This window comes from Bartonella sp. B30(2025), from assembly GCF_053793825.1.
Genome location: NZ_CP200034.1, coordinates 1,323,187 through 1,438,529, shown reverse-complemented (window position 1 = coordinate 1,438,529; position 115,343 = coordinate 1,323,187). Strand labels below are relative to the sequence as shown.

Genomic DNA, 115,343 nt, shown 5'->3' with positions numbered 1-115,343 from the left:
AACCTTCAGATATTTCTATTACGCATCATCAAGCTTTTCGAACAAGAGAGTTCGCTCTTGTTTTTTCACAAAAAATCTTTATTTATAAACGGCATTTTATGGATGATTTTCTAAGTTTTTTTATGTTGAACTTCTTAATCATGGAGCGAATTTCAAAGTGAATCGAATAGCTCTCTGATGATATGTTTTATAGTTCTCTTTAACGTTGTCCACATGCTCTTAATTGCTGATCATAATGTTTAGACATTATTGCCATGCGCTCTGCTGCCTTTAAAACCGCTTTAGTTGCATAACCTTTACTACGCGCATAAGCAGCATGTCCCATATGGTAATTTAAATAAAGATTATACGCATCGTCAGCCCTAATACCATTACGTTGAACACTTTGACGATGATACCAAGCGACAAAATCAACAGAATCTTTAAAGTTAGAGCGCCGTGCAAAAGACCTTCCTGAAGAGCGAATATACATCGCCCACGTATCATCAATGGCTTGAGAATAACCATAAGCTGTAGATGGACGTTTCCATGGAATAAAACCAAGTAATTTTTTGCGTGGAGGACGTGCATTATAACGAAAACTAGATTCTGTATTAATGGTAGCAAGAATAATAGGCATAGGAATCCCGTAACGCATTTCTGCTTTTTTAACCGCATCCCTCCAGTTGTTAAAAAAACCATTTTTTTGAGCTAAAACAGCGCAAGCATTGTTTGTATATAGGGGTGGTTTTGTTGCACAGCCTCCCAACAAAAACACAAATGCCCCTAAAAACAAAAAGCGCTGCATATTTTTATCCCTCTTACAGTTTTGAAAATTAAATAAAGGCATACACCATAGAAAATCTTCTAACCAACAAAATATAACCACATTTTAATATGGTTATATTTTATTATGTAGAAGTTTAGCTTTTCTCTTCATCTACTAATTGCAATTTTTTCGGCTGAGTAGGGATTGATTGCGACCGAGAGTCATCTTCTTTTAATTCAAAAGCCTCAATGCGACTAGCCCGTTTCATAATTTTAGAGGATGATATCAAAACCGCATCAATATCTTCACCAACTTTGTAAAAATGCTTCTGTAAAGCACGAATACGTGTATCCATTCGTCCAAAATCTTCCATCAATTTTACGACTTCTGATTGAATCAAATGTGCTTGTTCACGCATTTTTGCATCCCTCATAATAGTTTGCACAACTTGAACAGATAACATGAGTAAAGACGGAGAAACAATAATGACATGCACCCGATTAGCTTTTTGTACCAATTGCTCAAAATCTTCATAGATTGTTGCAAAAATCGATTCTGATGGTACAAAAAGAAAGGCAGTATCATGCGTTTCTCCAGGAATTAAATATTTTTGCGCAATATCACGAATATGCACTTCCATATCAGTACGAAATTTACGCTCTGCTTCTTGGCGTTCTTGAGGTGATGATGCATTACGCATCGCATTCCAAGCCTCTAAAGGGAACTTAGCATCAACAACAAGAGAAGGTGCTTTATTAGGCATATGAATGATACAATCTGGCCGCTTTCCATTTGAAAGAGTTGCTTGAAAAGCATAAGAATTAGCTGGCAAAGCATCAGCAATAATCGCTTCCATACGTCCCTGACCAAAAGTCCCGCGCGTTTGCTTATTGTTTAAAATTGCCTGTAGCTGAACAACTTGCCCTGTAAGTGACTGAATATTATTTTGTGCAGCATCAATCACTGCTAATCGTTCTTGCAAACGCGTCAAATTGTCATGAGTTGATTTAGTTTGTACCTGAAGAGTTTGTCCCAAATTGGTTGTCATTACGTTGAGCTGTTCACGAATAGACTGATTGAGCTCAGCCTGCCTTTGACCAAAAATTTCAGCCATCGCTTGCATACGTCCTTGCATTTCAGCTTGTGTTTTCAACAATGCCGCCATTTGTGTTTGCGCTTCACTAGCACGTTCGGCACTTTCAGTTTCTAAAAGTATCTTTTTTCGATAAAAAAATACCAGTATAAAAATAAAAAAAACCAAACAAACGAGTAAAAACAAAGTCATCACTTGAGAAAAAGGCTCGCTAAAGAGTGTAAAAGAAAAAAACGAATCAAGCATAAAGTAATAATATAATTATCTTATCGTAAAAAATGCAAAAATCTATTATTCAATATTGACCCATAACGAACCATTGACTAATTTACGCTTATGTCAATTAAATCTTTAGTTACCTTACCAGATCCAGTTCTGCGAAAACTGTCCGAACCTGTAGAGCATATCGATTTAACAATCCAACGGCTTGCTGACGATATGTTAGATACTATGTATGACGCCGACGGAATTGGTCTTGCTGCTATCCAAATTGGAATACCCTTACGTCTATTGGTTATAGACATCTCGCAAAATGATACTACAAAAAATCCTCTTGTCATTATCAATCCAGAGATCTTATGGTCGTCAGATGAGCGAAATATCCACACAGAAGGATGTCTTTCTATTCCTGACTATTATGCAGAAGTCGAACGCCCAAAACGCGTTCGTGTTCGTTATAATGATCGTCAAGGACAACTGAAAGAAATAGAAGCAGATCATCTTTTAGCAACTTGCTTACAGCACGAAATCGACCATTTAAATGGCTGTCTTTTTGTTGATCATATTTCAAAAATAAAACGCGATATGGTGATACGAAAATTTAAAAAACGATCAAAAGAAAAAAAAGCTCGGGAAACGATTTTATAATGGCATTACGGTTAAGTTTTATGGGAACACCTGATTTTTCTGTTCCTATGTTACATGCTTTATTAAATGCTGGTCATGATATTGTTGCTGTTTACAGTCAACCCCCTCGTCCAGCAGGGCGTCGTGGTTTAAAATTGGTCCCTTCCCCTGTTCAAAACGCTGCAATAGAAAAATCTATTCCTGTATATACACCTCAAACACTTAAAACAGCTCAAGAGCAAGAGCGATTCGCAGCACTTTGTGTTGATGTTGCTATCGTTGTCGCCTATGGACTGATTTTACCAAAAGCTATTCTTGAAACACCGCGCTTTGGTTGTTTTAATGCTCATGCTTCATTATTACCGCGATGGCGTGGCGCTGCACCTATTCAGCGTGCAATTATGGCTGGTGATAAACAAACTGGTATGATGATCATGAAAATGGATGAAGGTTTAGATACAGGACCAATCGCTTTATCTCAATCTGTCTCTATCACTGATAATATGACAAGCGATGAACTTTCAGATAAGCTTGCACATATAGGAGCAGAACTTATTGTAGAAGCTTTATCAGCTCTTGAAAAAGGTCAACTTACATTAACGCCACAATCATTGGATGGGGTGACTTATGCCTCGAAAATAAAAAAAGAGGAAACGCAAATTGATTGGACAAAGTCAGCAGAATTGATTCATAAACATATTTGCGCTCTCTCCCCTTTTCCTGGTTGCTGGTGCGAAATGGTTATAGGGGGAAAACGGCAACGCGTAAAAATTCTCAAAAGTCGTTTAGCCATTGGTCCTTCTCTTGAAATTGGTCGGATAGAACCAGACAGTTTAATTATTCATTGTGGACAGGGACGCCTTGAAATAACCCACCTTCAAAAATCAGGTGGCAAAATTCTTGATAGCACAACATTTTTACATGGATCTCATATTTCTGCAATTTTTTGATATGCCACGTTTTAAACTTACTATTGAATATGATGGATCAAATTATGCGGGCTGGCAACGTCAAGAAGGGCTTCATACCGTTCAAGGAGCTCTTGAACAAGCCAGTTTTTGTTTTAGTGGTCAACAATTAACCATTACAACAGCAGGTAGAACAGATGCAGGTGTACACGCCACAGGACAGGTTGCCCATATTGATTTTGAAAAAAACTGGAACGCTCATACTATACGCGACGCGCTCAATGCTTACTTACGACAGCAAGGAGAAAGTATTTCAGTCCTAAATGTCCAGAATGTTCCCGACAGCTTTAATGCACGATTTTGTGCAATAAGACGTCATTATCTTTTTAAAATTCTTAACCGTCGCTCACCACCAGCCCTAAACGCCAACCGCGTGTGGTGGATCCCTAAACCACTAAATTCAGATGCTATGCATGAAGCTGCTCAAAAACTTGTAGGACGGCATGATTTTACCACTTTCCGATCAGCTCACTGTCAAGCCAAGAGCCCTATTCGCACCCTTGAACGTCTAGATATTTTAAGGGAAGGAGAAGAAATTTTCTTGTATGCGCAAGCCCGCTCTTTTCTTCATCATCAGATCCGCTCATTTGCAGGAAGCCTCATGGAAGTTGGAATCGGGCGCTGGACAGCTCAAGATCTTGAAGCAGCACTTCATGCAAAAGATCGCGCTCGCTGCGGCATGGTTGCACCTCCTTCAGGACTTTATTTAACACAGGTTGACTATTAGCTGTCTTTAAAAGAGCTTTTACCGAAAACTGTTAAGCCAGTTTATAAAAAGAACAAATAATTTCAAACGCTTCTTTTGCTGTATCAACGAATTTTACAAGTTCTACATCAGAATCGGAGATCGTACCTTGCTCGGATAAATAATCAATATTGATAACATTTTTCCAAAATTCCTTACCAAATATTAAAATTGGAATCTTCTTCATAGATCCTGTTTGCACTAAAGTTAAAGTTTCAAATAATTCATCTAGGGTACCAAATCCTCCAGGAAAAACAGCAACTGCCTTTGCTCGTATTAAAAAATGCATTTTTCGCATCCCCAAATACTGAAAATTAAAACACAAGGGGGCAGTAATATAATTATTGGGTAGTTGTTCATGAGGCAGAACAACATTCAAGCCAATTGTTGGTGCACCAACATCAGCGGCACCGCGATTTCCTGCTTCCATGATCCCAGGACCCCCCCCTGTAGTAACCACAAATTCACGATATTCTGTAGTAGCAGAATAGCTCGAACATAGACGTGCTAATTCTCTTGCTTCATCATAGTAATGCGACATAGCTTGCAAATTTTTCTTTTGTGTTTCATTCTTAGCTGCCCATGCCTCTTGTTTAGATTCTGGAATACGGGCCCCACCAAATAAAACAACTGTTGATTGAATTTTATATTTTTGAAAAGCCATTTCTGCTTTTATAAACTCATGATTCATGCGTTTTAAATGCAATTCAGCACATCTTAATTCTTGATCCATATAAGCTAAAGAACGATTTAGTGGGTGCATTTGTGATGTATCAGATACTTCATTCATTTTTAACTTTCCCTCTTCATGTAAAGGAGATTTAGAATCCAATTTTTTTTCTTTTTTCATCTTTATTTTACAACTTACTTCCACATATCTATCTTATTCTTATCTAGTGATTTTATTGACTGCATATATACCTTCGTGTAGATCGTAAATAACAATTTATGCTTTCAATTTATTTAATGGAATGCTTTATAATGGCTAATTACACGCAACTTGAAACGATTATTGAAGAAGCATTTAACAATCGTGATTCTATTAATACAACTACAAAAGGAGAAATCCGTGACAGCGTTGAGCATGCGCTCGATCTTTTAGATAAAGGAGAGATTCGTATAGCCGAGCGTCAAGCAGATGGACAATGGCATGTATACCAGTGGTTGAAAAAAGCGGTACTTTTGTCTTTCCGGCTTAATCCTATGCATGTCATTGCAGGCGGAATCAATCAATCATACTGGTGGGATAAGGTACCTTCAAAATTTGCTCATTGGAAAGAAGATGATTTTAAAAAAGCAAATTTCCGCTTAGTACCTGGAGCAATTGTGCGTCATTCTGCCTACATCGCTCCTAACGCCATATTAATGCCCTCCTTTGTTAATCTTGGAGCCTACATTGGTGAGGGAACAATGGTTGACACATGGGCTACTGTCGGGTCCTGCGCACAAATCGGTAAGCATGTCCATCTTTCTGGTGGTGCTGGTATTGGAGGCGTTTTAGAGCCATTGCAAGCAAACCCAACAATTATTGAAGACAACTGTTTTATCGGAGCACGTTCCGAAGTCGTTGAAGGCTGCATTGTCCGTGAAGGTGCAGTTTTAAGTATGGGGGTCTTTATTGGAAAATCTACAAAAATTATTGATCGTGCAACAGGTGAAGTTTTTGTAGGAGAAGTCCCCGCTTACTCAGTTGTTGTTCCTGGTTCACTTCCTGGCAAATTATTACCAAATGGCGAGGTTGGTCCTAATCTGTATTGTGCAGTCATTGTTAAACGTGTTGACCAAAAAACAAGAGAAACAACGTCGATTAACGATCTTTTACGTGACTAAAGAGTATTGTTTTAAAGATCTTAATTTATAAAATAAGCGCGCACTAGTTAAACAAAAAAGGATTTTTTTCGTTATTTATCCATTTTAAGAGCTTGGATAAAAGCGGACTGAGGAATTTCTACTTTTCCAAACTGACGCATACGTTTTTTACCTTCTTTTTGTTTTTCCAAAAGTTTGCGCTTACGAGTAATATCCCCACCATAACATTTAGCTGTCACATCTTTACGCAAAGCACGAATTGTCTCACGAGCAATAATTTTACCACCAACTGCAGCTTGAATTGGAATTTGAAACATATGTTGAGGAATGAGATCTTTAAGCTTCTCACACATAGAACGCCCGCGTTTTTCTGCTATACTGCGGTGCACAAGCATAGATAGTGCATCAATAGACTCACCATTGACTAAAATAGACATTTTAACCAAATTGCCTTCAGAATAGCCAATCATCTGATAATCGAAAGAAGCATATCCTTTTGAAACTGATTTCAAACGATCATAAAAATCAAAAACAATTTCATTTAAAGGTAAGTCATATGTTACCATAGCACGTGTCCCGACATAGGATAAACCAACCTGTTGTCCACGTCGCTCTTGGCAAAGTTCTAAAACTGCACCAAGATAATTATCAGGCGTCATAATTGTTGCCCGAATCCATGGCTCTTCAATAGAACTAATCTTAACAAGATCAGGCATATCAGCAGGATTGTGCAATTCTTTAATAGAACCATCAGTCATATTCATACGATAAACAACAGAAGGTGCTGTGGCAATTAAATCTAAATGAAATTCACGTTCTAAACGCTCTTGAATAATTTCAAGATGAAGAAGCCCTAAAAAACCACAACGAAAACCAAATCCTAAAGCAGCCGATGTTTCCACTTCAAAAGAAAAGCTAGCATCATTTAATCGTAGTTTCCCCATGGCTGTGCGTAAATCTTCAAAATCACCTGCATCAACTGGAAAAAGACCACAAAAGACAACAGGCTGAGCAGGACGGAAACCAGGCAGCGCTTCTTCACAAGGGCGGCGTTCCTCAGTAATAGTATCCCCAACCCGTGTATCAGCAACTTCTTTAATAGAAGCGGTTATAAAGCCAATTTCTCCTGGTCCTAATTCATCAATCTGTACCATTTTAGGAGTAAATACCCCAACCCGTTCAACGGGATATTTTGCTCCTGTATCCATCATGCGAATGGTTTGACCTTTTTTTAAAACACCATCAATCACCCGCACCAAAACAATAACACCAAGATAAGTATCATACCAACTATCAACCAGCATGGCCTTTAAAGGCTTAGAGGCATCACCAGTGCGCGGAGGCGGCAATTGCATTACAATTGCTTCTAAAACATCTGCAACACCCAAACCTGTTTTGGCTGATATTTCTACTGCATTAGACGTTTCAATGCCAATCACATCTTCAATTTGTTCTTTAACACGTTCAGGTTCTGCTGCCGGAAGATCAACTTTATTGAGTACAACAACTAACTCATGAGAATTATCAATAGCTTGGTAAACATTCGCTAATGTTTGTGCTTCCACCCCTTGACTTGCATCCACTACCAATAATGAACCTTCACAAGCTGCTAATGAGCGCGATACCTCATAAGCAAAATCAACATGACCAGGCGTATCAATAAGATTGAGAATATAAGTTTCACCATTCTTTGCCTTATAATGCAAACGTACAGTTTGCGCTTTAATGGTAATCCCACGCTCGCGTTCAATGTCCATTGAATCTAGCACTTGCTCTTTCATCTCTCGTGTTGCAAGCCCACCCGTCATTTGAATTAAACGATCGGCCAAAGTCGATTTTCCATGATCGATATGTGCTACAATGGAAAAATTACGTATATGATTGCAATCTATAGTCATACAAGGCGCTTTAGCAAAGAATAACAAAAAACGCAAAGACCAATTACGACCATCTTAAATATCTTCAAAAGAATAAAGAAAAAAGACTCTATAAAAAAATTAACGTTCTTTATTTGCCTTAAATTAGTATCCAACCACCATAAAACATTTTGTATATTGTGTATATAACGCTCTTTTCTGGTTTTATATTACAGTTTGCTTGATCAACTTTAGAAAAAAATTATTACCCTTTTAAAAGAAGTCGCAACACTAAAAATTCTCTTGGTTTTTAATATTTTTACTGCATATAAATAAATGCTGAAAGTTGAAATGAATATATTTTATTTTGTTGCAAAAAACACCATTTCAACTACTGTTTTCAGAATAATGCACCAATTTATTTTACAATTATCTTATCTTTTTTTAGCCATTGTGATGGTTGTAATTCAGACACAATAATCCCTATTAAAATCAGCAATCCCCCCGATATAGCTAAAGGAGATAAATACTCTCCAGCCAAACGCCCAACAATTCCAGCCCATATTGGTTCACCTGCATAAATAAGTGTTGCACGCGTAGGAGAAACAGATTTTTGTGCCCAGTTCATGGCGAACTGAATCACCGCACTCATGAGTGCCAATCCCACACCAACACTCAACCATACCCATGAAAATTCAGGAATGCTTTCCCCTGCAAATGGCATAAAAGAAAATGAAAAAAAACTAGCAAAAAACATCTGTATAACTGTAATGCGATAACTATTGACTTTACTAGCAAAAAAACTAATCAAAATGATTTCTGCAGCAATTGCTACAGCACCCAGCAAAGTGAAAACTTCACCCTTTGAAAAATGAACACCCTCTACCCCATGTCCTGAAATAAATATAAGTCCCAAAAAAGCGAAAATAATACCAATCCAACTGGTTAAATGAGGGGATTTTTTAAAAATAATCCACTGCAATATTGGAACCATAGGCACATAAAGCGCTGTAATAAAAGCTGATTGGCTACTAATAATTGATTGGAGTCCAGATGCTTGAAAAACATAACCGAGAAACATCGCAAAACCAATCACCATACCAGCAAAGATCTCATAAATAGTTACACCTTTCATAGAGCGCCAAAACATCACTCCACATATCAATGATGCAACGATAAAACGAAACCCTACAAAAAAGAGAGGGCCACTGTATTGCACCGCAATACGTATTACAAGAAATGTAATTCCCCAAAGTACTGTTGCAAAGAACAGTGCCAATTCCTGTTTACTAAATGAAGGGCATCTCAACTGTTTCATGACAGCCATAAAACTCTTTCCTCTAATTTATATTTTATATATATTAGGAAACTATAAGCGTCCCAACCCCTTGTTCGGTAAATAACTCAAGTAAGACAGAATGTGGAGTTTTGCCATTTAAAATAACTACACCTTCTACACCATTTCGAAGAGCATTAACACATGTTTCTACTTTTGGGATCATGCCCTCTGAAATTGTCCCATTCTTAATAAGCTTTTCAGCTTCAGAAACTGTTAGTTCTTTCAAAATTTTTCCTTCTTGGTCAAATACTCCAGGAACATCAGTCAAAAATAAAAGACGTTTAGCTTCTAAAGCACCAGCAATAGCTCCAGCAAAAACATCAGCATTTATATTATAGGTTTTTCCATCACGACCTGGAGCAACAGGAGCAAGAACTGGAATCATCTCAGAACAAGCCAAAAGATCAAGCAATGTTCGATCAATTGCAACAGGCTCACCAACAAATCCTAAATCCAAAACGCGTTCAATATGCGAATCGGGATCAATTACAGTCTTATAAGCTTTTTCCGCAAAAACCATATTGCCATCTTTTCCGCAAAGACCAATCGCCCATTCACCTTCAGCATTAATAAGAGCAACAATTTCTTTGTTTATGGACCCTGCCAAAACCATTTCAACGACTTCAACGATCCGTTCATCTGTCACACGCAAGCCATTTTCAAATCGCGATTCAATCCCCATTTTCATTAAAATATTAGCAATTTGAGGACCACCACCATGAACCACTATAGGGTTAATGCCTGATTGTTTTAAGAGAGCAATATCACGCGCAAACGCCCGACCCAAATCGGGATCCCCTATAGCATGACCGCCATATTTCACAACAACTGTTTCATTTTCATATTTTTGCATATAAGGTAAAGCAGACGACAAAAACGCTGCTTGTTTTTCAAGAACATTTGCAGCACCTTTCTTGATATCATCCATCAAAAAAAACTCCTCCTCACTTTTCACCATCTCTTAACAAAATTTAGAAAAATGAAAATAATTTAAAAATAAGCTCCATTTTATCCATCCTCTGAAAAATCGTCAAATCATCTTAAAGTTATGACAAAAACAATGATGGAATAAACTTAAAGCGATTTCATTAATAAGAATCAAACTGAAAATTGGCTCAAAAACGTTGCATATAAAGTACTATTATTTTGTGACTCTATATATAAAATTTGGTAAAAAAGCTTCGAAACATTTTACAAAAACTCTTCTATGCGCAGACTATATTCTTATTTTATATTTAGTCGAATAACCTTAAACGCATCGCAATTTAGATATCGAACATAAATAACAGACTGATTACAAAACATTCTGAATATACGTATAACTGTATAAAAATTATAGCAATATGAGAACTATAAACACTCGCTCTCCTGTTGACCAGAAACGTACTTATTCAATTTTACAAGCACTAGAAATAAACACAATTTCTAGAATCATAAAATATAATATGCAAATTAACTGGCAACAGGAAATTAGCAAAGAAAAGCTAATCTGAAATTAAATAAAAGCGAGTAAAAATCCTTATTTTTTAAGCAGAGATCATATTAACGATTTTGATGAAATAAAATTTCATTAAAATAATCTGTTTAAACATATCTTTATTACATTCATTCATGAATTTTGACCAGAAATATTCTCAAAAAACTCCTTCATCCGTGAAAAGAAACCGTGTGACTGTGGCGAATTTTCATGATTTGAAAGCTTATCAAATTCTTGCAACAATTCACGCTGCTTTTTTGTTAATTTCTGTGGTGTTTCAATTGTGATATGAATATAAAGATCACCCCTAGCTTGTTGGCGTAACATAGGCATTCCTTTGCCTTTTAAACGAAACTGACGCCCATTTTGTGTCCCTTCTGGAACCTTAACGCGTGCTTTAACACCGCTAAGATCAGAAACTTCAAACTCACCTCCTAAAACAGCTGTAATCATTGAAATAGGAACACGACAGTGAAGATCAGCCCCATCTCGTTGAAAAAACTCATGCGGTTTAATAGAAAGAAAAATATAAAGATCGCCATTGGGACCACCACGAATGCCGGCATCACCCTCACCAGAAAGACGAACACGTGTACCATCTTCGATACCTGCTGGAATATTCACGCTCAACGAACGATTTTTTTGTACACGTCTTGTTCCATGACATTTGGGACACGGATCCGAAATGGTTTCACCACGTCCATGACATACAGGGCATGTACGCTCAATAGAAAAAAAGCCTTGTGCAGCACGCACACGACCAGACCCATGACAAGTTCCACAGGTTTGCGGCTTAGAACCCTTTTTCGCACCCGATCCCTCGCAAAGATCACAAGTAACGGAACTTGGAATATTAATTTGCGCTGTTTTTCCTGAAAATGCCTCTTCTAAAGTCACTTCCATATTAAAGCTCAAATCTGCACCCCGCTCACGACCATCACTACGCTTGCGATGTCCACCATCCATAATGTCGCCAAAAAAATCTTCGAAGATATCGGCAAACCCGCCGCGAGCAGAAAAACCACCAAATGGATTTGCTCCATCTCGACCACTGTTTTCGAATGCCGCATGACCAAAGCGATCATAAGCGGCTCGCTTTTGAGGATCTTTAAGAACTTCGTAAGCTTCCCCAATTTCTTTAAATTTCCGTTCAGCTTCCTTATCTCCTGCATTACGATCAGGGTGATATTGCATCGCTAATTTACGAAAAGCAGATTTTAGCTTTTTATCGTCACAGTCGCGGGTCACACCAAGAATTTCATAATAATCAACCTTCATCATGTATTCCTGATTCATCGTCATCCATCGTAGGACAACATTATTTTTAATTTATGTCTTTAGCAACAAAGTTGCAACTAACCTTCAACAACAAAGCCCCGCCTTATATTTCAAAGGCCGGGTTTTATCGACGAATCAATGTGTTTTGCTTACACTATTTCTTTTTGTCATTAATTTCTTCGAAATCAGCATCAACAACATCATCATTCTTTGTATCTGTTTCAGTGTCGTTAGCTGTTTGTGAAGCTTCATACATAGCCTGCCCAAGCTTCATGCTGACCTCTGCTAATTTCTGCATTTTTGCAGTTACTTCTTCAGTATCGGTACCATCAAGTGCAGATTTCAAGTCAGATATTGCTGTTTCAATCTGCGCTTTATCGTCAGCTGTCACTTTATCACCATATTCTGTTAAAGACTTCTCCGTTGAATGGATCAAAGCTTCTGCTTGGTTTCTAGCTTCCACACCTTCACGTCGTTTTTTATCTTCAGCGGCATGTTCTTCTGCATCTTTAACCATTTTTTCGATGTCAGCATCACTCAAACCACCTGATGCTTGAATACGAATCTGATGTTCTTTACCCGTTCCTTTGTCTTTGGCTGAAACATTCACAATACCGTTCGCATCAATATCAAAAGTTACTTCAATTTGAGGCACACCACGCGGTGCAGGTGGAATACCAACAAGATCAAATTGCGCTAATAACTTGTTATCATTAGCCATTTCGCGTTCACCTTGGAAAACACGAATAGTCACAGCATTCTGATTGTCGTCGGCTGTTGAAAAAACTTGTGATTTTTTAGTTGGAATAGTGGTATTGCGTTCAATTAAACGTGTAAAGACTCCACCTAATGTTTCAATGCCCAAAGATAAAGGCGTTACATCCAATAGCAAGACATCTTTTACATCACCTTGCAATACGCCTCCTTGAATAGCTGCCCCCATCGCCACAACTTCATCAGGATTAACCCCTTTATGTGGATCTTTGCCGAAGAAGCTTTGTACGACTTCCTGAATTTTAGGCATACGAGTCATACCACCAACTAAAACAACTTCGTCAATTTCGCCAGCACTCAACCCTGCATCTTTTAGTGCAGCCTTACAAGGCTCGATAGTACGCTGAACTAAATCATCAACCAAAGATTCAAACTTTGCTCGCGTTAATTTCATTGTTAAATGTTTTGGACCAGATTGATCCGCGGTAATAAATGGCAAATTAATTTCAGTTTGCTGTGAAGAAGAAAGCTCAATTTTTGCTTTTTCAGCTGCCTCTTTTAAACGCTGCAACGCCAATTTATCATTTTTTAGATCAATTCCTTGTTCTTTTTTGAATTCATCCGCAAAATAACCAACTAAGCGCATATCAAAATCTTCACCGCCTAAAAAAGTATCTCCATTGGTCGACTTAACTTCAAAGACTCCGTCTCCAATTTCAAGTACAGAAATATCAAATGTACCACCTCCAAGGTCGTAAACAGCAATGGTCTTTCCATCTTTTTTATCCAAACCATAAGCCAAAGCCGCAGCTGTCGGTTCATTGATAATACGCAAAACTTCAAGTCCAGCAATTTTACCAGCATCTTTAGTGGCTTGACGTTGTGCATCATTAAAATAAGCAGGAACAGTAATAACAGCTTGCTCTACCTTTTCACCAAGATAAGATTCGGCAGTCTCTTTCATTTTTTGCAAAATCATAGCTGAAATTTGCGATGGAGAATATTTCTTGCCTGACTCTTCAACCCATGCATCACCATTGTCGCCTTTAACAATTTTATAAGGCACAAGTTTTTTATCCTTTTCAACCGTAGGATCACTAAACCGACGCCCAATTAAACGTTTAACTGCAAAAATCGTTCCTTCAGGATTCGTCACTGCTTGCCGTTTAGCAGGTTGTCCAACAAGCCGTTCGCCTCCATCAGTAAATGCAACAACAGAAGGTGTTGTCCGCGCTCCTTCTGAGTTTTCAATGACCTTTGCATTTTTGCCATCCATAACGGCAACACAAGAGTTAGTCGTCCCCAAATCAATACCAATTACTTTTGCCATATTATAATCTCCATTCAGCAAGCTGTCTCAACCTTTATCAAGCATCTTTCTAAAACAGCTCCTTATAACATTCAAAGCCTGCCTATCATTCCAAATTATAAAAATAATAAACCGAAAACCGCAACAAGCCCTGTTACTTGGTATATAAGAACAAGCTTTTATCCCTACAAGAGAATAATGCAGAAACATTTCCAAAATAAAATTTTTTTGTTAAAATAATATAATATTTACGCAATAATATTACGTGTAACCATATCTTCGTAAAAAATACGAATGTAATAGCCGTTTTTTTCTTCGATTCTTATAAACATCAAAATCTCAGTTTACAAAACAATCTATAAAAATAACAGTAAATGTTTGTGTATCTTCTTGGCACATTTTTTCTTCATTACCATACATAATACTCATACAAAAAATTTTGTTTAAATATAACAATTTTATATTACAAATATTGTAACTTTTCTTAGCAAAATCTCTATTAACAGTATATTATCTATGTGTTTAATGACACAATTCTCTATACACCCACTTATAATGTTAAACTTAACCTTAAAACATTTAATTTATAAAGAAATTATCTATAAATACAATCTCAGTATCGAGTGCTTTTTTAAAAAGCGCATCTTGCACAAACCTTTAGAAGTCCCATTTTCGATATATTTAGCATAAATTTCTCTTAATCTATATATCAATAGAAATCTTCTACTCTTAAATGAGTAACAGTTTTAAAATTTGACTAGGTTCTATCTCTTTTTTCTAAAATGAACAGATCACTTCACAATTCCTTTTCTACATAATTAATATTAGTCAAGAAATTCTCTCTTTTATTTTTAACAAAAACTTTCTAAAAATAAATAAAGATATTCAAAATAAATCGGAGGGTATACAATGATGCTACTTATCACCGGAAGAATAAAAAATGCTATATCTTTGGACTCGAGTTATATGAAATATTCAATCAGAAAAATTATTACAAATATCATATCGACCCTGATCTTTGCTTTTATAGCTCTGCCCGTAACTGCTCATCAATATCAAGTTGGTGACATAGAAATTATTGACCCTTGGACACGAGAAACCCCTAAAGGTATAAAAACCAGCAGTGGTTACCTCTATATCATTAATCATAGTAGCACTCCAGACCGTTTGATTGCTATTTCGGCAAACGATGTAGAGATAACAGAAATTCACTCTATGACAGTTGCTAACAATATTATGAAAATGGAAAAAATGCATAATGGTGTAGAAATTCCCGGCAATGGTGAAGCTACACTAAAACCTGGTGGTAATCATATTATGTTTATGGGAATTTTAAAACCATTCAAGAAAGGCGATAAAATCAGTGCAAAATTAACATTTGAGAAAGCTGGTACAATTGACGTTTACTTTGAAGTAGGCGCTCTGGGAGCAACATCACCTCCAAAATCACTCCTTTATCAATAAATTCCTTTCATCACCTTGATCAGTACGTTAATATGGGAAGCGTGAAAGTTTTTTACCCTTCCCATCCTTGTTGAACGTTACAGAATATGCTGTAAAAAATAATGTGCTTGCACCGCGTATAATTAAGTGCAATCAAGCCAAAAAATATATAAAATCTATCTCACATAAATTTTATAAGACACTTTGACATAAACTTATCGACTTAAAAGATAAATGCGTTTTATCGTCTAATTTTTTTTGATTAATTTTTAGGGAAATTTCCTAAAAATCATTATCAAATTCTATTCTATCAAAACGAGAACTTTTTTAAATGAATATTTCCGCTTCTTTAACAATTGATATCAACAGAAAAGATCTTTAACGAATTGCAAAAAACAAAAGTGCTCTCTTCTTACAAACCTAAATACTCATTCTTCTGTGTCAAATTACACATTGTCGAATATAGCCTTACAAACTCTTATTTTTAATTTATTCCTATATCATACTGGGATTTTTAAAATATTTTAATCAAACCTAAAAACTGTTATAAACTTATTTGATAGAGTAGAGATATATCTTATACCTAAAATTGCATTATTCTCATTGCATTATTTTCTTCCTTCTGCAAGCAAAGAGTACATTTCTTAATTGTTAACAATAGAAAATGAGCCTGTTTATTTCTTAGACGTAAACAACATAAATCCTTGATAAAAAAAATTAATGAAAATTTTATCTAAAGAAAGGATCTTAATGTTCACAAAAGCATTATAAAATTGCAAAGACAAAGAACTTTTCACACAGATATGAAAGGTTTTTTACTCTGCTACAAATTGTAGCATATTTGTTTTGCAAAAAAAATGTGAACTCCCATATAAATAGCGTAGGCGATTTACTGCCAGGACAATAGAAAGGTCTAAGAAGCTATGAAGGATACTCCAACAATCACCCAAACGATTGTACTTGTTGATGATGACCGCAACATTTTAACGTCTTTATCTTTTGCGCTTGAGACAGAAGGCTATCGAGTTGAAAGTTACACAGATGGAGCATCTGCACTCAAAGGCTTAACATTACATCCCCCACATTTAGCTATTTTTGATATTAAAATGCCTCGAATGGATGGTATGGAACTGTTGCGTCGGCTTCGTCAAAAATCAGATATTCCAGTTATTTTTCTTACCTCTAAGGATGATGAAATTGATGAGCTATTTGGTCTTAAAATGGGAGCTGATGATTTTATTACAAAACCTTTCTCTCAACGCCTTCTCATTGAACGCGTGAAAGCTATTTTACGTCGTTCAAATGCCCGCAACCAACCACTTACAGCAGGAGCTTCGCCCGCATCCTCTATTAAACGTGGAGATCTTGTCATGGATCAGGAACGTCACACCTGTACTTGGAAAGATAAACCTGTTATCTTAACCGTAACAGAGTTTTTGATTCTTCAGACTTTAGCACAACGACCAGGAGTTGTAAAAAGTCGTGATGCTTTGATGGATGCTGCCTACAGTGATCAGGTTTATGTAGATGATCGCACCATTGATAGTCACATTAAGCGTTTGCGTAAAAAATTTAAACAAGTGGATGATGATTTTGCAATGATTGAAACACTTTACGGTGTAGGTTATCGTTTTCACGAAGTTTAATATTTTTGTCGCAAAAATTTGAATGGCGATCAAATCGATGACAAAAAACAAACAACAGGAAACCCTGTCTCTTCAAGCGCAAAGTACTCATACATCAACAAAATTTCCTACGCTCATTCATTTATATTCTAGGGCACAACGTCTAGTCAGGCAATTATTTTTTTCTAGTTTGACACGTCGCATTGTCATTCTAAATCTTGCTACTCTTGGTATTTTGGTTACAAGCATTTTATATCTTAATCAATTTCGTAATGGATTGATTGAAGCAAAAATTGAAAGTCTATGTATTCAAGGGAAAATTATCGCTGGAGCCATTGCAGCTTCTGCAACAATAGATACGGATTCTATCCTTGTTGACCCTCAAAAACTTTTGGAGTTACAAGTTGGAGAAAGCATTACACCAACACCTCAATCAACAGATTCTTGGGATTTTCCTATTAACCCTGAACAAGTTGCCCCACTTCTACGACGCCTCATTACACCTCAAACGACCAGAGCACGTATTTATGATCGTGATGCGACTTTGCTTCTCGATTCGCGCGTTCTTTACTCCAGCGGAGAGGTTTTTAGCTATGATTTGCCTCCTATCAAAACTGAACAAAACCTTTGGAAACGCTTTTATTCATGGTTTTCAAAATTACTTTATGGCAATGACATCATCCTTGATAAAACACAAGCAAAAAACAATAGTATTGCTTATCCGGAGGTTTACCAAGCATTAAATGGATCTGTTTCTACTTCTAAACGACGAAATAGACGGGGGCAATTAATCGTTTCTGTTGCCGTACCTGTCCAGCGCTATCGTGTTGTAGTCGGCGCGCTTCTTCTTTCGACCACAGGTTCAGATATTGATAACATCGTAAAAGGCGAAAAATTAGTCATCTTTAAAATCTTTGTGGTTGTTGGTAGCGTGCTTTTGGTACTGTCCTTGTTTTTAGCTCACACGATTGCTCATCCATTAAGTAAATTGTCTGCTTCTGCTAACCGTGTACGCCATGGAAACAATAAACGCGTAGAAATTCCCGATTTTTCTACACGAGAAGATGAAGTTGGTCATCTGTCAGCTTCTATTCGTGATATGACAAACGCTCTTTATACACGCATCGAGGCCATTGAGCGCTTCGCTGCTGATGTAAGCCATGAGTTAAAGAATCCGCTCACCTCACTGCGTAGTGCTGTTGAAACGCTTCCATTAACTAAAAATGAAAAAGCTCAAACAAAATTGTTTGAAATTATTCAACATGACATACGTCGCCTTGACCGTTTAATTACTGATATTTCTGATGCATCGCGGTTAGATGCAGAGTTCGCTCGCGAAACTGCTGAGATCATTGATATAAAAAAACTTTTAGAAAATTTTATTCCTACTGTTAATGAAATATACCGTAAGAATCAAACCATTGATATCAGTCTTAATATCATCCCACGCCCCCATGGAAAAGCTTATCTTGTGTTGGGATATGAATTACGTTTAAGTCAAGTTATTTCCAACCTTATTGAAAATGCACGTTCCTTTGTTCCTCATGATAATGGTAAAATTTTTATAACGATGAAAACAAGCTCTTCAAATCTCATCTTAACTATTGAAGATAATGGTCCTGGCATTCGTGCGGAAAATGTTGAGCGTATTTTTGAACGATTCTACACAGACCGTCCAAGTGAAGATTCATTTGGACAAAACTCAGGATTAGGTCTTTCTATTAGTCGACAAATCATCGAAGCCCATAATGGAACATTGACTGCTGAAAACATTATTGACCCCGCAAATGCAAATAAGAAAATCGGTGCACGATTTATTGTTGTACTTCCTCTTGCTAAATGAACTTTTTATTAAACACATAAAGTATAACAACAAAAACTGAAATATTACATGCAAACTGCCTACAGCTTGAAGGCAAGGGGTTACTTAATTATAGGTCCATTAGGATCAGGAAAATCAACGATTACTCTTTCTTTACTTGACCGTGCTAATGGTCAAAACGTAAAGCAAAACTGATAAGTGATAATTATACAATGCTTCGTATAAAAAATCAGAAACTTTACGGATACACCCCGGATAATTTACAAGGCGGCATAGAAGTTCGCGGTACTGGACTTTGTATCATAGAGTTTGAAAAACAAACAGTTATTGACTGCGTTATTCTTCTTGGTCCTGAATATGAGCGATTCTCAACAAATCAGACTTTTAAATTTGGCAATTTACACATTCTCCTTTTAAAACTCTCTAGTTTGCATGAAGCAGATTGTATAATCATTTGTCAGTCCATTAAAGAGCATTTCTTTTTAGAAAAAGAGGCATAAATCTGTCTAATTCTTTTCAAAAAATACAAAATTATTATTTTTACTTTTTTTGAAAATTTCCCTTAGCTTTGTAAAATGATTGGACTCGTGCTTGTAACGCACGGTAGATTAGCTGTTTAGTTTCTACATGCTGTAGAACATGTTGTTAGAACACAAGAAAAATTCACAACAATATGCAATATGCATCTATCCCGATGATGATTTAGACCAGCGCCGGAAAGATATCATAGCTACAGTTTTTTCCACAAATACGAATCAAGGTGTAATAATATTAACAGATGCATTTGGTGGAACATCATCAAATATAGCTATTTCTGTGATTAAAAAAGGACATATTGAAAGGATATCAGATGTAAATCTATCTATGCTCATTAAATTGATTTCTATTCGTCAACGCCCTAATATTTCACTATCAGAAGCTTTAAAAGCCACGCAAGAAGCAGGACGCAAATATATCAGTACACCAACGTAATTTTAACGGATAATTAAATACAAATGTTTCCTAAAAACACTCTTCACATATATTACGCTGCCACCTCAATATCTGTAATGAACTTGGGTTGCATGCAAGAGCTTCTGCAAAATTCGCACAAATAGTTGATAAGTTTAATGCTATTGTTGAAGTTGAAAAAGACGAAAAAATCATTGTCGGCTTATCAATTATGGAACTTATGATGTTAGAAGCCCTTAGCTGGTTGTAACGTCACTATTCACGTTTCAGGACCAGAAGCAACAGACGCTCTTGAAAAACTCATTAAAGATAAATTTGGGGAAGAAAGTTAAAAATTTCTATAAAAAATACCTTTATCAAATATATGATATAAAAGAGTTTTTAATGGTAATTTTGATTATGGCATCCATTTTTTAGCCATTATTTATTTGCAACATCATTTTTTTAGTAGAACAATTTACTACTCTCTGTCCTTGCTGTTTCATTTGCAGTAACGTCTTTTAATTGATAAGGAAGTCTTATGATGTTACGTCTGTTTAGTGCACTTCAAATTCCTCAACAAACAACGCAGTCTCTTATATCATTGCAAAATGGCTTGCCTCAAGTGCGGTGGATGAACCCGCAAAATTTTCATATCACTTTGTATTTTTTTGGTGAAGTTGAATGCGCTGTAGCAGATGAGCTCATTTGTGCCTTTAGTACAATAAAACTTCCTCCTTTTCAGTTACGCACTCTTAATTCCAAAGTTTTTGATGCAGAAACCATTCCCGGTTCTCTTATTGTTCGTATTGAACCTTGTGAAGCTCTTAACTCTTTACACGAGCAAATACAATCTATTAGAGAACGCTTAAAATTGCCTCCTGATACAAGAAAATTCACTCCACACATCACTATTGCAGCTTTGTGCGACGCCAATCCTGAAGATATCGCTTCATATATGTCTTTGCGGAGTGACTTTGCACTTTCTTCTTTTAATATTGATCATTTTGTTTTATTTTCATCTCCTTCCCCCGACGATAATGTTCCTTATATTGTGAGGGGAAGCTGGGCACTTCAAGCATGAAAGGGTGTTTAAAACGACCTTAAAAATTTACTCTGATGAACTGTTTTGAAAATGCAGAGCTGCGTGCTATGCTATAATCTGACATCCAGGTTGTATTGATGTTACATTTATGTCGGATTAGACTCAGTAGAAGTTTCTTTTGCTCCCCCTTTCGCTACTCCAACGATAGCGGGACGTAAAACGCGCTCACCAATAATATAACCTGCCTGAACAACTTGTTGAACGGTATTATCTGGCACATTGGTGTTGGGAATTTCAAACATAGCTTGATGAAAGTGAGGATCAAACTTTTGTCCCTCTGGATGGATTTTTTTTACCCCATGACGCTCTAATGCAGCCATCATTGCACGCTCGGTCATTTCAACCCCTTCAGCTAAGGTTTTTAAACCAGCATCATTTTCCCTCGCACCTTCTGGAATTGCCTCTAAAGCACGATTAAGATTATCAGAAACCGATAACATATCTCGTGCAAAACTAGCAATTGAATAAGCTTTTGCATCAGCTACATCTCGCACAGTACGGCGTCGCAGATTTTCCATCTCTGCAGCAAGACGTAAAAGCTGATCTTTCAATTCTTTATTTTCGTCTTGTAAAGCAGTTAGAGGATCAGTAACCTCATTTTCTTTTTCTGTATCGTTACGTACTTCTTCTTTATGCATTTTCAAAAATTCATCTGCAGATTGTTTCAGTTTATTGCGATCAGCTGAATTTTTTAAATCGTGATTTTCAAACGAAGTATCAGTAAATTTATTTTTTTCATCAGACATAAAAATTCTCTTCCTTCATAAGATTTGTTACCCTCGATATTGAAATTTTAGAGAAAAAAATCAAGGGATATTTACAAATCTTAACACAATGAGCATTTATAATAAAAATATCCTTCTGACGTTTTAACGCAACAACTGCGATACAAGCTGAGCGGTATAATCGACCAGAGGAACAATTCTTGCATAATTAAGCCGCGTTGGTCCAATAACCCCTAAAGCACCAATAATTCTTTGTTGTGCATCACAGTAAGGTGCCACAACCAGCGAAGAACCAGAAAGCGAAAACAATTTATTCTCTGAACCAATAAAGATACGAACTCCTGAACCTTCATCCGTCAAATCGAGCAATTGCGCCATGCTTTCCCGCGTTTCAAGATCATCAAACAGATGCCGCAACCGCTCTAAATCTTCTTTTGCCTTTATATCTTCAAGCAAATTACTCCGTCCACGAACAATAAGATGTATTTTATGATCAGAATCTTCTCCTCCCCAAAGAGCTAACCCAGTTTCAACAAGATAATGAGATAAATCATCGAGGGCAGCTCGTGTTTCTGAACATAAACGAGCAATTTCTTCTTTAGCTTCACGCAATGTGCGTCCTTGAATGTGCGCATTAAGAAAGTTGGTTGCTTCTGTTAATTGTGCATGGGTAACACCTTCTGGCAATTGAACAATGCGATTTTCAACTTGACCTCGTTGCATTACTAAAACTGCAAGGGCGTGCTCTCCATCAAGACGCACAAACTCAATATGCTTTAATATTCCTTCATGTTTTGTCGATAAAACCAGTCCTGCCCCACGTGAAAGATCTGAAAGAACTTGGCTGGCTTGGATAAGAAAATGTTCGACAGATTTTGTATGATCAGCCTCCTTGACTTGATTTTCAATACTTTCGCGCTCTTCGGTTGGCAAATCACCTGCTTCCATAAATGTATCAACAAAAAACCTTAAACCCGATTGTGTCGGCATTCGTCCTGCAGATACATGAGGTGCATAAATCAATCCAAGATGCTCAAGATCACTCATCACATTACGAATTGTTGCTGGCGATAGTGTTTGTTGCAAAAGCCGAGAAAGATTTCGTGACCCTACAGGCTCACCATCATTGAGATAAGCTTCAACGATATGACGAAAAATATCACGCGAACGCTGATCAAGGTATTTTAATTCATCATCAATAGGTTTACGCTTCATGATAATTGTTTCACTGCTTTTAAAATACTTTCTTCTTATATAATTTTTGCTAAAATCTGTTCAAATAGTCTAAAATGGTGCAAAAGCATATAGCATATTTATAACAAAAAATGCCACCATTAGAAAGAAAAGTGCTTCTATGTATCTTTCCAATTATGATTTTTATCAAATTACAAAGATCTTATTTTGGCTCAATATCAGACAATATGTAAAAAAAATCATGTCTCATAAAATCTGTTAAGATCCGTATCATATATTTATTTCAGTTTTAAGCGCAACAAAAGCGACCTTCCTTTTCATTTTCGGAGAAATTTATATGAGAAATATAACAACAAAAAAACTCGTTATTGCCACACATAACGATGACAAATTGCGTGAAATTACCACACTGATCGCTCCTTTTGGTATAACAACACAATCAGCAAAACAACTTGGTTTACCTGAACCAGAAGAAACAGGAACAACATTTGAAGAAAATGCCTATATCAAAGCTTTTGCAGCTGCAAAAAGTACAGGACTTCCCACCTTATCTGATGATTCTGGCATGGAAGTAGATGCATTAGGCGGTGCACCTGGTGTGTATACAGCTAATTGGGCACTTCAACCAGACGGGACACGTGATTTTTTAAAAGCTATGCAAACAATAGAAGATAAGCTTCAAGAAGCCAAAGCACATGAAAAAAGCCAGCGAACATGCCGATTTATATCTGTCATCTGTATTGCATGGCCTGATGGTTATGCAGATTATTTCCGTGGCAACGTTGAGGGCACATTAATCTGGCCTCCACGCGGAAATAAAGGATTTGGTTTTGATCCGGTTTTTGTACCTGATGGATATGAAAATACTTTTGGTGAAATGTCAACGAAACAAAAGCACGGATGGAAACTCAATGATAAAACCCTACCCCTCTCGCATCGCGCGCGTGCTTTTAAGCTTTTTGCAGAAAATCTTTTAGCACTATGATAAATAAATCTTTCGGAATTTACATTCATTGGCCGTTTTGTGCAGCCAAATGCCCTTATTGTGACTTTAATTCACATGTTCGTGTAAATGGGGTTGACCAACCTCGTTTTGTAACGGCCTTTGAACGCGAAATGGAAACACAATATCATAAAATAGGACCACGCCATATTACGAGCATTTTTATCGGTGGAGGAACACCCTCCCTTATGACGCCTCAGACGGTTTATGCCTTGCTGCAAGCTATTGCAAAAAAATGGACAATCGATGATAAAGTTGAAATCACACTAGAAGCCAACCCATCAAGTGTAGAAGCAGAACGCTTTCGCGGATACCGCGCAGCAGGTGTTAATCGCTTATCCTTAGGCATACAAGCACTCAATGACAAAGCACTGCGAAAGCTTGGTCGCCTCCATGATGTAAAGCAAGCTCTTTCCGCTATTTCTTTAGCACGAAAAATTTTTCCACGCCTATCTTTTGATTTAATTTATGCTCGCCCTGAGCAAACACTGGAACAATGGAAATGCGAACTTTTTCAAGCTATTGATTTAGCCGCAGACCATCTTTCTCTTTATCAATTAACTATAGAAGAAGGAACTGCCTTTAAACGACTTCATGCCGCAGGAAAGCTTATCCTTCCTGCATCAGAGCTTGCAGCAGATTTGTATCATCTCACCCAAGAAATAACCACTATGCATGGGCTTCCAGCTTATGAAATTTCAAATCATGCAATTCCTGGAGCTGAATCAGCTCATAATCTTCTTTATTGGCGCTATCATGAATATGCAGGTTTTGGTCCAGGGGCACATGGACGCTTTATTAAGTGTCAAACGAATCATTCCCCTATCTCTTCAAAAACATCTTCATCTCAAACCTATGAGCGTTGTGTCACAATCAATGAAAAACATCCTGAAAATTGGCTTGAATTGGTAGAAACAATAGGGCACGGCTGTATTGAAACAGAACATTTAACAAAAGAGCAACAAGCAAATGAAATGCTTATTATGGGTTTGCGTCTTTCAGAAGGTTTAGATCTGACGCGTTATGAAAACTTAAGTTCTAATGGTTTACCAATAAAAAAACTTATCGATTTACAACAACAAGGTCTGGTAGAAATGATAGGAAATCAACGCTTAAAAGCCACAACCACAGGACGCGTTGTTCTTGACCATATTATTAGCCAATTGGCAAACTGAAGTCCCTATGAATCCAACCTTCCACCACAAAAGAGTCATTTGCTTGTTCATTTATGCAAAAAAATCAATAATGAAGCGCTCATAAACAGAAGTAAGACTCTCCATTGCGTCAAGTGTCACATACTCATCCACCATGTGCATAGTCTGCCCTGGTAAACCAAATTCAACAACTGGACAATAATCTTTAATAAACCGCGCATCTGAAGTCCCCCCCGAAGTTGAGCATTCTGGTCTATTTCCTGTCACGCTTTCAATCGCATTTGACAAAGTTTTAATGAGTTTTTCACTTTTAGTCAGAAAAACACCGCCTAAACCTTGGACCCATTCAAGCTGATAACAAGGCAATTGATCGCTATTATTTTTAGGTTGTACAAAAGCGAGACGCTTTTCGATTTCCGCAATAAGCGTTTCTTTTGTCCACAGATCATTGTAGCGTATGTTAAAACGAATTACTGTCTGCTCTGGAATAATATTCACTGCGGGATTGTCTGTATCAATAGTTGTTAATTCCAAATTGCTGGGTTGAAAATTCTTTGTTCCTTGATCCAAGGGATTTTGTATCAATGCTTGGATAAGCTTACCTGCCAAAGGTAATGGATTGGCTGCGCGCTCGGGAAAAGCAACATGTCCTTGAATCCCTTTAACCGTAATAATACCGGATATTGAACCACGACGTCCAATTTTGATAACATCACCAACAGTTTTTACGCTTGTTGGCTCTCCGACAAGAGCTGCAGTCCATTTTTCACCTTTTTGCTCTGCCCATTTTAAAAGTTTTACTGTACCGTTAATTGCAGGGCCTTCCTCATCACCCGTGATCAAAAAGCTTACCATTCCTTTAATGGACTGTTTTTCAAGAACACGAACCAGTGCCGCAACAAAACATGCGATCGCACCTTTCATATCAACAGCACCTCGCCCGTATAGTTTTCCCTGATTGATTACACCTTCAAAAGGAGGATATGTCCAATTTTCCAATCGACCTGGTGGTACAACATCCGTATGCCCAGCAAACATAAGATGGGGACCATCTTTCCCCATTTTTGCATAAAGATTTTCAACAGCTTCCGTATTGTTATCCGTAAAAATAGGGCGCTCAACACTAAACCCTATTTTTTTTAAAAACTGTTCCAAAGTTGATAAAGCACCCGCTTCATGAGGTGTAACAGAAGGACAACGAATAAGCTCCTGTAATAGCTGAACAGGATCTGTAAGGGTAGACATGAGCATTCTTTCAATTGAAACTTAAAAATTATAAAAAATTATTAAGCTGAATTACAAAGAAGATAAAGCAAAAACATTTAAGATACCCGATAATCTCAAAAAAAAAGACCACCCATTTTGAAATTTTAATAGGTTTTTTATTATAAAGTGAAGCACTCAAATTGTAAAATAAATAATTTTATAAGATATTGCTTTTATTCAAAATTTTTTTACATTTTTAAGGATGTGAACGAAAATGAATTGCGTGCAGCATATGACCATTTCTCTTTAACCAAATACGACTCGTTTTACTTTTAGGATAAAGCTTTTCACAAAGAGTCCAAAATTTTGGTCCATGATTCATTTCAATAAGATGGGCAACCTCATGCGCAACAACATATTCCACAATATCCTTTGGGGCCATAACAAGACGCCAAGAAAAAGAAAGACATCCATCTGTTGAACAAGATCCCCAACGACTCTTCATATCTTTATAAGAAATTGATTTAATTTTACGCTCTACTTTACGCGCGTAATTTATCACCATCGGTGTTATAATACATGCAGCCTGTTTTTTTAAAACATCAGCAATACGTCTTGGTAAGTGTTCTGATTGCCCATAAACAATAATTTTTGGCTCTTCTCCCATATCATCTGCAATAATTTCTGTCACTCCGCGTCCTGCTTTGTGTTTTATGATATGCGCAACACCTAAGAAAGGAATCATCGTACCATCTTTAAGATACGGACTTTCACAAGAGGCTTGTATAGAGGTAAGGCGCGTCTCAATCCAAGACCGGTGTTTTTCAATAAACCTCTGAACGGAACAGGAGCTCATCAACGGGGGTATTGTTACACAAATTCCTCTACCACCAGCCTCAATGCGCAATATAAAACGGCGCGCACGCTTGTCTTCACGCACTAGTAAAGGCACAACACGATCAGAAAGAATAAAGCGTTGTTTATGAATCATCATATAATTATTATGTTTTTATCATTAATGAAAATTTCACTCTTTTCATCCTGCATTTATTCGGTCAATTAATGACCGCAAAACCGTTTCAAGACAATCTAAATCTTGCGGACGTGAAAATCTATGATCAGCATCACGCACAAGTGTCAATGCTACATCATTCAAGGGCAAATGATTAAGCAAAGTTAATGTATGTTGATAAGGGATAACTTCATCTTGCATTCCTTGCAAAATATGAATTGGACATCCAACATCAATACATCCTTCCATAATACAATTGTCCCGGCCATCTTCAATAAGCATCTTTGTAAAGGGCATAGGCTCTTCATCATCCACAGCAGGCCGTTCAATATATCCTTTTTCTTCCAAAATTTTCCATTCTGCTGGCCCCAGTACTGGCTCTATCAATGTTTGCGTAAAATCAGGAGCTGGTGCAATCAATACCATACCAGCAAGCATCTTATTTTTTTGCGCTAGCATTATAGCTAGCCTCAAAGCAATCCATCCTCCCATGGAAGAGCCAATTAAAATTTGTGGTCCTTCACAATAGGTTTCAAAAACCGCTAAACTTTCTTTAACCCAACGAGAAATCGTTCCCTGAAAAAAATTACCTCCAGATTCCCCATGACCAGAATAATCAAAACGCAAACAAGATAAATCATTCTTTTGAGCAAAACGATCAATCATTGTTGCCTTGCTGCCCAGCATATCTGATTGATAACCAGAAAGCCAAACCAAGCTAGGAGAACTATTACCTTTGCGATGACGTACTGCAAGAGCTGTATCCTCAAATGAAAAAAATTGACAAGGAATCTCTTGGCTCATTCTTGTTTCTCCATTCAATCAAGTAACCTACCTCATGTGCAGCAGTATATTTTACAATTTCTTCTGCATCATGACAAAATAATCAAAGAAAAGAAAGATACTTATCCATTAAGCAAAATCTTCAACAATTTTAATTCTTTGTAGCAAATTAATCGAACTTTATGCTTGCATTTTATATGCTCAATATACCACTCTCGATGTTATAATAAACATGATCTGCTTTTTCAAAACATCAAATAAATTTTATTAAACATTTCAGTTAGCAAGTAACAATAACTTCGGGCGTTTACCCCAAATCAGCTAAAACGCTTTCAGTCACTTTATGCGCTTCTTTAATAACTTATAGTATGTTCATTCATAAAGAATCGTTGCAATTTCTTGAAAAAACTTAGTGAAAAATTTGCACGCAAGTAAAAAGCACCTCAATTCAAGGTAGATGTATGTTGTTCAATAATTCTTGAAAAAAATAATTGCAAACAATAGCATAAACTTCTTAAATTGCCTGCATAGATACATAACATTAACGATGTTTGCGCTTATGATCTACACACAGAATAATAATATTATTAATGATTTTCTCTTCTTATTCTGCGGTTTACCTTACGTTAATATGGTCAATTAACGACTTTAACGCTGTTTCAATACAAGCCAAATCCTGTGGACGCGACAAAGAATGATCTGCATCACGAATAAGTGTCAGTGTTACGTCATGCGAAGGCAAATGATCAAGCAAAGCTAATGTATGTTTATAAGGAATCTGTTCATCTTCCATTCCATGTAAAATATGGACTGGACACCCAACATCAATGCATCCTTTCATAACATAATTCTTTCGTCCATCTTGAATAAAAACTTTTGAAACAGGCTTCGGCTCTACAGAACCAATTGCACCAATTGCAGGCACTCCGATATATCCTTTTTCTTCTAAAACTTCCCATTCTAATGGACCCAACAATGGATCCACAACAGTTCGCGTAAAATCAGGAGCTGGAGCCACCAATATCATGCCAGCAAGCATATTCTTTTTCTGCGCTAACATAGTAACAAGCTTTAGAGCAATCCACCCTCCCATAGAATTTCCAATTAGAATTTGTGGACCTTCACAATAGGTTTCAATAATCGCTAAACTTTCTTCAATCCAACGTGAAATTGTTCCTTGAAGAAAATCCCCTTCAGACTCTCCGTGACCAGAATGATCAAAACGTAAACAAGATAAATTATTTTTTTGAGCAAAAGCGTCAATCATAACCGCTTTGCTACTCAACATATTAGCGCCATAACCAGTAATCCAAATCAAACCAGGTGAAGAACGACCTTTACGATAACGCACTGCAAGATTAGTGTCCTTAAACGAAAAAAATTGACAAGGAATCTCTTGATACATTATTTCCCTCCCTAAAGATTTTACTCTATTACTGAAACCAATCTAAAAAGTAATCAAATAAATCGAAAAAGTACAAACTTTAGTTGTTTTTCTATGTATAATTATATATTAAGTTCATTATAGATGAATCGAAATTAGGGAGCACAAACCATTCGCAGACCGTTTAAAATGACACCTACCCAAAAAGATGGGCCACGTTCAAATCAGGATATTCGAGTTCCTCGTGTACAGCTTATTAATGATGAGGGACAGAATCAAGGTATTGTTACAACGCAAGAAGCGCTTGCTATGGCTGCAGAACTAGGACTCGATTTGGTTGAAATTGTACCAAATGCAGAACCACCCGTATGTAAAATTATCGATTTGGGTAAACTGAAATACCAAACCCAAAAGAAAGCTGCTGAAGCACGGAGAAAACAAAAAGTCATCGAAGTTAAAGAAATTAAGATGCGCCCAAATGTTGATGTTCATGATTATGAAGTTAAGCTTAGAGCTATGCATCGTTTTATTGAGAACGGTGATAAAGTAAGAATTACTTTACGTTTTCGTGGTCGCGAAATGGCTCACCAAGATCTTGGGTTAAAGCTTCTTCAAAGAGTTAAAGAAGATACAAGTAGCATTGCTAAAATCGAATCCGAGCCCAAGTTAGAAGGTCGTCAAATGATGATGATAATAACACCTAAGTGATTTTTTTATCTAAAACCATCACAATATATAAAAAATAAAAAGCTTAATCTGTGGTATATGACCTATTTAAAGTGCCCATATGGGTGTGGTTTTAAGAGCACTACATAGAAATAATGTAGTGCTTTTTGGGTAAACAGTTACATGTTTTTAAAATGAAAAGTGCTTCAATCTTGCATAAAATGATGATAAAATATAGAAGCATTTTATGAATCAAAAACAAATTTTCTCTTTTGATAAGCATCTTATTTTTCGTCTTTTACGAGAAAATTTTCATAAACATGCGCTTTGGTACAGCGCAGCTATTTTTTCAATGATCATTATTTCTTGCACAACTGCCGCTAGCGCATGGATTATGCGTGATGTCGTCAATTATATTATTGATGCGCAAGATTTTAATATGATTGTTTTTATTTCTAGTGTTATCGCTTTCATTTTTATTCTTAAAGGCATTGCAACTTTTGCCCAAACTTATTTTCTAAGCAAAGCGGGTAATAGTATTGTTGCTGAACAACAACGCAAAATTTATGAGCGTCTTATGCAACAAGGAGTCTCTTTTTTCCAAAATAATACATCATCCGATCTTCTGGTCCGTGTGACTCATAATGCAGCAGCAGTCCGTAATATCATTGATACCATTGTTACTACTTTTGTACGTGATCTGCTTTCTCTTAGCGGTTTGTTGCTTGTCATGTTTATTCAAAATTTTATGTTAATTACTATTACCTTAACAGTAGGGCCACTGGCTTTTTTAGGAATTCGAATGGCTTTAAAACGCATTCGTGGACTTGTTGAAAAAGAACTTCTTTCACTTGGTGAAATTATCAAAATCGTGCAAGAAAGTAGCATTGGTATCCAGGTTATCAAAGCTTTTTCACTAGAAAAATTAATGCAAATACGTATGGACAAAGCCATTCGTGATGTTGAGAAACAAGCAAACAGTATTGCAAAGCTTGAAGCTATGACAAATCCCATCATGGAAACACTTACTGGTATTGCCATTGCTGGTATTATCTGCTTTTCCGGCTACCTTGCAACCAAACGCGCAGGTGTACAAGGAGAATTAATGTCTTTTATTGTAGCTTTACTTCTCGCTTATGAACCCGCAAAAAGATTAGCAAATGTACGTGTCAAAATTGAATCTGGATTAGTTAATATTCGTACGATGTATGAAATACTTGACCATCCCCTTACAGTAACAGAACATGAAAAAGCTAAAGATCTGAATAAAACGCTAGGACCTATTCGTTTCGAAAATGTTTCTTTCGCATATACGGATAACCAAATGGTATTGAAAGATATTAATCTAGAAATAAAACCTGGAACAATGATAGCATTAGTCGGTCCATCAGGTTCTGGAAAGTCAACTTTTATCAATCTTATTATGCGTCTTTATGACCCCACACAAGGACGCATCTTGATTAATGGTCAAGACATTCGTTACAGTACATTTCGCTCCCTTCGCAATCTTATAGCTTATGTAGGACAAGATACTTTTCTCTTCCAAGGAACTGTTAAATATAATATCGGACTTGGAAAAGAAGGAGCAAGTGACGAAGATATTATAAAAGCAGCCCAAATAGCCAACGCTCATAATTTTATTATGAACTTACCAAATGGATATGATACACAAATAGGCGATAATGGTAATAATCTTTCAGGAGGACAAAAACAACGATTAGCCATCGCCAGAGCGATGCTTCATGATAGTAAAATTTTGATCCTTGATGAAGCAACAAGCGCATTAGACTCACACACCGAAGCACAAATTAATGAAGCTTTTCACCGCATCACCAAAGAGCGCACAACTATTGTAATTGCCCATCGTCTTACAACAATTGCTCATGCTCACAAAATTATTGTGATGAAAAATGGGCAATTAATTGAACAAGGCACCCAAAAAGAATTACTGAAAAAAGAAAATGGCTTTTATAAAAAGCTTTATAAGCTACAGTTTGAAAAGCAGAAATCTAAGCAGTAGAATTTTAAAAACTTTAATTCTCAATAATCTTTTTCATAAAATAGACCAATACTGGAATCTCTTTCATTTCCTATAGAGCCCTTAGCTTTAAGATGGCGAGAGATATCCAAATTAATTGTTCCCTTCGTCATCCCATCTGAATCTGCTTCAAAACCTAAATAAATGTTATTGTGTATATAACGTCCAATACGTAAACCCGTATTACCCTTTTCATTAACAATAACATCAAGATCATCAAGACCAATTTTACTTCGTAAAGCATTCAACAAAGATATATTAGGAGCTCCTGCAAGATCTGCCGCTGCCGCTGCAAGCTGAGCAATCTGAAATGGCGACAATTCACTAAGAGAGCGGTTAAAAATTAACCGTGCTAAAACTTCATCTTGTGGCAAACTAGGCTGTGAAGAAAAATTAACGTCAAGATTATCAATCGTTCCACTAACAGTTACAATAACGCGAATATCACCACTCGTATTGTTAGTTGCAAAATAAACAGTAGGGTTAAGATTACCACTAAAACTCGCTCGTCCTTGATCGAAGTCAAGACGTTTCGAAAGGATATCAAAACGTCCACGAATCATCTGAAAGTCACCAACTGGATGCACATCATACAATGGACCTGTTAAATTAATGCGTCCTCCCAATTCAGCATCTAAACCTCGTCCACGTACAAAAAACTGATTACGCGCAGTAACACGCATATTTAATCGAACAACAGATGAAGATTTTTGAGAAACATCACGGCTTTTGCTATAATCTTTCACATCAGCACGTTCGAGCGTTTGTTGAATTGGTTTGGTTAAATTCTTATTTTGGATATCAAGAAGTTTTGCGGTTTGAAAATAATCGGGAACAACAATTTCAGCTTTTTCAACATTGACATCACCACCAATAATCAGATCACCACGAAAATGACCCGCCATTGTAACCTTACCTGATAAGGTTGCAAGAATCATGGAACCATCATTATAATTAGTTTTATCGAGATGAATAACCAAATCTGCCTGCAAATCATTAGTAATAAGACCTGAAGCTGAAAGAGATCCCCCACTAAACGAAGAAGCCGTAGCTTTCTCTATAAAAATGTGATCGCCATTTAACTTACCTTCAATCGCTATATCATTTAATCTCACATTTGTTTGTGAATCAAAAAAACTGCCATCAGCTATAGAAAAATACCCTTTTAGCTTTGGATCAGATAATCTACCATTTAAGGTTGTATCAATTTTTGCAGTACCTGTTGCATATGCACCACGTTTAGCCAACAATAGATCAATAATAGAAAGAGGCATTGTTCCTTTAATATTCAATTGGCTCTCTGAATCATTCAAAGAAACAGGTCCTTTTACAGAGAGATCTAACCCTTTTTTTCCAGTTGCAGACATACTCTCGATATATAATGCCGATTGTTTGTAAGAACCACGTGCACTCATGTTGATTGGCACAGATCCTTTGTGTGTTATAATAGTCATGCTTTGACTAGAAAGATCAAAATGAGCAGAAGGATTCTTCACTGTGCCAGCAATATCGACCTTGCCCATAATCCCCCCTCCAAGCGCTCGTCCTTCAATAAACCCATCAGCAAAACGAGCAGATAAATTCTTCAAGTTAACATGTAAATCAAGTTGGTTGTTATCTAAAAACATATTACCCTGTGCCTGCGCTTGTATTCCTTCCCCTTTTAAATCTACATCTAAAGTAAGAATTTTATCTGTTGTTTTCCCTGTAGCAGAAAGTGCAAAAGGCATTATTTTTTTATTTTGAAGAGCAACAGTTGTTAAACCTTCACCTTTTACATCATAAATCACATCAGGTTTTTTTAAATTTCCATGAATTGTAACCTGTCCTGTTAAAGTACCAGCAGCACCCAGACTGGGTTTCCATAAATTAGCCAAAGCAACAGGAAAAGCATCCATTTGAAGATGCAAGTTAAGAGTATCGTAAAAATTACCCGCAAGTACAACTTTACCCCCATTAACAGAAAGCCCTAATTCTCTTACTACCATCCCATATTTATCAAAAACAATTGTAGCCTGTTTAGGTAATACTGCATGAAGATTGGGTTGTTTCACATCTATGGTCTCAATATGCACTGCTCGTTTTATACCTTCTGGAAGTCCCATTGTAATCACACTGCCAGAAAGCTGCGCGTTTGTATTACTATTCAGCATTGTTTGAATAGTAAAAGCTGTTTTCTCATTATCATAGTGAGCGTTAGCATTAAAATGATCGACCATCATAGAAGCTGTTTGAATATGTTCTGCGTTGATAAAACCTTCAAACTGAGTCATTCCAAAAAGGTCAAATATATCTGCTTCTACTGCTAACTTTTTAATTTTATTCTTTGCAAAACTTAAGCTATCAATATAAGCTTTCAAACTAGCTCTTTGTTTGCCATTTTGTTCATAAAAAACAAAATCTCCTTTTAACTGTCCATGACCTTCTTGTAAAAACAACGCAGCAAGCACCGAAATATCATCAGCATCAACATGCAACGCTCCTTCCACTGATCCTTTAAACGGTTTAGAAAGGCTGCCGGTTATCTCTGCCTTTCCCCCTCTAATGTTGATATCCTGAAGATTTTGAATTTTCTTAGAGCTCTCAAAAGAAGCAGATAAGCGCAATGGTTGCTTAGCAAAAGTTCCCTTACCTTCTACAGATCCTGTTAAATAAGGAGTAACCGATGATGCATTATCCATAAGTGCATTAACAGAAAATGTTGCATTTTTTAGTTTTTTTCCTATAAAAAATGCTTCAGCAATGTGAGCACGTGTATCAAGCTTTATCAGATGATTGCGTCCTCTAGCGGTAGTTTTTATTGTGAGTGCACCGCTCATCCTTGGATCTAATAAAGTAAGATCGGATAGTTTAGCAATAAAATCCATCTTAGCATTTTCACTTGAAAAATACCCATCAGCGTTTACACTTACGTATTGACTTTTTAAACCAAAACGACGCACAATAAAGCCTGCCTTATTCCGCATAGCTTCACCCGAGAAAATAAGGTTTCCTTTGAATAATTGATCAAAAGGCTTCATACCTATTTTCATGTCGTTGGCGATACCTGATAATTCAAAATCAAAAATACCGCTTATCAGATTTATAGTTCCCTTAGCTTTAAGGTCTGCACCACCAGAAAATGCCTGTTTACTCAAAAAGCCTAAAGGAGATAATGTTTGTGCTTTTAAACCAAGATCACCTTTAAAAATTAAATGGTCCATTTTTCCTTTTAACCAAGTAGAAAAACCTTGAGATGTAACGCTAAAATCATTAATGACAATCGGTTTTTTAGCAACAATATCCGTATCTAAATGCACATGAACTGTTTGATCTATATCTTCTTTTAATGCTTCTCCTTTAATCTTTGTAATTCCCTGAAGCTTTCCGTTAACCTGAATACCAACATGACGAGACGCTATATTATCAAGATTTTCGCTTACCCCTCCCATATCAAAAACAGCGTCATGGATATGAACATTTTTATTGCTTAAATTATGTATAATGAGCTGCCCTTTCCAGGATTTTTGCCCTTCACGACCATAATCAACAGTTAAAACAAGATTATCTGCACGCGTTGATGCTTTTAACACAGGCGAACGATCAGATTCACTTTTCTTATCAAAAGCTATTTTCCCATCAACAAAAAACCGCCGTAAAAATCTATCTTTTGTTACTTCAGCATTAGCTACAAAATTTATTGCTTGTCCCTGAATAGTCATATGATCAAGGTGCATTGCACCTTCTTTTGTCACTCTTGCCCCTGCTTCCAATGTTACATCATTTTCGAAAAGACTACGATATTGAACAGGCATAAAAGAGCCAAGTCTGCCGACAAGTTTAGTAAAAACATTATGTTCTTCTGCAACACTAGCAAAAAGAATACGACCATCTAAAATAGGATTATTATCAGTCTCTAAAGAAAGTTTGACAACTAAATCATCAAAATGACCATCACCTTGAATAGCAAGATTGAAAGCAGGACGCTTTTCAATGTTAAGAATATTAGCAACAATACCATTATGCGGCTCGAAAGCAGAAATATCAATTTTCGCTGTACGATCGTCATTAGATACCTTCGTTAAAACAGAAAAAGAACCCTGCTTGTCTAAACGATGAGCTACTACATCAATATCGTAATCACCATCAGTCAAAATTAAATGTCCTTTTAAGGACAGATCAGCAGAAAAACCCAAAAAATCTTGTTCAAATGTCACATGTGGCACTGTAAGCGCATTGATAGAAACAGCTATAGGCAGCTTTGGTAAAGAAAATTTTCTTGATTCGAGAAAAGAAACAGAAGAAGAATTGTTTTGCGATTTACGTAAAAGCGTAACTTGTTCTACAGAAAGCTTATCAATGTTCAAATGCTTTTTCAATAACGATAGGCGCTTCCAATCCATTGTAACATTGGTCATTTTAAGCCAAATACCGTCTTTATCACTAATAGTAATGGCATCAACAGACATTTGAGATGATAATATTCCGCGTACATTATGCAAACGCACTCTACGGTTAGGCGCTGAAAGTTTTCGTTCAATATAAGCAACAAACCATGAACTCTTCTCCATTTTCGCATCATCGAAAAATGAATCGTCTTGTTTTCCTAAAACAAGCGTGCTCATAAAAAGAAAAAAAAGTCCAAATAATAAACTCCATAAACGTACTGTTTTTTTCATTAAAACGCTTGTCCTATACCCACATAAAAACCAATGCGAGGATCGCCTTTCTCTCTCTTTAAGGGAAAGGCCAAATCAATACGTAAAGGACCAATACCTGTTATGTAGCGACCTCCAATACCAGCTCCCCATTTAATTTTTTGAGAAAAATCAAAAAATGATTTTTCTCCCACGATACCTCCGTCAATAAAACTGACAAACCCTATCTTGTCATTTAAAGAAAAACGTAATTCTGCCGAACCTTCAACAAGCGAACGTCCACCAACAACAGCATCATTTTCTATTTTGATACCGATATTACGGTAAGCATAACCACGAACAGATCCACCACCACCAGCAAAAAATAGAACATCTGAAGGGACATGTTCTATATTAGTTCCGACCATTGTACCAAGCTTTGCTCGCGCTGCGAAAACAAAACGATCCTTTTCATCCAACCCCCAATAAGAACGCCCCTCAATAGTCATTTTTGCCACAAAATTGCTAAAGTACATTTCATAAAAAGGTTCAAAAGCCGCTTCACCATACAAACCTTTTTTCGCGTCGAATTTATTATCACGATTATCGTAAACCAAACCGCTAGGAAACCCAATTGTTGTAAAATTACGATCTCCAAAATAGACATCACGTGAATATCCCTTAGAAATCTCTACTGCAACCTGTCCCGATAAATCATCGTTGAAAATATGTGTAATACCCAATTTTCCCCTGACAGCTTGTGTCATATAATTATCCAGGATATCCTGTTGTGCTTTCAATTCTGCCTTCAAATCCGTATCGGGGGTGAACGTACCAGGTCTGATAAATGTGCCTGAAAAAAGGTAATCGAAATTTTTAGGATCATATGATTGTTCTTTATTGCTACCGACCCCGTTTATTTTTGCTTCAATTTTAAGATGTTCTGCATGACCAAAAAGATTGTTATGCATCCAATAAGCTTCAATACCTGCACCATCTAACGTTGAATAGCTACCACCGAAGCTAAAACGCCGTGGTTTACGTTCTTCTAAAACAAGCGTAAGCGGCAAACTGCCATCAGGGCTAATTGTATCAGCCTCACGAATATTCACAGCACGAAAAACATCAAGACGAGCAAGTCGTTCATTAACTTTGGCTAACGCATCAGAATCATATTCCTGACCTGGTGTTAATTTTGTCATCCATGCAATATAATCTGAGTCTATATGTGGTTTCTTACTTACATTGCGCACAGTTAGAGGACCATAATAAGCTTTTTGTCCAGGATCAACCGTAATCTGTGCATCAATAAGACGCGCGGCATGATCAGCAATTACCTCACTGTTAGTAACCTTAGCTTTAGCGTAACCTTGTTTACGCCATCCCTTAACAGCCCACACTTCTGCTTTACGAATAGTTTCAGATTTAGCTATAGCTCCAACCGTATAGCCCAAATCTTTTATTGAAGGCATTTTATTTGTTTTATGTTTTGACAATGGAGCAACTTCATTGATACGGGCAACGTTAAAAATATATTGTGGGCCAGCATCAACCATAATGACAATATTAGAATGCGCTGGTAATTGCGTTACAGGGCTCAAATCAGCAACTTCTCGACCATTAATCTGAATTTTAATAACACTACCATAACGTCCATCAGCGTAAAGAGCAGCAAGAATTGTACGATAATCTGAACGTGCTTTAGCCAATAGGCCAGAAGAACTCGATAACACCTTACCTTGATCAGCTACAAGAGAAGAAACAGCTTTAACTATCTTTACACCTTCTGGTGGCGCACCTGGTGGAGCCACAACTTCAACTTTATAAAACCTATCTGTACTGCTCGTATTATATGAAGAAGAATTTGTCTTTTTTTTACCAAAAAGCTCAAATGCTGCAAGTGGATGCAAAAAAACAAAGACAAAACATAAACCTAAAAATACACTACGCATGGTTCCTGATTTCAACAAAAATCCTGCCTCATACATCATAAATTAGATGCCTTTAGTACAATTTACATCATTTTTTACAAACAACACCGAAAAAGAAAAGCAACAAATATGCTACTTCAAACATTTTATTTCATATCATTTTTTATTGAAATACATAATAATTTACCCCTCTTCGTATTCACAGAAATTCTTACTATAAATACAAATAACCCTTTTATTTCTAGCACATTTACTTAGCGCACTATAAATGATTTATTTCATCGTAGGTTATTATGGTTCAATTGAATAACTCACTTCCCAACTTACGACGAGAGCACAAAAGTTCGTACATGCGGAGGTATATAGATCTGTCTATCCAAAAAGCTATACAAACACTTCTTGATTTTTATATGCAGATATGATTGTTTCTGTGTAATGAGAGGGGAAGGAAAGAGAACTGATGATCGCGCGTGCCACAACTGTTGCTTTTCGCGGTTTAGAAGCAGTACCTGTTGATGTACAGGTTATGGTTTCCCCTGGTAAAATAGGCATAGCGATTGTTGGCTTAGCAGACAAAGCAATTGCAGAAAGTCGTGAACGTGTGCAAGCAGCTATTCATGCCTGTGGGCTTTCTATGCCTAATAAACGAATTACTATTAACCTTGCGCCAGCTGATTTACCTAAAGAAGGATCGCATTATGATCTGCCAATTGCTGTAGGTTTAATGCTCGCTATGGAACTTCTTCCTCCTAAAGTAGCACAAGACTATATCATTTTAGGTGAATTATCACTTGATGGATTTATTACAGCTGTTAATGGGGTCCTGCCGGCTGCAATGACAGCTTTATCATTAGGTAAAGGGCTCATTTGTCCCTATAAATGCGGACCTGAAGCGGCGTGGATAAACGAAGAGATGGACATTTTTGCACCTGAGACTCTTCTTATGATGGTCAATCACTTTAGAGGAACTCAAATTCAAAAACGTCCGAAACCACGAGAATATACGATTCAAACTGAACTTCCGGACCTTTCCGAAATTAAAGGGCAAAAAGCTGCTAAACGTGCATTAGAAGTTTGCGCAGCTGGACGGCATAACCTTTTATTTGTAGGTCCTCCTGGTGCAGGAAAATCTATGTTAGCTCAACGTTTACCATCCATTTTACCACCCCTTGATAGCTCTGAGCTCTTAGATGTTTCTTTAATTGCTTCTATTGCAGGTGAAACAGTAAACAATACCATTTCACTTCACTGTCCTTTTCGTGCTCCACACCATTCTGCCTCCATGGCAGCCATGATCGGCGGTGGTCTAAAAGGGAGACCAGGAGAAGTCTCCCTTGCACATAATGGTGTTTTATTTCTCGATGAATTTCCTGAATTTTCTCCAAAAGTTCTCGATTCTCTGCGTCAACCTTTAGAGAGTGGAGAATGTGTTATTGCCCGAGCTAACCACCACATAAGCTATCCTGCCCGCATTCAGCTCATTGCTGCAATGAATCCTTGTCGCTGTGGTATGGCTGGTGAAAAAAATCATGTTTGTGCTAAAGGAATACGCTGTCAAATTGATTATCAATCTCGCATTTCTGGTCCTTTACTTGACCGAATTGATTTACGGGTTGATGTCCCTGCTTTAACAGCTATGGATCTTATGCAACCAGAGCAATCAGAAAAAAGTTGTGATGTTGCAAAACGCGTTGCACGTTGCCGAGCTATTCAAATCAAACGTTTTACGACACTGGGCTTTGACCATATTCGCACCAACGGCGATTGCCCTGCTAAAATCATCGAACAAATTGCTACTCTTGATAAAAAAGCTACAATATTATTACAAAATGTTAGTGAAAAAATGCATCTTTCTGCACGTTCTTATCATCGCATTCTCAAAGTTGCACGTACTATTGCTGACCTTGATGAAGCAGACCTTATTTCACGTCATCATCTTGCAGAATCCATTTCTTATCGATTAGGGAATGAAAGATTAACTGCTCTTTCCTAAAAAATAAACAAAGCTTATTAATAAAAACCAATCGGAAAATAGCGCAGATAAAGTTCTGCAAGCTTGCCATCATCTTCTAAAGACTTCAGAGCATAATTGAGTATATTGGCCAGTTTTGCATTCTGCTTTGAAACAGCCATTTGCATTCCTTTTCCCAATAATTGTGGAGCTATATATGCACCACCAACAAAATAACAACAATCAGCAGATTTTGGATCATTTAACCATAAAGATAAAGCAAACCCATCATCAAAAATAAGATCAATTTTATGATCTTGTAGCGCTTTGTAAAGTTCTCCTCTATCTTTAAACCCTTTCCATTTGGCTTCAGGAAAATAATTATGAAACAACTCTTCGTGAGCACTATTGAATAAAAGTCCACTCTTTAAATGCGTAAGCTTATCACTTATTGGCTCATCCAAATTAATAGGTTTAGAAGCAACAAACCGGGCAGGAAAACGCAAATAAGTTTTAGTAAAAACAAGATCTTTACGCGTCATTGCTGTTTCTTTTAAACCAGCAATAATCACTTCTGCTCCTCCATTTTTGACGTGATCTACCAGCTCTTCCCAAGGAACAACTTCTACCTCACATAATGTCTCAAGATTTAATTTTGAGCAAACAGCACGCAATAAATCGATATTATAGCCAGAAAGATGCCCTGTTTTATCAAGAAAATTAAAAGGGGGGAAATCAAAAGTTGTTACAAAACGCAAACGAGTTATATCTGTTATATCAGGTTGTACCAAACGTTTATGGGAATCAAAAAAGAAAGGTAGTTTTCCAGACGTTTCAGCTTTTGCCAAAGACGATAAGAGAATCCCCCATGTAATTAATAAAACGCCAATAAAAACATTTAATATGTCTATAGGTTTTTTCATTTTTAAAGTTTTTTCCCTCAATTTTCTGCAATTTCTGCAATTAAAGTACAATTAACCCAGTACAACATTTAAAATATTTTACTTAAATATCTGGTTTTAAATAATTTTAAATGCTAAGATACCTTTAAAATTGTTCAAAATCTTACAATTTCCATATATTTCCGAAATACATACTGATTTTGATATTCATATAAACTACAAGCTTTTCCAGTATTATTATGCAACATCACAAAAATATTCCAAAAAAGAAGATTATTAATTTAAGCTATGTAATACGTAAAAATGCGCAAAATGCAGTTATAAAAGTACAAAAAATTGATTTTTCTCCCTCCGACAACATTAAAAATTTATAAAAATCAACTAAATAAAATTAATTGTGAATATCTTTATACCCAAAATGCAACGTAACAGTACAACATTGTTTGCATACACAAAAATCATCCTACTTATTGTATACTGACAGATGTTGAATATAAATTTGATATACGGTAAACATTTAATGTTGTTATTCCATAAATAACGGTCAAAACATAAAGCTAAAAAATGCTGATAAATATCGCAAATTGAACACTGAAATGGATTAACTTATGAGTGATGAAAAAAACTCACCAGTGTATGGTGATGATTATGATGCCGCCTCTATCAAAGTTCTCAAAGGTCTTGATGCTGTACGTAAACGCCCTGGTATGTATATCGGCGATACAGATGATGGCTCAGGTTTGCACCATATGGTCTATGAGGTCGTAGACAATGCCATTGATGAAGCTTTAGCGGGTCATGCTACACTCATAAATGTCACACTTCATGCTGATGGCTCCTGTTCTGTTCGTGATAATGGGCGTGGTATCCCTACAGATATTCACCCAACAGAAGGCGTTTCAGCAGCTGAAGTCATTATGACCCAACTTCACGCTGGTGGAAAATTTGATCAAAACTCTTATAAAGTTTCTGGAGGACTGCACGGTGTTGGTGTCTCTGTTGTTAACGCGCTATCAGTATGGTTGCATCTGCGAATCAGGCGTAATGGCAAAATCCATGAAATGTCATTTGCGCATGGGGTCGCCGATTCTCCTCTAAAAATTGTCGGTGATTGCAATGCAGAAAGTGGAACAGAAATTAGATTTTTACCAAGTCCTGAAACCTTTACTATGGTTAAATTTGATTTTGAAACCTTAGAACGTCGTTTACGGGAATTGGCCTTTTTGAATTCTGGTGTGCACATTCTCCTTGTTGACCAACGTCATGCAGATGTTCATTCCGTTGAACTACATTATGAAGGTGGTTTAATTGAATTTGTCAAATATATTGACCAATCAAAAAAAGCTCTTCTTGATGCTCCTATTTATATTGCAAGTGAAAAAGATGGAATGAGCGTTGATGTTGCTTTGTGGTGGAATGATTCTTATCATGAAAAAGTTTTGTGTTTTACCAACAATATTCCTCAGCGTGATGGAGGAACCCACCTCGTAGGTTTTCGCAGCGCTTTAACGCGCCAAATTAATGGTTATGCTGAATCTTCAGGTATCGCAAAAAAGGAAAAAGTTAACTTAACTGGTGATGACTGCCGTGAAGGATTAACAGCTATTCTTTCTGTAAAAGTTCCAGACCCCAAATTTTCTTCACAAACCAAAGATAAATTAGTTTCCTCTGAAGTACGCCCTGTTGTTGAAAATTTGGTCAATGAAGGACTTTCTGCCTGGCTAGAGGAACATCCAAACGAAGCAAAAATTATTACAAGTAAAGTGGTAGAAGCTGCAGCAGCACGCGAAGCAGCGCGCAAAGCACGAGAACTTACACGACGGAAAGGTGCTCTAGACATTACATCTTTACCAGGAAAACTCTCTGATTGTCAGGAACGTGATCCAGCAAAATCAGAAATTTTTATTGTTGAGGGGGATTCTGCTGGTGGCTCAGCAAAAAGTGGACGTTCACGCCAAAATCAAGCAATTTTACCCCTACGTGGTAAAATTTTGAATGTCGAACGAGCACGCTTTGACCGAATGCTCTCATCTGATATGATTGGAACACTGATTACTGCTCTTGGAACTTCCATTGGTAAAGATGAGTTTTCCCCAGATAAGTTACGTTATCACAAAATTATCATTATGACCGATGCGGATGTTGATGGTGCACATATCCGCACCTTGTTACTTACTTTCTTTTTTAGACAAATGCCCGAATTGATTGAGCGTGGACACCTCTATATTGCTCAACCACCGCTTTACAAAGTAACACGTGGAAAATCTTTTCAGTATATAAAAAACGAAGCAGCATTTGAAGAATTTCTGATTGATTCTGGGCTAGAAGAAACAACATTAGAATTAGCAACAGGAGAAGTTCGCGCAGGTTCAGATTTGCGTCAACTCGTCGAAGATGCTCGCATATTACGTCAACTGTTAAATGGACTTCACACCCGTTATGATCGTAATATTATTGAGCAAGCAGCCATTGTTGGAGCTTTTAATCTTGAAGCTTTTGCAACGCCAGAAAAAGCGCAAAAAACAGCCGATAACATAGCACATCGCCTCGATTTGATAGCTGATGATATGGAGCGCGGTTGGAGTGGTCAATATACATCAGATGGAAATCTATATTTTGAACGTGTTTTTCGCGGAGTTAAAGATACTATTACCCTTGATGCAGGGCTTATAAATTCAGCTGATGCACGTCAAATTGACCGTATTTCACGAAATTTTACAGAAATATATACCCCTCCTCTCTTTCTACATCGCAAAGATAAATCAGAGCGTATTTTGGGACCTGTTAGCTTATTAGAGAGCATTTTTGCAAATGGTAAAAAAGGGATCACTTTGCAACGTTACAAAGGTCTTGGAGAAATGAATGCTGAACAGCTTTGGGAAACAACCCTAAATCCTGATGCCCGCGCTCTTTTGCAAGTAAAAATCAATGATGCAACAGATGCAGATTCACTTTTTTCCCGTTTAATGGGTGATGAAGTTGAACCTAGACGCGCTTTTATTCAAGATAACGCTTTGAGTGTTGCCAATCTCGATATCTAAAGGGACCTTTTTTGTCTGTGGTTATGTAATAATATTAATAATAATATTAATATTGTGATTTTGTGCGTTACTTTTTTGTATTTGGGCACTTTTTATATTTCATTTACGATAAAAAATAAGGAAGATCATATACATGGCAACTGAAACAGAGCGTGTAGGAATTAAAGGAGGCATGGAGCACTCTTTTGGTTTTAAAAAAGTTGATGAAGCACAAAAGCAATCCATGGTTGACGATGTATTCCACTCTGTTGCTGAAAACTATGACAAAATGAATGATATTTTATCGCTTGGACTACATCGTGTATGGAAAAATGCTATGGTTACATGGCTCTCTCCACCAGCACGTCCCACTTGGAAAGTTCTTGATGTGGCTGGTGGTACTGGCGATATTGCTTTTCGCATTCTTAATGCTTCACGCAAACAAGCCCGTGCTACAGTGCTTGATATTAATGCCTCGATGCTTAATGTTGGAAAACAACGTGCACAAAAAAATGGTCTCGTTTCTTTAATTAACTTTGTTGAAGCCAATGCAGAACATTTACCTTTTGAAGATCAAAGCTTTGACGCTTATACTATTGCTTTTGGAATTCGTAATGTACCGCATATTGATCAAGCTCTGAGAGAAGCTTTTCGTGTTTTAAAACCGGGTGGACGTTTTTTATGTTTAGAGTTTTCAAACGTTGAAATGCCTCTATTGGATCAAATTTATGATCTTTGGTCTTTTCGTGTCATTCCAAAGCTTGGCCAATTTATTGCAGATGATGGAGATGCTTATCGTTATTTAGTCGAATCTATTCGAAAATTTCCAAAGCAAGATGATTTTGTCCATATAATTAATGAAGCAGGTTTTTCGCGAGTATCCTATCGTAATCTCACAGGTGCAATCGCAGCGTTGCATTCAGGCTGGAAAATTTAAAAATGGTGCAAATTTCCACTTACTTTCAATTAATACGTGCAGGATGGGTTTTGGCACGTGAAGGCGTTTTGAGTACTCTTCCTAGCGATCACATTCAAGGATTTCCAGCATTATGTTACAAAATAGCGTGCATATTAGCGCGACGCAAAACAAAAATAAAACAACGATCTGAAAATATTTCGTCTGCAATTAATAAACTTGGCCCCTCTTATATAAAACTTGGTCAATTTCTTGCGACACGCCCAGATATTGTCGGACGCAATGTCGCAGAAGATTTGGCACAGTTACAAGATCGTGTTCAAACTTTTTCCTGCACTTCTGCTATTGCCCAAATTGAAAGTTCACTTGGTCGTTCTATAAACGATTTGTTCATCAATTTTTATCCACCTATTGCAGCAGCTTCTATTGCCCAGGTCCATCCAGCTGAATACTATGATGAAGCAGGGCATAAAAAAAAATGTGCTGTCAAAGTTATTCGCCCTAATATTAGAACCCGTTTTGCGAAAGATCTCAAAGGGTTCTATCTTGTTGCTCATTTGCAAGAACGTTATGTACCCGCCTCTCGACGCCTACGCCCTGTCTGTGTTGTTGACACTTTGGCGCAAACCACACGAATTGAGATGGATTTACGGCTAGAAGCAGCCGCCATATCAGAAATGGCTGAAAATATTAAACATGATGTAGGTTTTAGAGTCCCACACATTAATTGGGAACGAACAGGACGCAATGTTTTAACAATGGAATGGATTGATGGTATCAGAATATCTGATATTTCCGCACTTAAAGCAGCTGGTTTTGATTTACAAGTGCTCGCCGTTACACTTATTCAATCTTTCCTTCGTCATACACTGCGTGATGGATTTTTTCATGCTGATATGCATCCTGGTAATTTATTTGTAGATCATGAAGGATGTATTGTTGCTGTTGATTTAGGAATTACAGGACGACTTGGTAAAAAAGAAAAGCTTTTTCTTGCTGAAATTCTTTATGGTTTTATTACACGCGATTACTATCGGGTAGCGCGCGCTCATTTTGAAGCAGGGTATGTACCTTCTCACCACAGTATAGAGAGCTTCGCTCAAGCTAATCGTGCCATCGGTGAACCGATTCACGGACAATCAGCGCAAAGCATTTCTATGGCTAAGCTGCTTACATTATTGTTTGAAGTCACGGAATTATTTGACATGCAAACGCGCCCTGAACTTTTATTGTTGCAAAAAACTATGGTTGTCGTAGAAGGTGTTGCCCGCACATTGGACCCAACTTTCAATATGTGGAAAGCCTCAGAACCAGTTGTGAAAGAATGGATTAGCAAAAATTTAGGACCTGTGGGAATTGCAAAAGACTTTAGTGAAGGGGCACAAGTACTTCTTTCGCTGGCACGAAAGACACCACAGTTGATACAAAATTTTCAACGGATAGAAGAAGATCTTGAGCAAATGGTAAAAACAGGATTTAATCTTTCTCCTGCTACACTCAAACAACTTGCTATAGAGCAAAACCGTACCAATCGTTATGGTCGTTATAGCTTGTTTATCATTGCACTTTGTTGTGTTTGTTTGACTTTTTATTTTTTTCATCTTTTCTAATTTGCTCAATATGCTAAAAAATATTGATTATGAAATCATTGCAATCATTTTATTTTTTGGATCAATTTCATGGCCAGTATTACCATTCGTAATCTTTCACCTAAAGCTAAAGAAGCCCTGCGTATACGAGCGGCAAAAAATGGTATTTCTATGGAAGAAGAAGCCCGTTGCCTTTTAAGCAATCCAGTTCCTTCAGTGATAACACCTTCTCAGATAAGCGTCGTAGAAAAGCAATCACTGCAATCAAAATCTATCCTGCTTATTATTGGTGGTAGCATTGCAGCTTATAAAGCACTTGATCTTATTCGTCGTCTAAAAGAACGTGGAGCACATTTAAACGTTATTATGACACAAGCAGCTCAAAAGTTTATTACTCCTTTAGCAGCTGAAGCTTTAAGTGGAAGCAAAGTATATAGCGATTTATTTTCACGTGAAACAGAACATGATATTGGTCACATTAGGTTAGCACGTGATGCTGATTTGATTATTTTAGCTCCCGCTACAGCCAACCGTATTGCAAAAATAGCTACTGGTATAGGGGATGACTTGGCCAATTGTGTGCTTTTAGCAGCACGCTGCCCGCTTTTGATTGCACCAGCTATGAATCCAGCCATGTGGACACATCCTGCAACTGTTCGCAATGTTGCGAAATTACACGCGGATGGCGTTCATATCATTGGACCAGAAGTTGGAGCAATGGCTGAACATGATGAAGCAGGTTGTGGACGTATGAGTGAACCCTTAACCATCGTAGCTTCGATAGAAACTCTTTTAGGTGTACAGCAAGAAAAACCACTTTCTGGTCGCCATTTTATTGTTACTTCTGGACCTACTCATGAGCCAATTGATCCAATCCGTTATCTTGCTAATCGTTCTTCGGGAAAACAAGGTCACGCCATTGCAACAGCTCTCGCTCATTTAGGTGCTAACGTAACTCTTATTTGTGGTCCTGTTAATCTTGACGATCCACAAGGTGTAAAAACCATTCATGTTGAAACAGCCTGTCAAATGTTAGATGCTGTTCAATTGGCATTGCCTGCTGATGGAGCTATTTTTGTTGCTGCTGTTTGTGATTGGCGCAGTCAGACGCAATCTTTCCACAAAATTAAAAAAAATGCGAACAAAACACCACCATCTTTTTACATGGTAGAAAACCCTGATATTTTAGCAACAATCAGTCACGCTCCCAATCGTCCCCCACTGGTGATTGGTTTTGCTGCAGAAACATGCGATATCATTGCTAATGCGCAAAAAAAACGCATCGAAAAAGGAGCTGATTTTATTCTAGCTAATGATATTTCTCTTCATGTCGACGGTACAAGCGTTATGGGAGCTGATACAAATCAAATTTATCTTATTAGCAAAGAAAAGGTTGAACACTGGCCACACATGAGTAAAAAAGATATTGCTCAAAAATTAGCAAATGTTATCATATCATTTTTTTCATCCCATCCCTCCAATTCTTAAAGTCGGGAAAAAACTCTATTATTTCAAATAAAAATAAAAACTCTTCAAGCAATTTGATGTTGTAAAAAACATCATGAAGTAAACTTTACTTCTAAAATGGTAAAACTTCCTGTGTCCACAAACAAAATAGATCGATCCAATAACAATAATTGTACCCAATTTTTTACCAAAAGATCATCATATGCATAACACTAAAATAATAGCAGACTCTCCCACCTAAATTCAATAAAGCTTACCAATCAAGAAGAAGATAAAACAAGTTTAGTCTTTTGAAAGATCATTTTTACTTTTCTCATTAGGGAAAAGATTTAAAAAAATCTTGCTCTCAAATTAGTGTTTCGCTAACATAATTCTATCATATCCATTATATTCATGGACTATTATGACCTTATTCATGCTTACAGTTATTACACTTTTTCAGATTCACATAATTGGTATTAAGAATTTGCTAAGTGTTGGTTTTAGACCAGAAGCAAATGAGAAATTTGCTAACCAGCATCAGGAGTGGGATTTAGTATCAAAACAAAAAATGAAAAATATAAGTTTTTGAAATAATTGACGAGTTTATTGCAGGAAATGCTTTTAATTTAGGTTATCACTGCAATATGTGAAAGACGATAAAATTAAAGGATAAGAAGATTGGAGCTGTAAATACCTGGATAAAGCTATTCAATGGCTTCATCCATTTAACCAGCAAAGCATGTCTAGAAATTCGATTTTGTATTTCTTCAAAGCACCCAAAAAGTGAATAATATTTAAAGAGAGGCTATAAAGATGAACTGGATTACAAATTATGTTCGTCCTAAAATCAATTCCATACTGGGACGTCGTAACATTCCAGACAATCTGTGGATCAAAGATCCCACGAGTGGTGAAATGGTATTCCATAAAGATTTAGAAATGAATCAATATGTCATGCCCACCTCTGGCTATCACATGCGCATCAGCGCCAAAAATCGTCTCATGTATTTTTTTGATGATGGAGTCTATACTCCTCTTGAAAATCCAAAAGTTGTAACAGATCCTTTAAAGTTTCGTGACGAAAAACGTTACATTGATCGGTTAAAAGATTACCGTTCTAAACTTGGAGTTGATGATAATATTTTAAGTGCGCAAGGTACCATTGAGGGGCTACCAATTGTCGCAACTGTTCAAGATTTCGCTTTTATGGGAGGATCACTTGGTATGGCTTCAGGAGAAGCTATCATTAAAGCTTTTGATACAGCCATTGCAAATAGATGTCCTTTGGTCTTTTTTGTCGCTTCTGGTGGAGCACGTATGCAAGAAGGGACACTTTCATTGATGCAAATGCCACGAACAACAGTAGCTGTTGAAATGATGAAAGAAGCAAAACTGCCTTATATTGTAGTTCTGACCAACCCCACAACTGGAGGAGTTACAGCGTCTTATGCTATGCTCGGTGATGTCCATATTGCTGAACCTGGAGCTATGATTGGTTTTGCTGGACCACGTGTGATCCAACAAACTATACGTGAAACTTTGCCAGAAGACTTTCAAAGTAGTGAATATCTACTTAAACATGGCATGATTGATATGGTTGTATCTCGTTTGGAAATGAAAACAACCATTGCGCGGCTTATACGTTTGATGATGAAATATCCTGTCACTACCAACCCTTCTCTAACAAGCTCTCAGGCATCGCTTTCTAAAATTGAGGCGGCCTAAATTATGGAAAATAACCAAGTAAAAAGGATAATGGATGATTTTTTAAAAAATTATCCCAAAAAATTTGATCTTTCTTTAGAACGTATTTTACGCCTTTTAAAACGCCTTGGTAATCCGCATTTAAAGCTCGCACCTATTATTCATGTTGCAGGAACAAATGGCAAAGGATCTGCTTCAGCTATTTGTCGTGCACTATTAGAAAGTGGAGGCTACCGTGTTCATGTGTATAGTTCACCTCATCTGGTACATTGGAATGAGCGTTGTAGATTAGGTCAAAAAGGACAAGGAAAATTTGTTGCAGAGAGTCAGTTAGCGGAAGTTATTCAACAAGTTATAAAAATAAATCGTCAAGAACCAATTACAGTTTTTGAAATTTTTACAGCAGCTGCTTTTATGTTATTTAGTACGCATCCAGCTGATGTCTTGATTTTAGAAGTTGGTTTAGGAGGGCGTTTTGATTCCACAAATGTGATAGAAAAACCAGCTCTTTCTCTTATTATGCCTATTGACTATGATCACGAAAATTTTCTTGGAAAAACAATCGCACAAATTGCTTTTCAAAAAGGAGGGATTATCAAACCAACAGTTCCAGTAGTTATTGGAAAGCAAAATCATGATGAAGCCTGTTCTATTTTAGCAACCATTGCAGATGAAAATAAAGCATCTTATTTTTTATTTGGTCAAGATTACCAAAGCTATGCAGAACATGGTCGTATGGTTTTCCAAAACAACCAAGGTTTAATGGATCTTCCACTTCCCAACTTGATTGGAGCACACCAAATTGCTAACGCCGGAGCTGCTATTGAAGCGGTTTACCAAGCTGGTTTTCGGCTTTCAGAACAAACAATAAGCCATGCTCTACAAAATATTTACTGGCCAGCACGGATGCAACACCTCACTCACGGACACTTAGTTGATCAATTGTCTCCTAATATTGATTTATGGTTAGATGGTGGACACAACCCCGCTGCGGGAACAGTTGTTGCAGCGGAACTTATACGATGGAAGAAAAAATCAAACCGACCTATTATTATGATTGTTGGCATGCTTAATACGAAAGATTCTGTTGGGTACTTTCACCCTATAGCCAACCTTGTAGATAAGGTATATACGATTTCGTTGATCAACAACAATGCAAGTATTTGTCCAACGGTTTTGGCTGAATCCGCTAGAAAAGTCGGACTTTCTGCCAGTCCACAAGCTAGTCTACGAGATGCGTTGCGTAAAATTAATTCAGAATATAAAGAGGCAATTGTTCTTATTGGAGGTTCTCTCTACCTTGCAGGTGATATTTTACGTGACAACAAAACGCCACCGTGTTAAGAACTAATCATTTATAGAGCTTTAAAAAAGATAGACTTTTTGATCATGCAGCTTAATAGTGCACTTTATCAACATCCCAAACTGATTACTGTTTTCGGAGGATCTGGTTTTGTAGGACGGTATGTCGTTGAGGCTTTAACGAAACGGGGTTATCGCGTTCGCATTGCCGTTCGTTATCCACAAAAAGCCTATTATATGCTACAAATAGGAGAAGTAGGACAAATCCAGATGCTTCAAACTGATGTAAAGCATCGTGCATCCGTTGCACGTGCATTGCTTGGAGCAGAGGGTGCAGTGTTTCTTCCTGGCAGCTTAGCACAATCAAATCAATCAAATTTTCAAAAAACACAAATTTGTGGTGTGAATAATGTTTCTGAATTAACAGCAGAAGCTGGTATTTCTCTTATCCATATGTCAACGCTTGTATCAAATGAAAATGCTTCATTTCTTTACGCTCGCGTACATTCTATGAGCGAGAAAATCGTTCGTAGTAAACATCCTCAAGCAATTATTATGCGTCCATCTGTTATCTTTGGACCAGAAGATTGTTTCTTTAACACCTTAGCAAAATTGTCATGCTCTTTACCAATCATACCTCTTTTTGGTGGTGGTCAAAATAAGTTACAACCAGTATATGTTGGTGACATCGCTGAGTTTATTGTACGTGCTCTAGAAAAACATGCGACCCTTGGAACAACTTATAATCTTGGAGGTCCACAAATTCTCACATTCTCAGATGCTCTAGAGAATGTATTAAAAGTTATTCAGCGCAAAAAGACAACCTTACCCATGCCTCTTTTTTCCGGACTCTTTATCGGAGGTATTTTAGGAATGATTGGTAAATTACCTCTCGTGCCGAGCTTGATTACAGCCGATCAAATACGCTTTTTACAAGTGGATAACATTGTTTCTCAAGAAGCAATAAAGAATGGGAAAACTTTAGAAGGAGTCGGTATTACTTCCAGAGCAATGGCTGCTATCTTGCCAAATTATTTATGGCGATTCCGTCCACACGGTCAATTTTCCAGAAATTTGCCAGCTTAGTCTAATTCTTTTTCGTGCTCCTTTTTTGTGTGATAAGCTGCATTTTATTTTGCAAAAGAAAAAAGATTTGTATTGGTGTGATTGATCTCCCTAGTATTTTTTCCAAAAAGTATAATTTCTTAAAAACTTTCTTTGCCAATTTCTATTTTTCACAGATAAAAAATGATAGCAAATTTTGTACATTAAAGAAAATCTTATCTTTATACCTTGTCTATAACATAGACTCTACATAGCATATAGAATTATGAAAATTTGAAAAATTTTTCATATAAATAAGCCTTTCTATTCTCTTGCATTTTTTTTTAATTTCTCCTACCGTCTCGGAAAAACTTGCTTTAAAAAGGATAAAAAATGACAGCTCAAGATTATGTTGTCAAAGACATCAAGCTTGCTGCTTATGGACGCAAAGAACTTGATATTGCCGAAACAGAAATGCCTGGTTTAATGGCTTGTCGTAAAGAATTTTCTTCTCATCAACCTTTACGCGGAGCACGCATTTCTGGTTCATTGCATATGACCATTCAGACTGCTGTTTTAATTGAAACTTTAAAAGCAATTGGTGCCGATGTGCGGTGGAGTTCTAGCAATATTTTTTCAACGCAAGACCACGCAGCAGCAGCTATTGCAGCCACAGGGACTCCTGTCTTCGCAGTTAAAGGTGAAACACTTGAAGAATATTGGACTTATATAGATGCAATTTTTCAATGGCCTGACGGAAATCCCTCTAATCTTATATTGGATGATGGTGCTGATGCGACAAATTACATTTTAATGGGATCTCGTGCAGAAGAAAATAAAGAGATTTTATTACACCCAAAAACAGAAGAAGAAGGATTTTTTTTCAAACAAATTCAAAAACGTATGGATGAAACGCCAGGATTTTTCACACGCCAACGCGCAGCAATCAAAGGTATAAGTGAAGAAACGACAACGGGCGTAAACCGCCTTTATCAATTACAAAGAGAAGGGCTTTTGCCTTTTCCGGCTATTAATGTCAATGATAGTGTTACAAAGTCAAAGTTTGACAATAAATATGGATGTAGAGAATCATTAGTAGACGGTATCCGACGCGGAACAGATGTAATGATAGCTGGCAAGACAGCTATCATCTGCGGTTATGGTGATGTAGGTAAAGGTTCAGCAGCCTCTCTTTCAGGAGCTGGAGCACGTGTTAAAGTAACAGAAATTGACCCAATTTGTGCCCTTCAAGCCGCTATGGATGGCTATGAAATTGTTACTTTAGAAAATGCAGCTTCCAGTGCTGATATTATAATAACCACAACTGGCAATAGAGACGTTGTTTGCTTAGATCATATGCGACAAGTAAAAGATATGTGTATCCTTGGAAATATTGGTCATTTTGATAATGAAATCCAAGTATCAGCTCTTAGAAATTTTCCATGGACAAATATTAAACCACAAGTAGATATGATCACTTTTCCTGATGGAAAACGTATCATTTTATTATCTGAAGGGCGTTTGCTAAATCTCGGTAACGCTACGGGTCATCCTTCTTTTGTCATGTCAGCATCATTTACCAATCAAGTTTTAGCGCAAATTGAACTCTTTACCCGTGCAGAACATTATAAAAATGAAGTTATTGTTTTGCCAAAACACCTTGATGAAAAAGTGGCACGTCTCCATCTTGATAAACTAGGAATACAATTAAGCGTTTTATCAGAAGAACAAGCCGCCTATATTGGTGTCTCACCACAAGGTCCTTATAAACCAAATCATTATCGTTATTAAAACGTTTTCTTAAGTTAAAAGAAAAAGGAAAGCGCGTCGTGCTCAGCTTTGGTGATTATAGCTCCAAAGAAAAAGCTCAAAAAATGATCCGAATCTGTATCGGTGTTTTTTGTTTTCTTTTCCTTTTTTCTCCAACATACACTATGGCTCAATTACCAGAAATACAGCTCTCTTACTTTACTTTTCTAGATGGTCCATGGCTTATTTTAGCACTCTGTGGAGGGATTTCATGCGCCTCACTTCTCATATGTATGATAGTTATTATGAGCGCAAAAAAAGCTTTATGGAAGCGTTTAAAAATAATCCAAGCAGATTTTTCTGAAAAACTTACATATTACGAACGGCTTATGGAAGAAACTGCGCAATGCCTTCTCATTTGGGAAAGTCCAACATCTTTACCACGTATGGTGGGAAACATTCCTGCCCTGAAAAAAACAGGAATTCATCAGCAAGACTTTCAACGTTTTGAGCTCTGGCTTGAAGAAATGTCTCTGCAGAAACTTGATTACGCGTTGACTCAACTGCGTTGCAACTGTCATCCTTTCGAACTTGCCGTCACTACCACAAACAATACATTGTTACAAGTTACAGGTATTATTGCAGGAACAGCAGCCATTGCACGCTTTCAAGATATCTCAACACAGCAAAGTGAAAATGCGCGCTTACAAAAAGATATCACTCAAATTCTTACAGAATTAAGAATGCAGCGTAATCTTCTCGATTGTATTCAAGAACCAGTATGGATACGAGATTGTGAAGGCAAAATCTGTTTTATTAATCGTTCCTTTAAAGAAATGACAAGCTTTAAAGAGGAATACAATAAAATCGATGATCTTTTTAATGAAACAACACAACGCAAAGCGGATAAAGAAGAAACTGTTTTTCAAGAACACGTTTATACAGTCATTAATGGAGAGAGGCACCGTTTTCATCTCACACGCATTACAACAGCAGAAGGAATGGCAGCTTTTGCTCGTGACGATAGTGCATATGAAAATCTTGCCCATGAGATGGGACGTGTCCTCCAAGGACATTGTGAAACACTTGATCAAATATCAACTGCTGTAGCGATTTTTGATAAAAATCAAAAATTAAAATTCTGCAACCATGCTTTCAAAGTTTTATGGCCATTGGAAAGTTCTTTTCTCGAAAGTGAACCAAGTCATACATTGCTCCTTGAACGTTTGCGTGAAAAAGGACTCATTGGTGAACACCCTGATTGGCGCGCGTGGAAAGAAAAACTTTTTCAAGCTTATCAGCAATCAGAATCAAATCAACAAATTTGGAATCTTCCAGACGGGCGTACAGTACGTGTCATTTCTAGTCCGCATCCACAAGGAGGTGTCACTTGGCTTTACGAAAATCTCACAGAAAAAGTTGATCTAGAACGACGCTATAACACATTAATTAAAATACAAGGTGAAACACTTGATAAGCTTTCAGAAGGTGTGGTGGTTTTTGGTACTGATGGACGTTTGCGTTTATCAAATCCAGCCTTATCAAAATTGTGGTCTTTACCTGGTAATTTGGTAGTAGAAGGCACTCACATCACACAATTACAAAGCCATTGTTCAGTCTTAACTGTGGGAGAAGAATGGAACAATTTTACCAAATTTATCACAGGTTTTGCTGAAAATCGTGATACATCTTCAGGTCGTATGGATCTAAAAAATGGAATGATCATTGACTACACATTGGTCCCACTTCCCGATGGACAGACAATGCTCACTTTTGCTAATGTTACCGACACTGTTCATGTCGCACGAGCCCTTCAAGAAAAAAATGAAGCCTTGGAAAGTGCTGATCGTTTGCGCAATGAATTTGTTCAGCATGTTTCCTATGAATTACGTACCCCCCTCACCAATATTATCGGATTTTCAGATATTTTACGCGATCAAATTTTTGGCTCTGTGAATGAGCGTCAACGAGAATATCTTGGACATATTCATTCAGAATCTGGTGCTCTTTTGAATATTGTTAATGATATCCTTGATCTAGCAACCCTTGATGCCGGTATCATGGAGTTAGACATCAAGCCGGTTAACATTGCAGATGCTATGGTACAAGCAGTAGCACGTGTGGAAGAACGCCTTAATGGACGTTACATTACGCTTTTACAACAAATTTCTCCTTCTCTAAATTTCATTTTTGCTGATGCAACACGTCTGCACCAAATTTTTGTTAATATTCTTAGTAATGCTATTAATTTTGCGACAGAAGCGAGTACAATTGAATTTTGTGCTGATGAACAAAATAATAATATTATTTTTAGTGTTCATAATGAAGGGTCTGATATTCCGAAAGATATCCTAGATCGAATTTTCAAACGCTTCTCTTCCCATTCTCATCATGGTGGGCGTGCAGGAGCAGGACTGGGTCTTTCTCTTGTCAAAAGCTTTGTCGAACTCCACGGTGGACATGTTGAAATTTTGACTGGCACTGGACAAGGAACAACCGTTAAATGTTTTTTCCCAATTCCAAAAGGAGACAAAGTTTTTTAGTCTCGTACTTTAATTCTCACAAAACTTTTTTCTCACTCATGTTGTGGAAATCTTGATGAACTTTAGTTTTTTTCTTGAAAATGAAGAAGCAACCAAGCTTTTTGCGCAAGATCTAGCCCTCGCTTTAAAGCCTGGCGATCTTGTGACACTTCAAGGCGATCTTGGAACGGGCAAATCAACCATCGCACGGACACTTATTCGCACACTTGCCAACGATAATACATTGGATGTACCAAGCCCAACGTTCACTCTTGCCCAAAATTACCAACTTCCACAGTTTGAAATTATTCATGCTGATTTTTATCGTCTTTCTATGGAAGAAGAAATCGATGAATTAGGACTTCATGAAGCACGTGAGCAAAACATTTTACTTGTTGAATGGCCAGAAAAGAGTGCAAATCTTTTAGGACCTGTTACCTTTGCAATCACATTACAATATGAAGATAAAAGTTTTGGGCGTCGTGTGAATCTTACATCAGCAGAACATTCTATTGAGCGCCTGCAACGATCTTTTGCAATTCGCACATTTCTAACAACCCATAAACGTGGTCATGTTCACCGTCGTCTTTTAGCTTGCGATGCTTCAGCACGTAAATATGAAATTTTAGACGATGGGCATCATCAAGAAGTTCTGATGGATGCGCAAACCATGGAAATGGCACAAAAAATAGATCCTTCTTACGCAACAATGACACATCTTGCAAAAGATATCCGTCAATTTGTAGGAATTAGCAAACTCATTTTAGAGAATGGATTTTCTGCCCCTCATATCTTTGTTGAAGATCTTGAAAAAGGTCTTTTAATTTTAGAAGATTTAGGGCGTGAAGGACTTTTAGATAAAGCCGGTAATCCTATAGAAGAACGTTACATCGCTTGTAGCGAATTGCTAGCTTCTTTTCACCAAAAATCATGGACTTCAGAAAAACAATTTGCGACATTTTTGCTTAAAATTCCCTTTTATGATTGTCAAGCTATGCAATCAGAACTCTCTTTATTGTTGGATTGGTATCTTCCCTTTAAAACCCAAAGAACTTTAGACCAACAACAACGTAAAGCCTTTTTTAATTGTTGGCAGCATTATCTCGATGATCTTATTCAAGGAGAAGAGACTTTTGTCATGCGTGACTATCATTCTCCTAACATTCTTTGGTGCGCGCAGAGAGAAGGACATGCCCGCATTGGTCTTCTTGATTTTCAAGATGGTTTAAAAGGTTCAACATCTTATGACCTTGTCTCTTTAGCGCAAGATGCCCGTCTTTTTATTTCGCCAACTCTCGAAGCAAAGATTCTTGACGCCTATTGCAATGCACGCCATCAAGCACCGCGCCCCTTTAATGAAGATGAATTCAGAAAATTGTACGCTTTTGCAGGCGCACAACGAGTTTCCAAAATTTTAGGAATTTTTGTACGTCTCCACAAAAGAGATGGAAAATCTTCTTATCTTAAATTCCTGCCGCATATGCAGGATTATCTTTCTCGTAATCTTTCCCATCCAACCCTTGCACCTCTACAAAGCTTTTATCAAGAGTTTGGTCTTCTTTCAAAAGCATAAAAGATGCTTTATTACGAACTTTTGTAAGACTATTTTCGCAAAATAATCAATTTTTGCTGTGAAACGCATAACATTTGTTTCTGTTCTGCTCTAAACTGTTAATTTTAATTTATATAAAGCTCATTTACTGGAAGCCTACCCTTTACTCAAAATCAAAAATTCTTGCATAAATTCAGCTTTTCAGTTTTGCTCTCTATGAAAATTGTATACAGTAAAAACAATGGAAATAATCACAAACGAGAAATATCTCCCATCCACTGCAAATGAGACCTCATGAACCATAACCCGCGTGTCTTTTCCATTTCTTCTGGCACCCCTTTTTTACCGCATTTTGTTGATGCTCTGCTTTCAGGCGCTCTTATCGATGACTTCGCGCCTAATGGAGATATTCAAACAGCACTTGCCGACACTCTCATTTATGTTCCGACACGTCGTGCTGCCCGCACTTTACGCACAGCTTTTGTTGAAAAAAGTGGCAAACAATCAACTTTCTTGCCAACCATTCGCCCCTTAGGAAATTTGGATGAAGATAGCTTCCTTTTTATTGAAAACCATACGAGCACTCTCAATCCTCCTATTGGAGAAAGTGAACGCCTTCTGCTTTTAGCGCGCCTTATTCGTCCTTGGCGTGAAAATTTACCTGCGCATCTGCGTGCTATGTTTGGTACGGAAGATGTTGTTATTCCTGCTCATACTGCAGATGCAATTTGGCTTGCTCAAGATTTAGCACAATTGATGGATGAAGTTGAAACAGAAGCAGCAGATTGGTCAAAGCTTAAAGAAATTGCACCTGATATGGTTGCCGAATGGTGGCAAATAACGCTTAATTTTCTCACTATTGTTACCCAAAGCTGGCCACAAATTTTACAAGAAAAAAAACGAAGCGATCCAGCTTTATGGCGCAATACAGTACTTAAAATGCACGCAGAAACTCTACACCGCACGCAGCCCAATAAACCCATTATTGCCGCCGGCGCGACAGGTTCCATTCCCGCAGTTGCACATCTTTTAAAGGTTATTTCTCATTTACCAAAAGGTGCTGTTGTACTTCCAGGACTTGATCTTCATATGGATGAAGCACAATGGGATGCATTAGGCTCAATGAATGCAGAAAAAACAACTTCTGATGTTTTTGATCATACAACTAGCGCTTTTAGCCATCCTCAATATCATTTGAAAAAACTTTTATCTCTCATGAAATGTCATCGCATTCATGTTCACGAAATTGGTCAACAAAGCGCAATAAAGAAAAAGCGTGCAGCTCTTGTATCAGAAGCATTCCGACCAGCCTCTACAACAGATCTGTGGGCACAAATTGTACGCGATGATTATGAAAGTCTTTGTGAAAATTGGTCATTAATTGAAGCCATAAATGAACGTGAAGAAGCACTAGCTATTTCTGTTGCTTTGCGCAATGCTATTGAAGAACCTCAGAAAACAGCAGCTCTGATAACAAATGACCGTAATTTAGCACGCCGTGTCGCAACAGAGTTACAACGATTTGGAATTGAAGCAAATGATTCAGGAGGCATACCTCTTGCGCAAACTCTTCCTTCAACTTTGTTACGACTTATTTTGGAAAATGTGTTTCAACCAAATGATCCTGTTGCTTTTCTTTCTCTTCTTAAACATCCGCTCACAACACTTGGACAAAAACGTCACTATTTACGCGAAATAGTAGAAAACTTCGAACTCTTTGTTCTTCGTGGAAGTACTGGACGTATAGATCTTTGCACATGTGATCAATTTTTTGAAACATGGATAAAAACACACCTCTACAATAATTTTGATAATAACACTTTTGATCAACCCAAGATCGAAGAAGCGCGCCAGCTTTGTCATCTTTTGATCAAAGCTATCGAACCTTTAATGTCTCTCATGCAGCAACAGAAGGAATGCACCATCAATGAAGCTGCAATAGCAACTGTTGAGGTTTTTGAAAATTTTGGATGTGATGAAAACAATTCCCTTGTAAATCTTTATCAAAATGAAGCAGGACAAGCTTTATCAACTTTTTTGCAAGAATTGGTGAGTGATCAATCAGGATTAAAATTTCGTCTTTGCGAATGGCCTGCAATGTTTTCAGCTCTGATATCAACTCGCTCTGTAACGCCTTCTCCTGGAGGACACCCACGTTTATTTATCTGGGGTGCTTTGGAATCACGTCTGCAAACCGTCGATACAGTTATCATTGGCGGTCTTAATGAAGGATCATGGCCTATAACAGCCCGCAATGATGCTTTTTTATCACGACCAATGAAAATGATGCTCACCCTTGAACCACCAGAACAACGTATTGGTCTTTCTGCACATGATTTTCAATGGGCTATGGGAATGAATAAAGTAGTGATGAGTCGCGCTAAACGCGTTAATCACACCCCTTCACTGCCTTCACGCTGGATACAACGTCTTGAAACGGTCATAGGAAAACACGTTTGGGAACAAATCCGTGCACGAGGCGAAATATTGCTCCATTGGGCAAAATCCCTTGACAATACAAAGGTCACGACCTGCACAACACGTCCTTGTCCTGTTCCGCCTCTTGATGTGCGCCCACGTCATTTTTCCGTCACTGAAATAGAAACATTGCGGTATGACCCTTATGCGATTTACGCAAAAAAAATCTTGCAACTCAAGCCGCTTAAAGCACTCATCCATGATCCTTCTGCAACTGAACGCGGAATACTTTATCACGCTATTCTTGCTGCTTTTTGCACACAAGTGAAAGATCCAACTGCCGAAAACGCATTAGATGTACTTTTGGCTATTGGGCGTAAAGAGTTTGATAAATTAAATCTACCTTCCGATATTGCAGCAATATGGTGGACTATTTTTGAAAATTTTGCTCCATTTTTTATTCAATGGGAAAGCAATCTTGGTCCACGAGAACGACACGCCGAAATAGCATCTAAAAAAATACTTATAGGCGCAACAGGCGTAACTCTTTCAGGACGCGTCGATCGTATTGATGTTTTACCAAATAAAATGGTCGAAATTCTTGATTTTAAAACCAATACACCCCCTTCATCAAAACAAGTCCACAACTTAATCTCTCCACAATTAGCATTGGAAGCCGCCTTGTTTATGCAAGGAGCCTTTACAGATTTTCAAGGACTTACACCATCAAATTTACTTTATATTCCCCTTAATAAAAAGGGGGAAATAAAATCTCAATCAATCTTTTCAAATAAAGGAGAAAAAGATCAAAAAGGAACGATCAATCTTAGTGAAAAAGCATGGGACCAACTTATTGCATTAATAGAATATTATCAAAATCCACAACAAGGCTATCTTTCACATGCCGTTCCCTCAAAAAAAACGTATGAAAGCGATTATGATCACTTAGCTCGATTATGGGAATGGTCAAGTGGTTCGCACGAGGCAGATCAATCATGACTTTTTTTTCTATTCCTCAAGCAGCGCTTGATGCTCAAGCAACAGCAACACACCCGCAAACGAATGTATGGGTTTCTGCAAATGCAGGATCTGGAAAAACACATGTTTTAAGTGAACGCGTCATCCGCTTACTGTTAAATGGTACACCTCCTGCACGTATTTTATGTCTTACTTATACAAATGCAGCAGCTGCTGTTATGCAATCACGAATTTTTCACACACTTTCCAGTTGGAATGAACTTGATGACACACAACTCAAAAAAATCCTATCACAGCTTGAAAATAAACCCATTAATGCTCAAAAATTAATCTCTGCACGCCAACTTTTTGCCCGTGCTCTCGAAACACCTGGGGGATTAAAAATTCAAACTATTCACGCATTTTGTGAATCTTTATTGCATCAATTTATGTTAGAATCCAATATTGCTGGGCATTTTGAGCTTATTGATGATATTAATCAAAAAAAATTACTACAAGAAGCTCGACGCCAACTTTTAGCACATGAAAGTGTACAATCATCTTTGAAGAAGTTGCTTAAAACCATCAGTGAAAGTGCTTTTAATAATTTGCTGAAAGAAGCAATACAAAATCAACATAAACTCTCTCATTTTTTATCTTTTATTCTGTTGGAAAATGGAGAAAAACGACTGCGAGCACTCTTTAATTTAGAACCTGATGAAACAGACAAACAACTATTACAAAAAATTCAAGAAATCGCTTTTCTATCTCCTCATACCCTCAAGCACTATCAAACCTATGGTAATAAAAGTTCTGAAAAGATCACCGCACAATTTTCCCAATTGGCTACTGCTTCGGATGAAGCAAACATTATAAACATTATTTCAAGTATCTATTTTACAACAGACGGAAAACCCCGTAATTTTTTACGTTTATTTTCTAAAAAGTCAGATGCGGCATGGCTTATTCAAGAAATTGAAGAAAAACAAAATCAACTTTTTGTTCTTTTAGATAAATATAAACGTGGAAAGGTTGCCACACTCAATATGGCTGCTTTTCAACTTTGTGACATTTACCTTAAAATTTACGCAAATCTAAAAAAAACTAATGGTTTCTTAGATTTTGATGATCTTATTGAACGTACACTTCATTTATTGCAGCGTAAAGGCGCAAGCCAATGGGTGCAATATAAACTTGATAGTGGTCTTGACCATATTCTGCTTGACGAAGCACAAGATACAAATCCTGATCAATGGAAAATTATTCAAATTTTAGCTGGAGAATTTTTTACAGGTCACAGTCAACGCACAAATATACGAACTCTTTTTGCTGTTGGAGATGAAAAGCAGTCTATTTATTCTTTTCAAGGTGCTGCACCAGAAAACTTTGCGGCAAATGGACGCATAGTTAAACAAAAAGCACAACAAGTAAAAAAGAAATTTGAAAAAGTGCAGCTAAACTATTCTTTTCGTTCTACAGCTGATGTTTTAAAAAGTGTTGATCTCGTCTTTGAAACACCAGAAAATTACAAAGGACTTTCAGCAGAAAACACGAAAACTATACATGAAGCTATTCGTGCCCATAGCCCTGGTGATGTTATTTTATGGGATGCTATTTCCAAAGAAACAAATGAATTACCTAATGATTGGCATGTAACTGTTGATCACTTAAATACGCCTGAAGTTCGCTTGGCAGAAAAAATCGCTGAAACCATCGCAGATTGGCTAAATAAAGGAGAAATGCTTCCTGCAAAAGGACGTCTGTTACGCGCCAATGATATTATGATTTTGGTTCGGAATCGTGGTCAATTTGTCTCTGCACTTTCCCGTGCACTTAAATTACGCAATATTCCTGTAGCTGGTGCTGATCGTTTACAATTAACCAATCATATTAGTGTACGTGATTTAATAGCACTTGCGCGTTTTGTTCTGCAACCACAAGACGACCTTTCTCTTGCTTGTGTTTTAAAAAGCCCACTTTTTGCGCTTACTGAGGATGAACTTTACCAACTTGCCGCTAAACGTATAGGATCTCTTTGGCAAAACCTTTGCACACACGCGTCATCGCGTATGTCCTTCCAAAATGCATTTGAATGTTTAAGCAATTATCGTGCCATAGTAGATAAAATACCGGTTTTCGAATTTTATAGCCACATTCTTAACAATGACAAAGGACGACAAAAAATTCTGGCTCATTTAGGATCTGAAGCAAATGATGTGCTTGATGTCTTCATGGATTATACGCTCGCTATTCAAAAAACTGGCTTACCAGGGCTACAAGCTTTCTTAGAAATATTAAGCACAAGCGAACCAGAAATTAAACGTGAATTTGATCAAAACCATGATGAAGTTCGTATCATGACTATTCATGCTGCTAAAGGACTAGAAGCTTCCGTTGTTTTTCTCATTGATTCTGGTAGTGAAATTATGCCTTCTCAGAAGATGCCCCACTTACTTAAAGTCCCTTTTGGCAATACACAATTGGATGATCAACAGGGTTTTATCTGGCATCCTAACGAAGAATTTAAAACACAAATTTCTGAAAAAGCACTTTTGCATTTAAAAGAGCGCGCAGAAGAAGAATATAGACGTCTTCTTTATGTGGGGATGACACGCGCAGAAGACCGATTGTTTATTTGCGGATATAAAGGTGCACGAACCCCCCCTAATACATGGCTAGAATTGGTCAAAAAAGCGCTTACCCCGCATGCAGTTCTTCTAGAAAATTCTACAGAAGATATTGCAGCTTGGCGCTACTGCATTACGCCCTCTTCCACTATCCCAATAAATCAAGAGACATCTTGTGCAAGCAAGAACCAAACACTCCCACCTTTACCCGATTTTTTTTCTCACAAAGTACCAATAGAGCCGGCTTTACCAAAACCGTTAAAGCCTTCTGTTGCAGGTCTTTCTATTGAATCTGAGACTGAGATCTTCCCCAATCAAAAACAACTCAACATTTCACCTGTTTTAGGAGAAAAAAATACAAATAGAGCTTTTCCTATTGAATATGGAAATATTGTACACCGGCTACTACAATATTTGCCCGACTGCGCTCCACAAAGACGCCAATATTACGCTCGGCATTATCTCAACACCAAGGCTTCCCACTGGCATGAAAGCCAAAGAGAAGATGCGCTACGTCATGTTTGGAAGGTTTTAGACAATCCGCATCTCAAACCTCTTTTTTCAGATCTTTCACGCGCTGAAGTTTCTTTGATGGGCATTGTAAAAATTCACGGAAAAGAACGAGCAATTTCTGGTCAAATTGATCGTTTGTATATCACGCAAAATAGTATTGTCTTTGCCGATTTTAAAACTGGAACACCACCCGAAGACGAGGATTCTATCACACCATACTATTTGTTACAAATGGCTCTTTATCGAAAATTACTGCACACTATTCATCCCGAAAAAGACATTCAAGCCCTTCTTATTTACAGTAAAGAAGCGAAAATTTTTAAACTTAACCCTGACAAACTTGATGCTCTTCTTGATAAAGCTACTTTATAAATTTAAAAAACTCTTTCTCAAAAAGCTTCTTCTATAATTTATCTTTGCAATAACTTGATATAAACTACCTTTATACCAATGTATAAAAAATAAACATAAAGGATAAATCAATGACATGTATAAAAGTTGATAATAGCAATTTTGAAAGCGAAATTATCAATTCTTCTAACCCTGTTGTAGTTGATTTTTGGGCAGAATGGTGTGGTCCTTGCAAAATGATTGCTCCTATTTTGGATGAAATTTCAACAGAAATGCATAACAAAATCAAAATTGCTAAAATAAATATTGATGAAAACCCAGAGCTTGCTACTAAATATGGAGTACGTTCAATTCCAACTTTGTTAATGTTTAAAAATGGAGCTGTTTCATCGAATATGGTTGGAGCTGCTCCTAAAGGACGCATTTCTGAGTGGATTAAAAATGGTCTTCTTTAAATCTGCCCATAATGATTTTTTTCTATAAAGAAGAGAGGTTATTTCCTCTCTCTTTATTTTATTTTTTTTAGAATAATTCTTTTCGCAAAAGAAAAATCTTCTTATTCAGAGCGTATTTGATAATCCTTAAAAGTTGCAAACTTTATTTTTGGCGCCCGTTCGGCTTCATAATTCAATGAAAAATGGTTTTCTGCTAAAAAAACTGGGTCACCTTCTAAATCATGGGCAATAGAAGATCGATGATTGATCAGAAATTTTTGTAACTCATCTTTATTTTCTGAAAAAATCCAACGACATATATTAAAACGCGCCGATTCAAAACCCACTGGCAAACCATATTCTACTTTAAGCCGCTCCCTTAAAACATCAATTTGCAAAGCACCAATAACACCAATAAGAGCGGGAGAACCATCATCAGGAATAAATAATTGTACCACTCCTTCTTCAGCCATTTGTTGCAAAGCTTCTTTAAGTTTTTTTGCTTTCATCGGGTCACCTAAGCAAACACGACGCAAAATTTCTGGTGCAAAATGAGGCATACCCTTAAAGAAAATATCCTCACCCTCTGTAAGAACATCTCCAATACGCAAAGTTCCGTGATTTGGAATGCCTACGATATCACCAGCGTAAGCTTGATCGGCAATTTGGCGTGAACGAGCAAAGAAAAATTGTGGTGTTGAAAGGGTCATTGGTTTTCCTGTTCGTACCAGCTTTATTTTCATACCACGCTCAAGTGTCCCAGAACACACCCGAAAAAATGCAATACGATCACGATGATTGGGATCCATATTAGCTTGAATTTTAAAAACAAACCCTGTCATTTTAGGTTCAGTAGCCACAACATTGCGTTGATCTGCTACCTGATCACGAGGACTTGGACCAAAATCGACTAATGCATTGATCAAATCACGAACACCAAAATTTCGTAAAGCTGAACCGAAATAAACCGGTGTCATATGTCCTTCGCGAAAAGCTTGAAGTTCAAAGCGTTTACAAGCCGTGCGGGCAAGAGTTATACCTTCAAGAAAAGATGCGCGTTGGTTCTCAGGAAGAAAATTCGCAACCTCATCAAATCCAGAAACCGTTTTTTGCGTTACCTCATCATCTCGTTGACGAAAACGATTATTGTGAATATCAAAAGTTCCAACAAAGTTTTTTCCTGCACCAATGGGCCATGTAATTGGAGCAGTATCAAGCGCAAGCTTTTCTTCAATTTCATCTAAAATTTCTAAAGGATCACATGCTTCACGATCCATTTTGTTTACAAAAGTTACAATAGGAATATCTCGCATTCGGCACACTTCAAATAATTTTAATGTCCGAGGCTCAATTCCGCGTGCACCATCCAGTACCATAATAGCACTATCAACAGCCGTAAGGGTGCGATAAGTATCATCTGCAAAATCTTCATGTCCTGGGGTATCTAATAAATTAAAAATGTGATTTTCATATTCAAATGTCATCACCGATGTCACAACAGAAATACCACGATCACGTTCAATATTCATCCAATCAGAGCGGGTTTGAATACGATCTTTTTTTGCTTTTACTTCACCAGCAAGCTGAATAGCACCACCAAACAACAAAAGTTTTTCTGTTAACGTTGTTTTTCCCGCATCAGGGTGAGCAATGATAGCAAATGTACGCCGCCGCTTTACTTCTTGCGCTCTCTTTTCCATTATTCCTCCACAGATCGCGCAAGCGCTTCAGCAATAAGTGCATGCATTTCATTAATTCCATAAAGCGCAATAAATGATCCTAACCGTGGTCCTCGCTCTTGCCCTAAAAGAACCTCATATAGCATTTGGAAAAAAACATTTGAAACACCTGGTCCCCCTTCAGGACTTTTTTTATTATGATCTTGATAACGTTCTATTAAGCGAGCAACATCGAGAAGAGCATTTTGAAGAGTGTTTCCATCAGAATTTTTGGGTAAACTTGCTAATTTTGTATCGATACTCAATAATGTTGAACGCTCAGTTTCATCAGGAATACGAAACTTTTTGTTTGGCTTTACAAAAACATCAAAATACTTAATTGCAAATTTTACCAACTGGTCAAGTTCTGGATAAGTTTGTGCATTTACACCTTCAGCATAGCGAGAAATAAATCCCCAAAGCACTTGCTCATTCTCTGCATTTGAAGCACTTACCAAATTCAATAGCATAGCAAAAGATACCGGCAAATCAGTCTGTGGAGGACAGCCATTATGGATGTGCCACACAGGATTATTAAGTCGCTCTTGCCATTTTTGACGTCCATAAGCGGAAAGATGAGCATAATAATCGTCAACAGCTTTTGGAATAACATCAAAATAAAGCCGCTTTGCTGTTTTTGGCTTTAAAAACATGTAAAGCCCTAAGCTCTCTGTTGGTGCATACGCTAACCACTCATCAATCGTTAAACCATTTCCTTTTGATTTAGAAATCTTCTGACCCTTATCATCCAAAAAGAGCTCATAATTAAACCCTTCTGGTGGATTTCCACCAAGAACTTTGCAAATTTTAGAAGAAAGATTTGTAGAATCGATGAGATCTTTTCCTGCCATTTCATAATCGACCCCAAGAGCTTTCCAGCGCATTGCCCAGTCCACTTTCCACTGGCACTTAACTTTCCCCCCTGTAACCTCAGTCTCAATAGTTTCTCCTGTTTCAGGTTCAACGTAAGTTATTGTACCTTTTTGCGCATTATGGGCTATCATTGGTACCTGTAATACCTTACCAGAAAAGGGAGAAATAGGTAAAAAAGGTGAATAAGTAGCGCGCCGTTCTTCACCCAATGTTGGTAAAACAATTGCCATCACCTTATCATAATGAGCAAGTATTTTCATAAGTGCATCATCAAAACGACCAGAATTATAATAGTCTGTAGAACTTGCAAATTCATAATCGAAACCAAAACGGTCTAAAAAAGCACGCAAACGTGCGTTATTAGCCGCTCCAAAAGAAGGATAAGTATCTCCAAAGGGATCTGGTACACGGCTGAGTGGCTGACCAAGATATCTTGCCATTTTTTCACGATCAGGCACATTTTCAGGAACTTTACGCAAACCATCGACATCATCAGAAAAACAAAGAAGTTTTGTTTTTACTTTGTTATCAGTTAAAATATGAAAAGCATGACGCACCATAGTCGTACGAGCAACTTCTCCAAAAGTCCCAATATGCGGCAAACCAGAAGGTCCATAGCCTGTTTCAAATATTACAATTTCTGGATAACCTGTTTTTTCATACCGCTTGATAATTTTACGTGCTTCTTCAAATGGCCAAGCTTTTGACTGAGCAGCCGCATCTTTTAACTCTAGAGTATGATTAAAAGCATTATATTGATCACGCATCATTATCTTCATCCTAAAAAACAAAATTTCTTAACAATATGGTGTATGGTTATTGAATTTATTCGTCAATAATAGCAAGCAAAAAGCCAAAAATCTTATTATCTGATCACAAGACAACTTTTACCACCGCTATATCTGTGGCTTTTCTGTTTTTCAATAAACCAATTGAATATTATAAATCGCACTTATTATGCTAATGACACGATAGCCTATTTAACAATCACTTTTTATGGCTTTCTTATATCTCTATTTCTCTGCCAATTATAATTTTTTATGATTCTTATGGCTGATTAGTTTACTCGACCCCTCATGCAAAATCCTTCCTCTATCCCTTTTTTAATTGGTTTATTACCGGCACATATTGACAAGCTTTGCTTTATGTCTTCATCAGCTAAGAATAAAGCTACTGACTGCCAACCACAGATTCAAACTGCAAACGTTCAGATTTCCGTAAACGTTCTGAAGCAGACTTAAGCTGACCGCATGCCGCTAAAATATCCCGTCCTCGTGGTACCCGAATAGGCGAAGCATAACCTGCTTGATTAACAACATCAGCAAATCGCTCAATTTGTTCCCAATCAGAACATTGATAGTTACTTCCTGGCCATGGATTAAAAGGAATTAAATTTATCTTAGCAGGAATACCTTTTAGCAATTGAACCAATTGTTTGGCATCATCCAAACTATCATTTACATCTTTCAGCATCACATACTCAAATGTAATGCGTTTAGCATTGGAAAGACCAGGGTAATTGCGGCAAGCATCCATTAACACAGCAAGCGGATACTTTTTATTAATTGGAACAAGCATATCTCGTAGCGTATCACGAACCGCATGCAGTGAAATCGCTAACATAACCCCAATTTCTTCCCCTGTTCTTATAATTCCAGGAACAATACCACTAGTTGAAAGGGTAATTCGACGTTTTGACAAAGACAACCCATCTCCATCAGAAGCAATTAATAAAGCTTTTTTAACTGCTTCAAAATTATAAAGTGGTTCTCCCATCCCCATCATAACAATATTGGTTATTTTGCGGCCCTCGACTGGAACAATTGCGCCATCAGGAGTATTCTTATCAGGAAAATCACCTAAACAATCACGTGCAACCAGTAACTGTGCTAGAATCTCTTCTGCTGTTAGATTGCGAACAAGAAGTTGTGTTCCTGTATGACAAAAAGAGCAATTTAATGTACATCCTACTTGAGAAGAAATACATAAGGTACCACGCCCCTCTTCAGGAATATAAACAGTTTCGATTTCAACAGGTTTGCCAGCTCCACGCGCTGGAAAACGCAAGAGCCACTTACGTGTACCATCTTTTGATATTTGTTCCCCAACAATTTCTGGACGCGCAATAGAAAAATGGTCTTTAAGCATTTGCTGCATTGGCTTAGAAATATTCAGCATCTCATCAAAATTTGAAACACCACGGACGTAAAGCCAATGCCAAAGCTGACGTACACGCATACGTATTTTACGTTCCGGCACACCAATTGATCTTAAAGTCTCCACCATTTCATCATGTGATAAGCCAATTAAGGATTGCTTAGACTGACCCAACACGAAAACATTATCTGATTTTTGTGTTGAGCATGCACCAACTGGTTTGAGATCATATGAAACGGTCATTACTTTTTAACTTATATCAGTATTTTAAAATCACATACATTTTAATGACATCTCTCCGCCGTCTTTAACGCAGCAGTCACTCCTTTTAAAGAGTAAGTATAAGTGGTATGCGTTCCTCGCTTTGAGATTGCTCTTACTGTCATATTATTTCCAGCACGCATAGCAGAAACAAGCTGTTTTTCCAACACTGATGATGCTAACCAGGCTGATGAATCTTTTGTGAAAAAATCAAAATCCTTATCACCAACGGTCACAGTGACTTTTGACCCTTCTTTAAGTGTATAACCAGCCATGAATTGTGGCTCAAACGTATCGGGAGAGTTAGAACGCTTCGTAACCAAAAAGAAATTATCGCCGTGCTTCACTGTTGTTGGAAGTGATTCTAAAGGCACTGATAACACATAACAAACTGTATTTTCAGGTGATTTATAAGAATAGGCTCCCCAAGCATAAAATTGATCCAAACGTCTTGGTGTCTGTGACCATGCTATCTCAGCAGTAGCCAAAGTCATTATAAATGCAGCAATAAAAGTCTTTTTCAACATTTTCATTTAGCTCACTTTTCTATTCTTTAACAAATTTTCCCATTGGCAAAGCTCAACACAAGCTCGACCAACGTTAAAGTTGTTCCAATTTCTATAGACAAATATTATCGCTTAAATTAGAACAAACCTTTATATTCAATTGTGACCTTTTAATTGTTATTAAAATATGAATTTTTTATTCAAAAATTAAATTTTTCAAAAAATAATATTTTGTCTTATTTCACAAAAACAATACAAATACATTCTTAATGAATTTATCCTCCTAAAATCGCGAACCTCTCTTCAATCAATCGTTATATACTTCTATCTCAATTCTTAACATTCAATATTTTCAGGGGCTACTTTTTTCTATTCAGAAGCAATCTTTTGAAACATTAGAAATATCATCAAGATAAGTCACTACAACCACCATATACAACTTTATTGCTTTAATATTATTAACTTTTTCTCTATACTCAGTATTTAAGACTTTCAATTTTTGAAGCTATGCTAATAGTCTTAACTTATGGAGCCACGTAGTTACAATATGCTGACAACAGGTTTATTCCTTTCCAATAAAATGTTTATCTCTTTCATCATCTCACATAGAAAAGATTATTTGTTATCTGTTTTGGATACTTAAGCCACAACACTACCCAAAAAAAATAAAAAACCATTTTTATTGAAAAAAGTTTAATGTAAAAATAAACTGCTTAAATAAATAACAGATAGCACAGAGATAACTAGTATTGACTATATGAAAATACAGATCTGTAGTGAGCCCATTTCCTTTTCTTTCAAGATAGATTATACTCTTTTCCTACTTTAAATTCAAAAACTGTAATGTGCACATCAAGCCGCATTTGATGCTGAATTCTGAATCAATAAAGCGTAAAGTGCGTTAGTATCACGTGTATTGCGCAATTTTTGAACAACGTCAGAATGACGCAAAACACGTGCAATCTGTGATAAAGCTTTTAAGTGATCTGCACCAGCGTTCTCAGGTGCCAAGAGTAAAAAAACAAGGTCAATTGGCTCATCATCGAGAGCTTCAAAGTCAACCGGATTCTCAAGGCGAGCAAATATACCAATGATTCGGTTAATATCAGGCAATTTTCCATGAGGAATGGCAATACCACTACCAAGACCCGTTGATCCTAATTTTTCACGTTGCAAAACAATATCAAAAATTACACGCTCATTAAGACCTGTTAACTCGGCTGCTTTTTCAGCTAAAATTTGCAAAACTTGTTTCTTCGAATTTGCTCTAAGAGCCGGAATAATTGCTTCCGGTGCAATTAACTCACTCAAATTCATATTTTAATCTTCCTTTTGCATATTTAAATTCCCACCCACAAACCAATAAAGAATACCGAAATTTAAAGATCACCATTACATGTATATTTTTTTTCAACGCATAGCAGATGATGGTTCAAGTCATTTCATATTATTACTAACTCAATGATAAAGATTTTTAGCTTTTGATTAACAGAATGAGAAAAAGGAAATAAATTTTCCATAAAACTAACTTGCCTACCACATTCGTAACAATCACTATTAACGACCTTCCAGCCTAAACAGTTAGCGTAAATGCCTCGTTAGATTTTCCTCTTCTTTTTAAGAATTTGTTCCCGTAACACGATAAATACATAGGGATAAAATATATTTTTACAATTACTTGTAGCTTGAGATGCAAAACTACAACAATCTAAATAAACTTTTACATGTTTAACAAATATATCTAAAATAGCCCATACATTTATTTGATCAAATATCCACTCATTATGTAATAGCTTATTGAATACATAATGAGCAAATATAGTGCCACAAATTACATTTTATAATAGCAATATAGCCATAGTTTTACCATAAAAATGCTCACAACAGACTCATCTTCCCTTGTGTATTTCAATAGAAAAAACATTACCGACATCTATATATCTTTATCACAAAAACATGTCATTTCACTTATGTCCTTGTTTATCATTCATCTTAAGCTTAATTCAATGATATCTTTATTAATACAAACCACATCGCAAACATAAAGAGATTCTCTCTCTTTACGAAGCATTTTCTTATCATTCAACAAAAATCCAAAGCGAAGCTATAATATAATAATTATGACAGAAATAAGATGTTTAAAGAAACAACACGATATAAAAAATTGCTGTTAAAAATTTTTTATATAACCAAACTGAAAAACATCTCTTTTTCTTTACTTCTGCTCACAAATATGCATATGCAAGTCTTTAACGGTCTCATTATAGCTCTTTGCATTGTATCATACATAACTGTTTAAGTTAAGTAATGAGAATGCATATTGACAGTAGCTCTTTAAAACGAAAACAAACCTTCATTGAAGCTTAAAAAGTAAAACTGATTGCTTCGAAATATAAAAATAAAGCTTTTGCCTACGAAACCATTTCTGTTTAAATCTCAATAAAAAATCAGAGAGAAAATTGATTACCCAAATAAATTTGGCGTACATCAGCATTATTAATAATATCATTAGGACAACCGTGAATTAGCACTTTTCCTGCATGAATGATATAAGCACGATCCACAAGACTCAATGTTTCACGCACATTATGATCAGTTATCAAAACACCAATACCACGTTGTGTTAAATGACGAATAAGCTGCTGAATATCAAAAATAGCAATAGGATCAATTCCTGCAAATGGTTCATCAAGTAATACAAAATTGGGGCGAGAAGCTAAAGCACGCGCAATTTCAAGTCGACGACGTTCCCCTCCTGATAATGCAATTGCGGGCATTTTTCGTAAATGATCAATTTTAAATTCATGTAAAAGAGCATCTAACTCTTCACGACGTTTAAGCTGATCTTTTTCAGTGACTTCCAAAACAGCTTTAATATTATTTTCAACAGAAAGACCACGAAAAATGGATATCTCTTGCGGAAGGTATCCAATACCTAAACGAGCACGCCGATACATAGGAAGATGAGTAATATCAAACCCGTCAACTTTAATTGTCCCTCCATCAGGTTTAATGAGACCTGTAACCATATAAAAGCAAGTTGTTTTTCCAGCTCCATTGGGACCTAAAATGCCTACAGCTTCTCCCGTACGAATATCGAAAGAAACACCATTAACAACTTGTCTTCCTCGGTAAACTTTAACCAAATGGCTAGCAGCTAAAGTCCCTTTTAAACACTGTTTTGAGACTCCATTTTCAAAATCGCGCTCAGCTGTCTGTTTTTCTTTTTTGATTCCAAACATGAAACCTTAATGGCTATTTTCCTGATTTTGTTTTAAAATAATAGAGACACGTCTCTTTTTCTTAGATGTCTCACAACCTTCTAGTAAAGCTTTTCCAGTTTTCATATTTGCGGTTAATTTACACCCTGTTACCACATTTTCACCATCAGTTAATACAACATTACTCCCTGTTAAGACCATAATGTTTGATTTTCCATCAAAAACACCTTTATCACCTGTAGCAACTTGTGTCGCTATCTTTATAGAAACCTTTCCTAAGGCTTCCACTTTTTTTATACTGGTTGATCCAAACCATGTAGGTAATGCTGTCTCTGTATTTACCATATATTTATTCACTGTCTTATGCATCTTATCATAATAAACAACCAATTTTGAAGTTTGCAAAAGACGTTTGCCTTGAATCACTGAAACATTTCCATCAAAAAGAGCCATTCCCTTTTTATCATGTATCTCCAAAGAATCAGCATAAAGCTCTACTGACTCCTTATCATTAGATATATCAATTCCAAAATTGGCGACTTCAGCATATCCACAAACGGATTTAAAACTTAACACTACCACACTAAAAGCAGAGAAGCACATACCTTTCCATTTTCTATATGGTGCTTTCAGCTTCATTTCATAACTCTCAATTTTTTATCAAAATATTGAGGTCCCTCTTTAATTACAAAGACCGATAAAATTTCGTATTGATATTCTCTCATTGTTTGTCAAGAACTAAATGCACTCCACCTTGAAAATGCATGATTTGTTTTTTTTCTAAAATTTTCAAAGCGTTTGCTACAAGACGCAAATCTGAGCGTTCAATATTGACACGTTTATTCGTGCTTAATTGTCTCTCAGATAAATTAATATCCGCAGACATAAATTTTGCAACGATTCCATCACTGGTTGTAATTGTGAAGGGCTTATCTAATTGTAAATGACTATTGATATTATCGTAAATACCTTCTTGAGCATCAAGAAAAACGCGTCCCTGTTGGTTTATAGATGCTTCAGCTGTAATATTTTGCAGCCCAAAGACACCAGAATGTACACGATCTTGATACGCTTTTTCCGCTTTGAGCCAATAAGTCTCATGAGAGCGTGTATAGCCTTCTAATTTTGGATTAAGCATTGTCAGCTTCATCATTCCGCCCTCTTCATTATTCAATATTACAGTGTCAGAAACAACAGAAGCCAAAAAAAATGTACGCCAACAAATGACAAGTACAATAACCAATGTACAAAGAGGTAAAAAAATTTTTAATATGCTAATATAGTGAGAATGACGATATGCTTTTTTCAAATTATCACTAAAAGAAGAGACTTCATCATGATTATGTATAGCCATATTTATCCTAATCTCTCAAATTTTAATCTCAATAGACTTTATAAAGGGTATTTTTGAATTTTGCTTATTGCAATTTATTTTTTATTGGTTTTATTTTGTTTTTACTCATTCATGATGTAACTTACGTGCATAAAATGCGCAATTATAAAAATTTTTTTATGAAAGAGAGGCTATTTTGGTTAAATCGGAACTTGTGCAAATTATTGCTCGTCATAATCCGCATCTTTTTCAACGTGATGTAGAAAACGTTGTGAATGCTATCTTTGAAGAAATTGCAATAGCTCTCGCTAATGGTAATCGCGTTGAGCTTCGCGGCTTTGGAGCTTTTTCTGTTAAAAGCCGTTCAGCCCGTAACGGCCGTAATCCGCGAACAGGTGAAGCTGTTGCCGTTGAAGAAAAATGGATTCCTTTTTTTAAAACTGGTAAAGATTTGCGTGACAGACTTAACAAGACTTAACAAATGAGTAAATTTATGAAAATTAGACGCATTTTCTTAGCAATTATGTGTATTCCACTTATATTTTTTTTAACTGTTTTTGTTATAGCTAATCGTAAAATGGTTGTATTAACTTTTAATCCTTTTCAGACAAATCCTGAAAGTTTCACTTATCAAGCACCTTTATTTATATGGCTTTTTATTTTTTTTGGTTTAGGCGCTTTATTAAGCAACATACTTAACAAGTATGAATACCGTAAATGCAAAAAAGCCCTCAAAAAAAGCAAAGATGAACTAGAAAAATTAAAAGCATCACTCGCAAATATGATATAATAACGCTTCAGTAAAATCTTTCTTTATGTTATATTTCAACAATACTGAAAGTGATTTTTTTTGTAACCCATAGCTTTAGTGAACTTAGAATATTCACACGAATAACAGAAATTCAATAACCTTTAAGATACCTGTATCGTAATGTCTGCACAATTTTTTCAACCACGTCAAAGCAACATACTTTTACAGGAAAAAGTACCTCTCATTTTAGAAACAGATGCTAGTGCAGATTATGCTTTAATTGATTCTGGTAATGGAAAAAAATTAGAGCGTTATGGGAGTTACCGCATCATAAGACCAGAAAGCCAAGCATTGTGGAAACCGGCTTTATCACAAAAACATTGGACTAATGTTGATGCTGTTTTTACAGGAAACCGAGATGAAGAGGGTATTGGTCGTTGGCATTTTCCCAAAAAAACTCTTGGTGAAACATGGCCACTTTCTTGGAATGGATTGTCTTTTTTAGGGCGTTTTACGTCTTTTCGACACGTAGGTGTTTTTCCTGAGCAAAATGCCCATTGGCACTCAATGGAAAAACAAATTGTTAATACCACACGTCCTATAAAATTGTTAAATCTTTTTGGCTATACAGGTATCGCCTCTTTGATTGGCGCACGTGCAGGTGCAAATGTTACCCATGTTGATGCCTCTAAAAAAGCTATCACTTGGGCAAAAGCCAACCAAGAAAAAGCAGGGTTATCAAATTATCCTATTCGCTGGATTTGTGATGACGCTGTAAAATTTGTTGAGCGCGAATTACGCCGTAAAAAAAGCTATGATATGATTCTTCTTGATCCCCCTGCATACGGGCGTGGACCTCATGGGGAAGTTTGGCAATTATTTGATCACTTACCAAAAATGATCACAAGCTGTCGCAAGCTTTTATCCGATAAACCTCTTGCTGTTGTGCTTACAGCCTATTCTATTCGTGCTTCTTTTTATACTCTTCATACTTTGATGCGGGATGAATTTATAAACCTTGGGGGTACAATTGAATCAGGAGAACTGATATTGCGTGAAGAAGTTGCTAAACGGACTCTTTCTACTTCTCTTTTTAGCAGATGGATTGCTTAAAATGTGCATACCCAAAACTGGTAAAGTTAAAGAAATTACCTCTCTTAGTAATCCCATCATTAAGGATCTTAAAGCACTTAGCCAAAAGAAAAACCGTAATAGAGAAGGTCTTTTTATGGCGGAAGGTCTTAAATTGGTAATTGATGCTTTAAACCTCGGATGGACAATACAAACGCTCATTTTTTCCAAAAGCAAAATTGGAAATGATGCTGTCGAAAACATTGCTGCACGCACTGTAGCGAGTGGTGGATTTGTTATTAAGGCTTCACAAAAGATCATGGAATCCATCGCGCGCCGTGATAACCCACAAACAGTTATCGGCATTTTTAAGCAACAGTGGCAACCACTTGAAGCGATAACAGAACAGTCCAAAGATGTTTATATTGCACTTGACCGGGTGCGTGACCCAGGTAATCTTGGCACTATTATTCGTACTGCTGATGCAGTGGGAGCTAAAGGTGTTATTTTGATTGGCGATACAGTAGATCCTTTTTCACCTGAAGCAGTCCGTGCAACGATGGGATCTATTTTTTCCATACCACTTTATCACTTTGATGAATGTACATTTTTAAGCTGGTCTGCTCAATTTAAAGGCATGATTATTGGTACACATCTTAAAGGGTCTATTGATTATCGTACAATTGACTACAAAAATGGTCCTATTATACTTTTAATGGGCAATGAAAAACAGGGACTGCCAGATAGTCTTGCAAATTGTTGCGATCAGCTCGCGCGTATTCCACAAAATGGACGTGCTGATTCGCTTAATTTGGCGGTAGCAACTGCTGTCATGCTTTACGAAATCCGCCGTTCCTATTTAACACTGGAATCGTGTGAGGTTAGAACATGATACGCAAATCATCTGCTTTTTCGTCATTTTCTTTGCTTATTAGCTTGATTCTTATAGTAGGACTTGATCAAGCAGCAAAATACTGGATTATACATAACATACCATTAGAAGCAGAAATGCCACTGCTTCCTTTTCTTTCTCTTTATCATGTGCACAATTATGGTATTGCATTTTCCTTGCTTTCTTCTTTTCCTCGTTGGGGACTCATTGCTGTTGCATTAACTATTGTCGTTTTTCTTTTATGGTTATGGAATAATATCAAATACAACAAACCTTTATCACGCTTTGGTCTGATTCTTATCATTGGCGGAGCAATTGGTAATCTTATTGATCGTATCCGTTTTCACTATGTTGTTGATTATATATCATTTTATATTAGTGATATTTTTTATTTTGCCATTTTCAATCTCGCAGACAGTTTTATAACAATCGGCGTCATTGCTATCTTAATAGAAGAAGCGAATATTTGGATTAAAGAAAAACGTTATTCTAACCATAAATCTTCTGAATAAGTCTTTCTCTCAGTTGCCATGAATATTAATTGTATATCAATTTTTCATATATATAAGATATAAAACAAAATTTATTTAACAATGACAGTAATTTTTTACCTTTTTATACAGATGTCTTTTTTAACATCTGTAGCTGTTGAGAATATGAACACAAACTTTTATCCCCACGTCATTCATAATTCATATTCGCTTGACTTAAAGCATTAAAGATATAAAAAATCTCATATTCTAATTTTTTATTATGTTATTTTATTACCAATTTGTAAGCTTTTCTCTTAACAAAAGTCTCTTGTAATTTTTAAATAAATCCCCATAATAGGAGGAGGTATATTGGAATTGTATTAGCGGTGTGGAGAACCGCTTATGATTGTCAAGTAAAAGCTTGTACAAAGCTGTTGTCGTAAGACACAGGTTCTTTTATCCTAATACCTGATGGAACATATGCTAGAGGACTTTATATTATGGCTGATTTCAAAAATTTACGTTCGGCGTCTGTTTCTCATGCCGATGCATCAATTGATCAAGGATTGCGTAGCTACATGCTCGGTGTCTACAATACGATGGCAATTGGTTTGCTTATCACAGCTGCTGCAGCTTATGCAATTGCATCGTTAGCAACAACAACGGATATGAATCAAGCAGCTGCTCAGATCAGTAAAAGTGTTTATTTAACTTCATTTGGTGTGACATTTTACACATCACCATTCTCATACATAGTTATGTTTGCTCCGCTCGTAGCAATACTATTCCTCAGTTTTAAAATCAATACGCTGAGTACGAGTGCGGCTCGTAGTCTCTTTTTTGGCTATGCTGTCCTTGTCGGACTCTCACTATCTTCAATTATTTTGCGCTATACTACAGAAAGTATTGTGCAAACATTTATTATTACTTCTGCATCTTTTGGTGCTTTGTCACTTTATGGTTACACAACAAAGCGCGATCTTACCGCTATGGGTTCATTCTTATTTATTGGTTTGTTTGGCTTAATGCTTTCCATGATTGTTAATATCTTTCTTGGGTCAAATGCTTTGCAATTTGCTATCTCAGTAATTGGTGTTCTTGTTTTTGCTGGCTTAACAGCTTACAACACGCAGAACATTAAATTAATGTATTATGAAGGAGATGGATATGATACCCGTGGTCGGAAAATTATCATGGGTGCTTTAAATCTTTACCTTGATTTCATCAATATGTTTGTATTTTTACTGCAGTTTATCGGCTCAAATCGTGATTAATTTTAACAAATCATTTTTTTGATCTTAAAACCTTGTTTCTAAAAAGAAACAAGGTTTTTTCTTTTTTATAGGAAAATACCTATATTTCCTTTTAGCAGGCTATATATACAAGAAAATGAGTACATCTAATAAACAAAAATTTCTTCAATTTTCCACATTTATCCAGCAAAAATTACAAAATCCTTTTTTAAATGCTATTTACAAACGTCCAAGTTATGAGACAAACACAACCGATAAAAACAATAATTATGACCTCACTATCGCTTCGTATAATGTCCATAAATGTGTAGGTATTGACAAAATTTTTAATCCTACCCGTATTGTACGTGTTATTGCTGAGCTAAAAGTTGATATTCTTGCTCTTCAAGAAGCAGATAAACGTTTTGGAGAGCGCGTTGGTTTAGTTGATCTTCAATTATTAAAAGCTGAAACAGGTTTAGTTCCTGTACCCTTGAAAACCATGTCACCAAATGGACATGGATGGCACGGTAATGCCCTTTTTATAAAAAAGGGGCATATACATGATATTGTACAAATTACTCTTCCTGGTATTGAACCACGTGGTGCTGTTATTGTAGAATTAGAAATGGAAACTGGACTCATTCGTATTGTTGCTGCTCATTTTGGTTTGTTACGCCATTCCCGCAATAAGCAAACGACAATGCTCCTTACACTTTTACAAAAACGTCCTCCCATGCCAACAATCCTCACTGGGGATTTTAATGAATGGCGTTTAGGAAAAGGTTCATCTTTAAACCACTTTTTTTCTTATTTTGATAACACACTGAAAACTGTACCAAGTTTTCCTTCTCGTTTTCCTTTTTTGGCACTTGATAGAATTTTTGCTTTTCCAAATCAATTAGTAAGAAATGTAGAAAGTCATTCTTCACCACTTTCACGTATTGCTTCAGATCACTTGCCTATTAAAGCTTATCTTAACCTTGCTGATGCAACGAACATTATGAAAGATAAAATCGATAAAAAAGCTAATTAATGTGCTTCATTCCAATTTTGTGCAGTCATTGCCTTTACTTCAAGTGGTACGGACAAAGACAGCGCTGGCATTGTAGCATTTTCCATAACTTTTTTAACAAGCGCTACGGTTTTTTCACTTTCATCTTTTGGTACCTCAAACACCAATTCATCATGGACTTGTAGTAGCATTTTTGCTGAAAGCCCTTCTTTTTCTAAAGCATTTTCCATTTGAATCATAGCGCGACGAATAATATCCGCTGCAGATCCTTGAATTGGTGCATTAATAGCAGCTCGTTCATTAAAAGCACGAATTTGTGGATTTGTCGCTTTTATTTCTGGATAATGGATACGGCGCCCAAAAATAGTCTCTACATACCCATTTTGGCGTGCAAATTCTTTAGTTTTTTCCATATAATCTTTAATTCCAGGAAATCTTTCAAAATAAAGTTGAATATAACGTCCTGCTTCTTGCCGTGAAATACCCAGTTGATTAGCTAATCCAAAAGCTGAAATACCATAGATAATACCAAAATTAATAGCTTTTGCACGTCGCCGTATGTCTGAATCCATCCCCTCTATAGCAACTCCAAATATTTGTGATGCAGTTATAGCGTGAATATCCTGACCTTTTGCAAAAGCTTCTTTTAACGCCGTAATATCAGCAACATGCGCAAGAATGCGCAATTCAATTTGGCTATAATCAGCTGATAATAGTACATGCCCTGTTGGAGCAACAAAAGCTGTTCGAATTTTACGCCCTTCAATTGTGCGAATTGGAATATTTTGTAAATTTGGTTCTGATGATGATAATCGTCCCGTTGATGTTGTAGCCAAAGAATAACTCGTGTGAATACGCCCTGTTTTTGGTGAAATATAAGAGGGTAAAGCATCTGCATAGGTCGATTTTAATTTTGTAAGCTGACGCCAATCAATAATTTTACGCGGTAAAACATGCCCCTCAGCAGCCAATTCCTCTAAGGTCTGTGCAGAAGTTGACCACTGTCCACCCTTGGTCTTAACACCTCCAAGCAATCCCATTTTTCCAAACAGGATATCACCTAATTGCTTTGGCGAAGCAAGATTAAATTTTTCACCAGCAAGCTTATAAATTTCCTCTTCTAAAATAAAAGCAGCCTGCGCCAATTCTCCTGAAAGGCGTGATAAAATCTGCTTATCAACGAGAACACCACGCTCTTCCATCCTTGCAAGAACTTCTATCAGTGGACGGTCAAGACGCTCATAAATTTTTGTCATTCTCTGAGCTACAAGCTGCGGTTTTAAAACTTGCCACAAACGCAATGTTATATCAGCATCCTCTGCTGCATAAAGAGTTGCCTGTTTTAAATCTACTTGTGCGAAAGAAGAAATTTTTTTTCCGTTACATGTTAACTCTTTGTAGGAAATCGTTTTATGTCCAAGCCAACGTTCTGATAAAGCATCCATATTATGATTTAAAGTTCCAGCATCTAAAGCATACGACAAAAGCATTGTGTCATCAAAAGAGCGCATAACAATGCCATATTGCTTCATTACTAACCAATCATACTTTATATTCTGTCCAATTTTCAGCACCGATTGGTTTTCTAATACCGGCTTTAACAACGTCAAAGCTCTTTGTGTTTCAATCTGCTCAGCAATGCGCCCTTCCCTCAAAAGATCATTTTCTCCAACTATATGTTCAAGTGGTATATAGGCTGCTTTTTGAGGTTGTAATGCTAATGAAAAACCGACAAGCTTTGCTTGCATAGGATCAAGAGAAGTTGTTTCAGTATCAAAAGCAAAAAAACCTTGTTCTTGAGCTTCTGATAACCATTCTTTTAAAACTGTCTCATCAAGAATAGTTATATAAGAATCTCTTATAATTTTTTGGCTAAGAGCTTGATCTTTACGTTTTTTAGCTAATAATTGTGGAGAATTCTCAAGAAGTCCACAAGATTCTGTTATCTTAACTTTTTGAACATCCAAATCAGGACCATGTATGGGATTATCCCATTTAACATTTATATCAAGTGCATCAATAGCTGCTGCATCACATGACGTTGCTTCTGCTACACGACGCGTTAATGTCGTAAATTCCATAGCTTTAAGAAAACCAATAAGACGCGGGCCATCTTGTGGTTCCAAAATAAAATCATCTAAATTCTTATCTATAGGCACATCTGTTTTAAGTCTAACCAATTCACGAGAAATTTTAGCTTGATCACTATAAGCTTGAATATTTTCACGTCGCTTTATCTGCTTAATTTCTGCAACATTCTCCAACAAATGATCAAGAGAACCAAATTGATTCAACAATTGTGCTGCTATTTTAGGACCAATACCAGGAATACCTGGAATATTATCTGTTGAATCTCCAATTAAAGCTTGAAAATCAATCATTTTTTCAGGTGTAACACCCCATCTTTCTATGACTTCAGGAACACCTATATGCTTATCTTTCATTCCATCATATAAGGATACATGCGCATTTACTAATTGCATAAGATCTTTATCGGAAGAGATAATTGTTGTTGTTGTCCCAATTTTTGTTGCCAATTGTGCATAAGTAGCAATTAAATCATCCGCTTCAAATCCTTCTTTTTCAATGCAAGGTAAATTAAAAGCCTCTGTTGCTTGGCGTATCAAAGAAAATTGAGGAATAAGATCTTCGGGAGGTGCTGCCCGATTTGCTTTATATTGAGGATAAATTTTTTTACGAAATGTCTCGGATGAATAATCAAAAATAACAGCAAAGTGCGTTGGAACAACACCTATATTTGTATTGCGAGCATCACAGAGCAATTTCCATAGCATATTACAAAAACCGGCTACAGCTCCTACAGGAAGCCCATCTTTTTTACGTTTTAAAGGTGGCAAAGCGTAGTAAGCACGAAAAATATATCCTGACCCATCAACTAAAAAAAGATGATTTTCCGCTTTCATGACAATTTTATCTCTCCATTCTAGTCAAAAACAGTTTAATATATTTATTTTTTTTATCTTAATTTTTTTATTTATCAATATGCCTCTAAAAAGCCATTTTTTTGGTTTTATAAGTTATACTGTCGTTGCGATTTATATAAAGTACCTAGAGCTTTTCTTTGCTGTTACAGGATATAATAGCTTTCATTTTGCTCCTCCTATGATAGCTGAGGTACGAGTAGCGACAGGGTCGTTGTGGTGTTCCCCTCCCCACAACGACCACTTTTTTTTCAAGATTTATTGTGAAATTTTAAAGTGATTCCAGAGGGCTTTTTCGCCTATTTTTTTGATAAAATCAGCATGCATACTTATTTCTTGCACACTTAACCTTTTGGGTAAAGCTTTTGGACGAGATTGAACTTTGTAAAAAGCACTTTTATTATCTTTTGTACCCACATCAATTTTATCACTGTCATAAAAACCTAGTACACCTTGCTTTCCACCAATAAGCTCAATGTAAATATCCGCAAGTATCTCTGCATCAAGCAAAGCACCATGAAACACACGACGGCTATTATCAATTCCAAAACGTTTACACAAAACATCAAGAGAATTAGGTCCCATGGGAAATTTTCGCCGTGCCATAGCCAATGTATCAATAACATTATCAACACTAATCAACGGCTTATTTACCCGTTTTAATTCTGCATTAATAAAACCAATATCAAAACTTGCGTTATGTGCTATCATTGTTGCACCATTGATAAATTCCCAAAAAGCATCGGCAATATCACTAAAACTTTTTTCATTTTTTAAACGTTCATTGGTTAATCCATGAATGGCTACAACTTCATCAGGAATAATAACGCCTTGTGGGTTCAAATAAACGTGGAATTTCTCTCCTGTAAGATAACGATCAACCATTTCGACACAACCGATTTCGATTATGCGATCTTTATCTTTATCCAAGCCTGTCGTTTCTGTATCAAAAATAATTTCACGCATTGTTTCAATTCTTTAGTAAATTTTCTATAATAGAAAAAACTTGTTGTCGTGTGTTTTCTAAATTTTTTCCTGTATCAATAATAAAATCTGCGCGTTCTCGTTTTTTTTTATCAGGCATTTGTTTAGCATTAATAAATTCAAATTTTTTTTCATCCATATTTGGACGCATCATTGCACGTTTTTTTTGGATTGCTGGTGGAGCTGATACAACAATTACGCTGTCCACACGATTTTCACCATTTGTTTCAAAAAGAAGTGGAATCTCAAGAACAACCAATTTTTTTCCTTGTCGACGCGCTGTATTAATAAATTCTTTTTCTTTTCTTCTAACAAAAGGATGAATTATTTTTTCTAGTATTTGTAATTTTTTACTATCATTGATCAAAATTTGAGAAAGCTTTAGTCTATTAACTTTACCATTTTCAACAACATGAGGAAAAGTTTTTCCTATAAATGATAAAATTGATTCAATATCATAAAGTTGGTGCACTACATCATCAGCACTAAAAACAGAAATACCCGCTTGTTTAAAAAAATCAGCAACTGTTGACTTTCCCATAGCGATAGATCCTGTCAGCCCAATGATTTTCATTCTTTATCTTTCACCCATATCTTCTAGAATCGCTTCTCGCAGTGCTTTTGTTACCTTTGGTCTTATTCCAAACCATCGTTCAAAACCAGGAACAGCCTGATGTAAAAGCATACCAAGTCCATCAACTGTCCTTAGACCACAAGCTTTTGCTTGTTGTAAAAAAGGAGTTATTAATGGAGTATAAACAATATCTGTTACCAATGCTGTTGTTTTTACTTTATAAAAATTTAAAAAGAAAAAATCATTTTTTTTATCACGTGGATTTTCCATTCCCACAGAAGTCGTATTAACAATTAAATCTGCTTGATAAACACTTTCACAAAGATTATTCCAATCATGAACTTCAACAGGTTTTCCAAAATATTCTGCTAAATTATCCGCACGTTGCTTTGTGCGATTAAGCAAAAAAATGCGCTTAAAACCACGTTTTTTTAAAGCATATAGAACAGCACGAGCTGCACCCCCAGCACCAAAAACAAGAGCTGTTTCTCCTACCCAATCAGAATAAAAATCATCAAGATTAGCGCAAAAACCATAAGCATCGCTATTTGTTACACAAAGCTTATCTCCTTCATACCACAGCGTATTAGCTGCACCGATAATGGTTGCAACCTCATCCTTATAATTTGCTAGATGAAAAACATTTTGTTTATAGGGTAGGGTAATATTTCCTCCACAAAAACCTCTTTTTTGTAAAGATTCAAGAAAATTACTAAATTCTTCAGGAGTTACTTTCTGCGCCAGATATTCTCCTTGCAGATTATACTGTTTAAGCCAAAAATTATGAATTTTTGGAGATTTGGAATGACTAATAGGATAACCAACAACAAAAGCACGCGGATAAATTGTTTTTTTGGATTTTATTGCAAAATTAACCATCAATACACCCCAAATGACGCAATTTATCTAATAAAGGCAATAAAGGTAAACCAATAATTGTAAAAAAATCCCCTTCAATTTTTTCAAAAAGGTGGATTCCTTTCCCTTCAATTTGATATACTCCCACGCTATTTAAAACATCCTCTCCTACATGTGCCAAATAACGCTCAATAAATTCTGATGAGAGAGGACGTACTGACATATGAGCAGTGAAAGATTCAACCCAAATTTCCTGACCATTTTTAAATAAAGCAACTGCGCTATGAAGAAAATGCGTTTTTCCTGATAAAAGAGATAAACGCTTATGGGCTTCTCTGCAGTTTCTAACTTTATGAAAAATTTTATTTTCAAAATCAAGAACTTGATCACAACCAATGACTACAGCACCAGGAAAGCGATTAGAAACATTTTTTGCTTTTTCACTTGCAAGAAAACAGCTAAGTTCTTTAGGCGTTTTTGCTGTTACAGTTTTTTCTATTTTTCTTTCATCAAAAGAAGCTCCTTCAACGAGAAAGTTTAAACCTGCCTTTTTCAACAATTGTGCACGATAAGAACTAAGAGATGCTAATATTAATAATGTATTTGTTACCATGAGATTTTTTCATTTTTCTTCACGAAATCGTGATAAAAGTTCAAATATAGCTGCAGCAGTTTCCTCTATAGAGCGTCTTGTAATATCAATAATAGGCCAATCAAAGCGTTCACAAAGGCGTTTTGCATAAATCAATTCTTCTGTTATATTGACGCGATTGATATAGCTTTCAGCAGAAAATCCTTCTCCCAAATATCGATTTTGGCGAATATGCGAAATTCTCTCAGCTGAAGCTATTAAACCAACAATTAAAGAGTTTTTAGCTTCAAAAAGAGTTTCTGGTAAATCAAACCCTGGGATAAGAGGAATATTAGCAGTTTTAATACCGCGATTTGCTAAATAAATGCTCGTTGGTGTTTTTGACGTTCTTGAGACCCCTACAAGTATCACATCCGCATTCGGTAGACTATTCGGAGATTGCCCATCGTCATGCTCTATTGTAAAATCTAGCGCATTAATACGGCTAAAATAATTTGCATTAAGATCATGTTGCGCGCTAGCGCGTAAATTTGTTGGTATTCCCAGATATGACTGAAAAGCATCTAAAACAGGATGAAGTATATCAATACAAGAAATTCCTATTTTTTTGCATTTTCTTTCAAAAAGCATTTTAACTTTTTCATCAATGATTGTGTAAAGAACTATACCTGGATTTTGTTGTATTTCATCAATAGCTTTGTGCAGCTGCGTTTCGTTTCGAATCATCGAATAGATATGCTCTATAGCCTGATTCATTGTATATTGTGATGCTACAGCTCTCCCAACGGAGATCAAAGTTTCCCCTGTTGCATCAGAAAGCATATGCAAGTGAAAGAATTTTTTTTCTCTTGTCACAAAAATTTTAACTCCTTGTTAACAAGTGTGCGTATACACTCCAGGATTTTGTATTAATATAAAATTTAGAGAAAATCTTATATTATTATACACAAAATCAATAATTTTTATAAATAAATCTCTTTTGCAAAAAAAGCAGGAATAACATTCTTTAAAGTATGATTTTACTTTGTTTTTTTATCTGAACCTTGTGGATAAAATTGAGGATGAAACTGTATAAATAATAATTAACATTAAACACAGACTTAAATAAAAAAAATCTCTCTTTAAAAATTTATTAATATAAATTTTTTTTGAAAAAAGATATTTCATATATATTAAATTTACTTTATACAGTTTAACAACTGCATATGAAGTTAAGTTCTATGAATGACACTTGAAGTTTAGAAAAGTTGGGTGTACAATAGACTTATCTTATAAAGAATGTCACTCTTTTAAAATCTTCCATAAATTAATTTTCCCCTTAAATTAAAGAGCCTATTTCATGCGAGAAATGAAGCTACAAGAACTTAAAAGTAAAAATCCAGTTGAACTTGTCTCTTTTGCTGAAACATTAGAAGTTGAAAATGCTTCTTTAATGCGTAAGCAAGAATTGATGTTTGCTATTTTAAAAAAACTTGCTTTACAAGATGTAGAAATCATCGGGGAAGGCGTTGTAGAAGTTTTACAAGATGGATTTGGATTTTTACGATCTGCAGATGCTAATTATCTTCCAGGTCCTGATGATATTTATCTCTCTCCTTCACAAATCCAATCTTTTTCTTTAAAAACAGGGGATACCATTGAAGGTCCCATACGTAGCCCAAAAGAGGGAGAGCGTTATTTTGCTCTTCTTAAAATTAATACGATAAATTTCGAAAATCCTGAAAAAATTCGCTACAAGATTCATTTTGATAACCTTACTCCTCTTTACTCAAACGAACGTTTCCAGATGGAAATACAAAATCCTATGGAAAAAGATATGTCATCACGGGTAATTGATTTAATATCTCCTTTAGGAAAGGGACAACGAGGATTAATTGTAGCACCGCCAAGAACAGGAAAAACAGTCTTATTACAAAATATAGCTCATTCTATCACTACTAATCACCCTGAATGTTATCTCATTGTTCTTTTAATAGATGAACGACCAGAAGAAGTCACTGATATGCAGCGTTCTGTAAAGGGAGAAGTTGTGTCTTCTACTTTTGATGAACCTGCAATACGTCATGTACAAGTCGCTGAGATGGTTATAGAAAAAGCTAAACGTTTAGTTGAATATGGACGTGATGTTGTTATTCTTCTCGATTCTATTACACGTCTTGGACGCGCTTATAATACGGTTGTTCCTTCATCTGGTAAGGTTTTAACAGGTGGTGTCGATGCAAATGCTTTACAGCGTCCAAAGCGTTTTTTTGGTGCAGCGCGTAATATTGAAGAGGGCGGATCTTTAACAATCATTGCAACGGCCTTAATTGATACGGGAAGTCGTATGGATGAGGTTATTTTCGAAGAGTTTAAAGGAACAGGCAATTCAGAAATTGTTCTTGATCGTAAAGTTGCTGATAAGCGTATTTTCCCTGCTATGGATATTTTAAAGTCAGGAACGCGAAAGGAAGAACTCTTAGTAGCACGACAGGATTTACACAAAATTTTTGTACTTCGTCGTATTTTGGCACCTATGAATGTAACAGATGCTATTGAATTTTTAATTGATAAATTAAAACAAACAAAAAACAATAGTGAATTTTTTGACTCAATGAATACTTAGAGATATTCATTTTTAAAGTTAGGATTAAACCTGTGGATACAATCTTTGCTGTTTCAAGTGGATTGTTACCTTCAGGGGTTGCAGTCATTAGGCTTTCTGGTCCTCATGTTGTAAGTGTTGTTAAAGCGCTTTGTGGCTGTTTGCCTAAAGCACGTTTCATGCATTATGGAAATCTTACTGCTCGTGATGGTAGTCTTTTAGATTCTGCTTTAACTGTTTTTTTTCCTGCTCCTAATAGTTTTACAGGAGAAGATTGTGCGGAGTTCCACTTACATGGAGGCAAAGCGGTTGTTCATCGTTTTCTTGATGAATTATCTACATTTGATGGATGCCGTATTGCTGAGGCAGGTGAATTTTCACGACGTGCATTTATGGAAGGAAAATTAGATCTTGTTCAAGCAGAAAGTCTTGCTGATTTAATAGAGGCAGAAACAGAAAGTCAGCGACGTTTAGCAATTATGGGAGCAAGTGGACGCTTAACAGCACTTTATCGTGATTGGCGTCATAAGCTTATGAAAGCGCGCGCTTTCATTGAAGCTGAACTCGATTTTTCTGATGAAGCTGATGTTCCAGATTTAATATCTGATAAAATTTGGAAAGAAGTAGGGGAACTTTGCTTTTCTCTTAAAGAACATATTGCTGAAGGGGAACGTGCAAATATTTTACGTGATGGGTTAAAAATTGTTATTGCTGGTGCTCCAAATTCTGGAAAATCAAGCATTATGAATCGTCTTGCTGGAAGACCCGTTGCTATTGTAATGGAAGAAGCTGGAACAACGCGTGATGCTTTAGAAGTTAGGCTCGTTCTTGGCGGTTTACCAGTTTTTTTAATGGATACTGCTGGTTTTAGGGAAACAGAAAATAAAATAGAACAATTGGGAATAGAAGTTGCCAAACAACATGTTATGGATGCTGATTTGGTTATTTTAGTTTATGATATGGAAAATCCTGAAAAAATTGATTTACCAGAAACATCAGCTGAAATATGGCATGTAGGCAATAAGCTTGATCTTTATAAAGAGAGTGAAGAACGTTGGTTCATACAATTTTCTGCATTAACAGGTTTAAATTTTGATTCTTTTATAAAAGAACTTGAATCTTTTTGTTTACGTCGTATTTCTGAAATTGGAAATCTTGTTCCAGCACGTAAAAGGCAACTTCAGTTGTTAAAAGAAGCTGTTAAAGAAATTGAAGCTTCTATAAATGGAAATATCCTTGATTTAAGTTTACGTGCAGAGCATCTTCGTCGTGCGAGTGATTTTCTCGGAAAAATTACGGGAGATATAGATGTTGAAGATTTGCTTGATGTTATTTTTTCAGAATTTTGTATTGGTAAATAATGATTCACGTGAAACATTAAAATAATTTTATTGTGGAATAAATAAAATGCAATCATATGATGTTGTTATTATTGGGGGTGGTCATGCTGGTTGTGAAGCTGCTTCAGCTTCAGCACGTGCTGGAGCGCGAACAGCACTTGTTACGCATAAAATATCAGCATTAGGAACGATGTCATGTAATCCAGCTATTGGCGGACTTGGAAAAGGGCATTTGGTTCGTGAAATAGATGCTTTAGATGGTCTTATGGGGAGGGCAGCAGACGCCGCTGGAATTCAGTTTAGACTCCTTAATCGACGTAAAGGTCCAGCTGTAAGAGGTCCACGTACCCAAGCTGATAGACAATTATATAAAAGAGCCATTCAAAGTTTTTTACAAGAACAAGATAATCTCATCTTAATTGAAGATGAAGCTATTGATTTAATTGTCAAAGATAATCATGTTTCAGGTGTTATTTTAAATAAACAAGGAATACTTTTTTCTGGTGCTGTTGTTTTAGCAACAGGTACATTTTTAAATGGTTTTATTCATATTGGTGATAAAACGTGGTCTGCTGGGCGCATGGGTGATCAATCAAGTGTACAACTTGCTGAACATCTAAAAAGCCACAATATAAATCTTAGTCGATTAAAAACAGGAACTCCTGCCCGTCTTAGTAAAAAGACAATTCGTTGGGAGGCTCTTCCTAAACAGAAAGCTGATGATGACCCAGTTCCTTTTTCTTTTTTAACAGAAAAAATTGATCAGCCTCAAATTGAGTGTGCTATAACACGCACAAATACACAAACACATAAGATTATACGGGAAAACATCCATAGATCTGCTTTATATTCTGGAAATATTGAAGGATTAGGTCCGCGTTATTGTCCTTCAATTGAGGATAAAATTATTAAATTTGGCGAACGAGACGGACACCAGATTTTTTTAGAACCAGAAGGATTGAATGATGATACTATTTATCCAAATGGTCTTTCCACTTCTCTTCCTGAAGATGTACAATTTTCTTTATTAAAAACTATTGAAGGGTTGGAAGATGTTAAAATTTTGCAACCGGGTTATGCTATTGAATATGATTTTATTAATCCACAACAATTAACGAAAACTTTGGAATTGCGCTCTTTACCAGGATTGTTTTTAGCAGGGCAAATTAATGGTACAACAGGATATGAAGAAGCTGCAGCACAGGGACTTGTAGCTGGGTTAAATGCTGCGCATAAAGTAGGAAAATTAAATGAAATCATTATCAGCCGTTCTATAGCTTATATTGGTGTTATGATAGATGATTTAGTTACACGTGGAGTTAGTGAACCTTATAGAATGTTTACATCACGTGCTGAATTTCGCTTATCTTTACGGTCTGATAATGCTGATGTTCGTTTAACACCTTTGGCACAACAATGGGGGATTATGAGTGAACTACGTTGGAATTGTTTTCAACAAAAGCAGCAACGTCTTGATCAAGCACGATCAATGTGCAAAGAACTTTTTTTAACTCCTAATGAAGCATCTACTCATGGATTGCTTGTTAATCACGATGGAATTCGGCGTTCAGCTTATGATTTTCTTGCTTATCCTTATATAACTATAGAGCGTCTTTCTCATATTTGGCCACAACTACAGTTAATTGATCCTAAAACAGTTGAAACTTTAGAAATTGAAGCTCAATATGCGGTTTATTTAGAAAAACAAGCGCAGGATATTTCTGCACTTCAGCGAGATGAGCGTTTAGAAATTCCTTCTTCTCTTGATATTCAAAAAATAGCCGGTCTTTCAAATGAGATTAAAGCTAAAATTCAAAAAATATCACCACGCTCTATAGCGGATGCACAAAAAATTGATGGTATGACGCCGGCGGCATTATCGCTTATTATTACTCATATTCAACGTCAACGTCGGGAAAAGGCTAAATCTGCTTAATGGATATTTCTATAGAACAAAAATATCAAAAGCTCTTAAATATTATTCCTTCTGTTTCACGTGAAACAATGGACAATTTAATCCAGTTCGAATCTTTAATAACGCAATGGAATAAGCATATTAATTTAGTATCTCCTACAACAATACCAATTTTATGGACACGCCATATTTTAGATTCTGCACAAATATATCCTCTTCATAGTGATCTTTTACATTGGTGTGATCTTGGTTCAGGAGGAGGGTTTCCTGCTATTATTATTGCTATTTTTATGAAGGAAAAAAAAACAGGACATATTGATCTGGTCGAAAGTAATGGAAAAAAAATAGCTTTTTTACGAACAGTGATCGCTCAACTTAAGCTTCCAGCTACAGTTCATCATTGTCGAGTTGAAGATGTGTATCAAAAAATAAAAACACCAGATGTTATAACAGCGCGAGGATTAGCACCACTAGATAATCTGTTGAAGCTTATTTTTCCTTTTTTTACACAAAAAACAATAGCTCTTTTACAAAAAGGTCGGGATTATTCTACAGAAATTACAAATGCCTCTGCCAATTGGCAATTTAATCTGCTAAAATATAATAGTAAAATTGATGAGAATTCTGTTATTTTAGAAATTTCTCATCTTCTATCACGCAGAGGGTAAAGCAAAATGAGCGAAACACGGATTATCGCTATTGCAAACCAAAAAGGTGGTGTTGGTAAAACAACCACAGCTATTAATCTTGCAACAGCTTTAGCGGCTATAGGTGAAAAAGTTCTCATTATGGATATTGATCCACAAGGTAATGCAAGTACAGGATTGGGAATTGATCGTAATAGCCGTCCTTTATCATCTTATGATGTTTTAATTTCAGGTATTTCAATAGCAGAAGCAGCTTTAAAAACTGCTGTACCAAATTTATATATCGTACCCTCTACGCTTGATCTATTAGGCGTAGAAATGGAAATTGCTTCATCACAAGATCGTATTAAACGATTACGTAATGCTCTTTGTGAAGATTTAAAAGTTTCCAATGAATTTAGTTATGTTTTAATTGATTGTCCGCCATCTCTAAATCTTTTAACACTCAATGCTATGGGGGCTGCAGATTCTGTTTTGGTACCTATGCAGTGTGAGTTTTTAGCACTTGAAGGTTTAAGCCAATTACTTGAAACAGTAAAACAAGTACAATCTGTTCTTAATCCATCTTTAGAAATTCAAGGTATTGTTTTAACAATGTATGATGGGCGTAATAATCTTTCAAATCAAGTTGTTGAAGATGTGCGCTCTTTTATGGGAGAAAAAGTCTATCGTACAGTTATTCCAAGGAATGTGCGTGTGTCTGAGGCTCCATCTTTCGGTAAACCAGTATTGCTTTATGATCTTAAATGTGCTGGGAGCCAAGCCTATCTGCGCTTAGCATCGGAAGTAATCCAACGTGAAAAACAAGCACGAGCTGCTGCTTAAAGGTATAATAAAAATAATTTTTATAAAATAAATTCAAAGAGAAAAATGATGAGCGATGATTTATCAAAAAAGAGATTGGGACGCGGGTTAGCAGCGTTGATTGGAGATATTAATTTAAACAACAATCTTGAGAGTTCTTCAAATTTTGATAAATTTACAGAATCTAGAATAGCTGCTCCTGTTTTTGAAAAATTTGTCCCTATTGAAGATATTTCACGTAATCCACATAATCCCAGACGCCATTTTACTGATTTAGAACTTGATAATTTAGCACAATCAATTCGTCAGCATGGAGTTGTTCAGCCAGTTATTGTAAGACCGTTGCGTGATCATCCAAACAAATTTGAATTAATAGCTGGTGAGCGGAGATGGTGTGCGGCTCAGCGAGCAAATTTAAGTAAATTGCCAGTTATTATCCGTGATGTAGATGACAAAAAAGCTTTGGAATTAGCAATTATTGAAAATGTTCAGCGTGCTGATCTTAATCCTATTGAAGAGGGAATGGGATATGAATCTTTGTTAAATGAGCATGGATATACTCAAACAGATTTAGCTCAAATAATTGGAAAAAGCCGAAGTCATGTTGCAAATACACTTCGTTTATTAAAACTTCCACAAAAGGTGCAGCAATTTTTAACAGATGGACAGCTTTCGGCTGGTCACGCTCGTTGTCTTATAACAGTTGATAATCCACAAGATTTGGCAGAAAAAATTATTCGTGAAGGGCTTTCTGTTCGTCAGACAGAAATGCTTGTACATGAACAAGCTAATCCTAAGATAAAAAAGAGAAGCCCTTTAGAAAAAAATACAGAAACAAAATCTTTAGAAAAATTACTTGCAGATGTAATCGGAATGAAAGTGGTTATTAGACATGGAAAAAAAGGGGGAGATTTAAAAATACATTACTCTTCGTTAGAACAGTTGGATGATATTTGTCGGCGTCTACAAAGCTAATTAATGAACTAAAATGATATCAATTTTATTTATATATTTTTGTTAAATTTTTAATTTTAAAAAAATAGAGAGCTCTTTCTATGAACGAAATTTTTTCATTTTAAAGTATCATTATTGTTATTAATTTTGAAAAAATTGTTATTATATCAATAACATAATCATTTCATAAAGAATTGTTTTTTTATATTGCTTAACTGTGATAATCTAGAAAAAATACAGTATTTTCTTTGGTATTATTGTCATTTTCCATATGTAGTACGTTTTTTTTATAGTAAATTTTTGATTTTTTTCTAATTTATTCTATAAAAACAGTTCTGTTAGTGGATAAGTTACAACGATGTTTTTATCCTTTGTCAATAATGGAATTAATTTATTATCTATTTTTACATCGTTATTGTTTGTATATTTGTCATAAAAAAACAAGTAAAGATATATGCTATGTAAAAAAATATATTTAAAAATTATCCTTTTTTCTTCGAATTTCAGCAAAGACTTCTTCATTTGTTGCTTTTTCCATTTTAAGATTTTTTCGTAGAATATTATTATCCCAACGAAGAAAAGGATTTGTTGCTTTTTCTTGCCCTAAAGTTACAGGTAAAGTTACAGCATTTTTTGCACGCAACAAAAAAACATCCTCCACCCTTTGATGAAGTTTTTTATTATGTGGATCAATTGTTAACGCAAAAAGAGCATTGGTCTTTGTATATTCATGACCGCAATACAGGAGTGTTTCATCGGGAAGTTGGCGAAGTTTTTCTAAAGAATTCAACATTTGTTTTGGTGTTCCTTCAAAAAGACGTCCGCAGCCAAGCGAAAACAGTGTATCTCCAGCAAAGAGTAATTTTTCTTGAGGAAAATAATAGGATAATGATCCTAGTGTATGACCAGGTGTGGAGAGAGCTAAAAGTGTATGGTTAGCAAATGAAAAACTTTCATCAGGTTTAAGAGTTTGATCAAGATGATAAATTTTCTCTTTTTCTGCTTCTGGTCCAATAACTATAGCATTATAAGTTTTCTTTAACTCTGCAACTGCTTCTACGTGGTCATGATGGTGATGAGTTAAAAAAATTGTTTGAAGAGTCCAGTTATGTTTTTTCAAAACGGCATCAATTGCTTTACTTTCTGGCGCGTCAATTGCAACTGTATAGCCACTTTTTTCATCATGAATAAGTACACCAAAATTATTTTCTCTACAGATAAACTGCTCAATCAACATGTATTTTCTCCATGAACGGTTTGCAGTGATAATTATAAAATAATCTGTAAGAATAAATATTAAGAATTAGATTTATTTTTATTATTTTGCGAAAAATCTTTTGAATATTTTATAATAATAGGCATTTGTGTCATCATAAATATTACTGTTATGGGCATAACTCCAAATACTTTAAAACTGGTCCAAAAATTATCGCTAAAATTACGCCAAACAATTTCATTTAAAAGTGCAAGAAAAACGAAAAAAAATGCCCAGCGATAGGTGAGTTTTTGCCAGCCTAAGTCACTAAGTTTTAAAGTAGAATCAAAAGCATAACGCAAAAGTGGTTTTTTTAAAAATATGCCGGTAAAAAGAATAAGAGCAAATATGATATTTATAATTGTTGGCTTCATTTTTATGAAAGTATCATTGTGAAGCCAGAGAGTTAAAAAACCAAAAACAAGAACAAATATCCCTGAAATGAGAGGCATTATAGGAATTTTTCGTGCAATGACCCATGATATACTTAGAGCAACAACAATTGCTACCATAAAAATAGCAGTTGCAGGAAAAATAGGTTTATTAAAGCGACTAAAAATTCCAATATTTTTTATGAGCCATTCACCTTTATAATTTGCAAGAAAAAAAACAACTAATGGTCCCATTTCCAAAAAAAATTTAGTTGTTGGAGAAAGAGAAGACTCTTGAATATTTTTGGTATTTTTTAAATGATGATTATTATGTACTTTAGATTTAGAAAAAGATTTATTCATTGATGTTTACCTATGATAGTTTCGGAAAAATCAGAAGCAGAAAAAGGCTGAAGATCCTCAATTTTTTCTCCTATACCGATAAAATGAATTGGTAGTTTATATTTAGCTGCTATAGCGACAAGGATACCTCCCCGTGCAGTACCATCAAGTTTTGTCATAATTAAACCGTTAACTCCAGCTACACTACGGAAAGTATCCACTTGATTGAGAGCGTTTTGTCCAGTGGTTGCGTCAAGTGTTTGAAGAATTGTATGTGGTGCTTGTGGCGTATGCTTTTTTAAAACACGAATAATTTTTGCTAATTCGTCCATTAATTCAGTTTTATTTTGTAAACGTCCAGCTGTATCAATAATCAAGATATCACTATTTGCCTTCTTGGCTTTCTCATAGGCATCAAACGCTAAACCGGCAGCATCTGCACCTAATTTGCTTGAAATAACAGGAGCACCTGTACGTTCACCCCAAATATGCAATTGTTCAATAGCTGCCGCGCGAAATGTATCACCAGCAGCGAGCATAACTTTTAGTCCTCCTACAGTTAATTTAGCTGCAAGTTTTCCGATAGTTGTTGTTTTTCCAGTACCATTGACGCCCAGTACTAAAATAACATGGGGTTTATGATTAAGATCAAGCTCTAATGGAATAGCAACAGGTTCCACCACTTTTTTTATTTCGTTAGCGACAATAGCGCGAATTTCATCTAGAGATAAATTTTTTTCATAACGATTAGAAGCTAAAATGTTGATAATACGCGCAGCTGTTTCTACACCAATATCAGCCTGAATAAGGATATCTTCCAATTCTTGCAATGTGCCGTCATCAAATTTTCTTTTAGAAAAGAGATCATTAATCGATTCATTTAAACGTTGCGAAGAACGGGATAATCCTTTTTTTAAACGCCCAAACCATGCTGTTTTTTGTTGCTCATGAGAAGATGTAGACAAAAACTCTTCAGTTTTTTTTTCATTGATTGTGTTTGTGACAATTATTTTGCCATAATATGATTCAAAAGGCAGAGTTTTTTCTTCATATTTTGTAGGTGTTGCACTTTGTATTTCTGTTTGTTCCTCTTTTTTTTCATCTATAGAGGATTGGTTATTTTTGGTATTTTCATTTTTACATTGATTTTCTTCTACCGTATCTATTTTACTATCACCAAGAGTTTTTTGTACTTCGTGCTCTTTAGATTTTTTAGAAGAAAATATTTTTTTGATAAAAGATTTAGTCATAAAAATTTCCCTGCTTAAGCTGCGTTTAATTTTGGAATGACAGCAATCAGTTTATCTTCATCATGGTCAACAATAAGAGCTTGAATAATTGTTCCCGCTCTAGCACCTTTGATTTGTGCAAGAGTGTAATCTTCCGTTCGCCCAATTTCATCTTTTTCAACGAGAATGATTTGTTTGCTGTTTTTTAAATGAGAAAGGTGTTTTTTATAAGCTTCATCGCCAGCTTTGCGCAACCTTTCAGCACGCATCTTGACAATCTTACGATTAATTTGTGGCATACGTGCGGCAGGTGTTCCTTCTCTTGGACTAAAAGGAAAAACATGAAGATGTGTTAAATGACAGTCATTAATCAAAGCGAGGCTATTTTGGAACATTTCTTCTGTTTCTGTAGGAAAACCGGCAATTAAGTCGGCGCCATAAACCATTGTCGGACGTTTAGCACGTAAATCTTGGCAAAACTGGATTGCATGTTCACGTAGATGTCGTCGTTTCATCCTTTTTAAAATCATATTATCGCCCGCTTGCAAGGATAAATGCAAATGCGGCATTATTCTTTTTTCATGAGCTAAAAGGTCTATGAGCTCTTCATCTGCTTCAATAGAATCTATAGATGAAAGGCGCAGTCGAGGTAAATCAGGAATGTGGTGCAAAATAGCTGAGGTTAATTTTCCTAAATTAGTTTTTCCAGGTAGATCGTTTCCATAACTTGTGAGATCTACACCTGTTAAAACAATTTCTTTAATACCATTGTTTATCAATTTTTTAATTTGTTCAATGACGGCACCCATGGGAACTGAGCGTGATTGTCCACGTCCATAAGGGATAATGCAGAACGTGCAACGGTGATTACATCCATTTTGCACTTGTACAAAGGCACGCGTGCGTTCTTCTATTGCACTAACCATATGCGGAGCAATTTTTTTCACTTCCATGATGTCATTGACACGTAATTTCTCATAATGATTAACACCAAAATCAGGAAGTTGGCGATAAGAATGAGCGTGCAATTTTTCTTCATTCCCTAAAACGAGGTCTACCTCTTCCATATTAGCAAAACTTTTAGCTTCTGTTTGCGCTGCACATCCTGTGACAACAATACGAGCGTGAGGATTTTCACGTCTTGCTCTTCTAATTGCTTGTTTTGCTTGTCGCACGGCCTCAGCAGTGACAGCACAAGTATTAAACACAATAGCGCCATCTTTGAGTTGGTCTAATCCGGAAGCGGTACTTTCTTTACGTATAATTTCCGATTCATAGCTATTGAGTCGACAACCAAAAGTTACGATTTTTATCGCCATTAAAAGAGCCCTTTATTCGTAAAGTCCTGTTAAAGGGTTTAAAAAACCACTAAATTCATATTGAATTGGACCTGTCATGACAATATGATTACCCTTATTATAGAAAATATTAAGTTTTCCTCCTGGTAAAGTTACCTCAATATTGCGTTTTGTAAATCCTCTCCTATAGGAAGCTACTGCACTAGCACAAGCAGCGCTGCCACATGCTTTTGTTAATCCAGCGCCTCTTTCCCATGTTCTTAAATCTAGACTTTTTTCTGAAGTTACATGAGCAATGGAAATATTACATCTTTCTGGAAAAAGAGGGTCATGTTCAAGCTTTGGTCCATATTTTTCTAACGGAATATCTTGAATGTTTTTTCCAACAAAGAAAATTGCATGAAGATTACCCATAGAAACAAGGCAAGCGTCTTTCAAGGGACCAGCAGTAATTTCTACATGATTTGTGTCAGTTATTTCACGTGAAACAGGCATGTCTTTTGCAATTAAATTTGGGCGTCCCATGTCAACAGAGATGAGACCATTGCTTTGACGTTGACCTTCAATGATTCCAACAGGAGTTTCTAATCGAAAGCTTTTTCCTAAGTTATGATCTGTAAGCCATGCAATTACGCAGCGTGTACCATTTCCACAGGCTTTAGCCATTGATCCATCAGAGTTCCATATGCCAATGCGAAAATCATTTTCGTTTTGGGTTGGCGAATGGATAGTCATAATTTGATCAAAATATGTTTTATTGTCTGTTGCTAAAGAAAAAATTGCTTGCTGTGTGATAGCATGTATGCTGTTACGCATGTCAATAACAATAATCTTATTTCCAAGACCGTTCATTTTGCTGAATGGCACTTTCATGAAATTTCTCTATTTTTGTGCTGATCCATAAAAATATATGACTAAAAGTTTTATAAATTTCTAGTCTTTTACTTTTATAAATGCAAAATTTAAAATTAAAACGACTCTTGTTCAAGAAAAGCAATTTTCATTTTATTTTTTTTAATTTGTTAATTTATCTTTATAAAATGTCATATAATAAATATCCATCATTTATTTGAGTGAGCCTATATTATCTTCGTAAGAAAGAGTGCAAATATGACATTTTCAAAAAAAATATTTTTCATTGCATTGTCAGCTATAACTGTCTTAAGCGGTTGTTCAAAACAACAATTTAATAATAATAGTCAAGGCGGTGTCTTTGGAGCTTTTTATCCTGTTCAGAAAATGTCAACACTTGAAAAGATGTCAGATTTAGAAACTCTATATTCATTGGAATCTGAAAAAGAGGGCTCTTCAGTATATGGTAAAAAGGATTCTCATAATGATGAATCTGTTGCTAATCTTGAATTGAAAAACCGCTCTTCTGATTTATCTCCTGCAAGTATTGCTGGAGTGTGGAATCTTTCTATGGATGGTACAAATTGCCGAATTGCAACACCACAAACAAAATTTGGACAAGGATACCGTGCCGCTCCTTTACGTTGCTCAGGATCTATTTCTCGCATAAATTCATGGGGTATTAAAGGCAAAAAATTATATTTCTATGATAAGTCAGGGCGTATGGTCATTGTGCTTTATTCTTCCAATCTTGATCGTTTTGAAGGGTATACCTCTGATGATCAGCCTGTTATTTTAAGCCGTTAGATCGTTTTTAAATATTTATGGAAAAAATCTAGATATTGGGCATATGTACAGATATTTTAAAATGGTTTAAGCTTTATTGAGAACGGTTTTAAGAAAGTTATTTGGATGATTTTAGTTTCAGCTTGCTATAAGGAGCAGGTATCTAAGGGAAAAATAAGTTTTGATCCAGCTCAATTAGCTTTAACAGAACATTTTGATTATTTATTACAACGTATCGTAAAACAAAGTTTTTCTCGTCGGTGGGCATTTTGGCGTTTTTTTAAGAAAAAAACAACCGATGCATCTATTACAAAACGGAAAAGATCAGATAGTTCTTTTCAAGGATTGTATATTTATGGTGAAGTAGGACGAGGCAAAACTATGTTGATGGATTTGTTCTTTTCTTGTTTACCACAAGGTTGTAAAAAACGTGCTCACTTTAATGACTTTATGACTGATGTGCATGAGCGTATTAATATTTATCGTCAAGCATCGAAAAACAAAAAATCAAAGAATAGTAATCCTATTTTAGCTGTTGCAAAAGACCTTGCACATGAAGCACAGGTGCTTTGTTTTGATGAATTTAGCGTAACAGATATTGCAGATGCTATGATACTGGGACGTCTTGTATCTGCTTTATTTAGTCAAGGGGTTCTTTTTGTTGCAACTTCAAATGTTGTTCCTGATAACCTCTATTATAATGGTTTAAATCGAGAGCTCTTTTTACCTTTTATTCAAGTTTTAAAAGATCATGTTCGTGTTGTTAATCTGGATGCAAAAACAGATTACCGTCTTGAAAAATCAAATCCTCAGGATGTGTATATAACACCATTAGGGACAAAAGCAGATGAACACATGGATCAAGCTTGGGCATTGGTGCTAGGAGAGCAAGAAGAAACGTCTGATAAACTTCCTATAAAAGGTCGTTTTCTTCATATTCCACGCTCTGGAGTAGGCTGTGCACGTTTTAATTATCAAGATTTATGTGCAAAACCTTTAGCTGCAGCTGAATATTTAACTCTAGGAGAGCGGTATCATACGATTTTTATTGATAATGTGCCAGTGATGAATGATATATACCGCAATGAAACTAAAAGATTTATTTTGCTTATTGATGTCCTTTATGAACGTCACATAAGGTTGTTTATATCGGCAGCTGCTGAGATTGAAGGTTTATATGAAGGAAGTGCACAGACAACAGAAACCTTTGAGTTTCACAGAACACAATCGCGTCTTTTTGAAATGCAGAGCCAAGATTATTTAAATATTTGGGCAGAAAAATTTCTTTCTAAAAGAAAAGAGTGATTATTACTTTACCTTTACGTAAACTGTAAATAGAATAATCTTTTGAATTTAAATACAATGTAACAATTCTGTTGTATTAAAAAAGAAATCAATTTATCGATACAATGTGATGCGTTTTTAATTGTTATTTTTTTTGGGATTTTTTGAGTTTATGAATAAAAGAGTGAATTTCATGATGTTATCCTTTTGATAATATTATTTAGAATAAATAGGATTATGATCAAATAAAGTATTTAGTATATCAGCGTTGGTAGATTATACGCTGGATCTAGCGTTAGGAATAAAAAATGGCACGAAAAAAAATATCTCTTATTGGCTCGGGTATGATTGGCGGAACTTTAGCGCATATGTTTGGGTTAAAAGAACTTGGCGATGTCGTATTATTTGATGTTACGGAAGGAATGCCACAGGGTAAGGCCCTTGATATTGCAGAATCTTCACCAGTTGTTGGTTCTGATGTCAGTTTGACCGGTTCTAATGCCTATGAAGCAATACAGGGATCTGATGTTATTATAGTCACGGCAGGCGTTGCACGAAAACCTGGTATGAGTCGTGATGATCTTTTGAGCATTAATCTTAAAGTAATAGAACAAGTTGGTGCTGGAATAAAAAAATATGCACCTTCAGCATTCGTTATTTGTATTACAAACCCTCTTGATGCTATGGTATGGGCATTGCAAAAATTTTCAGGTCTTCCAACACATAAGGTGGTTGGTATGGCCGGTGTTTTAGATTCTGCACGTTTTCGTTATTTTTTATCTGAAGAATTTAAGGTTTCTGTTAAAGATGTAACGGCGTTTGTTTTAGGAGGGCACGGTGATTCAATGGTGCCTTTAGTACGTTATTCAACAGTTGGTGGTATTTCTTTGCCTGATCTTGTAAAAATGGGCTGGACAACACAGGAAAAGATTGATCAAATTATTCAGCGTACTCGCGATGGTGGTGCAGAAATTGTCAGTTTGTTAAAAACAGGATCTGCTTTTTATGCGCCAGCCGCTTCTGCCGTTTCTATGGCTGAAGCCTATTTAAAAGATACTAAGCGTGTCGTTCCTGTAGCAGCTTATCTTTCGGGTGAATATGGAATTCAGGATACGTATGTTGGTGTTCCCGTTGTTATAGGTGCGGGCGGTGTTGAACGGATCATTGAAATTGATCTTGATAAAGAAGAAAGAGATGCTTTTGAAAAATCAGTAAATGCAGTGCAAAAGCTTTGTGAAGCTTGTGTTGCTATTGCTCCTATTCTCAAATAAATTGAGTGAGGTTCTGTTTATTAAAACAGAGTATTTAACGTGTTATGAAAATTTAAGGATCAATTAAGTGATCCGTAAAAGAAAAGGACAAATTAATGAATATCCATGAATATCAGGCTAAACGTCTGCTTCATGAATATGGAGCACCAATTGCAAGTGGTGTTGCTGTTTATTCTGTAGAACAAGCTGAAGAATGGGCAAAGAAAATGCCTGGACCACTCTATGTTGTTAAAAGCCAGATTCATGCTGGTGGTCGTGGTAAGGGAAAATTTAAAGAGCTTGGTCCTGATTCAAAAGGTGGTGTTCGGCTTGCAAAATCAGTTGAAGAAGTTGTTTCGAATGTAAAAGAAATGCTTGGTAAAACTTTGGTAACCAAACAAACAGGTCCAGAGGGTAAGCAGGTTAATCGTATTTATATTGAAGACGGTGCCGATATAGAACGGGAGCTTTATCTTTCACTTTTGGTTGATCGTAAAGTTGGTCGTGTTGCTTTTGTTGTTTCAACGGAAGGAGGGATGGATATCGAATCTGTTGCTGAAAAAACACCAGAAAAAATATTCACTCTTCCTATTGATCCATTACGTGGGGTTACTTCTGAAGATTCTACAAAACTTTGTGATGCATTGGAATTGCATGATAGTGCGCGAACAGATGGTGAAAAACTTTTTCCAATGCTCTATAAAGCATTTTGTGAAAAAGATATGAGTCTTCTCGAAATTAATCCGCTTATAGTGATGAAAAATGGTCGTTTGCGTGTTTTGGATGCGAAGGTTTCTTTTGATGATAATGCTTTATTTCGTCATCCAGATATTTTGAAATTGCGTGACATTTCAGAAGAAGATCCAAAAGAAATTGAGGCATCAAAGTATGGTTTGGCCTATGTTGCTCTTGAAGGGACTATCGGCTGCATGGTAAATGGTGCTGGTCTTGCTATGGCAACAATGGATATTATCAAGCTTTATGGAGCTGAACCTGCAAATTTTCTTGATGTTGGGGGTGGTGCTTCAAAAGAAAAAGTAACTGCTGCTTTTAAAATTATTACTGCTGATTCAAATGTCAAAGGCATTTTGGTCAATATTTTTGGTGGTATTATGCGTTGTGATATCATCGCAGAAGGTGTCGTTGCTGCTGTTAAAGAAGTTGGTCTAAAAGTTCCTTTAGTTGTGCGTCTTGAAGGTACAAATGTTGAGCAGGGTAAAGAAATCATCAGTAAAAGTGGTTTAAATGTTATTTCTGCTGATGATTTAGATGATGCTGCTCAAAAAATCATTGCGGCTGTGAAAGGAGCTTGAGGCTATGTCTATTCTTATTAATCAGAATACAAAAGTTCTGGTTCAGGGGCTTACAGGAAAAACGGGGACTTTTCATACGGAACAGGCATTAGCTTACCATGGAACAAAAATGGTTGGTGGAATTAACCCCAAAAAAGGAGGACAAATATGGGAGGGATCAAAAGGTGAGACTCTTCCTATTTTTTCCACTGTTGCGGAAGGTAAAGAAAAAACAGGGGCTGATGCTTCTGTTATTTATGTTCCTCCTGCAGGAGCAGCAGAGGCTATCATAGAAGCTATTGAGGCAGAAATCGGTTTAATTGTCTGTATCACAGAAGGTATACCGGTTATGGATATGGTCAAAGTAAAATCTAGGTTAGAACAATCAAAGTCGCGCTTAATTGGTCCTAATTGCCCGGGTATTCTCACTCCTAATGAGTGTAAAATTGGTATTATGCCAGGTTCTATTTTTAGAAAAGGTTCAGTTGGAGTTGTTTCACGTTCCGGAACATTAACTTACGAAGCTGTTTATCAAACCAGTCAAGAGGGTCTTGGACAGACAACCGCTATTGGTATTGGTGGTGATCCTGTAAAAGGGACTGAATTTATTGATGTATTAGAAATGTTCTTAGCGGATGATGAAACCAAATCTATTGTTATGATCGGTGAAATTGGTGGCTCTGCTGAAGAAGATGCAGCACAATTTATTAAAGATGAAGCAAAAAAAGGTCGTAAAAAACCGATGGTTGGTTTTATTGCTGGTCGCACAGCTCCCGCAGGACGCACAATGGGTCATGCTGGTGCAGTTATTTCTGGTGGTAAAGGTGGAGCAGAAGATAAAATTGCTGCAATGGAATCTGCAGGAATTCATGTGTCTCCTTCACCATCAAAGATAGGTAAAACTCTAATATCGATTTTAGAGGGATAAAAGAAAAATTTATCTGGATAAGGTACGTTTATTCTTTATCCAGATTAATATTGGGTATTAAATAAATTTTTTTCACCTTTCCGACCCTCATTTGTCTTGCTGCACTTAAAGGTCGAGAGGAATAAAAGGAGACGGAGTTCCGGAGAAAATATATGGCAAGGCAAGGTGATATAAATAATCTTTTTGCACAAACGTCATTTCTGTATGGTGGAAATGCAGATTATATAGATCAACTTTACGCAGAGTATGAAAAGAATCCTGCAAGTGTTGATTCTCAGTGGCGTGCTTTTTTTGAAACTCTTCAGGATAACAAAGGAGATGTTCTTAAAAATGCTGAAGGAGCAACATGGCAACGTAATAATTGGCCGCTAAAAGAGAGTGGAGAATTAGTTTCTGCTCTAGATGGTGATTGGTCTGCTCTTGAAAAATATGTTCATGATAAATTAAAAGAAAAAGCAGCGGCAAACACTACAAAGAAAGAAAAAGTTGCTAACGAACAAGACATTATTCGAGCAGCACGTGATTCTGTTCACGCTTTCATGATGATTTACGCATTTAGAACACGTGGACATCTTCATGCACAGCTTGATCCACTTCAATTAGCGCCAAAGCGGGAAGATTATAAAGAACTTTCTCCAGAAACTTATGGTTTTACGCCTGCTGATTACGATCGTCCCATTTTTATTGATAATGTTTTTGGGATGGAATATGCAACTATTCCACAGATACTTGAGATCCTCAATCGTACCTATTGTTCAACAATTGGTCTAGAATATATGCATATTTCTGATCCCGCTCAAAAAAAATGGCTTCAAGAACGTATTGAGAGAACAGATAAAAGAACTGCTTTTACGCAAAAAGATAAGAAAGCTATTCTTAATAAGCTTATTGAAGCAGAAGGATTTGAGCAATTTTTAGATATAAAATATAAAGGAACCAAGCGTTTTGGTATTGATGGTGGTGAGGCACTCATCCCTGCTCTTGAACAAATTATTCAATGTAGTAGTAATTTGGGTGTGCAGGAAGTCGTTTTAGGAATGGCGCATCGTGGTCGTTTGAATGTTCTTTCACAAGTTCTCGCTAAGCCACATCGGGCTATTTTTCATGAATTTAAAGGCGGATCTTATAAACCTGATGATGTAGAAGGATCTGGGGATGTAAAATATCATTTAGGAACTTCAGCTGATCTTGAATTTGATGGCAATAAGGTTCATTTATCACTCTTGGCTAATCCGTCTCATCTCGAAATTGTTGATCCAGTTGTTATTGGAAAGGCTCGTGCAAAACAAGATCAGCTTATGGGACCTACACGTACAGATGTTATTCCACTAAGTGAACGTTCAAAAATCTTGCCTTTGCTTATTCATGGTGATGCTGCTTTTGCCGGACAGGGAGTTATTCAAGAGACTTTTGGTCTTTCAGGATTAAAAGGTTACCGTGTTGCCGGTTCTATTCACGTTATTGTCAATAATCAGATTGGATTTACAACAAGTCCGCGTTTTTCACGTTCTTCTCCTTATCCATCCGATGTTGCAAAAATGATCGATGCACCAATTTTTCACGTGAATGGTGATGATCCGGAGGCTGTTGTTTTTGTGGCAAAAATAGCAAGTGAATTTCGTCAAATTTTTCATAAGCCAGTCGTAATTGATATGTTCTGTTATCGTCGTTATGGGCATAATGAAGGTGATGAACCTTCTTTTACACAGCCGCTTATGTATAAGGCTATCCGTAATCATAAAACAACTCTTCAGCTTTATGAAGATCGGTTGGTTTCAGAAGGCGTGATTTCTTTAGAAGAGATTGAACAGAAAAAAAGTTTATGGCGTAGTAAACTCGAAAATGAATTGGAAGCGAGTTCTTCTTATAAACCCAATAAAGCTGACTGGCTTGATGGAAGTTGGGCTGGTCTTAAAGCCTCAAGCAATGTTGATGAACAATATTGTGGAATAACAGGTATTGCTTTAAAAACTTTAAAGGAAATTGGCCAAAAACTTATTGAAACCCCACAAAATTTTCATGTCCATAAAACAATTCAGCGTTTTTTGAATAATCGAGCTAAAATGTTTGAGACGGGAGAGGGTATTGATTGGGCAACGGCTGAAGCTTTAGCTTTTGGTTCACTTTGTTTAGAGGGAGTCCCTGTTCGTCTTTCTGGTGAGGATGTTGAACGTGGAACTTTTTCTCAACGTCATTCGGTTTTTTATGATCAAGAAAATGAAGAGCGTTATATCCCTTTAAATAATTTGCAAAAGGGACAGGCAATCTATGAAGTTGTAAACTCTATGCTTTCTGAGGAAGCTGTTCTTGGTTTTGAATATGGGTATTCGCTTGTTGAACCGCGTAGTTTAACCATTTGGGAAGCACAATTTGGTGATTTTGCCAATGGTGCACAAGTTGTTTTTGATCAGTTTATTTCATCTGCAGAGCGTAAATGGCTTCGCATGTCTGGTCTTGTTTGCTTGTTGCCTCATGGTTTTGAAGGTCAAGGACCAGAACATTCTTCTGCACGTTTAGAGCGTTATTTGCAATTATGTGCAGAAGATAATATGCAGGTTGCTAATTGTACAACTCCTGCGAATTATTTCCATATTTTGCGTCGACAGATTAAGCGTGATTTCCGTAAACCGTTAATTTTGATGACACCAAAATCGCTTTTGCGTCATAAGCGCGCTGTTTCTTCTTTAAGTGAAATGGGAGAAAAAACCAGCTTTCATCGTTTATTACTTGATGATGCAGAGTGTTTAAAAGATTCTGTTATTAAATTGCAGAAAGATAATAAAATTCGTCGCGTCGTTCTTTGTACAGGTAAAGTCTATTATGATCTTTATGAAGAACGTGAAAAAAGGGAAATTGATGATGTTTATTTGCTTCGTGTTGAGCAGCTATATCCTTTCCCTGCAAAAGCTTTAGTAAATGTGTTATCACGCTTTTTACAGGCGGAAATTGTATGGTGCCAAGAAGAACCAAAAAATATGGGAGCTTGGACATTTATTGAACCTTATCTAGAATGGGTTTTATCCCATATTAATGCAAAATATCCGCGTGCACGTTATGCGGGACGTCCTGCGAGTGCATCACCGGCTACAGGGCTGATGGTGAAACATCTCGAACAACTTGCCGCGTTTCTTGAAGACGCGTTAGGTTCTTAATTTATTGCTACTCTGATGTATGGAAGAATATTATGACTACTGAAATCCGTGTTCCTACTTTGGGCGAATCGGTTACTGAGGCCACAATCGGCAAGTGGTTTAAAAAGCTAGGTGAAGCTGTAGCTGTGGATGAACCCTTAGTTGAATTAGAAACTGATAAAGTAACTGTTGAGGTTCCTTCTCCTGTTGCAGGAAAATTATCTGAGATCATTGCAAAGGAAGGTGATACGGTTGAAGTGAATGCTCTTTTAGGAGTTGTTGAGGCTGGAGCTGTTGGCACCTCTCAATCGGTTTCGTTTTCTGCTGCACCTGCTCAAGAAACTTTACCTAAAGCAGAGCAATCTTCTGTGGGCAGTGAAATGTCCCCTGCTCCTTCAGCTGCAAAGTTAATGGCTGAAAATAATATTGCAAAAAGTGATGTTACAGGTTCTGGAAAACGAGGGCAAATCCTTAAAGAAGATGTCCTTAATGTGTTAGCACAAAAAACAAAAGTATCTTCTTCTACGTCCCCTGCTCTTACAGTTTCTCAGGCGGCACCTACGCATGAAGTGCATGAAGAGCGGGTTCGTATGACAAAATTGCGTCAAACTATTGCTCGTCGTCTTAAAGATGCACAAAACACAGCGGCAATGTTAACCACATTTAATGAGGTTGATATGTCTGCAGTGATGGATTTGCGCAAGCGTTATAAGGATCTCTTTGAGAAGAAACATGGCGTTAAGCTCGGATTTATGGGATTTTTTACACGAGCTGTTTGTCATGCATTAAAAGAATTGCCTGCTGTTAATGCAGAAATTGATGGGACAGATATTGTTTACAAAAATTATGTCAATGCTGGAATTGCTGTTGGAACTGATAAAGGGCTTGTTGTTCCAGTGGTTCGTGGTGCAGATAAGATGTCACTTGCAGAGATTGAAAAGGAAATTGGCCGTTTAGGACGTCTTGCTCGAGATGGAAAATTAGCGGTTTCTGATATGCAAGGAGGAACTTTTACCATTACTAATGGAGGGGTTTATGGGTCATTAATGTCGACGCCAATTTTGAATGCACCTCAATCTGGTATTCTGGGAATGCACGCGATTAAAGAACGTGCAGTGGTTGTTGGGGGACAAATTGTAATCCGACCTATGATGTATTTAGCGCTTTCTTATGATCACCGTATTGTCGATGGGCAAGAGGCTGTAACTTTTCTTGTGCGTATTAAGGAAAGTTTAGAAGATCCAGAACGTCTTGTTCTTGATTTGTAAATACAGTCTTCAGAGTGAAAGGAAAAATAAATGTCTTATGATGTGGTTGTGATCGGTGCAGGTCCAGGTGGTTATGTAACTGCAATAAAAGCAGCGCAATTAGGGCTTAAAACGGCGATCATTGAAAAGCGTACGACATTAGGTGGCACATGTCTCAATGTCGGTTGCATTCCTTCTAAAGCATTATTACATGCTTCGGAAGTCTTTGCTGAAGCACAGCATGGTTTTGAAACATTGGGTGTTTCTGTTTCAAAACCTACACTTAATCTTGAGAAAATGATGGCGCATAAAAAAGCTGTCGTTACAGCAAATACGAGTGGTGTTTCTTTTTTAATGAAAAAGAATAAAATTGATACTTTTTTTGGTATAGCTAAAATTTTAGGTGCAGGACAAATTGCTGTTACTCTCAAGGATGGTCGTCAACAAACAATTGAAACTAAGAATATTGTTATTGCTACAGGATCAGAGAGTTCTAGCATTCCGGGTGTAAATGTTACAATTGATGAAAAAGTTATTGTTTCTTCTACAGGAGCGCTTGCACTTGAAAAAGTCCCAGAACGCATGATTGTTGTTGGTGCTGGTGTTATTGGCTCAGAGCTTGGTGCAGTGTGGAGCCGTTTGGGTGCTAAAGTTACTATTGTTGAATATCTTAATAAAATTTTAGGATCAATGGATGGTGAAGTTTCACGACAACTTCAGAAATTAATGGAAAAGCAAGGGGTTAAATACCAACTTGATGCGAAGGTAACAGCTGTTACTCGATCTGATTCAACTGCTCAAGTGACTTTTGAATCTATTAAAGGCGGCTCTCCTGAAACTCTAGAGGCTGATGTTGTTTTAATCGCTACTGGTCGCTCTCCCTATACGGAAGGTCTCGGTTTGGCAGAAGCCGGTATTCAGTTAGATGAGCGTGGATTTGTTGCAATCGATTCAAATTGGCAAACTAATATTCCAGGAATTTACGCGATTGGTGATGTTGTTAAAGGACCAATGCTAGCGCATAAGGCTGAAGAAGAAGGTATTACTGTGGCTGAAATTTTAGCAGGTCAGAAAGGACATGTTAATTTTGATGTTATTCCTAGTGTTGTTTATACACAGCCAGAAGTTGCCAGTGTTGGAAAAACAGAAGAAGAGCTTAAAGCTGCTGGGGTTGAGTATAATGTTGGAAAATTTCCTTTAATGGCTAACGGTCGTGCACGTGCAATGCAAAAAAGTGACGGGTTTGTTAAAATCCTTGCTGATAAAAAGACTGATCGCGTTTTAGGTGGTCATATCCTTGGATTTGGTGCTGGTGAAATGATCCATGAAATTGTAGTTTTGATGGAATTTGGTGGTTCATCAGAAGATTTGGGACGTTGTTGCCATGCGCATCCTACTTTGTCAGAAGCTGTGCGGGAAGCTGCTTTGGCAACATTTGCAAAACCGCTTCATATTTAGTTGAGATATCTAGGGAGTTTTTAAAAAAGGAGCTCCATAATTTTGCCTAAAGAATTATAGAGCATTTTTTGCTTTTTTCTGACGGATTGTATGAAAAAAACGCCTTTCTAAGAGGCGTTTTTTTTTCATATTTACTCTGTATATCAATAAAAACAGATTTAGAATTCTAATTTTCTATCTTCTTGTTGTTCTCTTATAAATGTAGAAAGTCCCATATGGTCAAGATATTTTAGAAAAGGGTGTGGTGGTAATTCTTCCACATTGACCATGGTTTTAACATCCCATTCTCCATTGGCAATAAGAATAGCGGCAGCTGCTGCTGGTACACCGGCTGTATAAGAAATACCTTGTGAACCGGTTTCATTAAAAGCCTGTTTGTGGTCAGCTATATTGTAGATAAAAACTTCTCTTGGTTTGCCATTTTTTTCGCCTTTAATAAGATCTCCAATACAGGTTTTTCCTGTATAATCAGGCGCTAAAGAAGCAGGATTAGGCAAGACAGCTTTCACAACTTTCAAAGGGATAACTTCCTGTCCCTCTGCTGTTTTTATGGGCTGTTCAGATAAGAGTCCAAGATTTTTTAAAACAGTAAAAACAGTTATATAACGTTCACTAAATCCCATCCAGAAACGGATGTTTGGAACATCTAAATTTTTAGATAATGAATGGATCTCGTCATGTCCTGACATGTAAGCTTTTTGCTTTCCAACAACCGGAAGATCCCACTCACGGCCGACTTCAAACATTTGGTTAGATGTCCATTTTTTATTTTGCCAAGACCATACCTGCCCTGTAAATTCCCTAAAATTAATTTCTGGATCAAAATTTGTAGCAAACCAGCGCCCATGGTTTCCAGCATTAATATCAATGATGTCAATATCAGAAATTGTATCGAAGTAATCATCACGCGCTAATGCTGCGTAAGCATTTACAACGCCAGGATCAAAACCTGCCCCTAAGATAGCAGTTACACCAGCTTTCTCACATTCTTGACGTCGAGGCCATTCATAATTTCCATACCAGGGAGGTGTTTCACAAATTTTTAAAGGGTCTTCATGAATTGCTGTATCGATATAAGCGCATTTTGCTTCAATACAAGCTGAAAGAATAGACATATTCAGAAAAGCGGAGCCGACATTAATAACAATTTCGCATTTGTTTTTTTGGATAAGTTCAACAGTTTCTGCAACATTCATTGCATTGAGTGCGTGGCTTTTGAGGATCCCTTTCACTTTCATTGCTTGTTTATCTTTAATTGATGCAATGATTGCTTCACATTTTTCAACTGTGCGTGAAGCAATATGAATTTCACCGAGAATATCGTTGTTTTGGGCACATTTATGCGCAACAACTTGTGCGACACCTCCAGCACCAATAATGAGAACATTTTTTTTCATTTTGAGGCTATCTCCTTATTAATATTGCCGCATGATGATTTTTTGCAATTTATTTGCGGTTAAGAAAGGCTTGTTTGATAATCATTATAATTAAATTGGCGCTGAATTGTTAAAGCTCCATTACATTCTTTTATAACAATGGCAGGCATTGCAACACCATTAAACCAGTTTTTCTTAACCATTGTATAACCTGCAGCATCTTGAAAAGATAATCTGTCACCTACTTTAAGAGGTTCAGGAAACAAAAATGTTCCAAAAATATCGCCAGCAAGACAAGATTTTCCGCAAACCATAATTTCATGAGAACCCTTATTAGGCTCGAGTTTAGCATTTTCTCGATAAATTAAAAGATCAAGCATATGGGCTTCTATTGAGCTATCAACGATGGCAAGATTTTTTTCATTATATAATGTATCAAGAACACTTACTTCTAATGTTGCACTTTTGGTGATAGCTGCTTCTCCTGGTTCTAAGAAAACAGTAACACCATGGTTTTTTGAAAAATCTTTTAAACGTTGTGCAAAAAGTTCTAGGGGATAATTTTCAGCTGTAAAATGGATCCCGCCACCAAGACTGATCCAATCGACAGCAGAAAAGAGTTCTGCAAACTTTTCTTCCATGTGGCTAAGCATTTGATCAAAAAGATTAAAATCAGCGTTTTCACAATTATTGTGTATCATTAAGCCGTCAATAAGGGGCAAAACTTCTTTAATTGCATTTTGGTTGCTTTCACCTAAACGGCTAAATGGTCGAGAAGGATTTGCAAGGTCGAAATTTGATGCGCTTATCCCTGGATTTAATCTTAAACCGCGCTGAATGGTTTTTGTTGCGTTGGAAAAACGCTGAAGTTGTTGGATTGAATTAAAAATTATTTTATCTGCATAGTTACAAGTTTCATCAATTTCATCGTCTGACCAAGCCACAGAATAGGCGTGGGTTTCTTTGCCAAACTTTTCTCTTCCCAACCGCAATTCATATAAAGATGATGATGTTGTCCCATCCATATATTGCGACATTAAATCAAAAACACCCCACGTAGCAAAGCACTTCAAAGCTAGCAAAATTTTTGCTTCAGACATTTCCCGTAAGCGAGAAATAATTTCCATGTTTCTTATGAGCTTAGATTTATCAATAAGATAATAGGGAGTTTTAATCATTGTTTATTTGTTCTTTTTTGCAGGATCTTATTTTTGAGATTAACGTTTAGTACATGGAGGAACAGAATGCCTCAAGTAAAAAAATCTTTAAAGAGAATCTATTTTTATTTTTCAAGGGAAAGACTGTTCGTAATTAAATTATGATTTAGGTATTATGAGATTTGTGTTATGTTTAGAATGGAGCGTATTTACTATGTTTTGGTTATTTTGTTCATTGGAATTTTCTCAGCAATAATAGCCAATATAACTGGTTTTGCAAAAAAAAGTAGGGCTAAGGTCCAGGATTCTCATCAATCTTTTATTCAAGACAAGTGGGTTCCTGTTATTGTTACGGGGCGTAGAGAGCTTAATGGGTTCAAAGGTTATCGTCATTATCGTAGTGGTTATCGTAAATATAGTGATAATTGGTGGTATCCTGAACAAGCGTTCGTTACATTTCCACTTTTAAATACAAAGCATGTTCCACTAAAAACAGTGTCAGCTTTTACAAAAGAGTCTTCGCTTCCTGCTTTAGAGAAGGAAAAGCCATGGATGCTTAAACAACATATTG

Annotated in this window: 85 protein-coding genes and 4 pseudogenes (1 of these 89 running past the window's edge); 51 read left to right on the top strand and 38 right to left on the bottom strand. The window is 36.5% G+C overall.

Features of this window, described 5'->3' with window-relative positions; translation table 11 throughout:
• Window positions 1-199: 199 nt before the first annotated feature.
• Window positions 200-787, bottom strand: a complete 588-nt coding sequence (locus V4P55_RS06120; protein ID WP_455474205.1) for a transglycosylase SLT domain-containing protein — start codon at window positions 785-787, stop codon at window positions 200-202.
• Window positions 788-902: 115 nt separating this feature from the next.
• Window positions 903-2,087: a DNA recombination protein RmuC gene (locus tag V4P55_RS06115; RefSeq protein WP_455474204.1), complete on the bottom strand. Its 1,185-nt coding sequence runs from the start codon at window positions 2,085-2,087 to the stop codon at window positions 903-905.
• A gap of 90 nt (window positions 2,088-2,177) precedes the next feature.
• On the opposite strand from V4P55_RS06115, the gene def reads away from it, so the two are divergent.
• Genes def through truA form a run of 3 tightly spaced genes read left to right on the top strand, consistent with a single transcriptional unit; the run spans window position 2,178 to window position 4,382 of the window.
• Window positions 2,178-2,708, top strand: a complete 531-nt coding sequence (def, locus tag V4P55_RS06110) for a peptide deformylase (RefSeq protein WP_455474203.1) — start codon at window positions 2,178-2,180, stop codon at window positions 2,706-2,708.
• Complete coding sequence (gene fmt / locus V4P55_RS06105; protein ID WP_455474202.1) at window positions 2,708-3,637, top strand: methionyl-tRNA formyltransferase; 930 nt, start codon at window positions 2,708-2,710, stop codon at window positions 3,635-3,637. The genes def and fmt overlap by 1 nt, the downstream gene beginning before the upstream one ends.
• Before the next feature lies 1 nt (window position 3,638).
• Window positions 3,639-4,382, top strand: a complete 744-nt coding sequence (truA, locus tag V4P55_RS06100) for a tRNA pseudouridine(38-40) synthase TruA (RefSeq protein WP_455474200.1) — start codon at window positions 3,639-3,641, stop codon at window positions 4,380-4,382.
• Between the two features lie 31 nt (window positions 4,383-4,413).
• Here truA and V4P55_RS06095 read toward each other — a convergent pair whose 3' ends face one another.
• Window positions 4,414-5,250 (bottom strand): LOG family protein, encoded by an 837-nt coding sequence (locus tag V4P55_RS06095; protein ID WP_455474198.1) that lies wholly within the window; start codon window positions 5,248-5,250, stop codon window positions 4,414-4,416.
• A 131-nt stretch (window positions 5,251-5,381) separates the two neighbouring features.
• Here V4P55_RS06095 and dapD point away from each other — a divergent pair, with 131 nt between their 5' ends.
• The gene (dapD, locus tag V4P55_RS06090) at window positions 5,382-6,230 is read left to right on the top strand and encodes a 2,3,4,5-tetrahydropyridine-2,6-dicarboxylate N-succinyltransferase (RefSeq protein ID WP_455474197.1); all 849 of its coding nucleotides are present in this window, start codon (window positions 5,382-5,384) and stop codon (window positions 6,228-6,230) included.
• A gap of 71 nt (window positions 6,231-6,301) precedes the next feature.
• Here the strand turns inward: dapD and lepA are convergent, their stop codons facing one another.
• From lepA to dnaK, 5 genes are all read right to left on the bottom strand, one after another.
• Window positions 6,302-8,107, bottom strand: coding sequence for a translation elongation factor 4 (gene lepA, locus V4P55_RS06085; protein ID WP_455474196.1), 1,806 nt, complete (start codon window positions 8,105-8,107; stop codon window positions 6,302-6,304).
• Between the two features lie 376 nt (window positions 8,108-8,483).
• On the bottom strand, window positions 8,484-9,392 hold the full coding sequence (locus V4P55_RS06080; protein WP_455474195.1) for a DMT family transporter: 909 nt from the start codon (window positions 9,390-9,392) through the stop codon (window positions 8,484-8,486).
• 34 nt (window positions 9,393-9,426) lie between these two features.
• The gene (gene argB, locus V4P55_RS06075; protein ID WP_455474194.1) at window positions 9,427-10,332 is read right to left on the bottom strand and encodes an acetylglutamate kinase; all 906 of its coding nucleotides are present in this window, start codon (window positions 10,330-10,332) and stop codon (window positions 9,427-9,429) included.
• 681 nt (window positions 10,333-11,013) lie between these two features.
• Window positions 11,014-12,159 carry a molecular chaperone DnaJ gene (dnaJ, locus tag V4P55_RS06070; protein WP_455475063.1) on the bottom strand — a complete coding sequence of 382 codons (1,146 nt, stop codon included), beginning with the start codon at window positions 12,157-12,159 and terminating at the stop codon, window positions 11,014-11,016.
• A 154-nt stretch (window positions 12,160-12,313) separates the two neighbouring features.
• Complete coding sequence (gene dnaK, locus V4P55_RS06065; protein WP_455474193.1) at window positions 12,314-14,203, bottom strand: molecular chaperone DnaK; 1,890 nt, start codon at window positions 14,201-14,203, stop codon at window positions 12,314-12,316.
• A gap of 888 nt (window positions 14,204-15,091) precedes the next feature.
• On the opposite strand from dnaK, the gene V4P55_RS06060 reads away from it, so the two are divergent.
• From V4P55_RS06060 to thpR, 7 genes and pseudogenes are all read left to right on the top strand, one after another.
• Window positions 15,092-15,646: a copper chaperone PCu(A)C gene (locus V4P55_RS06060; protein WP_455474192.1), complete on the top strand. Its 555-nt coding sequence runs from the start codon at window positions 15,092-15,094 to the stop codon at window positions 15,644-15,646.
• Window positions 15,647-16,548: 902 nt separating this feature from the next.
• Window positions 16,549-17,271 carry a response regulator transcription factor gene (locus tag V4P55_RS06055; RefSeq protein WP_455474191.1) on the top strand — a complete coding sequence of 241 codons (723 nt, stop codon included), beginning with the start codon at window positions 16,549-16,551 and terminating at the stop codon, window positions 17,269-17,271.
• Between the two features lie 37 nt (window positions 17,272-17,308).
• The gene (locus V4P55_RS06050; protein WP_455474190.1) at window positions 17,309-19,093 is read left to right on the top strand and encodes a stimulus-sensing domain-containing protein; all 1,785 of its coding nucleotides are present in this window, start codon (window positions 17,309-17,311) and stop codon (window positions 19,091-19,093) included.
• A gap of 23 nt (window positions 19,094-19,116) precedes the next feature.
• Window positions 19,117-19,572: pseudogene (locus V4P55_RS06045) on the top strand (HPr kinase/phosphatase C-terminal domain-containing protein).
• A 75-nt stretch (window positions 19,573-19,647) separates the two neighbouring features.
• A pseudogene (locus tag V4P55_RS06040) lies at window positions 19,648-20,044 on the top strand (PTS sugar transporter subunit IIA).
• A gap of 49 nt (window positions 20,045-20,093) precedes the next feature.
• Window positions 20,094-20,355 (top strand): annotated as a pseudogene (locus V4P55_RS06035) (HPr family phosphocarrier protein).
• A 191-nt stretch (window positions 20,356-20,546) separates the two neighbouring features.
• Window positions 20,547-21,086, top strand: coding sequence for an RNA 2',3'-cyclic phosphodiesterase (gene thpR / locus V4P55_RS06030; protein ID WP_455475062.1), 540 nt, complete (start codon window positions 20,547-20,549; stop codon window positions 21,084-21,086).
• 107 nt (window positions 21,087-21,193) lie between these two features.
• Here thpR and grpE read toward each other — a convergent pair whose 3' ends face one another.
• Together grpE and hrcA are read right to left on the bottom strand one after the other, a co-directional pair.
• Window positions 21,194-21,853 (bottom strand): nucleotide exchange factor GrpE, encoded by a 660-nt coding sequence (gene grpE / locus V4P55_RS06025; RefSeq protein ID WP_455474189.1) that lies wholly within the window; start codon window positions 21,851-21,853, stop codon window positions 21,194-21,196.
• Window positions 21,854-21,976: 123 nt separating this feature from the next.
• Window positions 21,977-23,047 (bottom strand): heat-inducible transcriptional repressor HrcA, encoded by a 1,071-nt coding sequence (gene hrcA, locus V4P55_RS06020; protein WP_455474188.1) that lies wholly within the window; start codon window positions 23,045-23,047, stop codon window positions 21,977-21,979.
• A 316-nt stretch (window positions 23,048-23,363) separates the two neighbouring features.
• Between hrcA and V4P55_RS06015 the strand changes: the two genes are divergently transcribed.
• A complete protein-coding gene (locus tag V4P55_RS06015) occupies window positions 23,364-24,011 on the top strand; it encodes a non-canonical purine NTP pyrophosphatase (RefSeq protein ID WP_455474187.1) in 648 nt (215 codons plus the stop codon).
• On the top strand, window positions 24,011-25,204 hold the full coding sequence (hemW, locus tag V4P55_RS06010) for a radical SAM family heme chaperone HemW (protein ID WP_455475061.1): 1,194 nt from the start codon (window positions 24,011-24,013) through the stop codon (window positions 25,202-25,204). Before V4P55_RS06015 ends, hemW begins: the two co-directional genes overlap by 1 nt.
• 51 nt (window positions 25,205-25,255) lie before the next feature.
• On the opposite strand, the gene dapE is transcribed toward hemW, so the two are convergent.
• From dapE to V4P55_RS05990, 4 genes are all read right to left on the bottom strand, one after another.
• The gene (gene dapE, locus V4P55_RS06005; RefSeq protein ID WP_455474186.1) at window positions 25,256-26,428 is read right to left on the bottom strand and encodes a succinyl-diaminopimelate desuccinylase; all 1,173 of its coding nucleotides are present in this window, start codon (window positions 26,426-26,428) and stop codon (window positions 25,256-25,258) included.
• A gap of 217 nt (window positions 26,429-26,645) precedes the next feature.
• A complete protein-coding gene (locus tag V4P55_RS06000) occupies window positions 26,646-27,383 on the bottom strand; it encodes a M48 family metallopeptidase (RefSeq protein ID WP_455474185.1) in 738 nt (245 codons plus the stop codon).
• Window positions 27,384-27,425: 42 nt separating this feature from the next.
• Complete coding sequence (locus tag V4P55_RS05995) at window positions 27,426-28,205, bottom strand: alpha/beta hydrolase (protein ID WP_455474184.1); 780 nt, start codon at window positions 28,203-28,205, stop codon at window positions 27,426-27,428.
• A 595-nt stretch (window positions 28,206-28,800) separates the two neighbouring features.
• Entirely contained in the window at window positions 28,801-29,589 is a 789-nt protein-coding gene (locus tag V4P55_RS05990; RefSeq protein ID WP_455474183.1) for an alpha/beta hydrolase, read from the bottom strand.
• Between the two features lie 168 nt (window positions 29,590-29,757).
• On the opposite strand from V4P55_RS05990, the gene infC reads away from it, so the two are divergent.
• Together infC and V4P55_RS05980 are read left to right on the top strand one after the other, a co-directional pair.
• Window positions 29,758-30,276: a translation initiation factor IF-3 gene (infC, locus tag V4P55_RS05985; protein ID WP_455474182.1), complete on the top strand. Its 519-nt coding sequence runs from the start codon at window positions 29,758-29,760 to the stop codon at window positions 30,274-30,276.
• Window positions 30,277-30,481: 205 nt separating this feature from the next.
• Complete coding sequence (locus V4P55_RS05980) at window positions 30,482-32,254, top strand: ABC transporter ATP-binding protein (RefSeq protein WP_455474181.1); 1,773 nt, start codon at window positions 30,482-30,484, stop codon at window positions 32,252-32,254.
• Between the two features lie 20 nt (window positions 32,255-32,274).
• Here V4P55_RS05980 and V4P55_RS05975 read toward each other — a convergent pair whose 3' ends face one another.
• Both V4P55_RS05975 and V4P55_RS05970 read right to left on the bottom strand, forming a co-directional pair.
• Complete coding sequence (locus tag V4P55_RS05975) at window positions 32,275-36,930, bottom strand: translocation/assembly module TamB domain-containing protein (RefSeq protein WP_455474180.1); 4,656 nt, start codon at window positions 36,928-36,930, stop codon at window positions 32,275-32,277.
• Window positions 36,930-38,879, bottom strand: a complete 1,950-nt coding sequence (locus V4P55_RS05970) for an autotransporter assembly complex protein TamA (protein WP_455474179.1) — start codon at window positions 38,877-38,879, stop codon at window positions 36,930-36,932. Before V4P55_RS05970 ends, V4P55_RS05975 begins: the two co-directional genes overlap by 1 nt.
• A 400-nt stretch (window positions 38,880-39,279) precedes the next feature.
• Between V4P55_RS05970 and V4P55_RS05965 the strand changes: the two genes are divergently transcribed.
• Window positions 39,280-40,812 carry a YifB family Mg chelatase-like AAA ATPase gene (locus V4P55_RS05965; RefSeq protein WP_455474178.1) on the top strand — a complete coding sequence of 511 codons (1,533 nt, stop codon included), beginning with the start codon at window positions 39,280-39,282 and terminating at the stop codon, window positions 40,810-40,812.
• 17 nt (window positions 40,813-40,829) lie between these two features.
• Here V4P55_RS05965 and V4P55_RS05960 read toward each other — a convergent pair whose 3' ends face one another.
• Entirely contained in the window at window positions 40,830-41,693 is an 864-nt protein-coding gene (locus V4P55_RS05960) for a transporter substrate-binding domain-containing protein (RefSeq protein WP_455474177.1), read from the bottom strand.
• A 587-nt stretch (window positions 41,694-42,280) separates the two neighbouring features.
• Between V4P55_RS05960 and gyrB the strand changes: the two genes are divergently transcribed.
• From gyrB to trxA, 13 genes are all read left to right on the top strand, one after another.
• Window positions 42,281-44,713 carry a DNA topoisomerase (ATP-hydrolyzing) subunit B gene (gene gyrB / locus V4P55_RS05955; protein WP_455474176.1) on the top strand — a complete coding sequence of 811 codons (2,433 nt, stop codon included), beginning with the start codon at window positions 42,281-42,283 and terminating at the stop codon, window positions 44,711-44,713.
• Window positions 44,714-44,846: 133 nt separating this feature from the next.
• Window positions 44,847-45,629: a bifunctional demethylmenaquinone methyltransferase/2-methoxy-6-polyprenyl-1,4-benzoquinol methylase UbiE gene (gene ubiE, locus V4P55_RS05950; RefSeq protein ID WP_455474175.1), complete on the top strand. Its 783-nt coding sequence runs from the start codon at window positions 44,847-44,849 to the stop codon at window positions 45,627-45,629.
• A 2-nt stretch (window positions 45,630-45,631) separates the two neighbouring features.
• On the top strand, window positions 45,632-47,218 hold the full coding sequence (gene ubiB, locus V4P55_RS05945) for a 2-polyprenylphenol 6-hydroxylase (protein WP_455474174.1): 1,587 nt from the start codon (window positions 45,632-45,634) through the stop codon (window positions 47,216-47,218).
• Between the two features lie 69 nt (window positions 47,219-47,287).
• Window positions 47,288-48,685 (top strand): bifunctional phosphopantothenoylcysteine decarboxylase/phosphopantothenate--cysteine ligase CoaBC, encoded by a 1,398-nt coding sequence (gene coaBC / locus V4P55_RS05940; protein WP_455474173.1) that lies wholly within the window; start codon window positions 47,288-47,290, stop codon window positions 48,683-48,685.
• A 774-nt stretch (window positions 48,686-49,459) separates the two neighbouring features.
• Window positions 49,460-50,371 carry an acetyl-CoA carboxylase, carboxyltransferase subunit beta gene (accD, locus tag V4P55_RS05935; protein ID WP_455474172.1) on the top strand — a complete coding sequence of 304 codons (912 nt, stop codon included), beginning with the start codon at window positions 49,460-49,462 and terminating at the stop codon, window positions 50,369-50,371.
• A 3-nt stretch (window positions 50,372-50,374) separates the two neighbouring features.
• Window positions 50,375-51,694 (top strand): bifunctional folylpolyglutamate synthase/dihydrofolate synthase, encoded by a 1,320-nt coding sequence (locus V4P55_RS05930; RefSeq protein ID WP_455474171.1) that lies wholly within the window; start codon window positions 50,375-50,377, stop codon window positions 51,692-51,694.
• Window positions 51,695-51,739: 45 nt separating this feature from the next.
• Complete coding sequence (locus tag V4P55_RS05925; RefSeq protein ID WP_455474170.1) at window positions 51,740-52,738, top strand: complex I NDUFA9 subunit family protein; 999 nt, start codon at window positions 51,740-51,742, stop codon at window positions 52,736-52,738.
• Window positions 52,739-53,089: 351 nt separating this feature from the next.
• The gene (gene ahcY, locus V4P55_RS05920; protein ID WP_455474169.1) at window positions 53,090-54,487 is read left to right on the top strand and encodes an adenosylhomocysteinase; all 1,398 of its coding nucleotides are present in this window, start codon (window positions 53,090-53,092) and stop codon (window positions 54,485-54,487) included.
• A 38-nt stretch (window positions 54,488-54,525) separates the two neighbouring features.
• The gene (locus V4P55_RS05915) at window positions 54,526-56,988 is read left to right on the top strand and encodes a PAS-domain containing protein (protein ID WP_455474168.1); all 2,463 of its coding nucleotides are present in this window, start codon (window positions 54,526-54,528) and stop codon (window positions 56,986-56,988) included.
• Between the two features lie 55 nt (window positions 56,989-57,043).
• The gene (gene tsaE / locus V4P55_RS05910) at window positions 57,044-58,540 is read left to right on the top strand and encodes a tRNA (adenosine(37)-N6)-threonylcarbamoyltransferase complex ATPase subunit type 1 TsaE (protein ID WP_455474167.1); all 1,497 of its coding nucleotides are present in this window, start codon (window positions 57,044-57,046) and stop codon (window positions 58,538-58,540) included.
• A gap of 273 nt (window positions 58,541-58,813) precedes the next feature.
• The gene (gene addB, locus V4P55_RS05905) at window positions 58,814-61,936 is read left to right on the top strand and encodes a double-strand break repair protein AddB (protein ID WP_455474166.1); all 3,123 of its coding nucleotides are present in this window, start codon (window positions 58,814-58,816) and stop codon (window positions 61,934-61,936) included.
• Window positions 61,933-65,406 carry a double-strand break repair helicase AddA gene (addA, locus tag V4P55_RS05900; RefSeq protein WP_455474165.1) on the top strand — a complete coding sequence of 1,158 codons (3,474 nt, stop codon included), beginning with the start codon at window positions 61,933-61,935 and terminating at the stop codon, window positions 65,404-65,406. The genes addB and addA overlap by 4 nt, the downstream gene beginning before the upstream one ends.
• 110 nt (window positions 65,407-65,516) lie before the next feature.
• A complete protein-coding gene (gene trxA / locus V4P55_RS05895) occupies window positions 65,517-65,840 on the top strand; it encodes a thioredoxin (protein ID WP_455474164.1) in 324 nt (107 codons plus the stop codon).
• A gap of 101 nt (window positions 65,841-65,941) precedes the next feature.
• Here trxA and V4P55_RS05890 read toward each other — a convergent pair whose 3' ends face one another.
• From V4P55_RS05890 to lptC, 8 genes and pseudogenes are all read right to left on the bottom strand, one after another.
• A complete protein-coding gene (locus V4P55_RS05890; protein WP_455474163.1) occupies window positions 65,942-67,519 on the bottom strand; it encodes a peptide chain release factor 3 in 1,578 nt (525 codons plus the stop codon).
• Window positions 67,519-69,180 (bottom strand): lysine--tRNA ligase, encoded by a 1,662-nt coding sequence (locus V4P55_RS05885; protein ID WP_455474162.1) that lies wholly within the window; start codon window positions 69,178-69,180, stop codon window positions 67,519-67,521. Before V4P55_RS05885 ends, V4P55_RS05890 begins: the two co-directional genes overlap by 1 nt.
• Window positions 69,181-69,580: 400 nt before the next feature.
• The gene (gene rlmN, locus V4P55_RS05880) at window positions 69,581-70,810 is read right to left on the bottom strand and encodes a 23S rRNA (adenine(2503)-C(2))-methyltransferase RlmN (RefSeq protein WP_455474161.1); all 1,230 of its coding nucleotides are present in this window, start codon (window positions 70,808-70,810) and stop codon (window positions 69,581-69,583) included.
• A gap of 41 nt (window positions 70,811-70,851) precedes the next feature.
• Window positions 70,852-71,355: an invasion associated locus B family protein gene (locus V4P55_RS05875; RefSeq protein ID WP_455475060.1), complete on the bottom strand. Its 504-nt coding sequence runs from the start codon at window positions 71,353-71,355 to the stop codon at window positions 70,852-70,854.
• A gap of 831 nt (window positions 71,356-72,186) precedes the next feature.
• Complete coding sequence (gene ptsN, locus V4P55_RS05870; protein WP_455474160.1) at window positions 72,187-72,651, bottom strand: PTS IIA-like nitrogen regulatory protein PtsN; 465 nt, start codon at window positions 72,649-72,651, stop codon at window positions 72,187-72,189.
• Window positions 72,652-73,781: 1,130 nt separating this feature from the next.
• Window positions 73,782-74,507, bottom strand: a pseudogene (lptB, locus tag V4P55_RS05865) (LPS export ABC transporter ATP-binding protein); the annotation flags it as partial.
• A 75-nt stretch (window positions 74,508-74,582) separates the two neighbouring features.
• Window positions 74,583-75,194: an LptA/OstA family protein gene (locus V4P55_RS05860; protein ID WP_455474159.1), complete on the bottom strand. Its 612-nt coding sequence runs from the start codon at window positions 75,192-75,194 to the stop codon at window positions 74,583-74,585.
• 82 nt (window positions 75,195-75,276) lie between these two features.
• Window positions 75,277-75,909 carry an LPS export ABC transporter periplasmic protein LptC gene (gene lptC, locus V4P55_RS05855; protein ID WP_455474158.1) on the bottom strand — a complete coding sequence of 211 codons (633 nt, stop codon included), beginning with the start codon at window positions 75,907-75,909 and terminating at the stop codon, window positions 75,277-75,279.
• A gap of 175 nt (window positions 75,910-76,084) precedes the next feature.
• Here lptC and ihfB point away from each other — a divergent pair, with 175 nt between their 5' ends.
• The 7 genes from ihfB to V4P55_RS05820 all read left to right on the top strand — a co-directional run bounded on the left by ihfB (window position 76,085) and on the right by V4P55_RS05820 (window position 81,343).
• A complete protein-coding gene (gene ihfB, locus V4P55_RS05850) occupies window positions 76,085-76,366 on the top strand; it encodes an integration host factor subunit beta (RefSeq protein ID WP_455474157.1) in 282 nt (93 codons plus the stop codon).
• A gap of 15 nt (window positions 76,367-76,381) precedes the next feature.
• Window positions 76,382-76,678, top strand: coding sequence for a lipopolysaccharide assembly protein LapA domain-containing protein (locus tag V4P55_RS05845; protein WP_455474156.1), 297 nt, complete (start codon window positions 76,382-76,384; stop codon window positions 76,676-76,678).
• Window positions 76,679-76,819: 141 nt separating this feature from the next.
• The gene (locus tag V4P55_RS05840; protein ID WP_455474155.1) at window positions 76,820-77,752 is read left to right on the top strand and encodes an RsmD family RNA methyltransferase; all 933 of its coding nucleotides are present in this window, start codon (window positions 76,820-76,822) and stop codon (window positions 77,750-77,752) included.
• A gap of 1 nt (window position 77,753) precedes the next feature.
• Entirely contained in the window at window positions 77,754-78,602 is an 849-nt protein-coding gene (locus V4P55_RS05835; RefSeq protein WP_455474154.1) for a TrmH family RNA methyltransferase, read from the top strand.
• Window positions 78,599-79,114 carry a signal peptidase II gene (gene lspA / locus V4P55_RS05830; RefSeq protein WP_455474153.1) on the top strand — a complete coding sequence of 172 codons (516 nt, stop codon included), beginning with the start codon at window positions 78,599-78,601 and terminating at the stop codon, window positions 79,112-79,114. Before V4P55_RS05835 ends, lspA begins: the two co-directional genes overlap by 4 nt.
• Window positions 79,115-79,575: 461 nt before the next feature.
• Window positions 79,576-80,349: a Bax inhibitor-1/YccA family protein gene (locus V4P55_RS05825; protein ID WP_455474152.1), complete on the top strand. Its 774-nt coding sequence runs from the start codon at window positions 79,576-79,578 to the stop codon at window positions 80,347-80,349.
• A 115-nt stretch (window positions 80,350-80,464) separates the two neighbouring features.
• Complete coding sequence (locus V4P55_RS05820) at window positions 80,465-81,343, top strand: endonuclease/exonuclease/phosphatase family protein (RefSeq protein WP_455474151.1); 879 nt, start codon at window positions 80,465-80,467, stop codon at window positions 81,341-81,343.
• Here the strand turns inward: V4P55_RS05820 and polA are convergent.
• The 6 genes from polA to V4P55_RS05790 all read right to left on the bottom strand — a co-directional run bounded on the left by polA (window position 81,340) and on the right by V4P55_RS05790 (window position 88,127).
• Complete coding sequence (polA, locus tag V4P55_RS05815; RefSeq protein WP_455474150.1) at window positions 81,340-84,246, bottom strand: DNA polymerase I; 2,907 nt, start codon at window positions 84,244-84,246, stop codon at window positions 81,340-81,342. The genes V4P55_RS05820 and polA overlap by 4 nt on opposite strands.
• A gap of 276 nt (window positions 84,247-84,522) precedes the next feature.
• Window positions 84,523-85,230 (bottom strand): DNA polymerase III subunit epsilon, encoded by a 708-nt coding sequence (gene dnaQ / locus V4P55_RS05810; protein ID WP_455474149.1) that lies wholly within the window; start codon window positions 85,228-85,230, stop codon window positions 84,523-84,525.
• A gap of 4 nt (window positions 85,231-85,234) precedes the next feature.
• On the bottom strand, window positions 85,235-85,822 hold the full coding sequence (gene coaE / locus V4P55_RS05805; RefSeq protein ID WP_455474148.1) for a dephospho-CoA kinase: 588 nt from the start codon (window positions 85,820-85,822) through the stop codon (window positions 85,235-85,237).
• Between the two features lie 3 nt (window positions 85,823-85,825).
• Window positions 85,826-86,701, bottom strand: a complete 876-nt coding sequence (locus tag V4P55_RS05800; protein WP_455474147.1) for a shikimate dehydrogenase — start codon at window positions 86,699-86,701, stop codon at window positions 85,826-85,828.
• Complete coding sequence (locus tag V4P55_RS05795) at window positions 86,694-87,293, bottom strand: Maf family nucleotide pyrophosphatase (protein ID WP_455474146.1); 600 nt, start codon at window positions 87,291-87,293, stop codon at window positions 86,694-86,696. Before V4P55_RS05795 ends, V4P55_RS05800 begins: the two co-directional genes overlap by 8 nt.
• 9 nt (window positions 87,294-87,302) lie before the next feature.
• A complete protein-coding gene (locus V4P55_RS05790; RefSeq protein WP_455474145.1) occupies window positions 87,303-88,127 on the bottom strand; it encodes a pyruvate, water dikinase regulatory protein in 825 nt (274 codons plus the stop codon).
• 484 nt (window positions 88,128-88,611) lie between these two features.
• Here V4P55_RS05790 and rho point away from each other — a divergent pair, with 484 nt between their 5' ends.
• From rho to V4P55_RS05760, 6 genes are read left to right on the top strand one after another with little or no spacing between them, the layout of a single operon-like run.
• The gene (rho, locus tag V4P55_RS05785) at window positions 88,612-89,877 is read left to right on the top strand and encodes a transcription termination factor Rho (protein WP_455474144.1); all 1,266 of its coding nucleotides are present in this window, start codon (window positions 88,612-88,614) and stop codon (window positions 89,875-89,877) included.
• A 32-nt stretch (window positions 89,878-89,909) separates the two neighbouring features.
• The gene (gene mnmE / locus V4P55_RS05780; RefSeq protein WP_455474143.1) at window positions 89,910-91,217 is read left to right on the top strand and encodes a tRNA uridine-5-carboxymethylaminomethyl(34) synthesis GTPase MnmE; all 1,308 of its coding nucleotides are present in this window, start codon (window positions 89,910-89,912) and stop codon (window positions 91,215-91,217) included.
• A 46-nt stretch (window positions 91,218-91,263) separates the two neighbouring features.
• Window positions 91,264-93,132 carry a tRNA uridine-5-carboxymethylaminomethyl(34) synthesis enzyme MnmG gene (mnmG, locus tag V4P55_RS05775; protein ID WP_455474142.1) on the top strand — a complete coding sequence of 623 codons (1,869 nt, stop codon included), beginning with the start codon at window positions 91,264-91,266 and terminating at the stop codon, window positions 93,130-93,132.
• Window positions 93,132-93,779, top strand: a complete 648-nt coding sequence (gene rsmG / locus V4P55_RS05770) for a 16S rRNA (guanine(527)-N(7))-methyltransferase RsmG (protein WP_455474141.1) — start codon at window positions 93,132-93,134, stop codon at window positions 93,777-93,779. The genes mnmG and rsmG overlap by 1 nt, the downstream gene beginning before the upstream one ends.
• 6 nt (window positions 93,780-93,785) lie before the next feature.
• On the top strand, window positions 93,786-94,583 hold the full coding sequence (locus V4P55_RS05765; RefSeq protein WP_455474140.1) for a ParA family protein: 798 nt from the start codon (window positions 93,786-93,788) through the stop codon (window positions 94,581-94,583).
• A 48-nt stretch (window positions 94,584-94,631) separates the two neighbouring features.
• The gene (locus V4P55_RS05760; protein ID WP_455475059.1) at window positions 94,632-95,537 is read left to right on the top strand and encodes a ParB/RepB/Spo0J family partition protein; all 906 of its coding nucleotides are present in this window, start codon (window positions 94,632-94,634) and stop codon (window positions 95,535-95,537) included.
• A gap of 454 nt (window positions 95,538-95,991) precedes the next feature.
• Here V4P55_RS05760 and gloB read toward each other — a convergent pair whose 3' ends face one another.
• The 5 genes from gloB to dapF are packed head-to-tail and all read right to left on the bottom strand — an operon-like array spanning window position 95,992 to window position 100,884.
• A complete protein-coding gene (gene gloB / locus V4P55_RS05755; RefSeq protein WP_455474139.1) occupies window positions 95,992-96,753 on the bottom strand; it encodes a hydroxyacylglutathione hydrolase in 762 nt (253 codons plus the stop codon).
• A gap of 59 nt (window positions 96,754-96,812) precedes the next feature.
• The gene (locus tag V4P55_RS05750; RefSeq protein WP_455474138.1) at window positions 96,813-97,505 is read right to left on the bottom strand and encodes a septation protein A; all 693 of its coding nucleotides are present in this window, start codon (window positions 97,503-97,505) and stop codon (window positions 96,813-96,815) included.
• Window positions 97,502-98,734: a signal recognition particle-docking protein FtsY gene (ftsY, locus tag V4P55_RS05745; RefSeq protein WP_455474137.1), complete on the bottom strand. Its 1,233-nt coding sequence runs from the start codon at window positions 98,732-98,734 to the stop codon at window positions 97,502-97,504. The genes V4P55_RS05750 and ftsY overlap by 4 nt, the downstream gene beginning before the upstream one ends.
• A gap of 14 nt (window positions 98,735-98,748) precedes the next feature.
• On the bottom strand, window positions 98,749-100,032 hold the full coding sequence (gene mtaB, locus V4P55_RS05740) for a tRNA (N(6)-L-threonylcarbamoyladenosine(37)-C(2))-methylthiotransferase MtaB (RefSeq protein WP_455474136.1): 1,284 nt from the start codon (window positions 100,030-100,032) through the stop codon (window positions 98,749-98,751).
• A gap of 12 nt (window positions 100,033-100,044) precedes the next feature.
• A complete protein-coding gene (gene dapF, locus V4P55_RS05735) occupies window positions 100,045-100,884 on the bottom strand; it encodes a diaminopimelate epimerase (RefSeq protein WP_455474135.1) in 840 nt (279 codons plus the stop codon).
• Between the two features lie 237 nt (window positions 100,885-101,121).
• Here dapF and V4P55_RS05730 point away from each other — a divergent pair, with 237 nt between their 5' ends.
• From V4P55_RS05730 to lpdA, 8 genes are all read left to right on the top strand, one after another.
• Complete coding sequence (locus tag V4P55_RS05730) at window positions 101,122-101,670, top strand: AprI/Inh family metalloprotease inhibitor (protein ID WP_455474134.1); 549 nt, start codon at window positions 101,122-101,124, stop codon at window positions 101,668-101,670.
• A gap of 105 nt (window positions 101,671-101,775) precedes the next feature.
• A complete protein-coding gene (gene zapE / locus V4P55_RS05725; protein ID WP_455474133.1) occupies window positions 101,776-102,954 on the top strand; it encodes a cell division protein ZapE in 1,179 nt (392 codons plus the stop codon).
• Window positions 102,955-103,241: 287 nt separating this feature from the next.
• On the top strand, window positions 103,242-104,204 hold the full coding sequence (mdh, locus tag V4P55_RS05720; RefSeq protein ID WP_455474132.1) for a malate dehydrogenase: 963 nt from the start codon (window positions 103,242-103,244) through the stop codon (window positions 104,202-104,204).
• A 95-nt stretch (window positions 104,205-104,299) separates the two neighbouring features.
• Window positions 104,300-105,496: an ADP-forming succinate--CoA ligase subunit beta gene (gene sucC, locus V4P55_RS05715; protein WP_455474131.1), complete on the top strand. Its 1,197-nt coding sequence runs from the start codon at window positions 104,300-104,302 to the stop codon at window positions 105,494-105,496.
• Between the two features lie 4 nt (window positions 105,497-105,500).
• The gene (gene sucD, locus V4P55_RS05710; RefSeq protein ID WP_455474130.1) at window positions 105,501-106,403 is read left to right on the top strand and encodes a succinate--CoA ligase subunit alpha; all 903 of its coding nucleotides are present in this window, start codon (window positions 105,501-105,503) and stop codon (window positions 106,401-106,403) included.
• Between the two features lie 152 nt (window positions 106,404-106,555).
• Window positions 106,556-109,555 carry a 2-oxoglutarate dehydrogenase E1 component gene (locus V4P55_RS05705; protein WP_455474129.1) on the top strand — a complete coding sequence of 1,000 codons (3,000 nt, stop codon included), beginning with the start codon at window positions 106,556-106,558 and terminating at the stop codon, window positions 109,553-109,555.
• Between the two features lie 32 nt (window positions 109,556-109,587).
• The gene (gene odhB / locus V4P55_RS05700) at window positions 109,588-110,802 is read left to right on the top strand and encodes a 2-oxoglutarate dehydrogenase complex dihydrolipoyllysine-residue succinyltransferase (RefSeq protein ID WP_455474128.1); all 1,215 of its coding nucleotides are present in this window, start codon (window positions 109,588-109,590) and stop codon (window positions 110,800-110,802) included.
• Window positions 110,803-110,832: 30 nt separating this feature from the next.
• The gene (lpdA, locus tag V4P55_RS05695) at window positions 110,833-112,239 is read left to right on the top strand and encodes a dihydrolipoyl dehydrogenase (protein WP_455474127.1); all 1,407 of its coding nucleotides are present in this window, start codon (window positions 110,833-110,835) and stop codon (window positions 112,237-112,239) included.
• A gap of 158 nt (window positions 112,240-112,397) precedes the next feature.
• Here the strand turns inward: lpdA and V4P55_RS05690 are convergent, their stop codons facing one another.
• Both V4P55_RS05690 and V4P55_RS05685 read right to left on the bottom strand, forming a co-directional pair.
• A complete protein-coding gene (locus V4P55_RS05690; protein ID WP_455474126.1) occupies window positions 112,398-113,636 on the bottom strand; it encodes a saccharopine dehydrogenase NADP-binding domain-containing protein in 1,239 nt (412 codons plus the stop codon).
• A 59-nt stretch (window positions 113,637-113,695) separates the two neighbouring features.
• Window positions 113,696-114,793 carry a carboxynorspermidine decarboxylase gene (locus V4P55_RS05685; RefSeq protein WP_455474125.1) on the bottom strand — a complete coding sequence of 366 codons (1,098 nt, stop codon included), beginning with the start codon at window positions 114,791-114,793 and terminating at the stop codon, window positions 113,696-113,698.
• A 168-nt stretch (window positions 114,794-114,961) separates the two neighbouring features.
• Here V4P55_RS05685 and V4P55_RS05680 point away from each other — a divergent pair, with 168 nt between their 5' ends.
• On the top strand, window positions 114,962-115,343 hold the 5' portion of the coding sequence (locus tag V4P55_RS05680) for a BA14K family protein (RefSeq protein WP_455474124.1). The gene runs 104 nt beyond the window's last position; 382 of the gene's 486 nt are visible here — the first part of the coding sequence; the start codon lies at window positions 114,962-114,964; the stop codon falls past the right edge of the window.

What these genes read in the sequence shown, in the direction of transcription:
- V4P55_RS05860 (WP_455474159.1), bottom strand. Translation starts at nt 75,194, where the DNA reads ATGAAGCTGAAAGCACCATATAGAAAATGGAAAGGTATGTGCTTCTCT.
- V4P55_RS06015 (WP_455474187.1), top strand. Translation starts at nt 23,364, where the DNA reads ATGAGAAATATAACAACAAAAAAACTCGTTATTGCCACACATAACGAT.
- dnaQ (WP_455474149.1), bottom strand. Translation starts at nt 85,230, where the DNA reads ATGCGTGAAATTATTTTTGATACAGAAACGACAGGCTTGGATAAAGAT.
- dapE (WP_455474186.1), bottom strand. Translation starts at nt 26,428, where the DNA reads ATGTCTACCCTTACAGATCCTGTTCAGCTATTACAGGAGCTTATTCGT.
- ubiE (WP_455474175.1), top strand. Translation starts at nt 44,847, where the DNA reads ATGGCAACTGAAACAGAGCGTGTAGGAATTAAAGGAGGCATGGAGCAC.
- V4P55_RS05975 (WP_455474180.1), bottom strand. Translation starts at nt 36,930, where the DNA reads ATGAAAAAAACAGTACGTTTATGGAGTTTATTATTTGGACTTTTTTTT.
- ftsY (WP_455474137.1), bottom strand. Translation starts at nt 98,734, where the DNA reads ATGACTAAATCTTTTATCAAAAAAATATTTTCTTCTAAAAAATCTAAA.
- dnaJ (WP_455475063.1), bottom strand. Translation starts at nt 12,159, where the DNA reads ATGAAGGTTGATTATTATGAAATTCTTGGTGTGACCCGCGACTGTGAC.
- def (WP_455474203.1), top strand. Translation starts at nt 2,178, where the DNA reads ATGTCAATTAAATCTTTAGTTACCTTACCAGATCCAGTTCTGCGAAAA.
- sucC (WP_455474131.1), top strand. Translation starts at nt 104,300, where the DNA reads ATGAATATCCATGAATATCAGGCTAAACGTCTGCTTCATGAATATGGA.
- V4P55_RS06000 (WP_455474185.1), bottom strand. Translation starts at nt 27,383, where the DNA reads ATGATGATTCATAAACAACGCTTTATTCTTTCTGATCGTGTTGTGCCT.
- trxA (WP_455474164.1), top strand. Translation starts at nt 65,517, where the DNA reads ATGACATGTATAAAAGTTGATAATAGCAATTTTGAAAGCGAAATTATC.
- mtaB (WP_455474136.1), bottom strand. Translation starts at nt 100,032, where the DNA reads ATGGCGATAAAAATCGTAACTTTTGGTTGTCGACTCAATAGCTATGAA.
- V4P55_RS05795 (WP_455474146.1), bottom strand. Translation starts at nt 87,293, where the DNA reads ATGGTAACAAATACATTATTAATATTAGCATCTCTTAGTTCTTATCGT.
- dapF (WP_455474135.1), bottom strand. Translation starts at nt 100,884, where the DNA reads ATGAAAGTGCCATTCAGCAAAATGAACGGTCTTGGAAATAAGATTATT.
- V4P55_RS06050 (WP_455474190.1), top strand. Translation starts at nt 17,309, where the DNA reads ATGACAAAAAACAAACAACAGGAAACCCTGTCTCTTCAAGCGCAAAGT.
- V4P55_RS05750 (WP_455474138.1), bottom strand. Translation starts at nt 97,505, where the DNA reads ATGAATAAATCTTTTTCTAAATCTAAAGTACATAATAATCATCATTTA.
- V4P55_RS05925 (WP_455474170.1), top strand. Translation starts at nt 51,740, where the DNA reads ATGCAGCTTAATAGTGCACTTTATCAACATCCCAAACTGATTACTGTT.
- lepA (WP_455474196.1), bottom strand. Translation starts at nt 8,107, where the DNA reads ATGACTATAGATTGCAATCATATACGTAATTTTTCCATTGTAGCACAT.
- V4P55_RS05970 (WP_455474179.1), bottom strand. Translation starts at nt 38,879, where the DNA reads ATGATGTATGAGGCAGGATTTTTGTTGAAATCAGGAACCATGCGTAGT.
- V4P55_RS06115 (WP_455474204.1), bottom strand. Translation starts at nt 2,087, where the DNA reads ATGCTTGATTCGTTTTTTTCTTTTACACTCTTTAGCGAGCCTTTTTCT.
- V4P55_RS05730 (WP_455474134.1), top strand. Translation starts at nt 101,122, where the DNA reads ATGACATTTTCAAAAAAAATATTTTTCATTGCATTGTCAGCTATAACT.
- rsmG (WP_455474141.1), top strand. Translation starts at nt 93,132, where the DNA reads ATGGATATTTCTATAGAACAAAAATATCAAAAGCTCTTAAATATTATT.
- grpE (WP_455474189.1), bottom strand. Translation starts at nt 21,853, where the DNA reads ATGTCTGATGAAAAAAATAAATTTACTGATACTTCGTTTGAAAATCAC.
- rlmN (WP_455474161.1), bottom strand. Translation starts at nt 70,810, where the DNA reads ATGACCGTTTCATATGATCTCAAACCAGTTGGTGCATGCTCAACACAA.
- V4P55_RS05875 (WP_455475060.1), bottom strand. Translation starts at nt 71,355, where the DNA reads ATGTTGAAAAAGACTTTTATTGCTGCATTTATAATGACTTTGGCTACT.
- ptsN (WP_455474160.1), bottom strand. Translation starts at nt 72,651, where the DNA reads ATGAATTTGAGTGAGTTAATTGCACCGGAAGCAATTATTCCGGCTCTT.
- V4P55_RS05760 (WP_455475059.1), top strand. Translation starts at nt 94,632, where the DNA reads ATGAGCGATGATTTATCAAAAAAGAGATTGGGACGCGGGTTAGCAGCG.
- V4P55_RS05800 (WP_455474147.1), bottom strand. Translation starts at nt 86,701, where the DNA reads ATGGTTAATTTTGCAATAAAATCCAAAAAAACAATTTATCCGCGTGCT.
- hrcA (WP_455474188.1), bottom strand. Translation starts at nt 23,047, where the DNA reads ATGAAGCGTAAACCTATTGATGATGAATTAAAATACCTTGATCAGCGT.
- V4P55_RS05690 (WP_455474126.1), bottom strand. Translation starts at nt 113,636, where the DNA reads ATGAAAAAAAATGTTCTCATTATTGGTGCTGGAGGTGTCGCACAAGTT.
- mdh (WP_455474132.1), top strand. Translation starts at nt 103,242, where the DNA reads ATGGCACGAAAAAAAATATCTCTTATTGGCTCGGGTATGATTGGCGGA.
- V4P55_RS05705 (WP_455474129.1), top strand. Translation starts at nt 106,556, where the DNA reads ATGGCAAGGCAAGGTGATATAAATAATCTTTTTGCACAAACGTCATTT.
- dnaK (WP_455474193.1), bottom strand. Translation starts at nt 14,203, where the DNA reads ATGGCAAAAGTAATTGGTATTGATTTGGGGACGACTAACTCTTGTGTT.
- odhB (WP_455474128.1), top strand. Translation starts at nt 109,588, where the DNA reads ATGACTACTGAAATCCGTGTTCCTACTTTGGGCGAATCGGTTACTGAG.
- coaE (WP_455474148.1), bottom strand. Translation starts at nt 85,822, where the DNA reads ATGAAAATCATTGGGCTGACAGGATCTATCGCTATGGGAAAGTCAACA.
- gyrB (WP_455474176.1), top strand. Translation starts at nt 42,281, where the DNA reads ATGAGTGATGAAAAAAACTCACCAGTGTATGGTGATGATTATGATGCC.
- lspA (WP_455474153.1), top strand. Translation starts at nt 78,599, where the DNA reads ATGATACGCAAATCATCTGCTTTTTCGTCATTTTCTTTGCTTATTAGC.
- mnmG (WP_455474142.1), top strand. Translation starts at nt 91,264, where the DNA reads ATGCAATCATATGATGTTGTTATTATTGGGGGTGGTCATGCTGGTTGT.
- V4P55_RS05980 (WP_455474181.1), top strand. Translation starts at nt 30,482, where the DNA reads ATGAATCAAAAACAAATTTTCTCTTTTGATAAGCATCTTATTTTTCGT.
- V4P55_RS05820 (WP_455474151.1), top strand. Translation starts at nt 80,465, where the DNA reads ATGAGTACATCTAATAAACAAAAATTTCTTCAATTTTCCACATTTATC.
- gloB (WP_455474139.1), bottom strand. Translation starts at nt 96,753, where the DNA reads ATGTTGATTGAGCAGTTTATCTGTAGAGAAAATAATTTTGGTGTACTT.
- V4P55_RS05885 (WP_455474162.1), bottom strand. Translation starts at nt 69,180, where the DNA reads ATGATGCGTGATCAATATAATGCTTTTAATCATACTCTAGAGTTAAAA.
- V4P55_RS06095 (WP_455474198.1), bottom strand. Translation starts at nt 5,250, where the DNA reads ATGAAAAAAGAAAAAAAATTGGATTCTAAATCTCCTTTACATGAAGAG.
- V4P55_RS05765 (WP_455474140.1), top strand. Translation starts at nt 93,786, where the DNA reads ATGAGCGAAACACGGATTATCGCTATTGCAAACCAAAAAGGTGGTGTT.
- accD (WP_455474172.1), top strand. Translation starts at nt 49,460, where the DNA reads ATGAACTGGATTACAAATTATGTTCGTCCTAAAATCAATTCCATACTG.
- argB (WP_455474194.1), bottom strand. Translation starts at nt 10,332, where the DNA reads ATGGATGATATCAAGAAAGGTGCTGCAAATGTTCTTGAAAAACAAGCA.
- lptC (WP_455474158.1), bottom strand. Translation starts at nt 75,909, where the DNA reads ATGGCTATACATAATCATGATGAAGTCTCTTCTTTTAGTGATAATTTG.
- thpR (WP_455475062.1), top strand. Translation starts at nt 20,547, where the DNA reads ATGTTACGTCTGTTTAGTGCACTTCAAATTCCTCAACAAACAACGCAG.
- V4P55_RS06120 (WP_455474205.1), bottom strand. Translation starts at nt 787, where the DNA reads ATGCAGCGCTTTTTGTTTTTAGGGGCATTTGTGTTTTTGTTGGGAGGC.
- fmt (WP_455474202.1), top strand. Translation starts at nt 2,708, where the DNA reads ATGGCATTACGGTTAAGTTTTATGGGAACACCTGATTTTTCTGTTCCT.
- coaBC (WP_455474173.1), top strand. Translation starts at nt 47,288, where the DNA reads ATGGCCAGTATTACCATTCGTAATCTTTCACCTAAAGCTAAAGAAGCC.
- V4P55_RS06060 (WP_455474192.1), top strand. Translation starts at nt 15,092, where the DNA reads ATGATGCTACTTATCACCGGAAGAATAAAAAATGCTATATCTTTGGAC.
- tsaE (WP_455474167.1), top strand. Translation starts at nt 57,044, where the DNA reads ATGAACTTTAGTTTTTTTCTTGAAAATGAAGAAGCAACCAAGCTTTTT.
- sucD (WP_455474130.1), top strand. Translation starts at nt 105,501, where the DNA reads ATGTCTATTCTTATTAATCAGAATACAAAAGTTCTGGTTCAGGGGCTT.
- dapD (WP_455474197.1), top strand. Translation starts at nt 5,382, where the DNA reads ATGGCTAATTACACGCAACTTGAAACGATTATTGAAGAAGCATTTAAC.
- V4P55_RS05845 (WP_455474156.1), top strand. Translation starts at nt 76,382, where the DNA reads ATGAAAATTAGACGCATTTTCTTAGCAATTATGTGTATTCCACTTATA.
- V4P55_RS05825 (WP_455474152.1), top strand. Translation starts at nt 79,576, where the DNA reads ATGGCTGATTTCAAAAATTTACGTTCGGCGTCTGTTTCTCATGCCGAT.
- addB (WP_455474166.1), top strand. Translation starts at nt 58,814, where the DNA reads ATGAACCATAACCCGCGTGTCTTTTCCATTTCTTCTGGCACCCCTTTT.
- V4P55_RS05960 (WP_455474177.1), bottom strand. Translation starts at nt 41,693, where the DNA reads ATGAAAAAACCTATAGACATATTAAATGTTTTTATTGGCGTTTTATTA.
- addA (WP_455474165.1), top strand. Translation starts at nt 61,933, where the DNA reads ATGACTTTTTTTTCTATTCCTCAAGCAGCGCTTGATGCTCAAGCAACA.
- zapE (WP_455474133.1), top strand. Translation starts at nt 101,776, where the DNA reads ATGATTTTAGTTTCAGCTTGCTATAAGGAGCAGGTATCTAAGGGAAAA.
- lpdA (WP_455474127.1), top strand. Translation starts at nt 110,833, where the DNA reads ATGTCTTATGATGTGGTTGTGATCGGTGCAGGTCCAGGTGGTTATGTA.
- V4P55_RS05840 (WP_455474155.1), top strand. Translation starts at nt 76,820, where the DNA reads ATGTCTGCACAATTTTTTCAACCACGTCAAAGCAACATACTTTTACAG.
- V4P55_RS05990 (WP_455474183.1), bottom strand. Translation starts at nt 29,589, where the DNA reads ATGTATCAAGAGATTCCTTGTCAATTTTTTTCGTTTAAGGACACTAAT.
- V4P55_RS05965 (WP_455474178.1), top strand. Translation starts at nt 39,280, where the DNA reads ATGATCGCGCGTGCCACAACTGTTGCTTTTCGCGGTTTAGAAGCAGTA.
- V4P55_RS05930 (WP_455474171.1), top strand. Translation starts at nt 50,375, where the DNA reads ATGGAAAATAACCAAGTAAAAAGGATAATGGATGATTTTTTAAAAAAT.
- V4P55_RS06080 (WP_455474195.1), bottom strand. Translation starts at nt 9,392, where the DNA reads ATGGCTGTCATGAAACAGTTGAGATGCCCTTCATTTAGTAAACAGGAA.
- V4P55_RS05835 (WP_455474154.1), top strand. Translation starts at nt 77,754, where the DNA reads ATGTGCATACCCAAAACTGGTAAAGTTAAAGAAATTACCTCTCTTAGT.
- rho (WP_455474144.1), top strand. Translation starts at nt 88,612, where the DNA reads ATGCGAGAAATGAAGCTACAAGAACTTAAAAGTAAAAATCCAGTTGAA.
- truA (WP_455474200.1), top strand. Translation starts at nt 3,639, where the DNA reads ATGCCACGTTTTAAACTTACTATTGAATATGATGGATCAAATTATGCG.
- V4P55_RS05995 (WP_455474184.1), bottom strand. Translation starts at nt 28,205, where the DNA reads ATGAGCCAAGAGATTCCTTGTCAATTTTTTTCATTTGAGGATACAGCT.
- infC (WP_455474182.1), top strand. Translation starts at nt 29,758, where the DNA reads ATGACACCTACCCAAAAAGATGGGCCACGTTCAAATCAGGATATTCGA.
- V4P55_RS05685 (WP_455474125.1), bottom strand. Translation starts at nt 114,793, where the DNA reads ATGATTAAAACTCCCTATTATCTTATTGATAAATCTAAGCTCATAAGA.
- ubiB (WP_455474174.1), top strand. Translation starts at nt 45,632, where the DNA reads ATGGTGCAAATTTCCACTTACTTTCAATTAATACGTGCAGGATGGGTT.
- ahcY (WP_455474169.1), top strand. Translation starts at nt 53,090, where the DNA reads ATGACAGCTCAAGATTATGTTGTCAAAGACATCAAGCTTGCTGCTTAT.
- V4P55_RS05890 (WP_455474163.1), bottom strand. Translation starts at nt 67,519, where the DNA reads ATGGAAAAGAGAGCGCAAGAAGTAAAGCGGCGGCGTACATTTGCTATC.
- V4P55_RS06055 (WP_455474191.1), top strand. Translation starts at nt 16,549, where the DNA reads ATGAAGGATACTCCAACAATCACCCAAACGATTGTACTTGTTGATGAT.
- polA (WP_455474150.1), bottom strand. Translation starts at nt 84,246, where the DNA reads ATGAAAGCGGAAAATCATCTTTTTTTAGTTGATGGGTCAGGATATATT.